102 protein-coding genes and 1 riboswitch (1 of these 103 only partly in view) are annotated in these 115,343 nt (G+C 39.9%); of the genes, 62 read left to right on the top strand and 40 right to left on the bottom strand.

Annotated elements, in window-relative coordinates:
* Positions 1-9 precede the first annotated feature (9 nt).
* Positions 10-1,158 carry an acetylornithine deacetylase gene (argE, locus tag ACJJVX_RS18145; RefSeq protein WP_054455129.1) on the bottom strand — a complete coding sequence of 383 codons (1,149 nt, stop codon included), beginning with the start codon at positions 1,156-1,158 and terminating at the stop codon, positions 10-12.
* Between the two features lie 214 nt (positions 1,159-1,372).
* Here argE and argC point away from each other — a divergent pair, with 214 nt between their 5' ends.
* From argC to ACJJVX_RS18105, 8 genes are all read left to right on the top strand, one after another.
* Entirely contained in the window at positions 1,373-2,377 is a 1,005-nt protein-coding gene (argC, locus tag ACJJVX_RS18140; RefSeq protein ID WP_169326555.1) for an N-acetyl-gamma-glutamyl-phosphate reductase, read from the top strand.
* A 6-nt stretch (positions 2,378-2,383) separates the two neighbouring features.
* On the top strand, positions 2,384-3,145 hold the full coding sequence (gene argB, locus ACJJVX_RS18135) for an acetylglutamate kinase (protein ID WP_054204332.1): 762 nt from the start codon (positions 2,384-2,386) through the stop codon (positions 3,143-3,145).
* 8 nt (positions 3,146-3,153) lie between these two features.
* Positions 3,154-4,074, top strand: coding sequence for an ornithine carbamoyltransferase (locus ACJJVX_RS18130; protein ID WP_054204331.1), 921 nt, complete (start codon positions 3,154-3,156; stop codon positions 4,072-4,074).
* 10 nt (positions 4,075-4,084) lie between these two features.
* The gene (locus ACJJVX_RS18125) at positions 4,085-5,287 is read left to right on the top strand and encodes an argininosuccinate synthase (protein WP_054204330.1); all 1,203 of its coding nucleotides are present in this window, start codon (positions 4,085-4,087) and stop codon (positions 5,285-5,287) included.
* Positions 5,288-5,342: 55 nt separating this feature from the next.
* Entirely contained in the window at positions 5,343-7,208 is a 1,866-nt protein-coding gene (argH, locus tag ACJJVX_RS18120) for an argininosuccinate lyase (RefSeq protein ID WP_170173117.1), read from the top strand.
* A gap of 290 nt (positions 7,209-7,498) precedes the next feature.
* Positions 7,499-7,714 carry a hypothetical protein gene (locus tag ACJJVX_RS18115; protein ID WP_054455137.1) on the top strand — a complete coding sequence of 72 codons (216 nt, stop codon included), beginning with the start codon at positions 7,499-7,501 and terminating at the stop codon, positions 7,712-7,714.
* A 35-nt stretch (positions 7,715-7,749) separates the two neighbouring features.
* Entirely contained in the window at positions 7,750-8,280 is a 531-nt protein-coding gene (locus ACJJVX_RS18110) for a hypothetical protein (RefSeq protein WP_054455139.1), read from the top strand.
* 82 nt (positions 8,281-8,362) lie between these two features.
* Positions 8,363-8,848, top strand: coding sequence for a hypothetical protein (locus ACJJVX_RS18105; RefSeq protein WP_054455141.1), 486 nt, complete (start codon positions 8,363-8,365; stop codon positions 8,846-8,848).
* A gap of 114 nt (positions 8,849-8,962) precedes the next feature.
* Here the strand turns inward: ACJJVX_RS18105 and coaD are convergent, their stop codons facing one another.
* A complete protein-coding gene (gene coaD, locus ACJJVX_RS18100; protein WP_054204325.1) occupies positions 8,963-9,445 on the bottom strand; it encodes a pantetheine-phosphate adenylyltransferase in 483 nt (160 codons plus the stop codon).
* Between the two features lie 250 nt (positions 9,446-9,695).
* Between coaD and ACJJVX_RS18095 the strand changes: the two genes are divergently transcribed.
* Both ACJJVX_RS18095 and thiI read left to right on the top strand, forming a co-directional pair.
* The gene (locus ACJJVX_RS18095; protein ID WP_054204324.1) at positions 9,696-10,346 is read left to right on the top strand and encodes a TetR/AcrR family transcriptional regulator; all 651 of its coding nucleotides are present in this window, start codon (positions 9,696-9,698) and stop codon (positions 10,344-10,346) included.
* 105 nt (positions 10,347-10,451) lie between these two features.
* The gene (gene thiI, locus ACJJVX_RS18090; RefSeq protein ID WP_054204323.1) at positions 10,452-11,909 is read left to right on the top strand and encodes a tRNA uracil 4-sulfurtransferase ThiI; all 1,458 of its coding nucleotides are present in this window, start codon (positions 10,452-10,454) and stop codon (positions 11,907-11,909) included.
* 30 nt (positions 11,910-11,939) lie between these two features.
* Here the strand turns inward: thiI and ACJJVX_RS18085 are convergent, their stop codons facing one another.
* Positions 11,940-12,848 (bottom strand): ketopantoate reductase family protein, encoded by a 909-nt coding sequence (locus tag ACJJVX_RS18085; RefSeq protein ID WP_405632766.1) that lies wholly within the window; start codon positions 12,846-12,848, stop codon positions 11,940-11,942.
* On the bottom strand, positions 12,841-13,191 hold the full coding sequence (locus ACJJVX_RS18080; RefSeq protein ID WP_054204321.1) for a VanZ family protein: 351 nt from the start codon (positions 13,189-13,191) through the stop codon (positions 12,841-12,843). The genes ACJJVX_RS18085 and ACJJVX_RS18080 overlap by 8 nt, the downstream gene beginning before the upstream one ends.
* Before the next feature lie 161 nt (positions 13,192-13,352).
* Between ACJJVX_RS18080 and ACJJVX_RS18075 the strand changes: the two genes are divergently transcribed.
* Positions 13,353-13,835, top strand: coding sequence for a YajQ family cyclic di-GMP-binding protein (locus ACJJVX_RS18075; RefSeq protein ID WP_054204320.1), 483 nt, complete (start codon positions 13,353-13,355; stop codon positions 13,833-13,835).
* Positions 13,836-13,906: 71 nt separating this feature from the next.
* Here the strand turns inward: ACJJVX_RS18075 and ACJJVX_RS18070 are convergent, their stop codons facing one another.
* On the bottom strand, positions 13,907-15,457 hold the full coding sequence (locus ACJJVX_RS18070; RefSeq protein WP_231658995.1) for a tryptophan halogenase family protein: 1,551 nt from the start codon (positions 15,455-15,457) through the stop codon (positions 13,907-13,909).
* 290 nt (positions 15,458-15,747) lie between these two features.
* Positions 15,748-15,898, top strand: a riboswitch (cobalamin riboswitch).
* Between the two features lie 33 nt (positions 15,899-15,931).
* Between ACJJVX_RS18070 and ACJJVX_RS18065 the strand changes: the two genes are divergently transcribed.
* On the top strand, positions 15,932-17,767 hold the full coding sequence (locus ACJJVX_RS18065; protein WP_405632762.1) for a TonB-dependent receptor domain-containing protein: 1,836 nt from the start codon (positions 15,932-15,934) through the stop codon (positions 17,765-17,767).
* Positions 17,768-17,840: 73 nt separating this feature from the next.
* On the opposite strand, the gene msrA is transcribed toward ACJJVX_RS18065, so the two are convergent.
* The 3 genes from msrA to ACJJVX_RS18050 form a co-directional block, all read right to left on the bottom strand.
* A complete protein-coding gene (gene msrA / locus ACJJVX_RS18060; RefSeq protein WP_054204317.1) occupies positions 17,841-18,377 on the bottom strand; it encodes a peptide-methionine (S)-S-oxide reductase MsrA in 537 nt (178 codons plus the stop codon).
* A gap of 135 nt (positions 18,378-18,512) precedes the next feature.
* Positions 18,513-21,611, bottom strand: coding sequence for an efflux RND transporter permease subunit (locus tag ACJJVX_RS18055; protein ID WP_054204316.1), 3,099 nt, complete (start codon positions 21,609-21,611; stop codon positions 18,513-18,515).
* Between the two features lie 3 nt (positions 21,612-21,614).
* On the bottom strand, positions 21,615-22,667 hold the full coding sequence (locus tag ACJJVX_RS18050; protein WP_054204315.1) for an efflux RND transporter periplasmic adaptor subunit: 1,053 nt from the start codon (positions 22,665-22,667) through the stop codon (positions 21,615-21,617).
* A gap of 244 nt (positions 22,668-22,911) precedes the next feature.
* Between ACJJVX_RS18050 and ACJJVX_RS18045 the strand changes: the two genes are divergently transcribed.
* The 4 genes from ACJJVX_RS18045 (at position 22,912) to ACJJVX_RS18030 (ending at position 26,261) form a co-directional block, all read left to right on the top strand.
* Positions 22,912-23,643, top strand: coding sequence for a DUF2982 domain-containing protein (locus tag ACJJVX_RS18045; RefSeq protein WP_342883923.1), 732 nt, complete (start codon positions 22,912-22,914; stop codon positions 23,641-23,643).
* A 12-nt stretch (positions 23,644-23,655) separates the two neighbouring features.
* The gene (locus tag ACJJVX_RS18040; protein WP_054204313.1) at positions 23,656-23,988 is read left to right on the top strand and encodes a hypothetical protein; all 333 of its coding nucleotides are present in this window, start codon (positions 23,656-23,658) and stop codon (positions 23,986-23,988) included.
* A gap of 96 nt (positions 23,989-24,084) precedes the next feature.
* On the top strand, positions 24,085-25,755 hold the full coding sequence (locus ACJJVX_RS18035; protein WP_405632758.1) for a PKD domain-containing protein: 1,671 nt from the start codon (positions 24,085-24,087) through the stop codon (positions 25,753-25,755).
* Positions 25,752-26,261 carry a DUF1566 domain-containing protein gene (locus ACJJVX_RS18030; protein WP_054204311.1) on the top strand — a complete coding sequence of 170 codons (510 nt, stop codon included), beginning with the start codon at positions 25,752-25,754 and terminating at the stop codon, positions 26,259-26,261. Before ACJJVX_RS18035 ends, ACJJVX_RS18030 begins: the two co-directional genes overlap by 4 nt.
* Positions 26,262-26,267: 6 nt before the next feature.
* Here ACJJVX_RS18030 and ACJJVX_RS18025 read toward each other — a convergent pair whose 3' ends face one another.
* On the bottom strand, positions 26,268-27,377 hold the full coding sequence (locus ACJJVX_RS18025; protein ID WP_405632756.1) for a tRNA nucleotidyltransferase: 1,110 nt from the start codon (positions 27,375-27,377) through the stop codon (positions 26,268-26,270).
* 128 nt (positions 27,378-27,505) lie between these two features.
* On the opposite strand from ACJJVX_RS18025, the gene ACJJVX_RS18020 reads away from it, so the two are divergent.
* Together ACJJVX_RS18020 and ACJJVX_RS18015 are read left to right on the top strand one after the other, a co-directional pair.
* Positions 27,506-28,423 carry an ExeA family protein gene (locus ACJJVX_RS18020; protein ID WP_054204309.1) on the top strand — a complete coding sequence of 306 codons (918 nt, stop codon included), beginning with the start codon at positions 27,506-27,508 and terminating at the stop codon, positions 28,421-28,423.
* Positions 28,424-28,435: 12 nt separating this feature from the next.
* Entirely contained in the window at positions 28,436-29,473 is a 1,038-nt protein-coding gene (locus ACJJVX_RS18015) for a general secretion pathway protein GspB (RefSeq protein WP_405632754.1), read from the top strand.
* A gap of 157 nt (positions 29,474-29,630) precedes the next feature.
* Here ACJJVX_RS18015 and ACJJVX_RS18010 read toward each other — a convergent pair whose 3' ends face one another.
* Positions 29,631-30,827 carry an HD-GYP domain-containing protein gene (locus tag ACJJVX_RS18010; protein ID WP_405632983.1) on the bottom strand — a complete coding sequence of 399 codons (1,197 nt, stop codon included), beginning with the start codon at positions 30,825-30,827 and terminating at the stop codon, positions 29,631-29,633.
* A gap of 115 nt (positions 30,828-30,942) precedes the next feature.
* Positions 30,943-34,746: a bifunctional proline dehydrogenase/L-glutamate gamma-semialdehyde dehydrogenase PutA gene (gene putA, locus ACJJVX_RS18005; protein ID WP_405632751.1), complete on the bottom strand. Its 3,804-nt coding sequence runs from the start codon at positions 34,744-34,746 to the stop codon at positions 30,943-30,945.
* A gap of 170 nt (positions 34,747-34,916) precedes the next feature.
* Here putA and ACJJVX_RS18000 point away from each other — a divergent pair, with 170 nt between their 5' ends.
* Positions 34,917-35,399, top strand: a complete 483-nt coding sequence (locus ACJJVX_RS18000) for a winged helix-turn-helix transcriptional regulator (RefSeq protein WP_054204306.1) — start codon at positions 34,917-34,919, stop codon at positions 35,397-35,399.
* A 604-nt stretch (positions 35,400-36,003) separates the two neighbouring features.
* Here the strand turns inward: ACJJVX_RS18000 and ACJJVX_RS17995 are convergent.
* Entirely contained in the window at positions 36,004-36,591 is a 588-nt protein-coding gene (locus tag ACJJVX_RS17995) for a TIGR04211 family SH3 domain-containing protein (protein ID WP_054204305.1), read from the bottom strand.
* Positions 36,592-36,805: 214 nt separating this feature from the next.
* Between ACJJVX_RS17995 and ACJJVX_RS17990 the strand changes: the two genes are divergently transcribed.
* Positions 36,806-38,326: a CYTH and CHAD domain-containing protein gene (locus ACJJVX_RS17990; protein ID WP_054455156.1), complete on the top strand. Its 1,521-nt coding sequence runs from the start codon at positions 36,806-36,808 to the stop codon at positions 38,324-38,326.
* Positions 38,327-38,356: 30 nt separating this feature from the next.
* Positions 38,357-39,025 carry an START domain-containing protein gene (locus tag ACJJVX_RS17985; RefSeq protein WP_405632747.1) on the top strand — a complete coding sequence of 223 codons (669 nt, stop codon included), beginning with the start codon at positions 38,357-38,359 and terminating at the stop codon, positions 39,023-39,025.
* A gap of 135 nt (positions 39,026-39,160) precedes the next feature.
* Here the strand turns inward: ACJJVX_RS17985 and metK are convergent, their stop codons facing one another.
* A complete protein-coding gene (metK, locus tag ACJJVX_RS17980; protein WP_054204302.1) occupies positions 39,161-40,312 on the bottom strand; it encodes a methionine adenosyltransferase in 1,152 nt (383 codons plus the stop codon).
* Between the two features lie 278 nt (positions 40,313-40,590).
* On the opposite strand from metK, the gene tkt reads away from it, so the two are divergent.
* Entirely contained in the window at positions 40,591-42,582 is a 1,992-nt protein-coding gene (tkt, locus tag ACJJVX_RS17975; RefSeq protein ID WP_054204301.1) for a transketolase, read from the top strand.
* Positions 42,583-42,953: 371 nt separating this feature from the next.
* Positions 42,954-43,343 (top strand): hypothetical protein, encoded by a 390-nt coding sequence (locus ACJJVX_RS17970; protein ID WP_405632744.1) that lies wholly within the window; start codon positions 42,954-42,956, stop codon positions 43,341-43,343.
* 139 nt (positions 43,344-43,482) lie between these two features.
* Here ACJJVX_RS17970 and ACJJVX_RS17965 read toward each other — a convergent pair whose 3' ends face one another.
* The gene (locus ACJJVX_RS17965; RefSeq protein ID WP_054204203.1) at positions 43,483-43,896 is read right to left on the bottom strand and encodes a hypothetical protein; all 414 of its coding nucleotides are present in this window, start codon (positions 43,894-43,896) and stop codon (positions 43,483-43,485) included.
* Between the two features lie 575 nt (positions 43,897-44,471).
* Between ACJJVX_RS17965 and ACJJVX_RS17960 the strand changes: the two genes are divergently transcribed.
* Together ACJJVX_RS17960 and ACJJVX_RS17955 are read left to right on the top strand one after the other, a co-directional pair.
* Positions 44,472-45,167 (top strand): aspartate/glutamate racemase family protein, encoded by a 696-nt coding sequence (locus ACJJVX_RS17960; protein WP_054204202.1) that lies wholly within the window; start codon positions 44,472-44,474, stop codon positions 45,165-45,167.
* Between the two features lie 88 nt (positions 45,168-45,255).
* Positions 45,256-45,894, top strand: a complete 639-nt coding sequence (locus ACJJVX_RS17955; RefSeq protein WP_405632740.1) for a GyrI-like domain-containing protein — start codon at positions 45,256-45,258, stop codon at positions 45,892-45,894.
* 130 nt (positions 45,895-46,024) lie between these two features.
* Here ACJJVX_RS17955 and ACJJVX_RS17950 read toward each other — a convergent pair whose 3' ends face one another.
* Positions 46,025-46,267 (bottom strand): hypothetical protein, encoded by a 243-nt coding sequence (locus ACJJVX_RS17950; RefSeq protein ID WP_405632738.1) that lies wholly within the window; start codon positions 46,265-46,267, stop codon positions 46,025-46,027.
* A gap of 568 nt (positions 46,268-46,835) precedes the next feature.
* Between ACJJVX_RS17950 and ACJJVX_RS17945 the strand changes: the two genes are divergently transcribed.
* Together ACJJVX_RS17945 and ACJJVX_RS17940 are read left to right on the top strand one after the other, a co-directional pair.
* Complete coding sequence (locus ACJJVX_RS17945; RefSeq protein WP_054453655.1) at positions 46,836-47,294, top strand: hypothetical protein; 459 nt, start codon at positions 46,836-46,838, stop codon at positions 47,292-47,294.
* A gap of 487 nt (positions 47,295-47,781) precedes the next feature.
* Entirely contained in the window at positions 47,782-48,432 is a 651-nt protein-coding gene (locus tag ACJJVX_RS17940; protein ID WP_152960592.1) for a YceI family protein, read from the top strand.
* A gap of 217 nt (positions 48,433-48,649) precedes the next feature.
* Here the strand turns inward: ACJJVX_RS17940 and serA are convergent, their stop codons facing one another.
* The 5 genes from serA to ACJJVX_RS17915 form a co-directional block, all read right to left on the bottom strand.
* Positions 48,650-49,879 (bottom strand): phosphoglycerate dehydrogenase, encoded by a 1,230-nt coding sequence (gene serA, locus ACJJVX_RS17935; RefSeq protein ID WP_054204199.1) that lies wholly within the window; start codon positions 49,877-49,879, stop codon positions 48,650-48,652.
* Between the two features lie 13 nt (positions 49,880-49,892).
* Positions 49,893-50,546, bottom strand: a complete 654-nt coding sequence (gene rpiA, locus ACJJVX_RS17930) for a ribose-5-phosphate isomerase RpiA (protein WP_169326478.1) — start codon at positions 50,544-50,546, stop codon at positions 49,893-49,895.
* A 53-nt stretch (positions 50,547-50,599) separates the two neighbouring features.
* Positions 50,600-51,196: a 5-formyltetrahydrofolate cyclo-ligase gene (locus ACJJVX_RS17925; RefSeq protein ID WP_054204197.1), complete on the bottom strand. Its 597-nt coding sequence runs from the start codon at positions 51,194-51,196 to the stop codon at positions 50,600-50,602.
* 19 nt (positions 51,197-51,215) lie between these two features.
* Positions 51,216-51,773: a hypothetical protein gene (locus ACJJVX_RS17920; RefSeq protein ID WP_054453661.1), complete on the bottom strand. Its 558-nt coding sequence runs from the start codon at positions 51,771-51,773 to the stop codon at positions 51,216-51,218.
* 222 nt (positions 51,774-51,995) lie between these two features.
* A complete protein-coding gene (locus tag ACJJVX_RS17915; protein ID WP_054204195.1) occupies positions 51,996-53,516 on the bottom strand; it encodes a S10 family peptidase in 1,521 nt (506 codons plus the stop codon).
* A gap of 274 nt (positions 53,517-53,790) precedes the next feature.
* Here ACJJVX_RS17915 and ACJJVX_RS17910 point away from each other — a divergent pair, with 274 nt between their 5' ends.
* From ACJJVX_RS17910 to mrcB, 5 genes are all read left to right on the top strand, one after another.
* Positions 53,791-55,023 carry a response regulator gene (locus ACJJVX_RS17910; protein WP_054204194.1) on the top strand — a complete coding sequence of 411 codons (1,233 nt, stop codon included), beginning with the start codon at positions 53,791-53,793 and terminating at the stop codon, positions 55,021-55,023.
* Positions 55,024-55,199: 176 nt separating this feature from the next.
* Entirely contained in the window at positions 55,200-55,538 is a 339-nt protein-coding gene (locus ACJJVX_RS17905) for a P-II family nitrogen regulator (protein WP_054204193.1), read from the top strand.
* A 9-nt stretch (positions 55,539-55,547) separates the two neighbouring features.
* Positions 55,548-56,777 carry an ammonium transporter gene (locus tag ACJJVX_RS17900; protein WP_054204192.1) on the top strand — a complete coding sequence of 410 codons (1,230 nt, stop codon included), beginning with the start codon at positions 55,548-55,550 and terminating at the stop codon, positions 56,775-56,777.
* Between the two features lie 177 nt (positions 56,778-56,954).
* Entirely contained in the window at positions 56,955-57,116 is a 162-nt protein-coding gene (locus ACJJVX_RS17895) for a YqaE/Pmp3 family membrane protein (RefSeq protein ID WP_082355624.1), read from the top strand.
* An 86-nt stretch (positions 57,117-57,202) separates the two neighbouring features.
* A complete protein-coding gene (gene mrcB / locus ACJJVX_RS17890) occupies positions 57,203-59,584 on the top strand; it encodes a penicillin-binding protein 1B (RefSeq protein ID WP_054204191.1) in 2,382 nt (793 codons plus the stop codon).
* Between the two features lie 48 nt (positions 59,585-59,632).
* Here the strand turns inward: mrcB and ACJJVX_RS17885 are convergent, their stop codons facing one another.
* The 6 genes from ACJJVX_RS17885 to ACJJVX_RS17860 all read right to left on the bottom strand — a co-directional run bounded on the left by ACJJVX_RS17885 (position 59,633) and on the right by ACJJVX_RS17860 (position 68,904).
* The gene (locus tag ACJJVX_RS17885; RefSeq protein ID WP_054204190.1) at positions 59,633-61,474 is read right to left on the bottom strand and encodes a methyl-accepting chemotaxis protein; all 1,842 of its coding nucleotides are present in this window, start codon (positions 61,472-61,474) and stop codon (positions 59,633-59,635) included.
* Positions 61,475-61,970: 496 nt separating this feature from the next.
* On the bottom strand, positions 61,971-63,251 hold the full coding sequence (hemL, locus tag ACJJVX_RS17880) for a glutamate-1-semialdehyde 2,1-aminomutase (protein WP_405632730.1): 1,281 nt from the start codon (positions 63,249-63,251) through the stop codon (positions 61,971-61,973).
* Positions 63,252-63,282: 31 nt separating this feature from the next.
* A complete protein-coding gene (locus tag ACJJVX_RS17875; RefSeq protein WP_405632728.1) occupies positions 63,283-64,299 on the bottom strand; it encodes an aspartate carbamoyltransferase in 1,017 nt (338 codons plus the stop codon).
* Between the two features lie 84 nt (positions 64,300-64,383).
* Complete coding sequence (locus tag ACJJVX_RS17870) at positions 64,384-64,818, bottom strand: CopD family protein (RefSeq protein ID WP_054205534.1); 435 nt, start codon at positions 64,816-64,818, stop codon at positions 64,384-64,386.
* 19 nt (positions 64,819-64,837) lie between these two features.
* Positions 64,838-66,520, bottom strand: coding sequence for a chloride channel protein (locus ACJJVX_RS17865; protein ID WP_054453667.1), 1,683 nt, complete (start codon positions 66,518-66,520; stop codon positions 64,838-64,840).
* 503 nt (positions 66,521-67,023) lie between these two features.
* Positions 67,024-68,904 (bottom strand): methyl-accepting chemotaxis protein, encoded by a 1,881-nt coding sequence (locus ACJJVX_RS17860; protein WP_054205536.1) that lies wholly within the window; start codon positions 68,902-68,904, stop codon positions 67,024-67,026.
* 99 nt (positions 68,905-69,003) lie between these two features.
* Here ACJJVX_RS17860 and ACJJVX_RS17855 point away from each other — a divergent pair, with 99 nt between their 5' ends.
* The 11 genes from ACJJVX_RS17855 (at position 69,004) to ACJJVX_RS17805 (ending at position 80,642) form a co-directional block, all read left to right on the top strand.
* Positions 69,004-70,197, top strand: coding sequence for a porin (locus ACJJVX_RS17855; protein ID WP_054205537.1), 1,194 nt, complete (start codon positions 69,004-69,006; stop codon positions 70,195-70,197).
* A complete protein-coding gene (locus ACJJVX_RS17850; protein ID WP_054205538.1) occupies positions 70,169-70,990 on the top strand; it encodes an ABC transporter substrate-binding protein in 822 nt (273 codons plus the stop codon). The genes ACJJVX_RS17855 and ACJJVX_RS17850 overlap by 29 nt, the downstream gene beginning before the upstream one ends.
* 187 nt (positions 70,991-71,177) lie before the next feature.
* A complete protein-coding gene (locus tag ACJJVX_RS17845) occupies positions 71,178-72,011 on the top strand; it encodes a MipA/OmpV family protein (RefSeq protein WP_170173074.1) in 834 nt (277 codons plus the stop codon).
* Between the two features lie 11 nt (positions 72,012-72,022).
* Complete coding sequence (locus tag ACJJVX_RS17840; RefSeq protein WP_082355625.1) at positions 72,023-72,457, top strand: DUF3019 domain-containing protein; 435 nt, start codon at positions 72,023-72,025, stop codon at positions 72,455-72,457.
* Positions 72,454-73,173: a winged helix-turn-helix domain-containing protein gene (locus tag ACJJVX_RS17835; protein ID WP_405632723.1), complete on the top strand. Its 720-nt coding sequence runs from the start codon at positions 72,454-72,456 to the stop codon at positions 73,171-73,173. The genes ACJJVX_RS17840 and ACJJVX_RS17835 overlap by 4 nt, the downstream gene beginning before the upstream one ends.
* A 1-nt stretch (position 73,174) precedes the next feature.
* Complete coding sequence (locus tag ACJJVX_RS17830; RefSeq protein ID WP_054205541.1) at positions 73,175-74,467, top strand: ATP-binding protein; 1,293 nt, start codon at positions 73,175-73,177, stop codon at positions 74,465-74,467.
* A 307-nt stretch (positions 74,468-74,774) separates the two neighbouring features.
* Positions 74,775-76,454, top strand: coding sequence for a phosphoethanolamine transferase (locus ACJJVX_RS17825; RefSeq protein WP_054205616.1), 1,680 nt, complete (start codon positions 74,775-74,777; stop codon positions 76,452-76,454).
* Positions 76,451-78,154, top strand: coding sequence for a ShlB/FhaC/HecB family hemolysin secretion/activation protein (locus ACJJVX_RS17820; RefSeq protein ID WP_405632720.1), 1,704 nt, complete (start codon positions 76,451-76,453; stop codon positions 78,152-78,154). The genes ACJJVX_RS17825 and ACJJVX_RS17820 overlap by 4 nt, the downstream gene beginning before the upstream one ends.
* Positions 78,155-78,183: 29 nt before the next feature.
* Positions 78,184-78,582 (top strand): diacylglycerol kinase, encoded by a 399-nt coding sequence (locus ACJJVX_RS17815; RefSeq protein ID WP_054205617.1) that lies wholly within the window; start codon positions 78,184-78,186, stop codon positions 78,580-78,582.
* A gap of 249 nt (positions 78,583-78,831) precedes the next feature.
* Positions 78,832-79,170, top strand: a complete 339-nt coding sequence (erpA, locus tag ACJJVX_RS17810) for an iron-sulfur cluster insertion protein ErpA (RefSeq protein ID WP_054205543.1) — start codon at positions 78,832-78,834, stop codon at positions 79,168-79,170.
* Positions 79,171-80,396: 1,226 nt separating this feature from the next.
* Entirely contained in the window at positions 80,397-80,642 is a 246-nt protein-coding gene (locus ACJJVX_RS17805; protein ID WP_054205544.1) for a helix-turn-helix transcriptional regulator, read from the top strand.
* A 96-nt stretch (positions 80,643-80,738) separates the two neighbouring features.
* On the opposite strand, the gene ACJJVX_RS17800 is transcribed toward ACJJVX_RS17805, so the two are convergent.
* The 4 genes from ACJJVX_RS17800 to ACJJVX_RS17785 are packed head-to-tail and all read right to left on the bottom strand — an operon-like array spanning position 80,739 to position 84,509.
* A complete protein-coding gene (locus ACJJVX_RS17800; RefSeq protein WP_405632716.1) occupies positions 80,739-82,130 on the bottom strand; it encodes an AmpG family muropeptide MFS transporter in 1,392 nt (463 codons plus the stop codon).
* 50 nt (positions 82,131-82,180) lie between these two features.
* Positions 82,181-82,801, bottom strand: a complete 621-nt coding sequence (locus tag ACJJVX_RS17795) for a peptidylprolyl isomerase (RefSeq protein ID WP_054205546.1) — start codon at positions 82,799-82,801, stop codon at positions 82,181-82,183.
* A gap of 2 nt (positions 82,802-82,803) precedes the next feature.
* Positions 82,804-83,355, bottom strand: coding sequence for a YajG family lipoprotein (locus ACJJVX_RS17790; RefSeq protein ID WP_212760619.1), 552 nt, complete (start codon positions 83,353-83,355; stop codon positions 82,804-82,806).
* Positions 83,356-83,360: 5 nt separating this feature from the next.
* Positions 83,361-84,509, bottom strand: a complete 1,149-nt coding sequence (locus ACJJVX_RS17785) for a methyltransferase (RefSeq protein WP_054205548.1) — start codon at positions 84,507-84,509, stop codon at positions 83,361-83,363.
* 42 nt (positions 84,510-84,551) lie between these two features.
* On the opposite strand from ACJJVX_RS17785, the gene ACJJVX_RS17780 reads away from it, so the two are divergent.
* From ACJJVX_RS17780 to nqrM, 11 genes are all read left to right on the top strand, one after another.
* A complete protein-coding gene (locus ACJJVX_RS17780; RefSeq protein WP_054205549.1) occupies positions 84,552-85,151 on the top strand; it encodes an alpha-ketoglutarate-dependent dioxygenase AlkB in 600 nt (199 codons plus the stop codon).
* 59 nt (positions 85,152-85,210) lie between these two features.
* Positions 85,211-85,522, top strand: a complete 312-nt coding sequence (locus tag ACJJVX_RS17775; RefSeq protein ID WP_054205550.1) for a BolA family transcriptional regulator — start codon at positions 85,211-85,213, stop codon at positions 85,520-85,522.
* Between the two features lie 100 nt (positions 85,523-85,622).
* Positions 85,623-86,816 carry an enoyl-ACP reductase FabV gene (gene fabV / locus ACJJVX_RS17770; protein WP_054205551.1) on the top strand — a complete coding sequence of 398 codons (1,194 nt, stop codon included), beginning with the start codon at positions 85,623-85,625 and terminating at the stop codon, positions 86,814-86,816.
* A gap of 374 nt (positions 86,817-87,190) precedes the next feature.
* Entirely contained in the window at positions 87,191-88,534 is a 1,344-nt protein-coding gene (locus tag ACJJVX_RS17765) for a Na(+)-translocating NADH-quinone reductase subunit A (protein ID WP_054453923.1), read from the top strand.
* A 3-nt stretch (positions 88,535-88,537) separates the two neighbouring features.
* Positions 88,538-89,740, top strand: coding sequence for an NADH:ubiquinone reductase (Na(+)-transporting) subunit B (locus ACJJVX_RS17760; protein ID WP_054205552.1), 1,203 nt, complete (start codon positions 88,538-88,540; stop codon positions 89,738-89,740).
* Positions 89,733-90,482, top strand: a complete 750-nt coding sequence (locus tag ACJJVX_RS17755) for a Na(+)-translocating NADH-quinone reductase subunit C (protein ID WP_054205553.1) — start codon at positions 89,733-89,735, stop codon at positions 90,480-90,482. The genes ACJJVX_RS17760 and ACJJVX_RS17755 overlap by 8 nt, the downstream gene beginning before the upstream one ends.
* Positions 90,482-91,114, top strand: coding sequence for an NADH:ubiquinone reductase (Na(+)-transporting) subunit D (locus tag ACJJVX_RS17750; RefSeq protein ID WP_054205554.1), 633 nt, complete (start codon positions 90,482-90,484; stop codon positions 91,112-91,114). Before ACJJVX_RS17755 ends, ACJJVX_RS17750 begins: the two co-directional genes overlap by 1 nt.
* A 10-nt stretch (positions 91,115-91,124) precedes the next feature.
* Positions 91,125-91,733, top strand: coding sequence for an NADH:ubiquinone reductase (Na(+)-transporting) subunit E (nqrE, locus tag ACJJVX_RS17745; protein ID WP_054205555.1), 609 nt, complete (start codon positions 91,125-91,127; stop codon positions 91,731-91,733).
* A 19-nt stretch (positions 91,734-91,752) separates the two neighbouring features.
* The gene (gene nqrF, locus ACJJVX_RS17740; protein WP_054205556.1) at positions 91,753-92,982 is read left to right on the top strand and encodes an NADH:ubiquinone reductase (Na(+)-transporting) subunit F; all 1,230 of its coding nucleotides are present in this window, start codon (positions 91,753-91,755) and stop codon (positions 92,980-92,982) included.
* A gap of 102 nt (positions 92,983-93,084) precedes the next feature.
* Complete coding sequence (locus ACJJVX_RS17735) at positions 93,085-94,113, top strand: FAD:protein FMN transferase (RefSeq protein WP_054205557.1); 1,029 nt, start codon at positions 93,085-93,087, stop codon at positions 94,111-94,113.
* Between the two features lie 82 nt (positions 94,114-94,195).
* Entirely contained in the window at positions 94,196-94,408 is a 213-nt protein-coding gene (gene nqrM, locus ACJJVX_RS17730; protein ID WP_054205558.1) for a (Na+)-NQR maturation NqrM, read from the top strand.
* A gap of 191 nt (positions 94,409-94,599) precedes the next feature.
* Here the strand turns inward: nqrM and ACJJVX_RS17725 are convergent, their stop codons facing one another.
* Both ACJJVX_RS17725 and ACJJVX_RS17720 read right to left on the bottom strand, forming a co-directional pair.
* On the bottom strand, positions 94,600-95,208 hold the full coding sequence (locus tag ACJJVX_RS17725) for an FMN-binding negative transcriptional regulator (RefSeq protein ID WP_054453687.1): 609 nt from the start codon (positions 95,206-95,208) through the stop codon (positions 94,600-94,602).
* A gap of 1 nt (position 95,209) precedes the next feature.
* Positions 95,210-95,785 (bottom strand): GNAT family N-acetyltransferase, encoded by a 576-nt coding sequence (locus ACJJVX_RS17720; protein WP_054205560.1) that lies wholly within the window; start codon positions 95,783-95,785, stop codon positions 95,210-95,212.
* A gap of 149 nt (positions 95,786-95,934) precedes the next feature.
* On the opposite strand from ACJJVX_RS17720, the gene ACJJVX_RS17715 reads away from it, so the two are divergent.
* Positions 95,935-97,401, top strand: a complete 1,467-nt coding sequence (locus tag ACJJVX_RS17715; protein ID WP_054453689.1) for a PLP-dependent aminotransferase family protein — start codon at positions 95,935-95,937, stop codon at positions 97,399-97,401.
* Between the two features lie 100 nt (positions 97,402-97,501).
* Here ACJJVX_RS17715 and ACJJVX_RS17710 read toward each other — a convergent pair whose 3' ends face one another.
* The 8 genes from ACJJVX_RS17710 to ACJJVX_RS17675 form a co-directional block, all read right to left on the bottom strand.
* Positions 97,502-97,999, bottom strand: coding sequence for a methyl-accepting chemotaxis protein (locus ACJJVX_RS17710; protein WP_405632980.1), 498 nt, complete (start codon positions 97,997-97,999; stop codon positions 97,502-97,504).
* 3 nt (positions 98,000-98,002) lie between these two features.
* Positions 98,003-99,481: a methyl-accepting chemotaxis protein gene (locus ACJJVX_RS17705; RefSeq protein ID WP_405632706.1), complete on the bottom strand. Its 1,479-nt coding sequence runs from the start codon at positions 99,479-99,481 to the stop codon at positions 98,003-98,005.
* Between the two features lie 206 nt (positions 99,482-99,687).
* Positions 99,688-100,356 (bottom strand): hypothetical protein, encoded by a 669-nt coding sequence (locus ACJJVX_RS17700; RefSeq protein WP_405632704.1) that lies wholly within the window; start codon positions 100,354-100,356, stop codon positions 99,688-99,690.
* Between the two features lie 94 nt (positions 100,357-100,450).
* Positions 100,451-101,359 carry a histone deacetylase gene (locus ACJJVX_RS17695; protein WP_054205564.1) on the bottom strand — a complete coding sequence of 303 codons (909 nt, stop codon included), beginning with the start codon at positions 101,357-101,359 and terminating at the stop codon, positions 100,451-100,453.
* 53 nt (positions 101,360-101,412) lie between these two features.
* Positions 101,413-101,778: a PilZ domain-containing protein gene (locus ACJJVX_RS17690; protein WP_054205565.1), complete on the bottom strand. Its 366-nt coding sequence runs from the start codon at positions 101,776-101,778 to the stop codon at positions 101,413-101,415.
* 88 nt (positions 101,779-101,866) lie between these two features.
* Positions 101,867-102,352 (bottom strand): TlpA disulfide reductase family protein, encoded by a 486-nt coding sequence (locus ACJJVX_RS17685; protein WP_054205566.1) that lies wholly within the window; start codon positions 102,350-102,352, stop codon positions 101,867-101,869.
* Between the two features lie 137 nt (positions 102,353-102,489).
* A complete protein-coding gene (gene ettA, locus ACJJVX_RS17680; RefSeq protein ID WP_054205567.1) occupies positions 102,490-104,163 on the bottom strand; it encodes an energy-dependent translational throttle protein EttA in 1,674 nt (557 codons plus the stop codon).
* An 82-nt stretch (positions 104,164-104,245) separates the two neighbouring features.
* Complete coding sequence (locus ACJJVX_RS17675) at positions 104,246-105,145, bottom strand: DMT family transporter (protein ID WP_054205568.1); 900 nt, start codon at positions 105,143-105,145, stop codon at positions 104,246-104,248.
* Positions 105,146-105,310: 165 nt separating this feature from the next.
* Between ACJJVX_RS17675 and metA the strand changes: the two genes are divergently transcribed.
* From metA to hrpB, 7 genes are all read left to right on the top strand, one after another.
* Positions 105,311-106,258 (top strand): homoserine O-succinyltransferase, encoded by a 948-nt coding sequence (gene metA, locus ACJJVX_RS17670; RefSeq protein WP_064435259.1) that lies wholly within the window; start codon positions 105,311-105,313, stop codon positions 106,256-106,258.
* On the top strand, positions 106,248-107,315 hold the full coding sequence (locus tag ACJJVX_RS17665; protein WP_054205570.1) for a homocysteine S-methyltransferase family protein: 1,068 nt from the start codon (positions 106,248-106,250) through the stop codon (positions 107,313-107,315). The genes metA and ACJJVX_RS17665 overlap by 11 nt, the downstream gene beginning before the upstream one ends.
* Before the next feature lie 10 nt (positions 107,316-107,325).
* On the top strand, positions 107,326-109,956 hold the full coding sequence (gene metH, locus ACJJVX_RS17660; protein WP_054453693.1) for a methionine synthase: 2,631 nt from the start codon (positions 107,326-107,328) through the stop codon (positions 109,954-109,956).
* Between the two features lie 292 nt (positions 109,957-110,248).
* Positions 110,249-110,605, top strand: coding sequence for a hypothetical protein (locus ACJJVX_RS17655; protein WP_170173060.1), 357 nt, complete (start codon positions 110,249-110,251; stop codon positions 110,603-110,605).
* 491 nt (positions 110,606-111,096) lie between these two features.
* A complete protein-coding gene (locus ACJJVX_RS17650; protein WP_054205573.1) occupies positions 111,097-111,978 on the top strand; it encodes a hypothetical protein in 882 nt (293 codons plus the stop codon).
* Complete coding sequence (locus ACJJVX_RS17645) at positions 111,975-113,834, top strand: diguanylate cyclase (protein ID WP_405632696.1); 1,860 nt, start codon at positions 111,975-111,977, stop codon at positions 113,832-113,834. Before ACJJVX_RS17650 ends, ACJJVX_RS17645 begins: the two co-directional genes overlap by 4 nt.
* Positions 113,835-113,906: 72 nt before the next feature.
* Positions 113,907-115,343, top strand: partial view of an ATP-dependent helicase HrpB gene (gene hrpB / locus ACJJVX_RS17640; RefSeq protein ID WP_405632694.1) — the 5' portion only. Its footprint extends 987 nt past the window's final position; only the first 1,437 of its 2,424 coding nucleotides appear in the window; it begins with the start codon at positions 113,907-113,909; the stop codon falls past the right edge of the window.

Genomic DNA, 115,343 nt, shown 5'->3' with positions numbered 1-115,343 from the left:
CTTTGTACATTAGCTAAAGCAACTCGCTTTAATCATTTCACTAATAATAGTTTGCGATGGTTTTATTTTTTCCATCGCTAAAAACTCATCCGGCTGGTGAGCTTGATTAATAGAGCCTGGCCCCATAACAATGGTTTCACAGCCTAATTGCTGAATAAACGGTGCTTCAGTACAGTAATTAACTGCGACCGCTTTCTCGCCAGATATTTTTTCTGCCAGTTTAACCAATGCCGAATCAGTGCTGCCGGTGAAAGCGGGAATTGGCTCGTGCATATCGACCACACTCACTGAATCTGGGTATTGATTGTTTATTTCAGCGGCCATTTTTAGCAGCATCATTTGCAATTCTTGTACGCTTAAACCCGGCAATGGGCGCATATCAATGTGCATTTCGCAGCAGCCACAGATGCGGTTTGCATTATCGCCACCGTGGATATGGCCTAAGTTTAAAGTAGGGTAAGGAATAACAAAATGCTCAACTGCATACTTATTCTTTAATTCTTCTTTTAAAACTAATAATTTTGCAATCACTTTATGCATTACTTCAATGGCGTTTAAGCCGCGCTCAGGATCAGAACTGTGACCTGAACGACCCACTACTCTAATAGCACTGCTCATATGCCCTTTATGCGTGAAAACAGGCGTCATATCAGTAGGCTCACCAATAATACAGCGGGCGGGCTTTAAATTTGAGTGCTTACAAATTTGTTGCGCGCCGGCCATGGTCGTTTCTTCATCGGCGGTGGCTAAAATCAAAATTGGCTGTGTTTGTGCGCCTTTATCTAGTTCATTGATAGCGTGCAATACAAAAGCAAAAAAACCTTTCATATCAATGCTTCCTAATCCATATAATTTATTATCGTGCTCACTTAATTTAAACGGATTATAGTTCCAGCGGCTATCATCAAATGGCACGGTATCAGTATGACCAGCAAGCATTAAACCGCCATCCCCTTGGCCTCGTTTTGCGAGTAAATTAAAACGACCTTTAGCGCCCGACAATTCTGTTATTTCACATTCAAATCCAAGGCTTGTACACCAAGTGGCTAATAAATCAATCACCCCTTTATTACTCATAGACAATGACTCATCCATAGCACTAATTGAAGGCGCAGCGATCAATTGCTGATACATAGATAAAAAAGACGGTAATGACATAAAAAAATCCAAAATAAGTATTCAATCTAATTGCATAACAATATAAAAGTATTTATGATGAATATCAATTCACTTTTTAAGCATAAATATATTAAAGCGACGCAATGAATATAAAACGACGATAACCCAGTTTCATTCCTAAAATAGTGTGTTTATGCACTGTTAAACCCGATTTGAACATAAATGTAGTAATAAAAACCAAAAAGAGTAACGAATGAAAGTAGTGATTATTGGCGCAAGTGGTTATAGCGGCGCAGAATTAGCCAGTTTAGTCGCAAAACACCCACAATTAACCTTAGCTGGTTGCTATGTATCTGAGCAAAGCTTAGATAAAGGTAAATTATTAAGTGACTTGTACCCTGAGCATCTAGGTTTACTAGATTCTCCTTTATTACCGCTGAGCGAAAGTGCGTTTAGCGATATTGACAATACGGCTGACTTTGTTTGTTTATGTACTGATCATAAAGTGAGTGTTGATTTAGCGCCACGTTTTTTAAGCATGGGCAAAAAAGTATTTGATTTATCAGGTGGCTATCGTTTAAGCAGCAATGAAGATTATCAAACCTATTATGGCTTTGAACATCAGCATACAGAGTTATTGAGTGAAGCGGCATACGGATTAGTTGAGTGGAATAGCGAAGCAATTGCAAAAGCAAAGCTTGTGGCTGTGGCGGGTTGTTATCCAACAGCTGCATTAAACGCGTTAAAGCCATTACAACAAGCCGGGTTATTGGCTGATCAAACTATTATTATTAATGCCGTATCAGGTGTTACAGGTGCAGGGCGTAAAGCCAGTGTGGGCACGCATTTTTGTGAAGTGTCATTAGCGCCATACGGATTATTTAATCACAGGCACAGCCCTGAAATTGAACAACATTTAGGTCATAAAGTGTTATTTACACCGCATTTAGGTAATTTTCCACGCGGTATTTTAGAAACCATTTATGTACAACTAAAAGCAGATGTAACGCCAGAGCAAGTTACGCAAGCCTACCAAGTGCTTGTTGATGAGCCACTGATCCGATTACTGGGTCGTAAAATACCATCAATTAAAGGGGTGGCTAAGCAGCCGTTTGTGGATATTGCTTGGCAACAACAAGGGTGCCAACTGATTGTAATGGCAGCCATTGATAACTTATTAAAAGGTGCTGCTGGGCAAGCACTACAATGTATTAATTTAGCGATGGGGATACCTCATAGCACTGGTTTAAAAGGGTAATTAGTAATGCAAACATGGGTCATTAAACTCGGTGGTGCAGTACTCAATACAGAAGACGCGGCAAAAGCGTTATTTGAGGCGCTGGCATCGCAAACTCAAGCGCAATTTGTCATCGTTCATGGCGGAGGCTCACTGGTAGATAATTGGTTGAGTGAGGCGGGGTTTGCCAGTGCGAAACATCAAGGCTTACGCATCAGTCCGAAAGAGCAAATGCCTTATATTGTAGGGGCATTGGCAGGCTGTGCGAATAAACAATTAATGAGCCAAGCAATTATTGCGGGTCATAAACCGGTCGGACTTAGTTTATACGAAGCGGGCATTATTTCGTCACAAAAATTAAAAGCGCTTGGTCAAGTGGGTAATTGTGAAAGTGGTGAGCAAAGCGTGCTCCCTGAGTTGTTAAAGCTCGGACGCTTACCGCTGGTGAGCTCTATTGGCTTTGGTGATGATGGCCTTTGGTATAACGTAAATGCCGATGAAGCTGCTGCGGCAATTGCAAAAGAACTTAATGCAGAAATTATTTTTATGACTGATGTAGAGGCAGTGCTTGATGCAAATAAACAGCCGTTACATCAACTTGACACAAATCAGATCAATACTCTGATTACAGATGGAGTAATTTTGGGTGGGATGGAGGTCAAAGTAAAGACCAGCCTTCTTGCTGCCCAGCACTTACGACGCGGAGTGTATATTTCGAGCTGGCAAAAGCCAGAAAATTTAGTCGCTCTACTTGCCGGTGAGCACGTCGGAACAAAAATTACACCATAGGTTTTTATATGTTTAATCATTTTTTATCGGGTCTTGAACTAGACCAACAAGGCGCACTTAAGTTACTTAATCTTGCGCAAAAAATTAAAGCGAATCCTGCTGATTTTAGTCAAGCCCTAGCGGGTAAATCCGTGGTTACTTTATTTGAAAAGCCGAGCTTACGTACGCGTTTATCATTTGATATTGGTATTAATAAGTTAGGTGGTCATGCGGTGTATCTTGATTCGCAAAATGGTGCCATGGGCGCACGTGAATCAGTGAAAGATTTTGCTTTGAATATCGCCAGTTGGGCAGACGGCATCGTGGCACGGGTATATCAACATAAAACGTTAACTACACTTGCTGAGTTCTCGAGCGTTCCTGTGGTTAATAGCTTGTGTGATTTATATCACCCATGCCAAGCACTTGCTGACTTTTTAACACTGCAAGAAGTGTATGGTGATGTAAGCCAACTAAAACTGGCTTATTTAGGTGAAGGTAACAACGTAACTCATTCACTAATGTTGCTTGCAGCTACTTTAGGTACTGATTTCGTTGCTGTATGCCCTAAAGGCAGCTCACCGGATTCGCAAATTTTAAAGCAAGCAGAACAAATTGCAGCAATGAATGGTGCATCAGTGATGGTCAGTGACCGTGTTGAAGCGGCTGTAGGTGCTAACGCTGTGTATGCAGATACATGGGTATCAATGGGTGATGAAACGCCACTTGATCAAGTAAAAGAAAAGTACATGCCGTATCAATTAAACAAGGCGTTACTTGAACTAACAGGGGCTGACACTGTACTGCATTGCCAGCCTGCACACCGTGAGTTTGAAATTACTTCAGAAGTAATGGATGGTCCGGCGTCAAAAATTATACAACAAGCAGAAAATCGTATGCATGCGCAAAACGCGTTGCTTGTTTCATTATTAAATCCAAATTTTGTGTAAGGTATCACCAATGCGTTCTATTAAAAAAGTTGTATTAGCCTATTCTGGTGGTTTAGATACGTCGGCCATTGTGCCATGGTTAAAAGAGAACTACGGCTGTGAAGTCATTGCGTTTGTGGCCGATGTAGGTCAAGGCGCAGAAGAGCTTGAAGGTGTTGAAGCAAAAGCGATCGCATCAGGTGCATCTGAGTGTTATGTCGTTGACCTAAAAGATGAGATGGTAAGTGACTATATTTATCCAACGCTTAAAACAGGTTCAATCTACGAAGGTACTTATTTATTAGGTACGTCAATGGCACGTCCTATTATTGCAAAAGCGCAGGTTGAAATTGCTCGCAAAGTAGGTGCTGATGCACTTTCTCATGGTTGTACTGGTAAAGGTAATGACCAAGTACGTTTTGAATCGTGTTTTGCCGCGCTTGCTCCAGATCTTCAAGTGATTGCGCCATGGCGTGAGTGGGATTTATCAAGCCGTGAGTCATTACTTGATTACTTAGCAGAGCGTAATATTCCATGTTCAGCGTCTGCAACTAAAATCTACAGTCGTGATGCAAACGCGTGGCATATTTCGCACGAAGGTGGTGAGCTTGAAGATCCGTGGTGCCAACCAAGTGAGCAAGTTTGGACATGGACTAATTCACCAGAGCAAGCGCCGAATGAACCTGAGTTTGTTACCTTAAAGGTAGTTGAAGGTGAAGTAGTTGCGGTAAATGGCGAACAACTTAAACCGTATGACTGTTTAGTTAAACTTAATGATATTGCATCCCCGCATGGCGTTGGTCGTGTTGATATCGTTGAAAACCGCTTAGTGGGCATGAAATCACGTGGTTGTTATGAAACACCAGGTGGGACAGTGATCATGGCTGCATTACAAGCGATTGATGAGCTAGTACTTGATAAAGCAAGTCGTAAATGGAAAGAAGTATTGGGCGGCGAGTTCTCACACTTAGTCTATGACGGTCGTTGGTTTACACCACTTAAAGACTCAATATTAGCGGGCGCAGAAGCATTATCAACTGTTGCTACTGGCGAAGTTATTCTTAAGCTTTATAAAGGCCAAGTAACTGCGGTTCAGAAAAAATCACCAAATAGCTTATACAGCGAAGACTTTGCAACATTTGGTGCAGATGATGTATACGACCAATCGCATGCTGAAGGTTTTATTCGTTTATTCTCGCTTTCAAGCAGAATTTCAGCACTCGCGAAGAAGTAATTTTACAAAAGCCCCGTACATAAAGCGGGGCAATTTCAGGGTTTGGAGATATTTCATGGCATTATGGGGCGGACGTTTTTCTACGGGTCCAGATGAGGCGTTTAAACAATTTAACGACTCACTTCCCTTCGATTATCAACTCGCAGAGCAGGACATTGTTGGCTCTGTTGCATGGGCTGGTGCCTTAAAGCAAGTTGATGTATTAAGCAGTAGCGAGCATCAATCGCTAGTAGCAGCATTAAATGAATTACTCGACGAAGTAAAAGCTGATCCACAAGCAGTGGCAACTTCGGGCGCTGAGGATATTCATTCTCATGTTGAAGCTGCTTTAATCGAAAAAGTGGGCGATTTAGCTAAAAAACTACACACTGGACGTAGCCGTAACGACCAAGTTGCTACAGATTTTCGTCTATGGTGTCGTGATACCGCCGATCATTTACTTGAAGCGCTAGCGCAGTTAAAAGGTGAATTTATTGCTTTAGCTGAACGTGAGCTAGGAACTATTTTACCGGGTTACACCCATTTACAACGTGCTCAACCATTGCTATTTAGTCATTGGTGTATGGCGTATGTTGAAATGCTTGAGCGTGATGAAAGTCGTTTAGCTGATGCTAAAGCCCGTATGAATTTTTGCCCATTAGGCAGTGGCGCACTTGCCGGTACGGCGTACCCAATAGATAGGCAAACTCTTGCCGCAGGGCTAGGTTTTACCGCTGCGACAAAAAATAGTTTAGATGCTGTGTCAGACCGGGACTTTGTTGTTGAGTTATTAAGCTGTGCGTCAATCTCCATGATCCATTTATCGCGTATGTCAGAAGATTTGATCTTCTACAACTCGGGTGAAGCCGGGTTTATAGAGTTGGCAGATAATGTCACTTCAGGCTCATCATTGATGCCGCAAAAGAAAAACCCCGATGCACTAGAGCTTATTCGTGGTAAAACAGGCCGTGTATTTGGTGCCTTTAGTGCCATGATGATGACCTTAAAAGCCCTGCCACTTGCTTATAATAAAGATATGCAAGAAGACAAAGAAGGCTTATTTGATGCAATGCCTACATGGCTTGCGTGCATTCATATGGCTCAGGCGTGTCTCAAGGGGGTTAAAGTTAACGGCGAACGAACTTTAGCAGCAGCTAAGGGTGGGCACTCAAATGCAACCGAACTTGCAGACTACTTGGTAGCTAAAGGTATACCCTTTAGAGAGGGGCATCATATTGTGGGTGTGCTTGTGCAAATGGCTATCGCACAAGGGAATAACTTAGAGGATTTAAGTTTAGAACAGTTCCAATCAGTGCATAGTATTTTTGAACAAGATGTATATGCTGTATTAGAAATAGACGCATGTATAAAAGCACGTCAAGCATTGGGTGGCACATCGTTAGAGCAAGTTACCATTGCAGTTAAAGATGCCAAAAAAAAACAGCAAATAACGGTACGCGACGCTAATCTTGATGATGTTGAAGGTATTGCGAAGCTAATACAACACTGGGCTACCGTAGGTGAAAATTTACCACGTGCTAAAAGCGATATGGTGCATTCTATTAATGAATTTGCTGTGACACAAGTGAACGGGAAAGTTGCAGGCTGTGCGTCATTGTATATTTATGATACCGGCCTTGCTGAAATACGCTCCTTGGGTATTGACCCTGATACAGGCGTAACTGGACAAGGGCGGCAGCTGGTGGAGCATTTACTAACTAAAGCCAAAAAGTTGGCGCTTAATCGTATTATCGTTTTGACGCGAGTCCCTGATTTTTTTGAAAAACAAGGCTTCACATTCTGTACTAAAGACAGCTTACCAGAAAAGGTAATGAAAGATTGTGAACTGTGTTTACGTAAAGATAATTGCGATGAAGTCGCAATGGAATTTATTTTGAAGCTAAGTAATAGTGCGGAGATCCCGTGTAAAAACGTGGCTTAAAATCCCTGGATATAAAAGACGTACGGTTATCCCTGTGCGTTTTTTTATATTTGACATAAACTGGTATGACCTCACCTCTGAGTTTTCAAGTTGCAAATCGGCTATTTAAATTTACTAGATCAAAAAAGATCAATTTTATAAAAAGTTGGATCGTAAATTGCTATTAGGTACATGAGATGGATAAAAATTGATTCATCTTTACAAAAACGCCAAAAATTTAACAGAGCGTTATCAACAGCGACTTAAAACTGCTTAGGTCACTATTAACATTAAATGAAAGGAATAGTCTCATGCAAGTTACAGGTAATAGCCAATTACAAATGCAAGCATACAGCTCTATGCAACAATCAAAGCCCGCTTTAGAACAAAGCGCTAGCAATAAAACCCTACAATCTGATACAGTGTCTATATCTAATGAAGCCTTATTAGCTGCAGGTGGTGAAGCTGAGATTCAGCGTGGTGGTGGTGGTTTATCAATTGACCCTGATCGTCGTCGCCCATCGTAACTTGTTAATAAGGTTTAGCAAAAACGAGATGGTGTATGTATTTTGATTTAACGTCTTTAGGGATCCACTTTGATACTATTATCATTTGGGGATTATTAATGGCTTGCTTGTATAATTTGTTACTAAAGTTTGCTGTTGAAGACCGAAGTATTTCACCTCTCGTTGTTTCTTTTATAATGTTGCTTTCTTATGGCTTAAGCTATGAGTTTGTTGACCTTAATGCTGGAATGTACGTTTATCTTATCTGGGTAAAATATGACTTTTTAACTATTACTGCCCTTTTGGTCTCGCATAAACTTTTAAAGCTTCCGTACACTGCAACGTTGAAATATATACTTGCTGGACTTACTGTTAATACCTTAATTTTCTTAGGGATACACATTGATATAGTTCTACTAGAGAATAAAGAGTACTGGTGGTTTTGGAGTTTTTATTCTATAGGTATTACGGTTGTAGATTTCTTTATGGTTGTCACACTTATCTTCGGAAAAGATTGGTTACATATTGGAAAGCTTTTTACAAAAAAAAATAATAAAAAACAAATTAATAGCCTAAAAAATTGTTAACGTAACTAATTAAAAAATTGTGGCGTTATTTCAAGAACCTTTTAATTTATATCTATCCTCATTAATCGTATGGGGCTTTCTGATGGCTTTTCTGTACAATCTCGTACAGAAATCAGCCTCACCAGGAAGTGACAGTACAGCAATGTGGGTTGCGTTTACTATTTTCTTATCCTATTTAGTCGGCGATCCATTACTACACCAAAGCATTGGCTATGATATTTTAAACTCCACCACTATTTATGCTATATGGGCAGCTTACGATGTTGTAACGCTACTATTTATTGCCTTTATTTCTGTAAAAAAAACAGTCGAAAACCTACCAGCTAAAATTTACATCATTATTGGTTTTAGCGTTAATATTTTTCTTTTTCTCGGTATGTATGTTGATCTACAGTATGGTAAATATATTGGAGCATGGTGGTTTTGGCACATCTATAGTATTGGAGTTAACTTATCCGACATCATGATGATTATTGCTCTTGTGCTGAATAAGGACTTTCTTGGTTTTGCTAAGTGTTATAAATGGATTTTAAAGAACAAAACACTGTCCCAATCGCGCTGCATTTAATAGCCCATGGCTATGTTGCCACAAGCTCATCATTATTTACTTTTTAAGAATAAACTGCTGAGCTTCCTTGGCCCAAAGATGGCTGCGGAAACTCATTATTGTTCAAAGGCTGTTTTAGCCATGTAGCTTATCTTGTAATGCCTTGACTACTAAAGGACTTACAAACTCGCTTACATCTCCTTTGTGACGCGCTACTTCTTTAACTAAGGTTGAAGAGATAAATGAATTTTTCTCAGCGGGTGTGAGAAATACACTTTCTAAATCGGGGTTTAATCGCCTATTCATATTGGCGAGCTGAAACTCATAATCAAAATCAGACACCGCCCGAATCCCTCGGATCAATACATTGGCATTATGATCACGGGCAAGATCAGCAAGTAATCCTGAGAAACCAATCACGCTTACATTATCAATATGAGTTAATAAACTATTTGCTAGGGCTACCCGCTCATCTAAGCTAAAACATGGTTTTTTACTGGGGTTATGAGCAATGGCGACAATGACAGTATCAAACATCTTAGCTGCCCGTTGAATTAAATCTGTGTGCCCATTCGTTAATGGATCAAAGGTTCCTGGGTAAATTGCAGTGACTTTCATAAGTATCGGCTTAATGTTATGTTTGCGGCTATATTAACAGCGTTTGTAATCCAAATCAGCCTTTCCAATTGAGGGATAAGTGACACGTATGTAAATTAGTTTATTTCAATATGACGTAAACAATACGAATTATGGGTTAGAAATTTTCATGATGGTATTTAATTGTTTATTTATTGTTTATACTGCGCGGCTAATTATATTTGAGTAAACTTTGAGCATTTGCTTTAAAAACAACCTAGAGTAGCAGGATATGAGTACCAAGGATAAAATAATTCAGACTAGCATTAAGCTATTTAATGAGCACGGGGAACGTGCGATTACTACCAACCATATCTCTTCTCACATGGGGATAAGCCCTGGGAACCTTTATTATCACTTTAAGAATAAAGAGGACATTATTCGTCATATTTTTTCACTTTACAGTGAGCATTTACATACCCAGTTTCTTCCTATAGTCAAAGGCGATGAAGCACTTTCGCATTTGTCTGGCTATTTGGATGCATTATTTGAATTGATGTGGCGTTTTCATTTTTTCTATGACAATTTAGGGGATATTTTATCTCGAGATGAAGTGTTGAAAAAAGATTACATTGATTTTCAAGCCGCTTTGCTTGGTCAAGTTAGAGAAATTATAATAGGCCTGCGTGAAGGCGGGGTTATTACAATTGATGACGAAGATGCGGTTGAGCTTGCTCATATGTTGAAGATTACGGTGAGCTTTTGGACGCCCTACATCAAAGCTCGTCGTTTAAGTGGTGAGCTTATGCAGCAAGATATTTATAATGGAATTTTAAAAATATTATTGCTCGTTAAAGCATATGGGACTGAGCAAAGTATCCCAAAAATTAACTTGTTACGTGAAAAGTATAGTGAATTAGCGCAAGAGGCCGAACCTGCCTGATGGGGATTTGAGGTTTGTTTATTTCCTAGACGTTATATTTTTTGCTATAATCGCGCGCCCAACACGTGGGTGCGTGAATTCTTAAAATTGTCTAACGAGTGAACTATGCTTAAATTTATCGTCAAACTCCATCCTGAAATAGCCATTAAAAGCCGCTCCGTGCGTAAACGTTTTACAAAGTTGTTAGAGAACAACATTAAAATTGTATTACGTAAGCTTGACGAAAAAGTACAAGTTCAGAACAACTGGGACAATATATCAGTTGTCACTAAATCTGATGACGCACAAATGCGCATTGATTTTATTGATGGTCTGCAGCGCATCCCTGGTATTGTGCAATTTATTGAAGTAACTGAGACAAACTACGAAAACCTTCACGACATTTATGAGAAAGCACTCGATCTGATTGGCCACACAGTTGTTAATAAAGCATTCTGCGTACGCTGTAAGCGTCAGGGCAAGCATGACTTTACATCAACAGATGTTGAACGTTATGTTGGTGGTGGCTTAAATCAGCATGTTGAAGGGGCGAGTGTAAGGCTTAAAAATCCAGAAGTAACAATACGCCTAGAAATAAAAGATGATAAAGCATATATAGTAACGCAAACTCATTATGGTATGTCAGGTTTCCCACTGCCAACTCAGGAAGATGTATTGTCACTTATGTCAGGTGGTTTTGACTCAGGTGTTGCAAGTTATCAAATGATCCGTAAGGGGGCTCGTACTCACTTTTTGTTCTTTAATCTAGGCGGCGCAGCACACGAAATTGGTGTTAAGCAAGCAAGCTATTATATTTGGAAGCAGTTTAGCTCAACGCATAAAGTTAAATTTATTAGTGTCGATTTTGAGCCAGTTGTCGCTGAAATATTAGAAAATGTTGAAAACAGTCAAATGGGCGTAATCCTCAAACGTATGATGATGCGTGCGGGTAGCCAAATTGCTGAAAAACTAGGTATACAAGCACTTGTTACTGGTGAAAGTTTAGGTCAGGTTTCAAGCCAAACACTGGCAAATCTCAGCGTCATTGATCGTGTTACAGAAACACTTATTTTACGCCCGTTAATTCAGCATGATAAACAAGAGATTATCGATATTGCCCGTAAAATTGGTACTGCCGAGATGGCAGAGACCATGCCTGAATATTGTGGGGTTATCTCTAAAAAACCAACAGTTAAAGCAAAAATTGAGGTTGTAAAAGCAGAAGAGCAAAAGTTTGACTTTGATGTACTTAATACTGTTATTGAAAATGCACGTGTTATGGATGTGCGTGATATTGACCTTGAAGCCAAGCAAGAGCTTAAAGAGGCTGAGTCAGTTTCTGACTTACCTAGCGATGCAGTGGTTGTTGATATTCGTTCTCCAGAAGAAGAAGACGCTAAACCACTTGAAATTGATGGGATTGAAGTAGTGCATTTACCCTTCTTTCGCTTAGCAACAAAGTTTGGCGATTTACCGCAAGATAAAGACTATTACTTATATTGTGCGAAGGGCGTAATGAGCCAACTACAGGCACTTATTTTACATGATAATGGTTTTGCCAATGTAAAAGTATATCGCCCTTAAGTAAGGTCTATCTGATTGAAAAAGCGCGATTTAAATCGCGCTTTTTTTATGCCTGATGGCATCAAGAAGAGATTGATTATGTGGGGTGTTTATATCGAGTATTTTAGCCTGCTGGCAAATATAGCCACACATAGCATCGATTTCAGTTACTCGACTATGGGCAACATCCTGCTGCATTGATGAAAAGTTATTTTGTGTATCACTCATCACTTGATAAGCCGTTGCAAGCACGTCAGCAAGAGTTACATTAACGCCCATTTTTTTGGCAACGTGACATGCTTCATTTACTGTATTTAAGATTTTACGGCTAAATATGGGGGCTCTAAGGGCACCATTTTTTACGTTATAAAGTGCGGAGAGCGGATTGATGGCAATATTTATTAATAACTTTTGCCAACGAAGTTGGTTGATATGCTCACTAAAACGAATATTAGGTAAATTATTTAATTGTGATAATACCGTTTTATAGCGTGTTGCTGCAATTGCATTACAGCTGCCTAAAATACTCTCCCCGTAACCCGTGTGCGCAACCTTTATTGGCGTTACTTTAAAGCCCGCCAAACGCGTGGTTAAAAAGTATAAGCCTTGTTGGCTTTGTAATTGGCACAATAAAGGGTCTAAATCACTGAGCCCATTATGTGATAACACAATATTGCAGTTATCGCTTAAGTAGGGTTTTACAAGTGAGAAAGCGTCATTTACTTGGTATGCTTTTACTGCAAATATAACCGTGTCGAGCGCCTTGGTTTTTAATCGATTTAACTGTGTTGTATTTAATACCGTTGCCGAAATTACCTGTTGCTGCTCATTATATTGGTAGTAGTAATTGCTTTTGCAATCCCCACTTCTCGTTATTAATGTGATTTGATTATTTGCACTTAAAAAGTGGCTATATAACAGCCCTATAGCGCCATCACCGATAATTACGATATTAGCCATGGTTGGGTTTTTTACCAATGTGAAATATCAATTTAATCGTAAAATAACTTGCTGCGCCTGCAAAGTCGGCAATAAAGTCGGCAACTGAAGCTTGGCGATAAGGTAGCATTCCTTGCATAACTTCAATAGCTGCGCCATACCCAGCAAGTAAAAATATTTGTAAGAGCAAAGGAATTTTAAAAGCTTTATCCATGACAACTGCGAGTATGAAAAAAATGCCAAAATGAGCCACTTTATCAACATGTGGAAATAGATTAGCAGCACCTTTAACTTCTTTAGCAAATAAAAATGTAAAGGCCACTATACTGATTAAAAATAGGGCTTGGTATACACGCCGAGTCACAGTTAATCCTAAAATAGCTTAAAAATAGAGCCGCAGTATATCAAACATATTTAGTATCGCACCTGAACAAAGCGCAGAAAAATGTAAAGATTTATGAAATAGACGGTATAATTGTCGTCAAATCCAAATTTAAATTAAAAACATTTTGTTAGGAGAGACACATGCCTTCATTTGATATCGTTTCTGAAGTAGAAATGAACGAAGCAAAAAACGCCGTTGATAACGCTAACCGCGAATTAGAAACACGCTTTGACTTTAGAGGCGTAGATGCGTCTATTGAGCTTAATGATAAAACAATCAAACTAAAAGCTGAAGCCGACTCACAAGTAATGCAGTTGTTTGATATTTTAGCTAATAAAATTTCAAAGCGTGGCATGGACGTTTCAAGCCTAGAGCTACAAGATATTAGCCGTGCGGGTAAAAATGTATTTCGTAATGTTGCGCTTAAGCAAGGCATTGAAAAAGATATGGCTAAAAAAGTAGTCAAAGCGATTAAAGACTCAAAAGTAAAAGTACAAGCTGCTATTCAAGGTGAAGAAGTACGCGTTACGGGTAAAAAGCGTGATGACCTACAAGAAGCAATGCAAGTAGTTCGTGCTGCCGATCTTGGTCAACCGTTCCAGTTTAAAAACTTTCGCGATTAAAAGCCTAGGGCGTATTTAAAAAGCCAAATAACATTGATGTTGTTTGGCTTTTAGTTTGGCTTACGGTTTAGCTATATCTTTGTTAAGCCATAGCGCTTTATTTTTTCAATTAACTCTCTGTGCGGGATAAGCTGTTGCTGACAGTAATTAGCGGCTTGCGCTATTTGCTCCATGGTGAATGCCGCCTGTTGGTGCGCTTCAAAACGTGTGGCTATGGGTTGTAAGTTGGTGGGAAACTCCATACCGTACAACACATACAAGTAATTTTCTAAGTTAAAGCCTTCTAATGCGCTGGTGAAGTTATATTTGTTTGGCACAGTGTCACGCCATAAGGCTAAATTACTTTGCAGCGAATCGCTAATTGAGCTTGATGCTCGGTTATCTAGCCAAAACTGGCTGTCGTCACGACGTGAAATACAATAATGCAGCTTAATAAAATCAATTACTTTTTGCCAAAGCCCAGTAATATTGTCATTAAAGCGCTCGCTTATCGCGGGAATTGCTTTTCGCGTTGCTGGGAAATTCTGCGCCAGCATCCGCGCCGTAATATCAAACACTAATAACCCTGTTGCTTCTAATGGCTCAACAAAACCTTGTGATAAACCAATGGCGATACAATTATTTTTCCATGGAGTTTTACGATAGCCTACTTGCATGGCAATTTTACGGGCGGTTAAATCATCTGCCTGTGGGCCGATATAGTCACGTAATGTTTGCTCTGCTTGGTCATCACTGGTGTGATTGCTTGAATAAACATGGCCAATACCGCGGCGGCTAGATAAGCCAATATCCCAAATCCATCCAGCCTCTTTTGCCGTGGCGTTAGTGTAGGGGTTAATAGGATCATCTGGATTTTGATAAGGTACTTGAATTGCAAGGGCTGTATCGGCAAATAAAATATGGCTCTGGTCAATAAAAGGGACTTTAAGTTTATCGCCAAGCAATTTAGCGGCAAAGCCTGTGCAATCAATAAAAATATCGCCAGAGACCGTGCCAGCACACTTTGTTTGTAAACTTTCAATATCACCTGCAACATTGAGTTTTGCATCTAATACATCGGTTAGAATATGTTTAACGCCTAGCTTGTTGACAGCGTTGTCAGTGAGTAGCGCTGAAAACTTAGCCGCATCAAGGTGATACGCATAACTTGCCATCCCTTCAAATTCACGATGAGTCATATTTTTAGGACCAAGCCCTTGATCACACATATAGCCTTGAGTTGATACGCTATTGGCATAGCTGGTGTTATTTTTATTAAGCAGCCAATACGGAGTCAGATCGAGCTCTTCAATATTTGGGTAGTTGAATAAATGGTGAAAGTAATTTTCTTTTTTGTTATCGGTAGGGTTATCTAGCCAATCAATAAACTTAATGCTGTGTTTGAAGGTCGCATCACATTGACGGATAAAATCTGTTTCGCTGATGCCAAAATGCGCTAATGTTTGGCACATAACAGGCACTGTTCCTTCACCTACACCAATGGTTGGAATATTTTTTGACTCAATAAGTGTAATTTGTACGCTTAATGGGTTGGTGCAGTTAAGCGTTTTAGCGAGGTGATTAGCAGTTAGCCAACCTGCAGTGCCGCCGCCAACAATGATAACTTGTTTAATTTGTTCCACTTTTATTTACTCCAACTTTAATTACTCAACTTAAACAATGGCTTAGTTATTTTTGGATATGTACTATCACAACGATAAATAAAATTATCAGCTTTGAATGAGGTTACTTGATTAATTTACCTTTTTTAATACCCAATAGGTAGGATGAAATTTTTCAGGCTTTCTCAGTCTTTGGCTGTAAGTTGTACATGTAGACCTTGATAAAGCCAGTTTAGCTATATAGACGTCCATTGACTTTCATCTCTAAAATAATCACAATAGCGGCCTATTTTCAAGGTGCTTGCTTACCCTCTCAGTAGATATTTCAAAGAATTGAAACTAACAGCAAGATAATCGGGAAGTTGGTGCGTGTTCATGATGATCACAACCCCAACACTGCCCCCGCAACGGTAATGTGCACAGCACAGAGTCCGGAGACCGGCCTTGAAGTAAACTTAAAATAACTTGTGCGGCGGGCGCAGGTCAGGGGATGTCATGTTAATCAAATCTACTTTAGGTGTAGCAATTGCTGCTGCATTATCTTTTTCTGCCTCAGCAGAACAATCAATCGAACGCATTACCGTTACAGCGAATAAATTTGAGCAATCAATCACTGATGTACTAGCCAGTGTAACTGTTATCGAACGAAGTGATATAGAGCAAGCTAATGTACGTGATCTACCAAGCCTACTTAAAACGAAAGCTGGCTTTCAAATCAACTCAAATGGCGGCTTTGGGCAAAACTCAGGTGTATCACTGCGTGGTTCAAGTTCTCGCCATACGCTAATTTTAGTTGATGGTATTCGCAGTGGCTCTGCCACCTTAGGGTATAAATCGATTAGTAATATTCCTCTTAATTCAATAGAGCGTATTGAAATAGTCAAAGGCTCGCGTGCTGCTGTATATGGTTCGGATGCGTTGGCTGGTGTTATTAATATTATTACGCGTAAAGCACAATTAGTTACCCTTGATGTTACATTTGGCTCAGATGCTTATCAAAATTATCAAGTTGCAGGTACTACCGTTATTGACGCTTTGACTGCATCTTTTAATGCTGGCTTTGAGAAAACGGATGGTTTTGATGTTTTGCAGGGAGTTGCACTTGATGAAGATGGCTATGAAAATAAAAATATTGGTTTTAACGTTAATTATACTAATGAGCAGCTAGGTCGGCTTAAAGCTCGTGGTCAGTATAGTGAAGGTTATGCGCAGTATGACAGTGCTTTTTCACCTGCGGACAGTACAGTAGAGAATAATGATTTTGAAAACTATCAGATTGGTTTAGGTTGGGATAAGGCGTTTGAGAATCAAACCCACTCAATTGATATTGCTTTTTCAAACGATGGATCAGATAACTCTCGAATTGATCATACCAATACAACGGTAGTGGATATATTTGAAACACAGCGTAAACAAGTCGATTATAATGGTTTGTATTCAGTTAATCGTGAATTTAATATTAGCGGTGGCTTAAATTGGTATAAAGATGATATCTCAGGTACTACTGGCGAATATAGTAAGAAGAACCGTGAAGTATTTGCTGGCTTTATTGGCGGTTATTACGATGCTGAAAAATTACTTGCAAATTTAGCTATTCGTTACGATAACGACCAATACTTTGGTGATGAAACAACTTATACAGCTGCTGTTGGTTATCGTTTTCACAAAAATGCAACGTTTAGAGTTAGCCAAAGTACGGGCTTTAAAGCGCCAACATTTAACGATTTATACTATCCATTCTCGGGTAATCCAAATTTGGTACCTGAGACATCAGTTAATCAGGAGCTTGGGTTAACTATTGATTTTACTCAAGCCGCTGTAGACATTTCTATTTTTAGAAATGATATTGAAAATTTGATTGCTTGGGCGCCAAATGCGGACGGAAAATGGCAACCAGCAAATATAAATGAAGCTCGCCATGAAGGTGTAGAGTTCAGTTTTAAGAATCAGGTTTTTGGTTTCGATAATCAATTTAATTTCACTTATTTAAATGCTGAAAATACCGCAACAGGTGTGGCACAAACATATGTGTCACCACGAACTATTAATTGGTCTGTTGCTAAGCAGTGGGGCGATTTTGATGCTGGTTTTAACATGCAATATCGCAGCGGGCGTGAGGGTAAAGTGACTATGCTAAGTTCTTATACTCTTTGGGATTTAACTGCAAATTATCAGTTAAACGAATCACTGTCTTTTTCTTTGCGTGTTGAAAATATATTTGATAGAGAATATGACGCTGTTGATTCAAGCAAAAATTACACAACTGGCGAGGTATTTTACTATAACACTGCAGATCGTCGGTTTTTTATTGGTGCAAGTTACCAGTTTTAATCAAGTTTGAAGCATAAATATACAAGCCCGATACGTTACTGTGTCGGGCTTTTTTTTGTGTATAAAAATGCGGTTAACTAACTAGGTATTTTTTATAGTCTTGCTCAAACTTTTTCAGTTTAGGTGCAATAAGCAAGCTGCAATAGCGTTGCTCTGGATTTTCGCTGTAGTAATCTTGGTGATACTGCTCTGCAGGATAATAAGTAACAGCAGGGCTTACTTCTGTCACTATGTCCTCACGTATTTGGCTTTGCAATTTTGCAATGTATGCATTTGTCTGCGCTTGCTGCTCATTATCATGATAATACACAACACTGCGGTACTGCGTGCCTATATCGTTACCTTGGCGGTTTAGTTGAGTTGCATCATGTAACGTAAAAAACATTGCTAATAAGGTTTCAAAGCTTACTACAGTGCTATCAAATTCAATCTGTACGACTTCAGCATGACCGCTCAATCCCGTGCATATTTGTTTGTAGCTAGGATCCGTCGTATCGCCCCCCGTGTAGCCTGAGCTTACATTTAAAACGCCTTGAACTCGTCTAAATGCAGCATCGATACACCAAAAACAGCCACCACCAAATGTTGCGGTTTGATTTGTTGTACTCATTATTTGCTCCTCAAAATTATTAACTGACGCAGGTTATCTAGCGTATCAGAAGAACGAGTAAGCTGGGTTTTTATTTCATCGAATCTGTGACGCAAAAATAGCGTTGCGACTAGCAGACGCAACGCTATTTTAATATTAAAGCTCTTTAAGAGGCTTTTCAGCGGCTTGTTGATTGATTTTTTGTTGTAAAAACTCTGGTGATTGCGTGTTACGAGCCAGTGCATAATAGGCCGCAGGAACGACGAATAGCGTGAGTATTGTCGCGACTATAACTCCCGTAAATACAACAACACCAATAACCATACGACTTTCTGCGCCGGGGCCTGATGCAAGCACTAGTGGTACGGCACTCATAACGGTCGTTAGTGAGGTCATAATTATAGGGCGTAAACGTTGGCTGGCAGCTTGTATAATTGCTTCACTAAATTCTACGCCTTTGTCACGTAGCTGGTTCGTAAACTCAACAATCAAAATACCATTTTTAGCACTGAGGCCAATCAACATTACAATGCCTATTTGGCTGTAAATATTTAAAGTAAGCCCTGTTGCCCATAAACCAAACATCGCGCCCATTAATCCTAAAGGTACGGTTAGCATAATAACAAAAGGATGCATAAAACTTTCAAACTGAGCTGCTAATACCAAAAAGGTTACAGTCAGCGCTAGAATGAAAACATAGGTCATTGCTGATGCGCCTTCGTAATAAAGCTGCGACTCGCCTTTGTAATCAACGGCACCATCAATGTCATTTTCTTCCATCGCCACTTTGTTTAGAAAGTTAAGTGCTTCTTCTAGTGTGTAGCCATCCGCGAGGTTGGCACTGAGGGTGATGGCACGCATACGATTAAAGCGATTTAAACGCGACGCGGTGGCTTCTTCTTTTAGGCTTATTAAGCTATCAAGCGGGACCAGTTCACCACTGCGTGATTTTAAGTAAATATTGGCTATGTCGGTAGGATCTTTAAAGTCTGCTTTAGTTCCTTTTAAAATCACATCGTATTCTTCACCACGGTCAATAAACGTGGTTACGCGACGCTGCCCCAACATAGTCTCAAGCGTACGGCCCACATCAGAGACCGACACACCTAAATCAGCCGCTTTATTTTTATCAATGCTAACTAAAAATTGTGGGAATGTTTCTTTGTAATCATGATCGATTCTTACTAAGCCTGGGTTTTCCTCAGCGCGTTTAATAATGCGATCACGCCAATCGGCCAGTTGATCATAATCATTGCCTTGGAGTACAAACTCAATAGGGCGTGATGAGCCACCTCCGCCAATACCGCGGCGCATAATTGCAAAAGCGCGCACGTCAGTGACCTCGCGCATTTTACCGCTTATCTCATCCATGACTTCCCACGTTGAGCGTTTTCGTTCATCCCAGTCAGCCATGCCGATGATGGCAACACCGCCACTACCACCCCAACCAGGAACACGGACAAGCACACGACTTAATTCGCCTGACTCTGAGTAAGGCATTAAGCGTTCTTCAATTTTTGCCATGTTGGCCGCATTATTTTCGTAGCTTGCGCCTTCAGGACCACTCATCATGATAAAGAAAGTTCCGCGATCTTCTTTTGGTGTTAGCTCAGATGGGATCTGTTGGAATAATGAATAACTAACAAAACCGGCAAGTAATAAAGTTAATGCTAACCCGCCAGAGCGAGTCATATTAGAGCGTAAAGCGTTTTGATAGCTGCGTTCTATTTTGCTAAATAGGCGATCCATGCCTTGGCTAAATTTACTTTGTTTTTCGGAGTGCTTTAATATTTTAGAACATAATGCAGGGGAGAGTGTTAAGGCTGTTACGCTAGAGAAAAACACCGCAGCACTGACAGCCATAGCAAATTCAGTAAACAGCGCGCCAATACGGCCATCCATAAACACCAGTGGTACAAATACCGATATAAGCACTAATGTGGTTGCGATTATGGCAAAGCCAACTTCACGCGCGCCACGATAAGAGGCTAATAACGGTGGTTCACCTAGCTCGATACGGCGGTGAATATTTTCAAGCATCACAATCGCATCATCAACCACCAAGCCAATGGCCAGCACTAATGCGAGTAGAGTTAATAAGTTGATAGAGTAGCCCATCGCTAGTAAAAACATAAAACTACCCACTAATGCCACTGGTACTGTTACGGCAGGAATAAGTGTTGCACGAATATTACCTAAGAAGATGTAGATCACTAATACGACTAAGCCCATTGAAATAGCGAGCGTACTGTATACTTCGTTAATCGATTCATTGATGAAAATAGATGAGTCGTAACTGTCTTCAATTGTTGTACCTTCAGGGAGGTTGCGTTTGATTTTTTCAAGTTCGGCACGGGCATTATCAACAACGGTCAGTGTATTTGCTTTAGCTTGTTTTACAATACCAAGACCAATCATGTTGCGGCCATTACCGCGAAATAAACTTTCATCGTCAGCAGCTTCTAGGTGCACATCAGCGACTTCACCTAAACGCACAAGGTAACCGTCCTCACCGCGTTTTATGACAAGGTTTTGAAAGTCACGCTGATCTTTATAGCTGCGAGCCGTTCGCACAGTAAAGTCACGGTCAATGGATTCAATTTCACCCGCAGGCAATTCAACATTTTCAGTACGTAGCGTATTTTCAATATCAACGCTGGTAATACCACGTGCTGCCATGGCTTGACGATTAAGCCATACCTTCATCGCATATTTACGCTCGCCGCCAACACGTACATTAGACACGCCATCAACGACGGCTAAACGGTCAACAATAAAGCGCTGGGCGTAGTCAGAAAGCTGCAATGAATCCATAGTGGTACTATTAAGTACAAACCAAGCAATAGGGCTTTCATCACTGTTAGATTTAGACACTTCAGGTGGGCGCACTTGCTCTGGAAGACTATCAAGTGCACGTGCTACTCGCTCACGTACGTCGTTTGATGCGGCATCAATATCGCGGTCAATATTAAACTCAATAGTAATATTTGAGCGCCCATTACGACTTGAAGAGTTAATACTTTTAATGCCTTCAATACCTGAAATACGATTTTCAAGTACTTGCGTTATTTTGGTCTCGATGATCTCAGCCGATGCACCAGAATATTGTGTGCTTACGCTAACAATAGGTGATTCAATATCAGGGTATTCACGCAGTGGCAGCATCGAAAATGCCACTAAACCAAATGTGAGTAACAATAAGTTGATAACAATCGCGAAGACAGGGCGTTTAACACTTGTATCAGTAATTTTCACAGATCACCCCTTCACTGTAACTTTACTGCCTGAACGAATTTTAATAATTCCTTCAGTCACAACAAGCTGGCCTGCACTAATACCTTCATCAATTGCAACCCAGCCGTTATGACGACCTGTTACATGCACCTCAACTTTAGTTGCGACACCATCCGTTATCTGAAAAACATAATGTTTGTCTTGTTGCGGAATAATCGCTTTTTCGGGCACCATTATTGCTTGATTTGAACTAAGCTCTAGTGCGGTATTAAGCAGCATACCAGGGCGTAATAAAGTATTGTTATTGGCAAAACTGGCTGTTACTTCAACACTGCGAGTTACGGCATCGATACGAGAGCTTACATGCGTTACTTTTCCTGTAAAGGTTGTGCCTGGGTAAGCGTCATTCTGTGTCATAACTTTCATACCAAGCTGTAATTGAGCTAAGTATTTTTCTGGTACTTTGAAATCAACTTTAATGATGCTGATATCATCTAAGGTGGTGATGGCGGTACTGTTATTAACGTATGCACCGACAGATATTTGACGTTTACCTAACACACCAGCAAACGGGGCTGTAATTGTCATTTCTGCTAATTTTGTTTTGGCATTATCTAATTTCGCTTCGGTAGCATCAACGCGTGATAACTGTTCTTCTAACAGTGATTTTGCCGTAGCTTGTGAGCGGGAAAGTTCCGTTAAACGTTGGAGTTGGCGCTTTTCTTCTCGTAGATTAATAGCTAGCTCTTTAACCGTTAGCTCTTCTTGTTGTGATTGTAACTGAGCGAGCTTTTGGCCTTTATTAACTAGATCACCATCTTTAAAGTAGATGTGAGTAATGTAATCATTTTGTGCGCTTTTTATATAAATTGCTTGATTAGCGCGTGCACTGCCGATAGCCTCAATAAGAATCGCATTTTCTTCACTTGCGACTGCGTGAGCCGTTACTTGTGTTGCCGAGCTTGTAAACCCAGATTGCTTACCTTGGCTGCTGGGTAAATAAAGATAAACCGATAACCCAATAAGTAGGGTAATAATAAATGGAAATAGCGCCTTGCCTGATTGCTTTGAGTACATCTTAGTAATACCAAAAAATTAATTGTATGTAGTGTACGAAATAACGGCGACAAAGAGCTGTCACGTATCTCGTAAATTTGTGCATTAGGCGTAAAAATAAAATTAATTACCTATTTGTACCTGTTTTTTATTTTAAAAGAGAGTGTTATGAAGTTTTCTACTACCTGTCGTCGTTGCTTGAAAATGCGAAAAATAGTACTTTGGGCAATTATTATGTTTGTTTTTTACATGGTTTTTTATCGTTATGGTTAAGCTTAAGTCTGACCCTGGGATTTTAAAGCTACGGGCTCAAGGTGCTTGTCATGGCATAGAAATTTTGCTGGTTGGTGCTTTTGGTGTCATATTTATTATGCTTTTTAACTTACTGCGCCCAGGTGAGATTAGTATTGTTGAAATATTTTTAATAAGTATGTCGATTGCCGCTGTGTTTGTTGGTTTTTTGAAAACCCAAGAACCTTTTTATAGTTTAATAATTGCAGAACAGTATCTTAGGTATGAACATAAATACGGGTATTGGGCTTTAACGCATGCTAATTTTAATCATGCGGGTATACCTAAAACCGACCAAACATTGGAAAAACTTGAGTTAAATGCTGTAGGTATTAAACTTAACGATACAGATGAATTTTTATTGCAGCTATCTCCAAGAATTGCTGGTAAATTATTAATAGAACAGCGCCATCTTTTTATGCAGGCAGTCCAAAAACATTGCAAAAATGGCAATTGCCCATCAGAATGGTTAAGTGAAGATAATTTTTATACCTCTACCAATGGTCGCAACTTTAATGGATTAATCGCAATGTTCGCAAATAGAATGCGACATTTACAGCAACTTACAGGGTATGATTTATTGTTGCCCGCGAGTGTATTAGACAGAAATATCTGGGATTTCTGCCAAAGTTTAAATACCTGGAAAAGAAACCCTAGGGTATTTATTGAGTCCCAATTAAAGGCGAAAAGCCAAAATAGATGTTAGTAGGATGAAGCGATGAGTCAAGATAGATCTTTTATTAAAAGTGGCCGAAATACAATAATCCACAAAGAGAAAAAACTCGATTTAGTTATCGTAAACTCTGAAACTCACCCTAAAATAAAAGTTACTCAAAACGGTTTAGAGCCATTTAAAGAAGATCTGCCAAAAAATCGCCGTGAGGCAAAAGAGCGTTACTTAGATATGGTTTATATTGGCAGTGCTGATGTGTTTGGTGAAGAAAAACGTTTATTGTTCATTCAGGCACTGGATGGGCGTGAATACAAAGTTGATTACAGTAAAATCGGCACTAAACTGTTTGTTCGTATTCATCAAGATAGTTATTTATAGTATTTACTTCTTACTGGCACTGTAGTTGCTTAATATATAAATTAGCGTAGATTTTAATACTACGGAATTTATTTGGTTAAGATGAGGACGCAGTGTATGAAATCCCCTTTAATGGTTTGTTCACTTTTAGGTTTATTGACAGCGTGTGGTGGAGGCGGTGGAGGTAATGATAACCCCGTTATTGCTGCATCAGTGAATGCAGGTGTTGATCAACAAATTATCGAAAAAAGCGAATTTACAATCGAAGCGAAAGGCTCTCCTGTTGACGGTACATACACGTGGCAAAGAGTGAGTGGTCCAATAGTTGAAGGTTTTCCTTTAGAAGGCGCTTCTCAAACCGTACTTGCACCTGACATTAAAGCCGACAGTGAGCTTGTGCTGCGTGTTAACTATCAAAGTCCAGATGGTAAGTTAGTCAGCGATGATGTGCTGATTAGTATTCAGTCGAATAACCAACTTCCTCAAGCAGTCGTAACCCAAACTGCACCCACAATACTGCCGTCAGTTTATCAAGATACAATTACTTTAAGTGCAGCTACATCAATCGATCCAGATGAAAATGGCAGTATTAGTAGCTACAACTGGCAAAAAATTGCAGGTCCAACACTCGAAATCAGTGATTATAAAAGCCAAACTATTAGCTTTACTCATCCGTTGTTGGATAAAAACACCACGGTAATATGGCAGTTGACCGTTGTTGATGATGAAGGCGGTGAGGCAAGTACGCAGCATACTCATATACTTAATAAAACAAATAATGTGGTGATAGCTAAAGCGGGTGAAGATCAAAGTGTTATTGAGCTTGAAAAAGTAACGTTAAATGCAACGAATAGCGAAGTAGTGACCACAACATTTAATTGTCAGTGGGAGCAAACCGTTGGAAGCGTTTCATTAGATAACCAAGATCAATGTATAACTTCGTTTATAGCCCCGACAACCGATGCAGTTAATACCATGACATTTGAAGTGACGGTTACAGACAGTCAAGGACGTTCGGATAGTGATACCGTTGATGTTGTTGTGAACTCAAAACCACTGGGTTTGATCAATGATACTGGTATGGCAAAATGCTTTAATAATACCCAAGAAATAGCGTGTACTAGTCCTGACTTTCCACGCCAAGACGCCGCGTTAGGACGCGATAGTGTTGTGGGTACGCATATAGATAAAGTTGGCAAAGGCGAGCTGGCATTTGATTTCACCAAACTCAATGAATTCGCCGATGAAATTGCTGACGATGCAGCGGACTTTAGCTGTATTCGCGATAATGTTAGTGGCTTAATTTGGGAAGTGAAAAGCCCTAACACAGGCACACTGCCAAGTAGTACACAACTTCGAGAAGGGCAAAATCACTACACGTGGTATTTAACAAGCAGTAATGGCATACAGCAGGGCAGTGTGGCGGGCTCTTCAGATACGTGTTCAACAATATCTCATTGTGGCCTACAAGCTTATGTTGATGCCGTTAATAGCCTAGATTACTGTGGCGGAACAAACTGGCGTGTACCAACTTACTCGGAGTTATTGAGTTTGTTAGATTACTCAAAACAGGGGCAATCTGTGCTTATTGATAGTGATTTTTTCCCTAATACACCAAGTGTCAGTTTACTCACTCATTTACGCTATTGGAGTGCGCAAACAGCTGCTGATGGCACCAGTTTATCGCAGGCTTATATTATTGATATGAATGATGGTAATGACTTGGCGTATCCAAAAAATAATACTGCATTTGTCCGCTTAGTAAGAACAGCAGGAGAATCACAATGAAAATAGCCTTAATCAGTCTTTTACTCTTGAGCCCTGTAATGGCCGTTGCGCAATCTTGTTATGATGGTATCCCAGAAACAACACCCACAGAGCGTTTTACAGTTAATACGGATGGTACGATAAGTGACAGCGTTACAGGATTAATGTGGCAAAGCTGTAGTTATGGACAAACTTATAATAGTGATAGTGGTTTATGTGAGAATAATGCACTAAAAATTACTTGGCAAGAAGCATTACGGGGAGCTGTAAATGATCGCACCGGTAATTATAGCGATTGGCAAGTACCAAGTATTAAAGAACTCGCTAGTATATTAGAGCACCGCTGCGTTACCCCTAGTATTAATGAGAGCGTTTTCAAAGGCAATAAAAGTGAAAACTACTGGACTAATACGTCGGGGATAGCTGATAAAACATTTGCATGGGTGTATCAATTTGATAAAGGGCTTAACAGCCTACATGCAAAAACTTCTAATGTTTATTTACGCTTTGTTCGTTATGAAAAATAAATATCTTTAACGAAAGTAACGTTTAAATACTTCTAACCGCGCATGTTCTAGCGCGGTTTTTATATCTGCGCCTTTAATGCCTTGGTCAATAAATTGCTTTGGGTTGATTGCTCTTGCTTCTTTGCTGGCTTGAAGCAGTAATTGCTGATTTTTAATTACTGAACAATTAGCTATCTCTATGGCCTTAAGTACGGCACTAAAGCGTTCAGGACGTCGCCATAAATCAAGCTTATTACAGCTAAATAAAAGCTGTTCAGGGTGTATTGTAGCGCTTGTTAAAACATCTTGATGCTGCGAGGCATGCAGGGCAAGATCACGCACATCATTAGGTAACCTAATTGCTTTAGCGATTGCGCTTATTTCATTGCTATTGAGTTTGCTCGTGATTTGGCTAAATAGCAGCGCATTGTCGGTAATATTATATTTTTTAGCATACTCAAAGCGTGCTTGCAGCTTTTGGAATAGCTGATCATTCCATATATTTGCTAAAGCGGGGCTAATCACACTAAGCGCGTTGAGATGTGCCAGCGTATTTAAAAAATGATCAAAAGCACCATCGGTCAATGACTTTTCGCATTCTAGCCAAATGCGTTCAGGTGTTAGAGTATTTAATTCACCGCGTTCGACCATTGCCTTTAATAAGCTTTGTGTCTCTTTTGCAATTGTAAAACCAAGGTAGTGATAACGCGCAGCAAAGCGAGCGATGCGAAGTATACGTAGCGGATCTTCACTAAATGCTTGTGAAACATGACGTAAAATACGAGCATCTAAATCTCGTTTTCCGTGATAAGGGTCTATTAAGCTACCATCTTCTGCTTTTGCAATTGCATTTACAGTTAAATCTCTACGGCGCAAGTCATCTTCAAGGGTTACATCGGGAGAAAACTCACATACAAAACCTGTGTACCCTTTTCCTTGTTTACGCTCTGTGCGGGCGAGCGCGTATTCGTCTTTGGTTTGTGGGTGCAAAAAAACAGGAAAATCTTTACCGACCTGTTGATAGCCTTGGTTGAGTAGTTGCTCCGAAGTTGCACCGACGATTACATAGTCACGTTCCTTGATGACCCGCCCTAATAGTTCATCACGAACTGCTCCACCGACCAAATAAACTTGCATATTTCACCCTAAGTATTAACTGTGCAGGTTATTTTACGTTATTTCACAAATAAAATGCTAACAAGGTTTTCACTTAGCGCATTTTTTTGCCATTATAGACGCTGATTTACTAAGCAAGGATATTTAGGGTGTATTTAAGCTATTTTGGCTTGTCAGAAAAACCGTTTTCAATCGCGCCGAATCCACAGTACTTATTTTTAAGTGAACGCCATAAAGAAGCTTTAGCGCATTTGACCTATGGGTTAGGCGAAGCGGGAGGGTTCGTTTTATTAACTGGCGAAGTGGGTACGGGTAAAACTACGCTAACGCGAAGCTTGCAAGATCAGTTGCCTGAAAATACCCAAGTGGCATTAATTTATAATCCCGCACTTTCTGAATTAGAGTTATTAGCCAGTATTTGTGATGGATTTAGTATTGGTTATGATGAGCAAAATGCGACTCTAAAAACGTTAACAGATGCAATTAAAAAACACTTAGAAGCAAATCATGCTAGTGGTGGCCATACAATTTTAATCATTGATGAGGCACAGCTGCTATCGCCCGATGTATTAGAACAGCTACGTTTGTTAACTAATATAGAAACGAACCATAAAAAATTATTACAAATAGTATTAATTGGTCAGCCTGAATTAAACGATTTACTTAAACGTAATGAGTTGCGTCAATTGGCACAGCGGATCACGGCTCGCTATCATTTACTGCCATTAACGCAAGGGCAAACATTTGCCTATGTAAAACACCGACTTTACGTTGCAGGTTGTGATCGTACAATTTTCACTCAAGATGCATTGAAGGCATTATACTTGCTGACCATGGGCGTTCCACGGTTAGTTAACTTATTGTGTGAGCGATGTTTAGTAGGCGCATTTTCTAAGCAACTCATGATGATAGATAGCGATATCGTGATGCGTTCAGCACAAGAGGCTTTGCCGCCAACAACGTTAAGCAGTGAACTAAAGACTGATAAAACATCTTACCATTGGCTTTTCCCTGTGGCTTTTTTAGTCGTGCTTAGTATGGGTATTGGCTTGTCGTTTATTTTTTAGTAGTGGTAATTTATGTCGTATTTATTAGATGCATTAAAACAATCGCAACAACATGATGAAGCTGCAGCGCATGATCGCACTGCAGAGCAAGAAAAACAGCAAAAAGAGTTACAGCGTTATCGTTTCATTGCTATCTCATTGGGTTTACTAGTCGGCTTTATATTGACACTCATGGCTGGCTTTTCAATTGGTAAATGGTTGCAGAACAGTCAAGGTGATGCACTTGTAGCGTCAGATAAAATTATTGCTGTTGGCGTAGAAGAAGAAAAGAAAAACGATGCGGTCCCACAAGTAACGAATCAAGTGCCCGTTAATAACACTACGGCACAACCAACAGTTAGTGCGGTTGTGCCGCAAATTGTAGCACAGCCACAACCACAGATAGTTCAGCCAATTAATCAGCAAATACCTCAACAAAACTCGGGTCAATACCAGTGGGTGCAAGTACCTGTAAATACAGTGCCGACTTATTCGCAAAGTCAACCAATGCTAGTACAAACACCGAATGGCTATCAGCAAGTTTATACCGCGCCACCTCAGCAACAATATAACCCGAATGTAATGCAAGTACAGCAAGTACAACAAGCACCAAATACCAGCGCTAGCAGTATCGATATGAGCAAATACAAAGTATTAGGTAAGCCGTTAGGCGAACAAGCACCGGCCAAACCTAAACCAGTAGCTACCGTGACCGAAGAAGAGTTAGAGATTGTACCTACAGCCCTTAAAAATGCATTTGCACGTGCCATTGAAGATACGCAAAATACGCAGACTCATCAAATAACGCAAGGGACTAAAAATTCATCTTATGCAGAACCGATAGAATTGTTACCCGATGCCTTATTGGCTTTAATACCACAGATTAAGTATCAAGCGCATATCTACTCATCATCACCGGATAAACGTTGGGTGAAACTTAATAACCGTGAGTTATATGAAGGCGATAGAATGGGCGACTTTAGAATTTTAGAGATCACCCCCGAGCAAACCGTATTGAGCTTTGATGATTATGAGTTTAGCTTAAAGGCGCTGCAAGATTGGCCACAGTAGGGGGATTAACTCCCGAGTATCTACATGGATGTATAGACGTGAGCAGGACATGGAAGCTTTGCTCGACTTTTACTTAGCCCACTCGATTACAAATTACACGCCGCGATTAAATCGCCCCTAGATTGAACAAATTTTAATCCTGACGGGTCAATGGATCTTAAGGCAAAATTGAATGTTTAAAAAAGCGAATTAAATCAATATTAAAATCTGCGGGTTTGACTGCACCTTCTAACGCATCTTGGTTGCGACTGTGAGCAAGATCAATATCTTGCACTTCAGTATAGCGTGCGTGTTTGGCATGATAAAACGTTTTTACTTGAGGTTTGAGTGGGCTTGCAGGGTTACTTTTAGTAACCAACCCCACTTTTTGACTCGATAGTTTAACTAAGGTGCCAACAGGATGAATACCTATGCATTGAATAAACTTAGTGAGTAACTCGCCATCAAAACTGTCAGGGCAACCGTCTTTTAATATTTTAAAGGCTTTTATTGGCTCCATACCTGCTTTGTACACGCGCTCAGCTGTAAGTGCATCATATACATCAACAATAGAGGCCATACGCACGTATTGGTTTATTTCATTCGCAGGTTTACCAAATGGGTAACCGCTGCCATCTAAACGCTCATGATGAAAACCTGCAATATCGACAGCGATCCCGGTTAGTCCTGCTTTTTCTAAAATTTGCTTACTAAAGAGTGCATGATCTTGAATAACTTTATATTCTTGTTCGGTTAGCTTACCAGGCTTATTTAAAATTTCATCGGGGATCTGAATTTTTCCAATATCATGTAGGAGAGCGCCTGTAGCGAGCTCTTCGATGAGATCTTTTTCAAAGCCTAAGTGTTTGGCAAAAATACTTATTAAAATAGAAACATTGATTGAATGCTCTAATAGGTAGGTGTCTTTTTCACGCATACGAGTGATACATGCAAGCGCATCTTGATTGCGAAATACAGAATCTATAAAGCCGTTCGCTAATTCTTTAAATGGTGCAATATCAATTGTATTACCTGCTTTAATATCGGTAAATGCTTTGCTTTGCAGTTGTTTTGCTTCTGTATAAAGCCTATTGGCTTTATGCATTTCTTGTTCGACACTATTAGCTGTTAGCCAAGGATCACGTTGCTTGGGGGTATCGTCAATAATTTCATCACAAGTATGCTCTGTACTCGGATCTACGATGGTTTTATCAGGATCAATTTCAACCTCTAATATACCGGCTTTAATAAGTTTATCGATCCCTGTTTGCGTTTTAACCCAACCTTGGTTTTTGATCTTAATTTTTCCAGTTTGTTTCGTCACGTTCTGAACAAACATACCAGGGAGAAGTTGATTAATAGGGATGGTCTTCAAATTATTTACTTCGTTAAAGTGGTTGTTCTTTAAACCTAGCAAACTTTTGCTTATAACTGTAGTAATAGACATGAAAAAGGGCGCTATTTAGCGCCCTTTAGTACTTATTACGTATTTATTCGTCATCTTCTACTAACGTCATTAGCGATGTATTACCGCCAGAGGCTGTTGTATCAATACTTATAGTCTTTTCTGTGACTAAGCGCTTGATTAGCGTGTCGTAGTATTCTGAGCTTATCACTGGCAATATCGCACCTTTGCGTCCTGCAAGCTGTTGGCTAAAGTAACCTAAACGAGAAGAACGAGCTGCAACTACTGCGCCGGCTAAATGAGGGTGTGCTAAAAGCGCTTGCAACTGGTTAGGTTTAGCTACTTGTAAAACACCTTCAGCAACGCCGGTAGAGATAAATTTATCTTTAAAGGCAACCGCTTCGTCATAGAATATTTCAGAGGCTACAGTGATTACAGTATTACCGGCAGCGAGTGCTGTGATAATTGAAATTGCCCAGAAATTAAATGACGTGCTCTTATCCGCATAACACACTACACAACCACGCGCTTCAAGGTGCAGGGTATTTGATTCACCCGTTGGCCCAGGCAACGTTGTATGTTTGCGCATGTGTTTTTCAAGACGGTTAAGCTGTGCACGTGCATCGGCAAGTGTAAGGGCTAAATCGTCCGCAAGCTCGTCAATAATGTCAACAGTTGCTATTTTAGCCAGTAGTTGACGTACCGCAGAAACGCGGTCATTAAGAGGTGTTGCGCGCCAGATTTTCTCGTCACGCATTGAGTTGGCCATTAACTTTTCAACTTGCTCATTTGCACCCGAGTAGTGGTGTAAATCAAGCTCGTCAGGCGTTAGGTTAGTCATTTGTACGTTATCTGGCGATGCTTTTTCTTTCACTAAACGTTGTAGGTAGTTAGGGCCACCTGCTTTAGGACCTGTGCCAGAAAGGCCACGGCCACCAAATGGTTGCACACCAACGATTGCACCAATCATGTTACGGTTAACGTAAACATTGCCCGCACGCGACATTTTCGCTAAGTATTCACAACGCTCTTCTATGCGTGAATGAATACCCATTGTTAGGCCAAACCCAGTGTTGTTAATTTGATCAATTACGTTATCAAGGTCTGAACCTTTAAAGCGAATGATGTGAACACATGGGCCAAATACTTCACGTTTAAGCACTGACAAATCTTTGATTTCGTATAAACGAGGAGCAAAGAAATACGCGCCATTTTCGCTATTATCTGGAATATCACATTGATAATGCAGTGTTGCGTTACCTTTTAGGTACTCCACATGATCGTTTAAGTTTTTAAGCGCTTTTTCATCGATTACAGGACCAATATCGGTTGATAGCAATGAAGGGTCGCCTACGTGTAACTCTTTAAGCGCGCCTTTGATCATCTCAATCACGCCATCAGCAATGTCTTCTTGTAAAAATAATACACGAAGCGCAGAACAACGTTGGCCGGCACTTTGAAAGCCAGAACTGATCACATCATCAACAACTTGCTCAGGTAGCGCTGTAGAATCGACGATCATACAGTTTTGGCCACCTGTTTCGGCAATGAGTGGTACTTGAATATCGTTACGAGCAGCAAGAGTTTGCGAAATGATTGTGCCGGTTTCAGTTGAACCAGTAAACATAACAGCTTGAATACGTTCATCAGGAACAATTGTTTTACCCACATCGCTACCGTGAGCTACTACAGCCTGTACAACAAACTCAGGTAAGCCAACAGATAACATAAGTTCGATAGTACGTAGTGCAATATAACTTGTTTGCTCAGCTGGTTTTGCAATTACGGTGTTACCCGTTACGATTGCAGCGGCAACTTGACCTAAAAAGATTGCCAGTGGGAAGTTCCATGGGCTGATACATAAGATCACGCCACGGGCTTCAAAACGCTCATCTTCACTTAGCTCTTCAGCGCGTGCTGCGTAGTAGCGACAAAAATCAACGGCTTCACGTACTTCATCAATACCGTCTTGCGCTATTTTACCAGCTTCTTTGATACAAATAGCCACAAGCTCATCGTGATGACGCTCTAAAATATCAGCAATGCGGCGCAGTAAATTAGCACGATCTTTTACAGGAGTTTGTGACCATGATTCAAACGCTGTTTCAGCATTGCTTAGCAAGGTCAGCATGTCATCACTAGAGTGTAGTTTGACGTGACCAATGATTTCTTGATGATTTGCAGGGTTTTTAACGGCTAATGAACCTTCAGGTACATCCGTTGCTGCAATACGGTGCTCTGTAAACCAAGTATCAAGATTTTCTTTGAATGGCGTAATGATATTGATATCAGTTAAGTCCATGCCTTTAGAATTTGCACGTTCTTCGCCATATAAATCAATTGGCATTTTGATTTGTGTATTGTACTTGTTACGTAAGCCTTGGAGTGTTTCAACCGGATCCGGCAGTAACGATTCAACAGGTTTAGTAGTATCAACAATCGCATTTACGAATGAAGAGTTTGCACCGTTTTCAAGTAAACGACGAACCAAATAAGCAAGTAGATCTTCGTGTTGGCCTACTGGAGCATACACACGACACTGGATTTTTTCTTCAGTAACGATTTGATCAAATAATGATTCGCCCATACCGTGTAGACGTTGAAATTCAAAACCTTGGTTATCACCTTTTGCAACTTCTAAAATAGTCGCTGCAGTGTAAGCATTGTGTGTTGCAAACTGTGGATAAAGCACATCACGTGCTTCAAGTAATTTAATTGCACAGGCTTTGTAAGAAACATCAGTGGTTGCTTTACGTGTAAATACAGGAAAGTGATCTAAACCATCTTGTTGTGTGGTTTTGATTTCGGTATCCCAGTATGCGCCTTTAACTAAACGTACCATCATCTTACGGCCAACGCGGCTGGCAAGTTCAGTTAACCATTCAATCACAAAAATTGCGCGTTTTTGGTACGCTTGTACTGCTAAGCCAAACCCATTCCAATCAGCTAGGTCATCATCGCTAAATACAGCTTCGATGACATCAAGCGAGATATCAAGACGGTCAGCTTCTTCAGCATCAACGGTAAAGCCAATGTCATAGCTTTTAGCAACCATTGCTAGCTCTTTGAGCTTAGGCACGATCTCGTTCATCACGCGTTCTTTATGCGTGAATTCATAACGAGGATGAATTGCAGAAAGCTTTACAGATATGCCTGGACTTTTTACTGGACCACGGCCATTAGCGGCTTTACCTATGGCATGAATCGCATTCATATAGCTATTGAAGTAGCGATCCGCATCTTTCATGGTGCGCGCGCCTTCACCTAGCATATCGTATGAGTATACATAGCCTTTTTGTTCTTTTTCAGCAGCACGTTCGATAGCTTCGTCAATCGTACGGCCCATAACGAACTGCTTACCCATGATTTTCATGGCAAAATTTACTGATTTGCGAATAACCGGTTCGCCTAAGCGACCAATCGTTTTCTTCAATACACCAAACTGCTGTTCTTTGGTTTTATCTGTGTAGTTAACCATTTTACCGGTAACTAATAGACCCCAAGATGATGCGTTTACAAATAACGAATCACTGCTACCTAAGTGAGAGCTCCAGTCGCCTTTTGCAAGCTTATCGCGGATCAAGGTATCTTGAGTTGCTTTATCTGGCACACGTAGCAGGGCTTCTGCTAAACACATTAATACCACACCTTCTTCACTCGAAAGTGAGAATTCATTTAATAGTGCATCAACACCGCTTTGACCATCTTGATCACGACGAATATTGTGAACTATCTGACGAGCACGTTCCCATGCGCGGCTACGGGCTTTAACGCCTACTTCGGCAAGGGGTAAAATGTGATCAATTACAGCATTTTCGTCAATGCGGTAAAAGTCACGGATCTTTTGTCGAATTGGACACGTTGTTGTCAAATCGCCGTTGAATAACATAAGTAACCTCTGGTGTGTGGAGTCTTGCAGCTAAAAAAGTATGCTGCTCGATTATCATGTTGCGTAATGCGTGCATTCTAATTAAATTCCAGCAGAATATGCTGGTTAAATTTGGCGTTTTACGATAATTTACAGGGCATACCTTTAACTTATCCGCATAAAATTCTGTTATGACAAGTTCGAATAGATTACGCCTGCTTGATCGTATCGATTTAGCAATATTAGATGTACTGCAAAAAAATGGCAGAATATCTAATGTTAACCTCGCAAAGCAGGTTAACTTAAGCCCTAGCCCTTGTCTAGATAGAGTAAAACGACTCGAACAAGAGGGCTACATAGAAGGCTACTTTGCTAAATTGAGCGAAGCCAAGCTAAACCAAAGTTTGCTTGCGCATGTGCAAGTATCTTTAGTGACCTCCAACACTGCGGTGTTTAAAATATTCCGTGAGCATATTTTAAAAATTAATCAAGTTGTTGAGTGCGATATGGTCGCTGGTGGCTATGATTATTTACTGAAAATCCGCGTATCAGATATGGATGAGTACCGCCAAGTATTAGGTGATTTAGTTGATATCCCTGGGGTTGGTACACATCACACTTATATGGTGATAGAGAAAATCAAACAAGACAGCGGACTTAGACTCGACACTTAAATTTAACTCACTGCTACCAACATGTAGGCGGGGGTTTACCCCGTGCATGTTTAATTCCCAACATAAGCTCACCAAAAAGAAATTAATGTTAGTCAGGATTTACTCTGTGCAGCGCAAAGCGCCTCTGTGCTCTCGGTGGTAAAATAATTATTGTCGCCATAAATGGCGACCTACAGGAGCGCGGTGCTTGCATTACTTGTAGGAGCGTTGTTTGGCACCGTAAAGATAAAGTGATTATCGCGATGTTAACTCACGGCTACCAAACGTAGGCGCGGGGTTTACCCCGTGCATGTTTAACTCTCCACATAAGATCACCAAAAAGAAATTAATGTCAGTTAGGATTTACTCTGTGCAGCGCAAAGCGCCTCTGTGCTCTCGGTGGTAAAATAATTATTGTCGCCATAAATGGCGACCTACAGGAGCGCGGTGATTGCATTACTTGTAGGAGCGTTGCTTGCCAGCGTAAAGATAAAGTGATTATCGCGAGATTAACTCACTGCTACCAACATGTAGGCGGGGGGTTATCCCGCGTAATATTAATTACATCGCACATAAAAAAAGCACCCAAGGGTGCTTTTTTTATATCTAATATATTATTTAACGCTTACGCCCAGCCGTCATAGCGCTTACGACGCGATAATACGATAGTAAGAATAATGCCTAAAAATAAACCGATGAATGCAATTGCACCGCCGTAAGTTAGTAGCTGACGTTTTTCTTTCGCGCCTGCTTGCTGTTTTTGGGTGCGCTCAGCTTCTAAGGTGCTTTTAAGTTTAATTATTTGCTCAGAAAGAACATTATTTTGGTCTGTCAGCGTTTGGTTTTGTTCTTGAAGCTGAGGTAATTCAATTTGAGCTTGACGAAGTTGCTCTTGCATTGATGTCATTTCAGAGCTCAAAGTACGATATTGTTGATGGATACCAGCTGTTTGAGAAATGAACTTGGCTTCAACCCAACCTTCACGTTCTTTATCATCGATTACTTTAAAAAAACCATTTTCTTCAGATGAAGTAAGAGTTAGCTTAGTACCAGCATCAACAGAGCCAATAATACGGTAATTTTTACTCGAACCTGAATGCATAAATGTATAAAGGTTATCAACTATATAAGCGGTTTTTTCATCGGCCTGCTCTGCGTGGCTCATAAATGTAGCAGCTGCAAGCAGCAACGCTAATAAAGAATGTTTTAACATCAATCTACCTTGTTAATGTAACCGTGACTGCTACGGCAATAGTGTTTTTCATAGTTAAGTAGTGAGATAGTATGGATTTAACGCTCTAATAGCAAGGCTGATATTGTAATCGTGTATGTGAGCATAAAGGCTCAATCAGCTAAAATATTTGCAATGTTGGGCTGCTTTGTTTATTTTGAGCTCTTATTTATTTTAAAGGTAATCCTCAAGCCTAATGGATACTGAGATAGAACTGAAGTTTTTGGTGTCAGATGCCGTTATTCCACTGATCCCCGCGTTAATTACTCAATTTGCTAAAACCGTTACCAATAAGCCATCTCGTAGTTTGCAAAATGCTTACTTTGACACGCCGAGCCGTGAGCTTAGGGCATTAGATATAGGCTTTCGAACACGTTGTGCTGACAATCAATGTGAGCAGACAATTAAGCTCGCAGGTGAAGTTATGGGCGGTTTGCATCAACGTCCAGAGTACAATTTACCTTTGGACGGTTCTCGTCCAGATTTAAGTGCATTCGATGCTAATATTTGGCCGCATGGTATGCAAGTAAATGTAATTGCACAAAACCTTTATCCTATTTTTAGTACTAACTTTATTCGCCGCACGTGGTTAATAGAAACAAACAGTGGCGCTAAAATTGAGGTCGTCCTAGATAAAGGCGAAGTAGCAGCATCTGCAAAGGTAGAACCGATCTGTGAGCTTGAGATAGAGCTTGTAGAAGGAAGCCGCAATGAATTGTTTACTTTAGCCGATATACTAGTTGGACAAAGTAATATTCGTTTAGGGTTATACTCAAAAGCGGCACGAGGCTATCGCCTAGCGGATGAAAAACCACTTAAGCCGAGTAAATCAATTGGTTTTGTTTCTTTGCCTAATAATGCAACACAAGAGCAAGCTCTCATTGAGGCTATAAGTTTTGGCATTCGTTTTGTACAAAAGCATGAGCAATGCTATTTTGACAAACCAAGTTTAAAAACCCTCAAACGTGTGACTGACGGTATTAGCTTGATACGTCATACCTTCTGGTTATTTGATGATATTGTAGATAAAAACACCACGGAACGATTACGAACAGAGCTTAAATGGCTCCTAAGTGAGTTAGCGTGGGTAGAGAATGCAATTCAATTAAAAACATATACCTCTAAACGTCATGCCTATTATAAAAAAATTAACAGCGCGCCAGAACTAACACAAGTCATAAATGACTTAAAAGAGCTGCAACCTAGCATTGAAGATATTAATCGACTGTTTCACAGTGCACGCTACAACCGCTTATTGTTATCACTAACAACATGGTTGGTTGATAAGCAATGGCGAAAGAGTTGGGGGCAAACACAATTTCAAGCTGCAGAGCAGCCCGTTGCTGATATTGCGCCTCGATTATTTGATAAAGATTGGAAAGACCTACACCAATTACTGCCAGAACAAAAAACACTGACTTTTAAAGATTATTTAAATTTACGTACTCGCTTAGAAAACAGTTTGCTCAGTGGTAATTGCCTTGGCTCTTTGTTTGAAAAAGACGATCGCAATGAGTTCCGCATTCCTTGGCTTGATATTTCTCATGGTATGTATGAACTCAGTACGCTTGAGTATTTAAAGCAGTTATGTGCGGGGCAAGATGATGACGAACTTGCAAAAATTCAAAACTGGCTTGAGAAAAAATCGGAATATTTAGTAAGCGCAATGGAACAAAGTCGATTAGCTTCATATAAAATTTCACCTTATTGGTTATAACCATATTTAGCGAGTGCATAGGGATAGTGTATGTGGCAAAAATTATTATTTATTGCGCTGTTTTGCAGTGAGAGTGCAATGGCCGAAGTAAAATCATGGCAATTATGGAAGCATCAGAATGGTGTTAGCATTCACTACAAAAAACATGATAATGGTATTTTTGAAGTACGCGGTACAGTGACTGTTAGTAACACGAATGCTGGTGATTTTATGGCGTTACTTAGTGATGCAGAGAATGCGCCGCAATGGATTGAAAATGTTAAGAGTGTCAAAATTTTAGCAAGATTAAGCCCCTCAGAAACTGTCGTGTACACTCAATTAGACTCACCATGGCCTGTCTCAGATCGCGATATGGTGAGTTATTCTTGTTATAAGCGATTAAACAATACGGACACTGAGCTGAAAATTTCGGCATATCCGGATTACTTTGATGAACAGCCTAATATGATCCGCATTACTGAAATAGAAGGTAGTTGGCTTTTAAGCGAAAAAGTTGTCCAAGGGTTGCCACAATTAACGATCGTTCATGAAATATATGCAGATCCCGGTGGCGCTATACCGCATTGGATAAGTAATAAGGTTGGCCTTAAAAGTGCTCTTTTAACTATGCTCACGCTAGAGAAAAAGTTATTAAGCAAAGATTTTCAGTCCAATAACACCGTTAGCAAAATCGGTGAGTGCACCGCCAAAGCAGCATAAAAAATTTAAATTATTTATCAGATTAACTTTATTATCATGAAATTATAGTAAAAGTCATTAAGTACAAATGGATAGAGTTTACGAGTATAAAAAAAGCGCCAGAAGGCGCTTTTTTTATTCATACAGAGGCTGAAATTATAGGCCAGCTGCTGCGCGAAGTGCGTCTGCTTTATCTGTGCGTTCCCATGGGAATTCATCACGACCAAAGTGGCCGTAAGCCGCTGTTGGTAGATAAATAGGGCGCTCAAGATCAAGCATTTGAATTAAGCCGTAAGGGCGTAGGTCAAAATGTTCACGAATAAGTTCGATTAAACGTGACTCTTCAAGCTTACTTGTACCAAACGTTTCAACACTGATAGACGTAGGCTCTGCAACACCAATTGCGTAAGACACTTGTAGCTCACACTTGTCAGCAAGACCAGCAGCAACAATGTTTTTAGCAACGTAGCGTGCAGCGTATGCCGCGCTACGGTCAACTTTTGATGGATCTTTACCAGAGAATGCACCGCCGCCGTGACGAGCCATGCCGCCGTAAGTATCAACGATGATTTTACGGCCCGTAAGACCACAGTCGCCCATTGGTCCACCGATAACAAAACGGCCAGTAGGGTTGATAAAGAACTTAGTCGCACTTGTAATTAGTTCAGCAGGTAGTACTGGCTTGATGATAGTTTCCATCACCGCTTCTACTAAATCTTTTTGTGAAATATCTTCACTGTGCTGAGTAGAAAGAACAACGGCATCAATGCCTACAGGTTTGCCATTTTCGTATGCAAAGGTAACTTGAGATTTTGCATCTGGACGTAACCAGTTAAGCTCGCCGCTTTTACGTACTTGCGCTTGGCGCTGTACTAAACGGTGTGAGTAAGTGATTGGTGCAGGCATAAGTACTTCTGTTTCGTTACATGCGTAACCAAACATTAGGCCTTGGTCGCCAGCGCCTTGTTCTTCAGGGCTTGTACGGTCAACACCTTGGTTGATATCAGGAGATTGCTTACCGATAGTGTTTAAAATTGCACACGAATCAGCGTCAAAACCCATATCAGAATGAGTGTAGCCAATTTCACGTACAGTTTTACGGGTGATTTCTTCAATATCAACCCATGCGCTAGTAGTGATTTCACCACCAACCATAACCATACCAGTCTTTACGTAAGTTTCACACGCAACACGTGCATGAGAATCTTGCTCTAAGATGGCATCAAGTACCGCGTCAGAGATTTGATCCGCAATTTTATCCGGATGACCTTCAGAAACTGATTCAGAAGTAAATAAATGTTTTGCCATTGTCTTTGTGCTCACAAATATTGCGCTTCACAAACGTCGGTAAGAGCGCTAAAAAATTAAGGGGCGTATTTTATCTAAAACAACGATAGTTGCATAGTATTTTTACGCCTAGACGTCTAAAAAAAATTACTAATAACTTTTAGTTCTGAATAAAACTCCTTTGTACCTATAATTTATAGGGATTTTTAATTGCACACAGCACCCAGAATAAGTAAGAATGGGCGTTCAAAGTTACATACACACAAATCAGCGCAAATACAGTAAAGGTAGGAGAATTCATGCCGTCTCGCAAAGAACTTGCAAATGCTATTCGCGTCTTATCAATGGACGCAGTACAACAGGCCAAATCTGGTCACCCTGGAGCCCCTATGGGCATGGCTGATATCGCAGAAGTACTATGGCGCGATTATCTAAACCACAATCCAACAAATCCAGAGTGGGTAGACAGAGATCGATTTATACTTTCCAATGGCCACGGTTCAATGCTTATTTATTCTCTATTGCATTTAAGTGGTTATGATTTACCAATTGACGAAATTAAAAACTTCCGTCAAATGCATTCTAAAACACCAGGGCATCCAGAATACGGTTATGCGCCAGGTATCGAAACCACTACGGGCCCACTTGGTCAAGGGATCACAAACGCGGTAGGTATGGCGATTGCAGAAAAAGCACTCGCTGCCCAATTTAACCGTGAAGGTCACGATATTGTTGATCACCATACCTATACATTCCTAGGCGATGGCTGCTTAATGGAAGGTATTTCTCATGAAGCATGTTCACTTGCTGGTACATTAGGCCTTGGTAAGTTAGTAGCATTTTGGGATGACAACGGTATTTCAATTGATGGCGAAGTTGAAGGTTGGTTTAGCGACGACACCCCAGCACGCTTTAAAGCCTACGGCTGGCATGTAGTGAGCGGCGTTGATGGCCATGACTCAGATGCTATTCGCGCAGCAATCGAAGAAGCGCGTAGCATCACTGATAAACCAACACTGATTTGTTGTAAAACAGTGATTGGCTACGGTTCACCTAATAAATCAGGTAGCCATGATTGTCACGGTGCACCACTAGGTGAAGACGAGATCAAAGCCGCGCGCGAGTTCCTTGGTTGGACTGGTGAAGCATTTGAAATCCCAGCTGATATTTACAGCGAGTGGGATGGCAAAGAAAAAGGCAAGCAACTAGAAGCAAGCTGGGATGAAAAATTTGCAGCGTATGCAAGCGCACACCCAGAACTTGCTGCTGAGTTTAAACGTCGTACTCGTAGTGAACTGCCAGCTGATTGGGCTGAAAAGTCACAAGCCTACATTGAGCAGCTTGATGCAAACCCAGCAAATCCAGCATCACGTAAAGCGTCGCAAGATGCATTAAACGCATTTGGCCCGTTACTGCCTGAATTTATGGGCGGATCTGCCGATTTAGCAGGCTCTAACCTAACAATTTGGAAAGGCTCTAAAGGCCTTGAAGCAAATGATGCCAGCGGTAACTACATCTACTACGGTGTACGCGAGTTTGGTATGTCAGCCATTATGAATGGTATTGCACTACATAAAGGTTTTATTCCTTACGGTGCTACTTTCTTAATGTTTATGGAATACGCACGTAACGCAGTACGTATGGCCGCGCTGATGAAAGTGCCAAGCATATTTGTATACACGCACGATTCAATCGGTTTAGGTGAAGATGGTCCAACTCACCAACCAGTTGAGCAAATTGCGAGTATGCGCTTAACGCCTAACCTAGTTAACTGGCGCCCATGTGACCAAGTTGAATCTGCAATTGCATGGCAACAAGCGATTGAACGTAAAGACGGTCCAACCTCACTTATTTTTACTCGTCAAGGTCTTGCTCAGCAAACACGCTCAGCGCAGCAATTAAGTGACGTGAAAAAAGGCGGTTATGTACTTAGCTGTGATGGCGAGCCTGAGCTTATCTTTATCGCGACAGGTTCTGAAGTGCAATTAGCACAAGACTCAGCGGCTGAATTACGTAAGCAAGGTAAAAAAGTACGCGTTGTATCAATGCCATCGACTGACGTGTTTGATGCACAAGACGCCGCTTATAAAGAAAGCGTATTACCGGCTGCAGTTTCACGCCGCGTAGCAGTAGAGGCGGGTATTGCTGATTACTGGTACAAGTACGTAGGGCTAAATGGCGCAGTAGTAGGCATGACCACCTTTGGTGAGTCAGCCCCAGCTAACGAGCTATTTGAGCACTTTGGCTTCACGGTAGAAAACATCGTAAGCAAAGCAAACGAATTGTTTTAATTTTTACGGCTAAAATTTAAAAGCCCGCACTGTGTTTACGCAGCGCGGGCTTTTTTGTATGGAGCTGTTAGCTTTCAGCCGCCAGCCGCCAGCCGCCAGCCGCCAGCCGCCAGCCGCCAGCCGCCAGCTGTCAGATAAAAATAATCCGAGGCACAGTGCCAATGAAAAGCCGTAGGAGGGTGCTTTAGCCCCGATTATATTGACGCTTCAGCCCCCTGTTATTCTTTACACTATATTCTCGTTTATTTTTTAATTCTTGTTAGCGGTGTTTGTCAAACTAGTTGTCGCGATCACTACGTTATGCACTCTCCACGTTGACGATTTCACGTTCGGGGTTTAGGTGCACTTTTTCTGGTAAATCCCAGTTGCGGATGTCACCACTCCATCGCTCGCTTGAGCAGCAATTACAGCAACAAACTTTATTAATGCAAGCTATCTCAGAACTTGAGCCTCGTAGTATTGAAATTAAACTTAATAACGAAGGCGAGTTTAAAGCCCTTGTTGAACAAGTATTAAGTAAGCAAGGCATGACGCTAGAACAAATGCAGCAAATGGTTGAAATGCAGCTACAGCAAGCCCCTGTTAGTGACGAGCTTGCACAGGCAATTAGAGACTTCACACAAGGTTTAGGTTTATTAACAGTGTCAGCCAGTTTACCCGCAGGGCAAACAATGACAGAGATTAATCAGCAAATATTTACTTTGATGGGCCAACCAAACGAGCTAGCAGAGTTTATAAATTTAAAAGCGAAAGGTGAATAGATCGCAGAGTTATAAAAAGCTGTAAGTTGTAAGCGCGAGTATATCTCGCGCTTTTTTTACTATTTAATTTCTAAATTAAAATGCTCGTTTTTAACTCCACGCATACCTATGAATAGATTAGCGCATAACGAAGTTTATTTTATTCAGAATATGGGATTGAAGAATACGGCTTATTATAAATACCGAAGGCACAATAATTGCTATTTTCCCAAGTACCGTCAGTATATAACACCCTAGTAACACAAGCATTAGCATCAGCTAAAAACTCACCAAAACGGCCATTTTCATTAAATGTACAATATGATGACGTGCCGCATCGCCAAGTTCCTGAGTTAGATGCACTGTAACTCCAAGTAACCTCCTGGATAGGTCTATCACTAACAAACCTAAACGCAACACCTGGGCGAGGCGAATTTGTTGTGCTTGAACAATGATCAACTGAATACTCTTGCTGTGTAGGTGTGCCGTTTATCATACATTCAACATGTGCAGCTAAAGTCGAACCGCTATAGCCTAGTGAAAGTAAAGCCGTGGCAATAATTAACTTTTTCATCCATTTATCTCCTTGTTTATTAAAGTTCTATATTTATTGCATTTTTGTATCATAATGTAAATGGTTTTTGTTCTTCTTATTGGTTCTTGAGGGTGGAACCATCATTTTTTAGTATTGATTATGTGCTAATTAAAATCGGGTGTGAATACGTTTTCAATGTTGCCTTGTTTTCTTTAAGTTTTTGTATTTTATTGTTTTAAATTGAATTTTGGCTCGTGATTAAAACAACCTGGATTTCATAAATAGCTAGGTGAAGGCCTTGTGATAGGTGTGTTTTTTATAGGGAATAAATTTGTTAATCACTTGTGGTTTTGGCTGGTTTTTTGTACTGATATGTTAGAGGTAAAGTGAATATGTGTTAGGTTTAATGTTCAAAATGTAGGGGCACTATAAATGCGATTGATTTGAAAGAGTAAGTGCTTTATCACATATATAAAAGATAAGGCGTTTAAATAAAGACCGTTAACCTTATTTTTTGTGCTTTCTTCTTCGTTTAATAAAGCCTGTGACTATACTTAGCTTAAAGCTGAGCAATGCCTACTAATTAGGTTTTATAACAAAAATTGGTGAAATTAATGAAAACGATTGGACTTTTAGGTGGAATGAGTTGGGAGTCAACCTCAAGCTACTACACATTAATTAATCAAGGCGTTAAAGCTAGGCTTGGTGGCTTGCATTGCGCTAAGATTTTTCTACACAGTGTTAATTTCGATGATATTGAAAAGCTTCAACATGAAGGTAATTGGCAAGAAACAGCTAAAATATTGACGAGTGCAGCTAAATCAATCGAGCAAGCGGGCGCTGATTTTTTAATGATTTGTACCAATACGATGCATAAAGTGGCACCTGATATTGAGCGAGAGTTATCGATTCCAATTTTGCACATCGTTGATGCAACAGCGCAATTTTTATTGCGTGATAATATTAGTAAAGTAGGGTTGTTAGGTACGCGGTTTACAATGGAGCAAGACTTTTATAAAGGACGTATCACCGATAAGTTCGCAATTGATGTGGTTGTGCCCAATAAAGCGGATCAACAAATTGTGCATGATGTTATTTATAATGAATTGTGCCAAGGAACGATTAACCCACAATCTAAAGTTAAATACATAAATATTATTAACGCCCTTGCTAGAGAAGGTGCTCAAGCAGTGATCCTTGGCTGCACAGAAATAGCTTTGCTCGTACAGCAATGCGATACAGATATTATCTTATACGATACAACACAAATACATGCAACTTTGGGTGTAGAGCTGGCATTGGCTGAATAGGTAAGCTAATCGATATTTTAATGAGACCCTTAGCTAGAACGCCTTAATATTTAGCGTTTAATCTGCTTAGGTATAAAAGAGGATGTTTATGCAAGCTAAATATGAATGGAGGAAAAAAGAGAAAGCGCTGTACCTTCCAAAAAATCAACCTGAAATAATAGATGTGCCTGAGTTTAAGTTTATAACAATCGAAGGCACAGGCAGTCCGGCAAAAAGCATATTTACTGAAAAAATTGGCGCTTTATATTCGTTAGCCTATACGATAAAAATGACGCTAAAAAAAATGGATGTGACGCCAAAGGGTTATTATGATTTTACGGTATATCCTCTGGAGGGCGTTTGGGACATTACTGATGCTGCAAAAGCGAACTTTACCGGTGTGATCAACAAAGACGACTTTGTATATAAATTGATGATACGCCAACCCGATTTTGTGGATGAATACTTCTTTAAAGAAATGCTTGAAGTGGCAAAAGCAAAGAAGAAAAATCCATTATTAGCGCAGCTAAATTTTGAACGTTCGTCTGAAGGTCTTTGCGTACAAATGTTGCATTTAGGCATTTTTGAAGATGAACTAATCAGCTTTAAAAAAATGGAAGAGTTTGCAAAAAATGCAGGCATTGGGCGGCAATCCAAAATACATCGGGAGATATATCTGAGTGATCCTCGTAAAGTTGCACCTGAAAAACTTAAAACAGTATTGAGGTTTCAAGCGCTACGAACATAAAATGCTTAGAAAAAAGCCAAGCCCTAATTGTTATTTTTAAGTTATTACAGTAAATATATGGCCAATTTCACTTGTCACTAATAACAAAGTGCATGTTATAGGTCATTCCTTCACTAACTCGGCCATAAGTTTATTGCGCTGTTCTTTGTTCAGTTAAACTCAAGCGTTTATGTGAGCTGTAAACATGTTGTTGTGAATTATTTAAAATTAGAAATGCATCAATTTCTACAGAGAATAACGACGATAATGGATTAATTTCTAGCACGCCATAATCACCTAACTTTGCACAAACGAGTGCTATTTTACCATTAGCGAACAAGCTAGAATCGTGATCACGTAAATCACCGTCAACATATAATTTTACGCCGCGCATCCAAGAATTAACTACTTTAATAGTGTGACCTTTAACTTTAAATAAAAACTATTTTCTCATATTGAAATACCATTTTTAACGTTTAACGAACCTGTAGAACCACTCGTTTTGAATTTATTTTTTGTTAGTGTATCAGCGATAGAAGAGTTCCTATTTTGATACAATCATCGAGTGAAATAATAAACTGAATGACGGTTTAGAGCAAATTGCGGACAGTTAATAATTATGATGTCTGAAGTCAGGGTTTGACCCCTTTGGTTTTCAAATATTGCATTTAGGCATTTTTGAAGACGAACCAATCAGCTTTAAAAAATGGAAGAGTTTGCAAAAAATGCAGGCATTTAGCGCCAATCCAAAATACATAGGGAGATATATCGAAGTGATCCTCGTAAAGTTGCACCTGAAAAACTTAAAACAGTATTGAGGTTTCAAGCGCTACGAACATAAAATGCTTAGGTAAAAGCCAAGCCCTAATCGTTATTTTTAAGTTACTGGGTTTAATTGTCATTCTGATAGCGAAGTGGCATTTTTTAATCACTCAAAAGTATCAATTGCGAAAGGTTATTAAATGAAAATAGTTATATTTTTTATCATATTGGTTGTTTCTTTCAACGTTTTTTCAGACATGAAAATAAGCACTCCTTATGTCAGTATTATCAACTTAATAAGTTCTCCAGATGAATATAATAAAGTCGAAATTAAGGTTGCTGGGTACTTCCTCAAAACAGAAGAAGGTAATTTTTTATGCCTAAATATGGCTTCTTGCTTTAGTCGAGGTAAAGAAAGAATCAGTATTAGAGGTTTATCTGATCTCGATGTATTAAAAATTAATAATTGCCATATCGGCCTCACAGGTAAATACCTCTCATTGAATAAAGCAGCCCAAGGTCACTGGCCACTTATTGGGTTTATGGATGTTACAAGGGAATATTCAATGTCTTTTTATGATGGCTACGAAATTGTTAATGATTCATGTGAGCTATTTAATCAATTTCAAAAGATTAAGTATTCAAAAGAGAAAAGGTAACGAAAATGTAAGTAGCTCGTCTTTAGTGTTCACAGTGGTCTTGTTTTGCGGCATTTCTTTATGATAAGCCTATTAATTAATAGACGGGGAATTGGCGGATTTTACTCCATCATGAATATAAAAGAGAGGTGAAAATGGAAAATATGAGGCATTATATACCCAAGTCACCTCAAGATGCAGAATTCAGCGTTCCACAGGCGCTTAATATCAAGGCGTTACTTTGCAATAATGGTCGTCCCTTTTAAGAAGTAACAACGTAGAGAGTAAGCGCCTGTGAAACGCCCAGAGGGTTGGTTTAAAAGCGATTTATACTGCGTTATTGATTTGAACAATAGAACCACTATTATTTGCAATCAATGCCTTGCCTAAATCGCTTTTAACTCCAACTGAAACTCGCATTTGAGGTGGCTTGGGTATAATTTTGATTTTATGCAAAATAACGTGTTGTTTTACCAATACTTAACACATCACTAATGGCTTAACTACTATGAACTCAGCATTAAAGAATACAACGCGAACATTTATACATTCGGTCTCAGTCATGTGCGGTGCGCTGTTACTGACAAGTTGTGTGAGTTGGATTGCACCCACTGTTAAATCTGAGTTGATAGCGCTTCAAGCTGGTGAATATCAGCTAGATAATCAACATGCTGCATTAATATTTAAAATCCAACATTTAGGGTTATCAACCTATGTAGGACGTTTTAATCAATTTGATGCACAACTGAACTTTGATCCTAATAATATGGCTGTCGCGTCATTAAACGCAGTGGTGGATATTAGCTCTATCGATATTAATAATACTGAGTTAGCAGAAACCTTACAAAATAACACTTGGTTTAACAGTGAACGCTTTCCACAAGCATCATTTACTAGTCACACCGTTACGGTTGTATCTGATACCAGTTTTAATTTCTCAGGCGATTTAACGCTTAGAGGCGTTACTAAACCAGTGACGTTTAAAGCCACATTTCACGGTGGAGCAGACAACTGGATGACAGGGAAATACACCATTGGTTTTAGCGCGGTAGGTCAAATAAAACGTTCTGACTTTGGTATGGACAGTTATATACCGATTGTTGGGGATCACATTGATTTAGAAGTTTATGCGGAATTTCTTAATGTTGGCAAGCAGTAAGAATAAAGTAGGTAGCTGCTAAATCGTCAGGAGTGAAATGTGTAAACTGCATGTCGTAGATAGTCGCTTAAATGAATAATTTCAATAAAATCAAGCTGGATTTCTTCATTATGTTTAATGCTCTGTTCTTGTTTAGAAAGACGATTGCTAATCTAAATAAAAGCCGTGCTTAACTTAACAGGCACGGCTTTTATGCTTACAGCTTACAGCTTAGCTTTTAGTGCAAAATTCTCGCTCTAATCGTTCCCTCTACTGCACTTAATTCTTTAAGTGCGACTTCAGAGTGATCGGTATCCACATCTATTACAACATAACCAATGGCTTCGTCTGTTTGTAAGTATTGCGCGGCGATGTTGATGCCGTGCTGGGCAAACGCTTGGTTAATTTGTGTTAGTACACCAGGGCGATTGTGGTGTACGTGTAATAAGCGGCTACGATTTGCAAGCTCTGGTAGCGATACTTCTGGGAAGTTAACAGCAGTAATTGTTGAGCCGTTATCTGAATATTTCGCTAATTTACCAGCAACTTCAATGCCGATATTTTCTTGTGCTTCTTGTGTTGAACCACCAATGTGCGGTGTTAAAATCACGTTGTCGAATTCACGCAGTGGCGAGATAAATTCATCTGCGTTAGATTTTGGTTCAACAGGGAATACATCGATGGCTGCGCCACTTAACTTTTTCTCTGTAAGGGCTTCGGCTAGGGCGTCAATATCAACCACAGTACCGCGAGAGGCGTTGATTAATATTGCGCCTTGCTTCATTACTGAAAGCTCTGCTGTGCCAATAAGGTTTTTGGTTTGCGGTGTTTCTGGTACGTGTAGGCTTATAACATCGGCGCGTTGTAATAATTGCGTTAAGTTATGCACTTGCTTGGCATTACCTAGGCTTAGTTTGTCTTCGATGTCAAAAAACTCAACATTCATGCCGATATTTTCAGCCATAATACCCAGTTGAGTACCGATGTGGCCGTAACCAATAATACCGAGTGTTTTACCCCTTGCTTCAAATGAGCCATTGGCCGTTTTTAACCAGCCGCCACGGTGTGCAATGGCGTTACGCTCAGGAATACCACGGAACAACAGGAGTATTTCACCTAGTACAAGTTCAGCAACAGAGCGAGTGTTAGAAAACGGCGCGTTGAATACTGCAATACCGCGCTGGCGGGCTGCATTTAAATCAACCTGATTGGTGCCGATACAAAAACAGCCTATCGCAACGAGTTTATCTGCGGCTTCTAAAACTGCTTCTGAGATATGAGTACGAGAACGAAGGCCGACAAAATGCACATCTTTAATACGCTCAATTAGCTCATCTTCAGGTAACGATGTTTTTACGTAATCAATGTTGCTGTAACCATTACGTTTAAGTGTTTCAACTGCACTTTGGTGCACACCTTCAAGCAAGAGAATTTTAATTTTGTCTTTTGCTAACGATACCTTACTCATATCCTCATCCTATTTATTTAATTTGTGGCCCATTTTTGGTGCCTATAATGACTTTATCTGCACCGCGATGGGCAAATAAGCCGTTAGTTACTACACCAACAATTTGATTAATTGTTAGCTCTAATTCTTTTGCTTGAGTGATTGATAAATTGTGAACGTCTAAAATGACATTGCCATTATCAGTCACCACTCCATGGCGATAAACAGGGTCGCCGCCAAGCTTTAGTAATTCACGGGCTACATAGCTGCGCGCCATTGGAATCACTTCGACTGGCAGTGGAAACTCACCAAGTGTGTCGACTAGTTTCGTATCATCAACAATACATACAAACTGTTTAGCCACGGCTGCAATTATTTTTTCGCGGGTGAGAGCTGCGCCGCCGCCTTTGATCATTTCGTTTAGGGTGTTGATCTCATCAGCGCCATCTACGTATACATCAAGGCCATCTACATCGTTTAATTCGTATACTTCAATGCCTAGTTCTTTTAACTTTGCAGTTGATGCATCAGAGCTTGAAACCGCACCTTTAATGGTGTCTTTTATTGTGCCAAGGGCGTCAATAAAATGATTTACCGTTGAGCCGGTGCCAACACCTACTATCGTGTTTTCTTTTACAAACTCTAGGGCTGCCCAAGCAGCGGCTTTTTTTAATTCGTCTTGTGTCATAGTTTTATGCTCTATAGGTGGAGTTGCTAAACGTTAGTATACAAATTAATTGCTTACCAATGATAGATTTTCTGTGGTGTGATTATGAACTTTAGTGGTACATCCCACGATTCAATTGGTAAATTTTCCACATGTTGGCATTGATGTGCAAGGCCTATTAGTTGTGGTTTTTGCCAATTTTCTTTTTCGTAGCGCGCCAACGTTTTATCATAAAAGCCACCCCCCATCCCTAAACGGTTGCCGTGGTCATCAAATGCAACTAATGGCATAAGTAGATAATCAAGCTCTGCAAGTGGGCATATCTGACTACAATTTAACTTAGGCTCCAAGATACCATAGCGATTTGGCCTCATGGGTGAATTTTCTTCATAGCGCTGAAAGTATAAAGTAGTGCCGTTAAATGGGTGAATGATAGGGAGGTAGGTGGTGTGGTTTTTAGACCAAAGGTCTTTTATTAACAATGATGTATCTAATTCTGAATCATTACTTAAATAAATACCTATATGGGCATTTTGAGTTGTTTTTTGTAGTTTTAAATGTTGAGTAAAATTCACTTTGAGCGCAGAGGCTGCAATTTTTTGTTCATTATTTGACAGTGAATTGCGTTTTCTTCGGGTTTCTTGACGGATTGTGGCTCTTTGTTGGCTCATTTTAAGCGTATATTACCTTTTAACTATCCAAAATATTAAAAAAATCAGGAAACAAAAACGATAAGCCCAATACAATTAATAGCAGGATCACCATCGATATCAGTGAATATAATAAAATATTACTGCGTTTTTTTACCGGGGTTGTTAGTTCGTCATCGATGAGTAAGTCGTCATCTTGCCAATCATCGGTTTCATCTTCTAAAGGTTGTTGTGCTGTAGCAGGTAAACGCTGTTCTAAGTCGTCGAGCTTTTCTTCTATACGAATTAAGCTGCTTGTAATGTAATCAAGGGCATTAAAAATACGTTCGTCACGTAAGCTTGCTGTGTCGTTATTATTTGTTGCCGAGGCTGAATTATTTAGTGGCAGTAACTTGCTTGTGATACCAACACTGGCAAGTAACTTGGCTTGTTTTAATGCTTTTTCTTTTTCACATGGTGCAAATAGAGGTTTGTTGTCAAAAAAGGCAGCGACTTTGCTTGTGGGGGCTTTTAGCTTTGTAGCTAATTGGGTGATCGCTTGTGCTTGCTCTGTATCTGGCGCTAGCCCTGCAAACATGACACGGAAGTTTTCTGCCATTTGTGTTTTCCAAAAACGTGAGATCAATAGTTTGAGTATATACCCAAGCCACCTAAAGATGCGAGTGTCGTTGGAATTAAAAGCGATTTAGCCAAGGTATTATTACAAGGTAACGCTTTGACCCTAAGCCCTTGTAACATCCTAAATACGCGACTTGGGTAGATCAAAATCATGGGTGAAAAAAAGCCCGCAATAAGCGGGCTGTTGTAAACGTTAATACGATTAGTATTTTGCAGCTTGGCCTTCTTTAGGCAATGCTTTGAGCATAAAGTCACGTAAATCGTTATTTGAACTTTCTAAATCGGCATGACGTAGGTACATCATGTGGCCACTACGGTAGCCTTTAAAGCTTAAACGATCGCGCATTTTACTGCTTGGATCGAGCTGCCACATAGTGTATTTAGCATCAAAGTAGTTTGTTGCGCCATCGAAGTAGCCGGCTTGAACAAGTACATTAAGATATGGGTTTTGTGCCATTGCTAAACGTAGGTTCTCGCCTGTTTTGTTATTACTGCGATCCCACGGGTGAACATTACCAAACAAGTTGTATTTTATGTCTGTTTTATAGTTAAGCTCTTCACGAAGATAATGGTTAATGGCCGGTGTAAATGAATGCAACCACGACGTTAGCTCAGGCCAATAGTCAGGTGATTCGCCAGCGTCACGTTTATCAATTCCTAGGTAACGTGAATCTAAACGCCCCAGTGTTTGCCCGCGTTCACGTAATAGTTCTTTCCAAAAGAAGTTGTTTGGAATATCAAGGTTGTTTTGCTGAACAAATTTTTCAGATACCCCTGCATAAAGCGCCATTTGTTTAATAATCGCGTTCTTTTCTTCATCACCAATAAAACCACCTTTGGCAAGTGCAGGAATTAGTTTGTTGATAGTAAAATTTTCTACCTCAGGCAGTAATTCATCTAGATCTTTAGCTTGTAGTTCCGGGCTTAGTGCTTTGTGATACCAGGCAGTGGCAGCAAAATATGGCAGGCGGTTAGCGGCTTTTACTGGGCCATCGCGTTTAATCCCAATATCAGTAGGGGACACTAAAACAACACCGTTGATGTACATCCATTGACGATTTTGTAGTTCATGAGCAAGGCCAGATACACGCGTAGTGCCGTAGCTTTCACCGATTAAAAATTTTGGTGAGCGCCAGCGTTCATTACGATTTACAAAAGTATTTAGCCATTCTGCTAAGTATTTTATGTCGGCATTTACGCCAAAAAACATACTCTTTTGTGCATCTTTGCTTAATAATTCGCCTTTTTCATTTTCAATTACCCGCGAGTACCCTGTATTTACAGGGTTTACGTAAACTATGTCAGCAACATCAAGCACAGAATATGGGTTGTCTTTAACGCCATAAGGTTGAATTGGGTAACCTTCGTCATCAATTTTTAATACGCGTGGTCCAGTATAGGCTAAGTGCATCCATACAGATGCAGAACCTGGTCCGCCATTGAATGAAATTAGTAATGGGCGCTTAGTGCGATCATCGACCTTATCTCGCTCGTAGTAAGTGTATTGCAAGGTGGCAACCGCATCGCCTTTATCGTCCCACACCGGCTGTGTACCTGTGGTAGCGGTATAAGAAAAACGCTCACCATTAATACGCGCTTTATGTTGAGTTACAACATTACTGTCAACGTCGATTCGGCGTTGATTGTCTGTGGCATAACTACTGGTTGTTACACTTACTGTTAGTGCGGCCAGAGATAAACTAATGATACTGACAAGCTTCATGGGGGATCCTTTAAACGAAAGTTAGCCTATTAAAGATAATTTTTTAGAAAATAACAAAGGTAATGAGACTAGCTACCAGTATTAATCGTTAAGAGGCAGAAGTTTATATTAGCTTTTTTCAAAGAAAGTATGCTTTATGCGTATATTAACCTTAATAGATTTTGATTATTACAAGAGTGGAGTATATTCCATGCTAAATTATTACGTTGTGCTTTGTTGTTTCTTAGGGAAGGGATAAAACAAGCAAAATCCATCTGCAGTATAGAGAAGATTTATGCAAAGAGTTTTAGTGGTTGAAGATAGTAAAGTTGTTCAGCAAGTGTTGCGCCATTTAGTTGCCCACTACCTTAATGTAGCAGTTGATTTTGCTTGGTCACTAGCAGAGGCTAAAGAATATATAAGCAATCAAAACTATACTTTGGCGCTTGTTGACTTAACTCTTCCCGACGCAATGAACGGTGAGGTTGTTAAATACACGCTGGAAAAAAATGTTCCTACAGTTGTTTTAACCTCAAAAATTGATGAATACAAGCGCCAAGAAATGCTCGAGATTGGGGTTGTTGATTATGTTATTAAAGACAACCGTGATTCGTATCATTACGCTGTAAAATTGGTTGCACAATTATTACGTAATCAAGGATGTAAAGCATTAGTTGCTGATGACTCGCTACTAAGTCGTTCATTGATGAAACAAATGCTAGAAAAGCAGTTGTTTGATGTACAAGTGGCCCATGATGGTGAAGAAGCGCTAAAAATTCTAAAAAAAGACGCTGAAATTAAACTACTCATGACTGATTACGCTATGCCTACTATGGATGGTTTTGAATTAGTTAAAGCGGTGCGCAATTTTAGAGGGCGTGATGATTTAGCCATCATAGGGTTATCTGGGGCTGGCAAACATGGCCTATCAGCACGCTTTATAAAGTATGGCGCTAATGACTTTTTAACAAAGCCATTTATGAACGAAGAGTTCCATTGTCGGGTATTGCAAACAATGGAGCAACTTTCGTTAATCGCAGATATTAAAGAAAGTGCATATCGTGATGATTTAACTGGTTTATATAATCGACGTTACTTTTATCAATTTGCAGAGTCGCTTTTAAAGGAAACAGCACGTAAAAATAGCTTAGCATTGCTGGATATTGACTTTTTTAAAGCGATTAATGACAAGTTTGGTCATGAAGCGGGCGATCAGGCATTAAAGCAAGTTGCGTCTTTATTACGCAGCTCTTTCAAAGGTTTTACGGTAGCGCGTGTAGGTGGTGAAGAGTTTGCAATTGTGTTGGCTGACATCAGTTTAGAGCAAGCATACCCGCTACTTGATGCATTTAGATCACGTCTTGCTGCGTATGACTTTGTTATAAATGGTCAGTCATTTACCATTACGGTAAGCATTGGCTTAGCAAACTTTCAAAATGTAACATTAACGAGTGCGATGCGCTTGGCAGATAAGGCGTTATATCAAGCAAAAGCGCAAGACAGAGATTGTGTTGTACAACAAAGCTAGTGTGCTGCACCAGCACTGTAGAAATGTTAATAAAACGCACCTATATGGTGCGTTTTTTATTGCTTAAAATTAACTTTAATTAATAAGCTCTTGTTTAGTAAGAGCTTTAAATAGTGGCACAAAGGTTGGATTATCTAAGGAAACAGGATAACAATAAGCGTCCGAAGGGGGCCACTATGAAAATGATTAGTGCAATAATAAAGCCATTTAAACTGGATGATGTGCGAGAAGCATTGGCTGATTTAGGCATTGAAGGAATGACCGTTGTTGACGTTAAAGGGTTTGGCCGTCAACGAGGGCACACCGAGTTATATCGCGGCGCCGAATATCAAGTCGATTTTATTCCAAAAATAAAGATCGAAATTGCTACTCGTAGCGAAAATTGCCAACGTGTTGTTGAAACCATTACTAAGGTTGCTTCAACAGGAAAAATAGGTGACGGCAAAATTTTCGTTTACGACTTGGATCAAATTGTCCGTATTCGTACGGGTGAATTAGATGAAGAAGCAATTTAAGGGGGCTTTATGGAAAACACGATTATAGAACTCAAATTCTCGTTAGATACATTTTATTTTTTAATCTCAGGTATTTTAGTGATGTGGATGGCTGCAGGTTTTGCCATGCTTGAAGCCGGTTTAGTGCGTTCAAAAAATACCACTGAAATTTTAACTAAAAATGTGGCGTTGTATGCAATCGCATGCACCATGTTTTTACTGGTTGGCTACAACATTATGTATGTAGACAACACTGAAGGCGGCTTAGTCCCTTCGCTTGGCGCATTAATAGGCACGCAAGCTGCTGATGCAGATCATTCTTTGGAGTCAGACTTCTTCTTTCAAGTTGTATTTGTAGCAACTGCGATGTCAATTGTATCGGGGGCTGTTGCTGAGCGTATGAAGTTATGGGCTTTTCTTGCATTTGCAATTGTATTAACCGGTTTTATCTACCCGATTGAGGGCTATTGGACTTGGGGTGGAGGGTTCTTATCTGAAATGGGTTTTGTTGACTTTGCAGGTTCTGCGATTGTGCACGGTACAGGTGCAGCGGCGGCGCTTGCAGGTGTATTAATGCTTGGTGCTCGTAAAGGTAAATACGGTAAAAATGGTGAAATTTATCCAATTCCGGGTTCTAACTTGCCGTTAGCAACATTGGGTACGTTTATTTTATGGATGGGATGGTTTGGTTTTAACGGTGGTTCTCAGTTATTAATTTCAGATGCAGCAAATGCAACTGCCGTAGGCAAAATATTACTAAACACCAATGCCGCTGCGGCCACTGGCGCAATTGCAGCGTTGTTTGTATGTAAAGTGCTATGGGGTAAAGCAGACTTAACAATGGTGCTTAACGGTGCATTGGCAGGACTCGTTGTGATTACGGCAGACCCCTTATCACCTTCGCCAGTAATGGCGTGTTTATTGGGTGTTTTAGGTGGCTCACTCGTGGTATTTAGCATTGTAGCGCTGGATAAAGTTAAAATTGATGATCCCGTTGGTGCAATTTCAGTTCATGGTGTATGCGGGGTACTTGGTATCATGCTAGTGCCTGTTACGAATGCAGAGGCAACCTTTGTTAATCAGTTAATTGGTTTGGTGTGTATTTTAGGGTTTGTATTTATAGCGTCAGTCATTGTATGGACTGTTTTGAAGAAAACCATAGGTATTCGTGTCACAGAAGAAGAAGAGTTAAATGGAATGGATCAGCACGATTGTGGTATTGATGCTTATCCTGAGTTTGTCTCTGTGCGTGGTAACTAATCAGTAATAGCAAATTTAAATAATTGTGTGTTCAAAACAAAGTCCTAACTGCGGTTAGGGCTTTTTTGTGCGACAGACAATAAAGACACGGAAAAATCAGAACATTCGCATAGGAAAAATAACGATTACTGGCTATGCTTAGGTCAAAATTATTACCAAACTATAATAAGGATCCTTATGGATAACAAATTAGTACTGATCATTTTGTCGTTATTTTTACCACCGATAGCTGTATTTTTAAAAGCGGGTGTGGGTAAAGATCTCATCATTAATATCGTTCTATGTTTTATCTTTTTTATACCTGCCGTGATCCATTCACTTTGGTTGTGTACACGCTAAGTTTCAGTGACTGTTAATTTTACAGGTGTTAATATTGTCGTCATTACCTCTGTAAAATTAACTTCTGGAAATAAATAGCAACGTCAATGACTGATAAAAAAGACTCGCGAACAACAAAAACGTCTTCAAAACGCCCTGCAAAAAAAGAGCCAAGCTCGACACCTAAAGCCGCAAAAAAAACGGTGAGTAAAACCACTGCCAATAAAAAAACTGAAGCTAAAAAGAACGCGTCTGAAAATGTTAAAAAGCGCAGTATTGGGCGTAAGCTATGGTCTATTTTCTGGAAGTTAACTTTAGCGGGTATCGTCGCTATGAGTTTATATTTGATTTATCTTGATGCAAAGGTAACGCGCCAATTTGAAGGTAATAAATGGCAACTGCCTGCGCAAGTATACGCCAGAGCAATGACATTTTATCCAGGACAGTTTTTATCTAGTGACGAAGTTATTTGGGAGCTCAAACGCTTAAGTTATTCTTCCGTTAATAAAATAAGCCGTACTGGCCAATATATTAAAGGTCCAGACAGTATCAAAATTTACCGTCGTGAGTTTGATTTTTATGACGGGTTTGAGCAAGCGAGTGAAATTGAGCTGCGTTTCGCGGGGCAAAAACTGGCGACGATTAAAGATAAGTTTGGGCGCCGTGTTAATTCAGCGCGTTTGGAGCCGGTGCAAATAGCACGTATTGGCAATGACTCAAAACAAGATCGCGAATTTGTACCACTTGATAAATTCCCGCCAATGCTAAAAGATACCTTGCTGGTGGTTGAAGACCAAAATTTTTATAAACACCATGGTGTGTCTGTGTGGTCAATTATGCGTGCTTTGTATAGTAATATTAAAGCCGGTCGTACGGTTCAAGGTGGCAGTACGTTAACACAGCAGTTAGCTAAAAATATTTATTTGACCCGTGAGCGCACGCTGGTGCGTAAATTCAACGAAGCACTCATTGCTTTAATTTTAGACTACCGTTATTCAAAAGATCAGATCCTAGAAGCCTATTTAAACGAGGTATACCTTGGTCAATCCTATAACCAAGGTGTTCATGGCATGGGGTTAGCGTCAGACTTTTATTTTTCAAAGCCCGTTGATGAACTTGAGTTTGACCAAATAGCCTTACTGGTGGCAATGGTTAAAGGTCCGTCATATTACAACCCGCGTCGTTATAGTGAACGGACGATGGAACGCCGTGACTTAGTATTGCGTTTAATGGTCGAAAATCAATTAATTGATACCAGAGAGTACCGTGCAGCGCTAAAGCGTCCTATTACTGTGTCACCAATGAAAGACAGCATTACAAAATCATACCCGGGTTATTTGGAGTTAGTTGATCGTGAGTTGAAAAAACTATTACCTGATCAAGAGGTGCTAGATGCCGGTGTGAGGGTGTTTACCTATTTTGATTTGCAAAAACAAGCTGCGATGGAAGAGGCAATAGCAAATAGTTTACCGTACTTAGAGAAGCGCTCAACGACAGAGCAGTTAGAAGCGGCGATGATCTCAGTTAATGTAGAAAAAGGCGGTGTATCGGCTTTAGTTGCGGGACGTGATCCGCGCTTTTTAGGGTTTAACCGTGTACTTGATACTAAACGAAATATTGGTTCATTGGTGAAGCCTGCGGTATATTTAACGGCACTTAGTTCGCCTAATTATAACTTAGCCACCTTGTTAGATGATTCACCTTTGCAGGTGACAAATGAGCAAGGAAAAGTATGGCAGCCTGAGAACTTTGATCGTCAGTTTCGTGGTATGTTGCCGCTTTATAAAGCGTTTAGTCAAAGTATTAATATTCCAGCAGTGAATTTGGGCTTGGATGTTGGTGTTGATAACGTCGCCGATACACTTAATAAACTGGGTGTTAAAGAGCAAATAGATCATTATCCTTCACTATTATTAGGTGCACTTGAAATGTCGAGCTTTGAGGTGGCGCAGCTTTACACCACGCTTGCAGCTGACGGTGAATACCGAGCGCTGACATCGATTTCAGCAATGACTGATTCTGTAGGCAGTGTTTTGTATTCACATAAGGTGAAATCACAGCCAAGGTTTGCAAAAGACGCCATGTACATGACCAAGTATGCGATGAAGCGAGTGACAAAAGATGGTACCGCAAAACGTTTAAATGCCCATTTTCCGTCAATTCAGTTAGCGGGTAAAACAGGCACGAGTAATGACTTGCGTGATAGCTGGTTTGCAGGGTTTGATCAAAATACAGTAACGGTCGCATGGCTTGGTCGTGATGATAATAAAAGTACGGGCTTAACAGGCAGTGTAGGGGCGCTTGAAGCGTATATCCGTTATCTTAAACCGCTTAACCCACAAGCAATTGCCGATACACGTCCTGCTTCGATTCGCTGGGCATTTATTAATGAACTGACAGGAAAACAAGCACCACCGGGATGCGGTAAAGTTATTCAACTACCACTTAGGGTTAGCGAGTTCGAACCAAGGCCAAGCTGCCAGCGTTAAGTCTCTAAGTAAAAAAGCCAACATAAGTTGGCTTTTTTATAGCATACATTAAGATTTAAAAAATCGCATTGCGTCGGATAGTAGCTCTGAAAGCTGACTAATTTTTTTCGCATCACATAGGCTAGACTGCGCAGATGTTTGGGTTTGCTCTGCTAAGTGACTAATTTGTTGGGCATCGTTTAACGCTTGGGTTGTTGCTTGGGATTGTAATTGCACACGCTGCGCAATTTGCTCACCTTGTACTTTGATCTCTTGCATGCTTTTTTCTGCATTTTGTAGCACATTATTAGTGTCATTTGCTGACTGCACTGAGTGCACCATCTTCTCTACACTTGAACGCATTTTTTGTTGTGTATCATCTGATGCTTGCTGCAATGAGCTGATAATTTGGTGTATTTCTTGAGTTTGTGCCTGTGTACGTAAAGCAAGTGTTCGTACTTCATCAGCAACAACAGCAAAACCACGGCCTTGCTCTCCAGCGCGCGCTGCTTCAATAGCGGCATTTAGCGCTAATAAGTTGGTTTGATCAGCTATTTCACTAATACCTTTACTTACATTACCAATATTTTGGCTATCCACGGCTAGGCGATCGAGTGCTTGTTGGTTTTCGCTAAACTCCACTTGTAAGTCTTGCATATACTGAGCAAGCTCCATGGTGTTACGCGAGCCTTCTTTAACATGTTGGGCTGCATTTTGCGCAATTAACATTGCTTGATTTGCTGATTCTTCAACAGCATGAGCACTGTCTGACATATCACTTAATGCGTTGTGAATTGTATTTACACGCCCTTGTTGCTCGCTTACATCATGACTTGTTTGATGGCTTGCTTGTTCAAGTGATACCGTAGCGCTGCTTAAATCTACGGTTGTTTTTTTTACTTCTGCTAATAGATTACTAAATGCTTTTAGTAATGCATTGTAACGGGCTGTAATAATGCTCATTTCATCACTGCCGATAGATTCTAATCTAGCACTTAGATCGCCATTAGCAGCTTGTTCTGCTGCGCCAGCAAATCGGGTAATACCATCCACTACAGCAAAATAAAAACCAATTAATAAATAAAATGCACTCAACAAACTTAATATTGAAGCAATTAATACAATGTTTCTGATCCATTGTTGCTGCTGTAACTTGTCAGTAATTAGTTGCTCAAGTGTTGGCACACTTTGCTTTATAAGTTCTTTGATATTGCTGGTGACTGCTTGATGTAATTGAGAAAACTCGGCCTGTGTTATTTCTAAATTATCGGGCTCTAATAGTTTGCTGTCGATGGCGCGCTTAAAGTTAAGGGTACTTTGCTGTAGTTTATTTATCAAAGGAGTTAAAATTTTACTCACTTGTTTGTTGGCCGTTGTGGCTACTAATAAGGTTTTTTCAATGTTTTCTTCATACTGAGGTAAGGATTTTGATAAGTTTGACAGCGCTATAAATGTGTCAGGAGTAAAGCCTTGATTAGTTAAAACTGTATTTGCGCTATTGCTTGTTAAATTAACTTGTTCTATTAAAGCTGGGATGGGAGATACCAGTGCGCGGTTCAAGTAAGCGCTGGCTAAATGATCATCCACAGCGAGTTGCGATTGGATAGAGACTAATTCAAGCGCATCCTTGTTTTGAGAGTCACTAACTTGATAACCGAAGCTGCGAGCAATAGCAGCATTTTTATTTGTTTGGGAGTTCATTTGGTTTTCGAGTAAAGCACTGTAACTTTGTAAACCTTGACGTTTCATTGTTGAAACATGAATACTATCGGTTAATAACGAGAGTAAGAAGAATAGGCTAACACTTAGGGGAACTAATAAAATACCAAATACTAGACTAATTTTAGTTTTGTATTTTAAATTTGCCATCAAGTTGATAGCAGGGGAAGTTGCGCGTCGTAGTCCTGACATAGTGCTCTCTTGTTATAGGCAAAATAGTGAATGCTGTTTAGTAAGACCTAGCTTACTTGCAATATCATTCATTAATATTAGCCTATAAACAAAAAAAGCCCTTATGGGCTTTTTAATTACATTAAAACGAGGGAGTATTGACCTTTGTGGATTGAAATTTGTTCAATCCAGGGGCGATTTAATCGCGGCGCGAGGTTTGTCACCGAGTGGGCTCGATAACTGCTCCTGCGTTATTCTACTGGCTCACATCCATGTGAGAATAAGTAAAAATCGAGCAAAGCTTCCGCGTCCTGCTCACGCCCCTTACCTTTCCTCCATGTAGGTAACAAAGAGTTAATCGCCCCTAGAAAGAACTCTTTGGGCAGCGCATGTTTGGCATTTATACTGCGTTATCGTCGATTTATGGGGAACAACCACACACCATAGGCGCTGTCTTGCCTAAATACCAAACAGTCTGCTGCAAAATTAATCACGAAAGATCAACACACCCTAATACTTATAGTTTAGCAAAAGCGCGCTGTGCAGCGGCAATCGTATCTGTAATCTCTTGCTCTGAATGCTCAGAACATACAAAACCTGCCTCAAATGCTGATGGGGCCAAGTAAACGCCTTCTTCAAGCATTAAGTGGAAGAACTTTTTAAAGCGCTCTAAATCGCATTGTGTAGCTTGCTCGTAAGTGGTTACTTTGTCTTGATCAGTAAAGAAAAAGCCATACATGCCACCGGCATAGTTAGTTGTAAGGGCGATACCTGCAGCTTTTGCTGCTGCTTCAAAACCCTCACAGATTGCTTTACTTTTCGCTTCAAGCTTAGCGTGTAGGCCTTCAACGCTAAGTAGCTCTAGCGCTTTCAAACCTGCGGCCATTGCAATAGGGTTACCTGAAAGAGTACCCGCTTGATAGACAGGGCCAACTGGAGCTATGTAATCCATGATCTGCGTTTTACCGCCAAACGCGCCCACAGGCATACCGCCGCCAATAACTTTACCTAAACAGGTTAAATCAGGGATGATGTTGTAATAAGCCTGTGCGCCGCCAAGTGCTACGCGAAAGCCGGTCATTACTTCATCAAAAATAAGCACTGATTTATATTCATCACATACTTCACGCAGGCCTTCTAAGAAGCCAGGAACAGGAGGAATACAGTTCATGTTGCCGGCCACTGGCTCTACAATAATACACGCAATTTCATCTGCATATTTTGCAAAAATGGCTTTGACTTCATCAAGGTCATTAAACGACACTGTTAATGTGTGCTTAGCAAAATCTTCAGGAATACCCGGTGAATTAGGCACGCCCATAGTTAATGCACCTGAGCCTGCTTTCACTAGTAGTGAATCAGCATGACCGTGGTAACACCCTTCAAATTTAAGTATTTTGTCACGGCCAGTAAAGCCACGAGCTAAGCGAATTGCGCTCATGGTGGCTTCAGTTCCTGAGCTTACCATGCGAACTTTTTCGATTGATGGAACTAGCTCTTTTACTTTTTCGGCCATTAATATTTCAGCTTCGGTAGGTGCGCCGTAACTTAGGCCATTTTCTACCGCTTCAAGCACTGCTTGCTTAATTGCAGGGTGATTATGGCCCATAATCATCGGACCCCATGAACCTACATAATCAATATAACGATTGCCATCGGCATCGAAAGTAAATGGGCCTTGTGCGCTGGTAATAAATAGCGGTGTGCCGCCAACGCCATTAAAGGCACGTACTGGTGAGTTAACACCACCCGGAATAGATTGTTGTGCGCGGGCAAATAAATCTTGGCTAATTGTCATGAAAAATCCTATTAAGTTGTCACTTTAAAAATTAACTATCGCGTTTGCGGCTAAACCAAGGCACTGCAACTTCGTATTGCTCTACTTTATCGGCAACATCAAGTGTAAGTGCAAACAGAGCCATGCGAATTAATACGCCATTTTGTACTTGACGAAAAATTGCTAAGTTGTCATTTAGGTTTAAATCGTTATCGAGCTCATTAGCTTCCATACGACTATCTCGCGGCAGTGGGTGCATTAAAATAGAGTTGGGTTTGCAATGGGCATTATAAATAGATTGACTAATTCTAAAGCCACCACGGTATTTGTTTGCTTCTTCTTGTGATGGGAAGCGCTCTTCTTGAATACGTGTTTGATAGACAATGTCAGCGGCTAAATTGCCTTCCATTTTATCAACAATTTCTATTTTATGACCCGCATTATCAACAGCATCCAAAATGTAGCTTGGCATTTGTAAGCCGTCAGGTGCGACCATCGAAAACTTAATGTTTTTATAATGACACAGTAGTTTTGATAACGAATGCACCGTACGGCCATATTTTAAATCGCCAACAAGGGCGATGTGCATACCATCAATGTTTTGATCAAAGCGGTGAAGTTCACGTTCAATAGTCAGTAAATCAAGTAGTGCTTGTGTCGGGTGCTCGTTTGGGCCATCGCCGCCGTTTATGACAGGCACTGAGCAACCGGTTGCAAATTCAGCAACTGAGCCTGAATCAGGGTGGCGCATGGCGACTGCATCGGCATAAGCTGAAATAACACGAGCGGTGTCATAGAGCGACTCGCCTTTGGCAAGAGCTGAACTTTGCATACCGGTTGTTTCGCGAACCAAACCGCCTAATAAATTAAAAGCAGTACCAAAACTTACGCGAGTACGCGTACTTGGCTCAAAGAATAAGTTTGCTAATATTGCCCCTTCAAGCACGTTTGTGCGTTTTTGCTTTTTAGCATATGGCTCCATTTTCTTTGCAACTGCAAAGATACGTTCAATACAGTTACGATCAAGCTGATTGACCGAAAGAATATTTTCACCTTGGAAACTTAACATGGGGTTATTCCTATCACATTGAAAAGGGGCGCGATCTAACCATCAAAGATGGGCACGCAATCGCGCGGTACTATAGCAAATTTTTTATAAACTTGGTTTAGTTATGGCTAAAAATACGATGACTAATAGCGCTAACACGGGCAACTCATTAAAAATACGATAAAAGCGATCACTGCGTGTATTACGGTCATGTTTAAAATCAGCGAGTAATTTAAAGCAATACGCATGGTATATATACAGTGCGATGACGAGTACTAATTTGTAATGCAACCACATGCTGTATTTAAACCATTCCCGGCCATATTCAACAATGAGTAGTACACCAAATACGGCTGTTAATATGGCAAAAGGGGTTACAAAATAGAGCAAGCGACGCTCCATCACTTTAAGCATAGAATTACAGGCTCGTTCTTCACTCATGGCGTGATAAACAAAAAGGCGTGGTAAGTAAAATATGCCGGCAAACCAGGCAATCATAAAAAATACATGTAAGGCTTTATAAACCAGTAGCGCGCTCATAGTGTTCTCTTATTTTTTGTTACAGTAAGCTATTACGTATAGTAAGGATATGGCGGATCTGATCCCAGCGCATAATTCCCATAATTTGTTGGTTATCGAGTAAGTTATAAATATACACAGCACCGCTGCGTTTATCTTTTAGTAAGTCAAATACATCAGCAAGTGTTGATTGGCTACTAACGCCTTGTAAGTTAATGTAATTTATTGATATGTTTTGTTCTGACATTAAACTTAAATCGTATTCAGCTAAACGGTAGCCATTTTCAGTATCGTAAACAATCAAGGGAGTTTGACTACTCACAGCATCAAGGCTTGTTTTAATTTGTTCTTTATCCGCGGAGTAGAGCAATTTAAAGTTTTCATCCATTTCATCCATCACCCCCACTTTTTGTAATGCCTCAGTGGCAGGGGATACATGATACGACAAACCTTGAAAATCTAATTGCTGCAAGAAAATAGAACGATTACCAAAAATTTGTAATGCAGTGACGTAGGCTGTCGAAATAACCAGCATAGCAGGGACAATAATCTCAGGGCTTGAGGTCAGTTCCATAACGGTTGTTAAAGCGGCAAGCGGGGCGTGCAGTGTGGCAGCGAGTAAGCCTGCCATGCCTAATACGCTATAAGTGCCGGCTATATCAGCACCGGGGCTAATAAATTGTGCAAAAAATGCCATGAGAGTGCCCATTAATACACCCAGTCCAATAACTGGGCCTATAATTCCACCGGGGATACCCAATCCAATCGCAAATAAGGTGGCAAGCAACTTAGCAATTAAAATGGTTGTTAACAGTTGTACATCGTCAGGAGATTCAATTGCAATAGTAATAGCGCTCATACCAGAGCCCATCGCTTGTGGGACCATATAAGCTATACCGCCTGCAATTACGCCGGCCAATAGTAAACGCGGGAACATACTTAGGGGTTTAAACGTGCGAATTATCATCATCAGGTTTTGGTTAAACGCAAAAGCAACCGCGCCTAAAGCCATCCCAAAAATGATTAAAAATGGGTAATGCCAACCGCTTAAGGGGTTAACAACAATAAGTGCAAGCTCAGAGACATCACCAAATACAAATTGAGTGGCAAGGGCCCCCGTTACGGCGGCAAGCATAATGGGGACGAATATGTGGATTTTATACTCTCTGAGCACCACTTCCATCACAAAAATGACGGCTGCTAGTGGTGTATTAAACGAAGCGGCAATACCCGCAGCCACACCACAACCGCTTAGCGTGCGCATAGCATTGTGAGGTAAGTGCAGTTTATCAGCAAGCAAGCTTGCGCCCGTTGCACCCATATGTACTGAAGGCCCTTCACGCCCAACAGAAAAACCACTAATTAACGCCAGAGCACCACCGACAAATTGATTAACTGTGTTATATAACGGCATTTGTCCGTAGTGACGCTTTATGCGGTGAATAACAAAGGGAATGCCTAAGCGATAATGTTTAAAACCTGTTAGGGCTGCAAATAAGGCAATCAAAAAGGCCGCGCCAATGGGCATTAATACCCGTTCAAGGGTTGGAAGTGTTGTAAAGTCATCAGGTGTTTCAAGAAATAAACCTTGAAAGAATAAAATTGTTAAACGAAATAAGATGATAAAAAACGCAGCAATTAAACCAGCACATACACCTAGTAAGCACAGTTGCACCGATGTTTTTGGCTTAGCCAAGCGACGCCTAAGCGTTTCAAGCCACATGCATTTTTCCTCGCCACCCATTTAGGCGGGCAGTTTATCAAATGTACGGCAGTAAGTCCTTTTGATTTTTGAATTATCTACGGATAACCTCTGATTTTATCAGGCTCATTTCAAGGGCATAAGTACGGGGGGATGGGGTGATTTATTAGTGGCAAATAGACGGCTTAGTGCGCCGTATTATTAATACAGTTTCAATATACAGAAGGTGAGCTTGCAGGTATATTTATGCCCAAACCACCTCAAAATGCAGAATTCAGCGTTTCACAGGTGTTTAATATCAAGGCGTTATTTGCAGTAATGGCAGTCCCTTTTAAGAAGTTACAACGATGAAAGTAAGCGTCTGTGAAATGCCCAAAGGGTTGGTTTAAAAGCGATTTATACTGCGCTATTGATTTTAACAAGGGAGCAACCATTATTTACAATCAATGCCTTGTCTAAATCGCTTTTAATTCCAACTGACACTTACATCTTGAGGTGGCTTGGGCATATACCAGCAAGTTTAATTACACAATAAATTTTTTCAGTAAATCTTGCTGAGCATTTACGTTTTCAGCTAGATTTGTATTGGTTTCAAATTGCTCTTTAGCAAATTCATCCACTTGCACACTAATATCTTTAATATTAATTGTATTTTTATTAATTTCTTCAATAACCGTGCTTTGCTCTTCAATCGCGGCAGCTATTTGAAAGTTCCTATCCATAATGTCTTTAACTGACATAGAAATAGTGTTTAAAGATTGATTGGCAACCTCAGTTTGCTCAACACACTGCGATGCCTTTTGCTTACTTTGCTCCATAGCTTGCTGTACTTTTGATGAAAACAGTTGAATCTGCTCAATCATTGCTTTTATTTCTGTTGTTGAGCTTTGCGTTCTTGAGGCTAAGGTTCTTACTTCATCGGCCACAACCGCAAACCCGCGCCCTTGCTCCCCAGCTCTTGCTGCTTCAATTGCTGCATTTAGTGCAAGCAAATTGGTTTGCTCTGCTACGTTATTTATTACAGAAAGTATTTGCTCAATACTATTACTGTGTTCCGCTAATTGATTACTCAGTTCTTGGGAGTTAGAAATTGAATCCGATAGATTAGTAATATCTGATGTGGTTTTTTCAAACAAGGTTTTACTTGAACTCGTTGAATCATTTACCAAGGTTACTGATGTTGCAGCTTCTTGTGCGCTGGAGGCAATTTCAGATGAGGTGGTACTCATTTCATGCATCGCAGTGGCTAGACTATCAATTAATTGGTATTGTTCGTTCAGGGAGCGGCTTGATTCGGTTGATAATGATTTTGCTGCTGCACTTTGCGCTTCAACACTATTCGCTTTATCAATAACGCCCGTCACTAATATCTGTAATGACGATAAAAAGCGATTAAAACTTTTAGCTACCACGCCACATTCATCTTCTGTAGTTACAGTTAATCGTTGAGTTAGATCTCCGCCACCAGAGGCAATTTCACTGATTGCATGCTCTAGTTCATCTAGCGGTCTTAATAGTATTGTTGCCAATGTTCTGATGACCAACACACAAAAAGCAATACTTAAAATAGCAATGAAAAAGGTACGTGTTGTAAAGACGGTTAGGGATTCATACACTTTATCTTTATCAAGTAGCATGGCTAAAGACCAATCAACGCCAGCGTTATCACTCAAGGGATAAAAGTAGAGTAACTTTGTTTGTCCTTCGTGCTCAATCTCTAAAATTTGCTTACTTTCAGTTGGGGATTTTTGGTAAATATTTTGAGTTTGTTTATTGCTGAGGCTGGTGGTCGGGTGAGTAATAATCTTACCAGTGCCATCGACAACAAATGCTAAACCATTGCCGTTAAAGTTAATGGTATTTACGCTATCAGCAATGGCATTTAAGCTCAAATCACCACCAATAACACCTTGAAAACCACTAGAAGTGTTAATTGCAGTGACAACTGATAATAATAGTTCGTTTGTAGCAGCATCAACATAAGGTGCGGTAAATGAGATCGCATCGTTGTTTTGCACTAACTTGTACCATGGTCTTTCTTTAAAATCGATACCAGGTGGATTAACCCTCTGTTTATCATTAGAGCGAAGCCCTTTTTCATCGCTTAGCGTACCAAACATTAATGAAAAATCATCTGAAAAGGCTGGGTTTTCTAACCCAGCTTGAAAATTATCTTTAGAGAAGTCTGATTCAATCTGCTTTTTTAAAACATTAACTTGTGCTGATTTACTAACCAGCCAATTGCTAATGCTTTGTGATAACAGTGATGCATTATCCTGCACATACGCGTCGGTGGACTTTTTTAGCGTTTGTTGTACAAGTAAGTATGTTGTTGTTGCAAGTAGTGAAATAACGATAAATACCACTATGCCTGAAGCGATGGAGAATTTAGTTCTGATTTTCATAATATTTCACTTTTTGACTGAATAAGAACGAGTGTTTTTTGTTATGTATATATAAACATAGTCTACACTTAGGAAAAGTTTAAATGGTAAGGCGCATTCATGCAAATAAAGCTCATCTGCTTTTTGTTAACTACATCTTGCTCGTTTTCAGTATACGCTCAAGATGAACAACAAGAACTAAAAAATTTAAAATTACAGCTAAATAAAATCAGCGCGCAATTAGCCGCTTTAGAGTCATTAACACTACAGTTTGAGAGTATCAGTAAAAGAATTGAGGTGCTTGAAAATAAAAAACAGGGTTCTTCTGTTGCGTCAAATGTCGCAATAATCCCCCCAATTACTGATTTGCAATTACCTGTATCATCACCTGAGGCTATTAAAAAAGATGTTAAAATTTACGCAACAATAAGACCAACACTCGGATATATTGATGAAGACAACGAATCTCAATGGGATGTAAGAGACGCACTTTCTCATGTTGGTATTAAATCAACGGTAGAATTTAACGACCAATGGCAAGGGATTCTCCATGGTGAGTGGGGCGTTGATTTATCAAACAATGGTGATTTTGGTAAAGCTAGGCAAGTCTATGTTGCTTTGGATAGCCCTTATGGGAAGGTCGGTATAGGCAAACAGCGCCCAGCTCAGTACCTGTTTATTGCTGAGTACGTCGATATTTTTAACCACGGTAATAGCCCTTTTGCATATGATCCTGAAAGTCTCTTTTTTGTAAATAACCTGCTTACTTATCAGATAACGCAAGGTGATTTTACGTGGATGCTGGTTAGCCAATTTAATGGCGCACAAGGCGATAATAAAAGTGACCTTATCAATGGTGGGGTAAGTTATGATAAAAATAATTTACATGTTGCTTTGACGTATACAAATAAAGGTATCTATGAAAATGAACAAGCGTTGGGAGATAATAATATTGTTGCTGGATCAGTAGCTTACTCTTTTGATAGTGGTTTGTATTTTGCGCTGGGATATCAAGCAAAAGAATACAATAGAGACTTAAGCCTGGATAGAGACGGGCATACACTTGATGTATCAATGGCTTATCCGCTTAGCAAAAATTATAAAGTAAAAATGGGTTATTTTGATTTTGATGATGGACACCAAGCCGATCAAACGCAAAACTATAATGGCGCAAATTTAACGCTTGAATGGTTGCCTGCAGAAAACTTACGTTTACATGTTGAATACCTTTACCGAGACTTTGATTATTTAGCTGACTTTAGTTCATTATCAGTAGGGTTTCGCTATGATTACTCACAAAAGTGGAGTTACTAATAGTAAAAACATGCATATTTTAAAAAAGCGTTTAATACTGATTACGGGCTTACTCATGCTGATGTGTGCATTTACAAGTCATAGCAACGTAGATGTTACTATTTTAGCTGACGATGATTATCCGCCGTATAGCTATTTAGAAAATGGTGAAGTAAAAGGGATTTATATTGATTTATTGAGACGTGCTAGTACTCAATTAAAGCTAGATTATCACGTTAAAATAATTCCAACACCATGGAAAAGAGCATTACTTACCGTTAAAAAAGGCGATGTTATTGGCGTGGTTCCTCCGTATTTACATTATGATTCAAGGCCTTTTATTTCGTCATATTCGGTGGCGTTAGGGACCGAATTTGTGGTGACTTATTGTCGTGAAAATGTTGATTTAAAAGCTGCATTAAATTTAGATTTACCGGTTAATAAACCTGTTCATTTAGGAATGAATGCTGGTTATTTACTGCTGGATGAACGTTATAAACAAGCAATTGCACGAGGGCGAATCCAGTTATGGGAAAATAAAAGCACCGCAGCGAATGTAATCAAATTACTTACCAATAAAATAGATTGTTACGTCAACGATAGAAAAGCCACACAATATGAACTAAACAGCATAAATAAAACTTACCCGCAATATAATACGGTTACAGTTATAGAAAAAGATGAGCTTAGTCATAGAACCGCGCACATAGGATTTAGCCGTGAGTTTAGCTATCCATATAAAGACGATTTTATAAAAAGAATGAATAGAGCGTTGCTTGATGTGATGAATGAAACAGGGAAAGTTAAAGAGTGAGTGTTTTGATAGTTATGCGGTTTTTGTACATTGATTAGATTAAATGCATCGTTTATTATTTCGGGACTAGTTTTATAAAAAATAACAAAGCCTACATTTTGTTACAAACGCAGCATCTTGATACGTTTTTTTGATTATCAAAGAATATAATGAATGGGTGATTAATCAATAAGGAAGTCGGCGCGTAATGTGTTTATCTGTCAAACATCTCCTATCTGCAGTTGTTTTATCTTTTTTGTGTTCATCTTTTAGTTATGCCGCAGATTTAACCAGAGAAATAAGTCTAAATATTGATCAAGGTAGTGCCCCTGAGAACTTCTTTGAAGTTGGTTTAAGCTTGAGCACGTTTAATCGTTCAACGATTAATCCTCATGACGACGATCTCGACCTCGGTACCACACTCATTGGCAGTTATAATTGGCACAACTTCTTTATCGACTTTGCTAACCAAGCACCTGACTCACTTGTCTTTGGCTACACAGCTTACGCTGAAAATAATTGGTCATTTGATATTGTTTTTACCGGGCCGGGAACAGGTTTAAGAAAAAAAGAGAATCAAGTTAATTTTGAAGGTATTGACGATCGAGATGTCAACACCATGCTCGGTGGTAGAGTAACGGGTTATATTGGTGAGAATGTTGTGCAATTCACTCTTAAGCAGGGTTTAACGAGTGAAAATAGCGGTACTATTGCCTCGGCTCTTATTGGGCGTAATTGGCAAGTGAGGAACTTGAATTTTCATGGCTTATTTGGATTGTCGTTTAGAGACGCTAAGCTCAATGATTATTATTATGGTGTGTCAGAAGATGAAGCCGCCCGAACTAACTTCAAACCATTTACAGGTAAATCAACACTTAATTTTGATTCGTCACTAGGAGTAACCTATCCACTTTCAGAAAGTTGGTTATTCCGCTCTGAAATATTTGTAGGGTCAGAGTTTGGGTACAACGAAAGCCCATTATTTAATAAGCAAAAAGACATTTATACTGGCATCAGTTCAAGCATTAGTTATGTATTTTAAGTGAGTAAATCATGATACTAACTAATCAAAAAAATCCACAGAGTAAAGTGTTTATATACTTAAGCTTATTGTTACTATGTCAACTGATTACGAATAACGCGTATGCTGCTAACCATACGTTACCTAATGAAAACAAATTGCTTGTGACGCCTAAGCGTTGTGTTGCACTGCGAAAAGGGCAGACGTGTTACCAGCAGGTCACGTTTAAATGGCATCAAGTAGAACTTGGGGATTATTGCTTAGTAGAGTTATCGACATTGCATAAATTAAAGTGCTGGACGAAAATAAATAATGGTGAATTTAGTTTTGATTTTCAATCAGATAAAACACGTCATTACGCCCTGCGAAAAAGCAAGCAAGACAGCAATCTCGCTACCGCGATTATCACTGTGTCATGGGTATTCGAATCCTCTAAACGGCCCAAATCAAGTTGGAAGTTATTTTGATTGAAGAAATACCCCGCCAGCACATCATGCTAGTTGAAGATGATATGTCATTGGCTGAATGGTTTAGTGATTATTTAACAGAGCATGGTTACTTAGTAACTTTGGTTAATCGAGGGGATGTAGCGGTTGAATTGATTAAGGCCGATATGCCAGAGCTTGTTGTGCTAGATATTATGTTGCCTGTAAAAGATGGTTTTGATGTGTGCAAAGAGGCTCGTAACTTTTATCAAGGACCCATTTTAATGATGACAGCCCGTGATGATGAAATGGACGAAATATTAGGGCTCGAATTAGGGGCTGATGATTATGTAACCAAACCGGTGAAACCGCGGGTATTATTATCTCGAATTAAAGCTTTACTACGGCGCGTAAAAACCAATGCTAACACAGCAAATGTAAGCGAAAACCAAATACAGCTTGGCCAGCTTAGTATTAATGCTAACTCTCGGGCAACTAAACTACACGGACAGTATGTCGCTATTTCATCTAACGAATTTGATTTACTTTGGTATTTAGCGCAATCAGCGGGGCAAGTGGTTAATCGCACGGAATTGTTTCACCAGTTAAATGGTATTGACTATGATGGATTTGACCGCCGTGTTGATATTGTTATATCTAGATTACGTAAAAAGCTTGGTGATGACGCCAATAATCCATACAGGATCAAAACCGTGTGGGGTAAAGGTTATTTGCTTGTAGCCGACGCTTGGTCTTAATGTGAAGAAATTAACATTCTCATTGGTTATCGCAATATTTACCGCCATCATCTTTTTAGGTTGGGGCTTAGATAGTTTTTTTAATGAATACCAAGATAAAAAGCACACGGATGAATTTAGCACTTATAAGCAAATAATTACCTCATTGGCGAATACACTTGAAAAAACCGACAACGTTGTACAATTTGTAGCAATGTGGCAACAGCAAAACCAACAGCAACTGACGTTAACGCCTTTAACTGAGTTTCCTTTACCAATTAGCTTAAGAAAAAGCTTTAATCAGGGGGATCCACTGGTTCTTGAATCAGCTGAGTTGATCACCGTGAATAAGCTATTACAGTCTCAGCAGCAAGTATTGACACTGGGTATCCCACAACAAGCCAAACAACAAGATAATCTTGCTCTACAAATAATTTTAACAACCGTATTTTATGCAGGGATTCTACTGTGTGCCTTCATTTGGCTTTACCCTTTAGTTAAGCGGTTACAGTTACTCAGAAGCACGGCAAAACGCTTTGGTGAAGGGGATTTCTCTGCTCGTATTAGGGTTTCAAACTCATCTTACATAGTTGATATTGAAAATGAGTTTAACTTTATGGCTGAACAGATAAACACGTTGATTAAAGATAATAAATTATTAAGTAATGCGGTGTCACATGATTTACGAACCCCGCTAGCGCGATTGCGTTTTGGTATTGAAGCCTTGGGTGAAACAAACAATCCAAAAAATAAAGAAAAGTATGTCCGTCATTTGAGTCGAGATATTCAAGAGATGGAAAACCTCGTTGCCGTTTTACTTAATTACGCCAGCTTAGAGCAAAAAATGATTAAAGTTAAACGTTTACCGCTTAATTTAAATACCTTGATAAAATCAGTTGTGTGCAGTCTCACTTCAAGCGATGTTTGCTCGGTTGCAATGGATATAACCGAATTAGCCAAGGAAAAAATAGTCATCGATGGTGATGAAAATTACTTATCTATGCTAATTAATAATCTACTGTCAAATGCACAGCAATATGCTACTAAGCAAGTAAAGATAACAACGCAGCAAACACGCAATAATGTGGTTATGTGTATTGCAGATGATGGCCCTGGTATTTCAAAAGAAATGCGCGAACAAGTATTTAAGCCCTTTACTCGAGGAGAAAGCAACGCTATACAGCAAGGTTATGGCATGGGGTTGGCAATCGTTGTGAGAGTTGCTGCGTGGCATGGTGGTAAAGTATCTATTAGCCAGTCAGAGCTATTAGGGGGAGCTAAGTTTACGGTGGTATTTAACCGAACACCAGCCTAATTAGACGAAAAACTCATCGTTATAAACTACTTAACCTGAGTTTAGGGTGCTTACTCAGATACTGTATATCCAATACTCCCTTTAAAAAGTTTAGCGGTTTAAATTAGCTTTTTAAAGCATTGAATATAAAAAAGTTGTTATCAAGTTAAATCCCTCAATAAAAGAGCTGAACACAACAAATTCCTACATAAAGCTACATTTTATAAATTTGTAATGTGTACCTGTACACATTACAACATCTTCATACAGCACTCATTTTTTCATCACGCTAAGCTATTTTCCTACAATGGAATTGGCTATAAAAATCATGCAAAAAAAAACATTTACTTATTTATTATCAAAATTTTACTTATTAAATGAACGGCTCGAAGAGGTTAAAAAACGACTTGTTATTTCCCCTTTTATTTTATTGCTTGTCAGCTGTGTATTTATCGTTTTAATGGCGAATACGGTGTTCTTTGACAAGCTTGATGCTTTATATCCTTGGCAAGGAAATCTAAGTTTTATTATCTCGTTAAGCTTGCTGCTTTTTAGTCTGATTATTTTCGTTATGTTTGTTCTTAATATTTTGCTACCAGTCAAAATAGTGGTGTTGGTGATGCTATTGATTGCTGCAATGGTTGATTATTATGGCGTTGTGTTAGGGGTGCTGATAGATAAAACGATGATCCAAAATATTGTTGAAACGAATTTCGCTGAAGCACAAGAAATAGTTAATTTAGGGTTGTTCAGTAGAATCATTTTTATGGCGATTTTACCCGCAGCCCTATTGTTGTTAATTCAAGTGAAAAGAACTACTTGGCAACAGCGGTTACGTCAGCAAGTTTTGAGTATTACGGCGATTATGATGTTGATCCCCATACTTATCGCGCCTTTTAGTGCTCAATATACTAGCTTTTTTCGCCTACATAAGGAGCTGCGTTATTATACTAATCCTTTATATCCAATTTATTCAGCACTAGATTATTTAGCCGAACAAATCGTATCGGTAAACACCAAAGAGTTTAGAACTCTCACGACGAAAATAAGCAAAAGTAGCAGTACATTAAAGCCTAAATTAATGATTTTAGTGGTCGGTGAGGCGGTCCGAGCTGATCACCTTACTTTAAATGGCTATCCTCGTGACACAACGCCAAATATGTCAAAGCAAGTGGGGTTAATTAATTTTAGCCAAGTGAGCTCTTGCGGTACATCAACCGCTGTGTCTGTGCCTTGTATGTTTTCATTCTTCGGTCGCGATGATTTTACTGTGAGTGAGGCTAAGAGCACTCAAAATATCCTTGATGTACTCGCTGCAAGCTCAGTACGAGTAAGTTGGCGCGACAATAATTCTAGCTCAAAGGGGGTTGCTGATAGGTTGGCGTATCAAAGCTATCGCCGTTCAGAGGTTAATACACTATGTGATGTGGAATGCCGCGATGTTGGCATGTTGGTCAATTTACAGCAATACATTGACCAACAAACCCAAGACACACTGATTGTTTTACATCAAATGGGTAATCACGGACCTGCTTATTTTAAGCGTTATCCAGCTGATTTTGAATTTTTCACACCTGCTTGCGAATCGGCAGAGCTATCAGAGTGTAGCAAACACGAAATAGTTAATGCATATGACAATGCCATTCGTTATACGGACCATTTTTTGGCAGAAGTAATCAAACTTTTGCAAGCCAATGCTGCGCAATATAATACCGTGATGTTGTATGTCAGTGATCATGGCGAGTCTCTTGGTGAAAATGGGCTTTATTTGCATGGTATGCCTTATGCATTTGCACCGGATGCACAAACCCATGTGCCAATAATTTCTTGGTCTTCTGCGCCTTATATTGATATTGAAAAAACAAAATTGCACCAAGATCACGCTCATTCACATGATGCAATTGCCAATACACTCCTCTCGCTGTTTGAAGTAAAGGTCAATATAGCTGACGAGTTTAAAGTTACCCCGCCTCTTTTTTATCTAAAGCCAGAAGGGGGCAATAAATGAAAACTATAAGCTTGTTTTTGCGGCTACAGGTATGTGTATTTTATTTAGGGGGCGAGCTGAATAATTGTTTAAAAAAACTAACTAAGAAAAGCATTAAACTAAGCTTTATCATATTGTTTATTAATAGTATTACGATAAGTAGTCAGGAGGTTGAGTGTACAGCAGTTGCCGCTAGTGAAGAGCCATTTACGCTTGATAAGCTTACTTTTGTTAGTCACCCTTTGTTTGATGAAACACAATCCAATAGCTTTTATATACATAGCTTAGCGAATTGGTTACATATTAATACCCAGCAGCACGTTGTGAAAAAACTACTTCCTTTTGTACAAGCTGAAGTCATTTCTCGCGCGCAGTTTGTTGAGGCTGAACGTATTCTAAACCAATATTCATTCTTACGTAAAAGCCGAGTCAGCTTAGTCGCAGGTTGTGAGGACTCGCTAGAAAATGAACTTAAAGTTGAAACATGGGATACCTGGTCACTCGTACCGTATATCAGTTTTGGCCGACGAGCAGGCAATAATAAATATGCCTTTGGTTTTAAAGAAGATAACTTTCTCGGTCTAGGTATTCATGCTGGCGTACAATATAAAAAAGACCATTTGCGTTCAGGCTATCAAGTTACTTTCAGCATGCCGCTTAACTTTCCTAAGCAATCAACTCTAGAATTTGAGTTTGCTGATAACGATGATGGACAAAAGACCTATTTAGCTTATTCAAAGCCTTTTTATCAGCAATCATCAAAGCAGCAACATTCTGCATCGATATTCAAGGAGAATCGCCGCGACAGCATTTATCAAAACGGGACTTTAGCATGGCAATTTTCTCATGATGTTGACCAGTTTGCTCTGGCATATGGGCATTTAATTACCCAGCATAAATTAAGCGCCGCACGTATGCATTTTGGAATGAATAAAGAGCGACATCATTTTGAAAATTTAAACAGCACAATACTCACTGAGCTACCATCAGATAGAGGCTTTACCTTTCCTTGGATAGGCATGGAGTATAGCCAAGCAGACTATCAGACATTTTCTAATATTCGTTTTATTGATCATCGCGAAGATATTAATTTGGGCTGGCAATTGATGAGCAAAATAGGAGTGGATATTAGCTCATTAAATTCAGACGACAGCAAAGGTATTCACGTTGAAAATATTCTGTCAAAAGGTGTGCAATGGCAAAATACGCTCATCCTGCTCTCTACTAGTAATAAAGTTTATTGGCGCAAAGATCAACCCAATCATCAGGCGTTAGCTACTGAATTAGAGGTGTATCAATATCTAACCCCTCGTTGGGCTGGTTATTTTAAAGCGCAGTGGCGAGCAGAAAAAAATCAATATTACGATGAACCGCTTACTTTAGGTGGAGACACTGGAGTTCGTGGATATGCACAGCAATATCAACATGGTGACAATCTATGGTCAGCAACCGCAGAGCTACGTTACAACCCTCATTGGGAGTTGTATCAATTAGTCAATGTTGCTTGGGCGGCATTTGCTGATAGCGGTAAAGCATGGGGTGAATCATTTGCGACTAACAGTACTGATGAAACACTGCAGAGCATTGGCATTGGTGCAAGATTATTTTCATCACATTCAAGTGAAGGCAACGTGATCCATATGGATATTATAAAACCACTTACAACAGGTCGTAATGTGGATAGTTGGCAATGGCGCGTGCAAGTAAAGCAGAGCCTTTAAATTTATTTCAGTTAACAGAAGGAAAAGTGATGAAAAACGTCAATACGATACATAGTGTGAACAAACCAAACGGCAAAGGGTTTACTCGAATCATCAAAGCGACACATTGCTCATATAAAGGCGTGATAGCCGCATGGCAGCACGAATCAGCATTTAGACAGGAGCTTATTATGAGTATAATATTGCTGCCTTTTGCTGTTGTGTTGTCATCATCTATTAGCCATTTATTTTTATTGATCAGTAGTTTGGTATTTATTTTATTTGCCGAAATAATTAACTCAGCTCTTGAGGCGCTGGCTGATGCAGTAACATTAGATCACAATATATTGATTGGTCGAGCCAAAGACATGGGATCAGCTGCTGTTTTTATCGCGTTAGGTTTATTCTCAGCGGTGTGGGGATATGCCATTTACAGTTATTCATTTTAATAATGAGCAGTGTTTAAAGAGTAAACCACAAGCAGTGCTATTTTTGACTTAAAACGATGGGCGGTTACTTTAGGGCGTGTTAACCTTTCGTGATTTATTTTACAGCAGTGTGTTTGGAAATTTCAATCCACAAAGGTTAACACGCCCTAATCATTTATAGGTATTCGCGCTTAGTAAATAAACGCTATACTTGATTAAAACACTCGGGTATTAGATAATCCGATCAATGTAGGAATTGAGGGTCTTGGTATGTCAGAAGAATTACCGATTAAGTTTAGCGATGCAGCTGCGGTTCGTGTTAAACAGTTAATTGATGAAGAAGAAAACCCTGAACTAAAACTGCGTGTTTATGTAACCGGCGGTGGTTGTTCTGGTTTCCAGTATGGTTTTACTTTTGATGAAAAAGCAAACCCAGGCGATTTAGAGATCGTAAAAAATGGCGTCACCTTAGTGGTTGATCCAATGAGTATACAGTATTTGGTTGATGGTGTAGTTGATTACACTGAAGGACTTGAAGGCGCACGCTTTTTTGTTTCTAACCCAAATGCAACAACCACCTGCGGGTGTGGCGCTAGTTTCAGCGTTTAAATCGTTATTTGTATACGAAAGCCGCTTAATAGCGGCTTTTTTATTGCTTAAAATCTATAAAAAGTGGTAAACGCAAAGGTTATTATCGTAAAGCCTTAGATTTTTTATTACACCTAAAAGGAAGCGCTGGGCTGAAAATATTTACTCAGTAGCAAGACTCACAGGCAAAAGTAAATAGTCTGCGTAGGCTGATAAAGTTGTAAATTATAAAGCTTAGTGGCTCAAAATATAAAAACACTGTTATTTTACGGCAAATCAGAACTCGATAAATTGTGCAGCAGCATTTTGAATGATTTAGGTGATTACACTAGCGAAGATTGTTGTGAATAACAATATGATACTAATAGTCACTTATAATGTCTTACGCAGGCGCGGAAGCTTTGCTCGATTTTTACTTATTCTCACATGGATGTGAGCCAGTAGAATAACGCAGGAGCAGTTATCGAGCCCGCTAGGTTATAAACCACGCGCCGCGATTAAATCGCCCCTAGATTGAGCAAATTTCAATCCACAAAGGTCAGCACGCTCTAAAGGTATTACAGATCAATATTGATTTATTTAATAGAACAATCGATTTTGGCACTCCTTCAACATAATAGTCAATACAACGAGCCAGTGCAGTGGCTGTGCAGGGTTTAACCTTTGCCACCGTTTTAACCCTTATTTTACTCATTTCTTTTTAATGTTACGCGAGTGTAGTTAAGTGGAAATTGACTAAGTCACTCACTATTTATGGTGAGTGACTTGTATCATTAAAATAAAGAAACTTAATACAAGGGTCGAAAATACTAATATGTATATAAACCCTTTTTTTCCCTGCTTGATTGGGACACCATTTTTGTTAAGAAAAAAGTACCAAATAACGCATAGGATAATAGGTAATAAAAACAGTAAACGAAACATTTCTTGTTCTCCGAGTTAAATATGTATTTTTGTTTGATTTTAAGTTGTTGATTTTTAGTGTTTAAATTTATTATCCTAAAAATAGTTTCATTATATAAATAATTTGTTACATTAAAGAGGAACGAATCATTAAATAGGTCTATTGTTGCTCATTTTGCAACTCATGTATTTCTTGTAATAACTCGTTCCTGTAAAAGGTTCTTTTTTGAAATTAGTTATTTCACATGAGTCTGAATAGTATATAATGTATCCAAGAGTGAGACGGGCAAAATTTCACTTTTAGACTAAATTAATTTTAAATCATCTAGTAGGAGATGTTTTTTATGATGGGTAAAACAGTTTCTTCAGAAGAAAACTCAAGATTGACTAAGTGGCTAAAAAGCAAACGCCATGAGAAAGGTCACACTATGCGTAGCCTGGCACAAGTACTAGGTACTCCGCATTCATTTATTGGTAAAATCGAAAATCAAGAGCGTCGCTTAGATGTAATTGAATTCTTGCGCTATTGTGATGCGTTAGAAGTTGACCCATATGAAGGGTTAGGTTTACTAAAAGAAGATCAGTTATAAAAGCTTAGCGCGTTGTTAAGCTGTTTATAATAGAAGTGCAAGGATGCACAGTATTTGTTTAATCCTTGCCCCATGTTATTTTAATTATCACCACATCTAAATTATCGTTCCGCTTTTACTATGATAACTGTTTTCTAATTGATAGAGCTTATGTCTTATTAGGTATAAGAATATTAATGATGGTAGTACCATCAACGCCGTTAGAATAAAGAATAACGACCAATTTCCACCTAACCAATCATCAATCACTACACCACTGTAACTTGAAAGTAAGGTGCGCCCTAAATTCCCCAATGATGCTAATAATGCATAGTGAGTGGCACTAAATGCACGATCGCATAGCATAGATATAAACGCTACCATAGCGACTAGCGACCATGCTTGAGTGAAGCCATCAACAATAATAGCCATCGCATATAAGTGCTCTTGTGGGCCTGCTAGTGCGATCCATGAGAACATGAGGTTAGACGCTGCCATTGCAACACCACTAATAAATAAGCCTTTTACGATCCCGTATTTATGGTTAAAAATACTGCCTAAAAACGCAAAAACAATTGTAATTATGCCTGTTCCTAATTTTGAGTAGTTTGCTATTTGTGTATTAGAAAAACCAACTTCTTTATAAAACACGATCGACATACGCGCTAAAAATGCTTCACCAATTTTAAATAAGAAGATAAAAGCAAGTAAGGCGAGCGCTGTTTTTACGCCATTGCGTGCAAAGAAGGTTTTAAATGGGTCGATCACAGTGACAGCCAACCATGCAAATATTTTTGACATATGGTTGTCGTGAGTGGATGCCAGTTTTGCTTGATAAATGCGTTCAAGCTCAGCGTGTACTGCTTCGCGGTTCGATTTCGGCTCTTTAGCCCAAAAAACACAACTCATAAGTAGCAGCATTAACCCTGCTAAAAAGTAATAGACTTGTGGCCAGCCAATATTTGGCATATCAGCCATATAAAATGGAATTGCACCGAGTAGTGCATAACCACTCCACCATCCTGAGGTTGCCATAGCCGCAGCCGCAGTTGCTTTATGGCTTTCGTTTTCATCGAGGGTATCTATACGAAAAGCATCAATAGCGATATCTTGAGTGGCAGAAGCAATGGCAATGAGTAAACATAAAGCCGCAGCGATACCTAAATGCGCCGTAATATCGAGTCCCGCGAGCAAGATGACGCCAAGTAAAATAAAACACTGGCAAAATAAGATCCAACTGCGTCTTTGACCGAGCCAGTTATAAAGTAGAGGAAGTTTGACTCTATCGACCAAAGGGGACCATAAAAAGTTAATACTGTATGCGCCAAACACTATACCAAATAGACCGATCATACTTCTGCTAAGGCCCTCATCTTTGAGCCATGCTGACATAACAGAGCCGATGAGAACCCATGGAAAGCCGCTACTCATACCAAAAATGAATACGTTGATCAGACGTTTGTCTTTAAAGTAAGAAAAATATTCAGAAATAGATAAGTTGCTTTTCATAACGCCTTCATTGGCAAAGTTGTAGGGGCTGTGAGCCCCATGATTAAGTATTACAGAGGAGTGGGCTCTAATACGGCAATATTTAAAATAATAATGGGCTCTTTAGGCACAAAATCATAACCAATTTTTTCATTAAAACCGGTTTCAACTTGCATAATTTTATCGAGTGTTTCGTATCCATCCATCACCATGCCAAATACTGAAAAACCCCATTCTCTACCAGGGTTTAAATGATCATTATCATCCATATTGAAAAAGAACTGGCGAGTCCCTGAGTGTGGCTGACGATCTTGATAAGCCATAGCAATGCTGTACATATCGTTTTTTGAACCGTTACCGCTTTCGTTAAAAATTGGCTCACCTTCATAAACGCCATCGTACTCTTTATCGTAGCCACCGCCTTGTATTACAAAGTCACGTTCGTTTTCAACGTCACGTTCTACTCGGTGGAATACAGTGCCTTTATAGCTGCCGTCCATTACATAGGTGAGAAAGTTATTAACTGTAATTGGCGCTTTTGAGCGATCCATTTCAATAATTACTTTTCCCATTGTGGTCGTGATTTCCACGCGTGGAAACATATTATCTTTTTGCACAAAACGTCCCTCAGTCGCAGCAATGGGGTTTTGACTAAACACTAATAATGCACATAATAAAAATAGACGTTTCATACTTAACCTTCTAAAAATGCGAGTAATTCAGGATCTGATACCATGCGTGTTATTAACTGCACAGTCAACTTATTGAGCTGACCTTCAACTTTAGCTCTGTCGTGACTTAGTGGGCCATCAAAATTGGCTGTACCGCGGTAAACTTTACTAAAATTACTATCGCTACGAATAACTCGCACGCCTAATTCAACTTTTGCATTGCTAGTGTGAGAAACCATTTTTTCGCTCACAACGGCTTGCAGGGTATGAATATCCACTTCAAAACGCGTGGTTGCAAGGTTCGAAATGCTGGCACCATTACGACTTAATGCGCTATCTAAGGCACTTTTTAATGATGCAGTCAGCCCTGGGCTGGCAATAGTTTGAGTTTTGTCTGATTTGATTAACTTTAAGGTGGCTGGATCGCCACGTAAATCAATCACACTGGTGCTCACGCTATTATTTATTGAGCTTAATTTCCCCCCTTGATAGACCGGGTTTAAGATCATCTGGTTAGGCTGACTACTACAGGCCGACAGTGCTAATAAAGCACAGCAAGGCAAAATGTATTTCATCACTTTTATAACATTCCATCATTTTTGGTTGCACTTAATACGACAAACTTTTTATTTGAACCGAGCAACTGACAATTACCAAACATGCGATTTAGTTTATCGTGATAGTCTAAATGGCGATTACCAATAATGCGTAATTCACCGCCATTTTTTAACGTATCTTTGGCTTGTTTAAACATTTGCCATGCGATGTGATCGGTAACCGCTTGCGCTTGATGAAAAGGCGGATTACATAGCACGATATCAACACTTTCACGTTCAAAACCAGTTAAGCAATCGTTTTCGATGAATGCACATTGTTCAAACTTGTTTTCCATATTTAGCTCAACGGTTAAGCGTGCTGATTCAACAGCCATATATGACTCATCAACAAACGTGACTTCTGCATTAGGGCAGCGTGATAAAGTCATTAAACCAACAACACCGTTACCACAGCCCAAATCAATAATACGTTTAGCTTTATTGGTTTGCGGTAAGTAATCAAAAAAGAATCTTGCACCAATATCCAGCGAGTCACGAGAGAACACATTCGCATGATTACTAATGGTAAAATCAGTTCCCTCAAGAGGCCAGCTCACAGGGAAGTCTGCAGGCTTATAACCGCCTTGTGCTTGGCTAATTACCAAACGTGATTTTTTCACAGCTAAACTGGTTTTTGTTTCACCAATAAATTGTTCAAATGCTTTAATGGTCGAGTTATGTACATCTTTCGTTTTAGCTGCACCAATAACCGGTGTTCCTGGTGCAAGCACTTCACTGAGTTCTGATAGCTGGTATTGTAAAAAAGCTAATGTGCGCGGCACTTTTAAAATAACTAAGTCAACTTGTTCAGGCAAAGCAGATAAACTATCTAGTTGGCTAAATGTTGTGCTTGGAATTTTATTTTCTGCTAAATTATATGCCGCTGCTTGGTGACTAATATAAGAGTCGTTTACTGAACAAACTGTTAACTGTTGTTTGCTAAAATAACAAGATAACGCGCCAAAGCTATCATTTAGGATCAGCAAAGATCGACAATCAGGATAATGCTCCGTAACATAGTCAATTAGGTACTCGTCAGCAGAATCCCAAGCTTGTAAGCTGCGATTTTTTTGATCGAGAGGAAAACGTTCAAGAGTAAATTTTTTATCGCCGAACTGTGCTTGCGTGGTCATAATAGTTAGTGATCAGTAATCAAATGATAGGTAAATTCTAACATGCAACGGCCAAACGCCAACCCCCAACAGTTACCAAATGGCTTTTCTTATCAAAGAATGACGCTGAGTGCGCAAAAAAGTCTCAATTTATTCTATCATTTACAGCAAAATTTACCTTGGCAACAACCTAGTACAACAGTATATGGACGAACAGGCCCAATACCGCGCTTACAATGCTTTATCAGTGATAATGAGATTGAATATGGGTACTCACACAGTAAATTAATTATCGAGCCTTGGCCTGTTATTTTATTAGCTATGCGAGAACGTTTAGAGCGTCATTTAAAGCAGCCTTTAAATTCATTACTTGTTAATTATTACCGCGATGGTTGCGATACGATGGGCTGGCACAGTGATGACGAAATTGAACTAGGCCCAAAGCCAACAATCGTTTGTGTTTCACTTGGCGCCGAGCGGGTGCTAAAGCTTAAGCATAAAGCGACAAATAAAGTAACTGACTTAAAGTTACACAGCGGCAGTACTTTAATAATGCATGGCGATAGTCAGCGTGATTACCAACACGCCATACCAAAACAAACAACCTTAGCTCACCCCCGTATAAGTTTGACTTTTAGATACATTTTACCAACGCCTAGCTAGCCAATTTATAGGCTTACTTGTTATAGTGAACCTATAAACATGTTTTTAAGTGACTAATTATGTCAATGCAACAGCAAATTGAAACCAAACTAGCAGATGCGATTGCTTGCAAGCATCTAAATGTAGTGAACGAAAGCCACATGCATAGTCGTGGTACTGACTCTCATTTTAAAGTTATAGTAGTCAGTGAAGAGTTTAGCGGTAAGCGTTTGCTGCAACGTCATCGTCAAATTAATGAGATTTTAAAAGATGAGTTGGCTAATCATATTCACGCATTGGCAATTCATACATTTACACCGACAGAATTTAGTGAACATAACGGCCAAGTTGCTGACTCGCCAAATTGTTTAGGTGGATCAAAATTAGATTAACGGCCAGGTCTGAGAGTAACTATTACTGATCAGACCTGTATTTTTACAATTAGCCTTTAAACTAGCGCTAATTTTTATTGAGATAGATATAGGATGATCAATGGTCATTAAGCCTAAAATTCGCGGTTTCATCTGTACTAACGCCCACCCAGTAGGTTGTGCAGAGCACGTACAAGAACAAATTAACTATGTAAAACAGCAAGGCGCATTAAAAAATGCACCTAAAAATGTGTTAGTTATCGGTGCGTCAACAGGCTATGGCCTTGCATCTCGTATTACTGCTGCATTTGGTGGCGGTGCTAAAACATTAGGTATCTTCTTCGAAAAAGAAGGCACAGAGCGTAAAACAGGTTCAGCTGGTTGGTATAACACCGCTGCATTTCAAGCCGCAGCTGACGCTGAAGGCTTATGGTCTAAAAATATTAATGGCGATGCGTTTTCAAACGAAATCAAACAAAAAGCGATTGATACAATTAAAGCTGATTTAGGTAAAGTTGATCTAATCATCTATAGTCTTGCATCTCCTCGTCGCACAGATCCAAATACAGGTGAAGTATATTCTTCAACACTTAAGCCAATTGGGAATGCAGTTACGACCAAAAACTTAAATACATCAAAACGTGAAATTGACGACATTACAGTCGAGGCCGCAAATCAAGATGATATCGACAACACGATTAAAGTGATGGGTGGCGAAGATTGGGAAATGTGGATAGAAGCACTTAAAGAAGCTGACGTTTTAGCTGATAACTTTAAAACCAGTGCTTATACATACATCGGTAAAGAATTAACGTGGCCAATATATGGTCATGCGACAATTGGTAAAGCGAAAGAAGATCTAGATCGCGCAACAGTTGCTATTAAAGAGTCAACCAAAGCATTAAATGGCGAAGCATACGTATCATCATTAAATGCGGTAGTAACGCAAGCAAGTTCTGCTATTCCTATTATGCCGCTTTATATCTCTGCTTTATTTAAAGTAATGAAAGCGGATGGAACATATGAAGGCACGATTGAACAAATTCACGCATTGTTCACTGAAAATTTATATGGCGAGTCACCACGTTTTGATGACGGTGGTCATTTATTCCAAAACTACAAAGAGTTGGAAGATGATGTTCAAGCCCGAATTCAAACAGTATGGGATTGCGTAACAACAGAAACAATTGACGAATTAACTGATTACGTGGGGTACCACAATGAATTTTTACGTTTATTCGGTTTTGGTATCGACACAGTTGATTACGAACAAGATGTAGATTCAGTAGCACCAATCGCAAACATGATAGATTGATCAATAATCATGAATAGAAAAGTCGCTTAGGCGACTTTTTTGTCTTTAAGTTTTAATTTTTGATTAATTGCTGTTTAATTTTCATCCTACCTCGCAAGCAATAGCACTTTGGTCTATATTGAATTTTATTCAAATGCATCTATTGAGCTAAATAAGCGCTCCTGTCGTATAAATTTCATATTTAGACTCGCATAGTGACCCTGATTGATGTTAAAATTCGGGCAATATATGTGAGAAGTTTTTTACTGCGTTGCTTGTCTTGTAATTTGACAGGTGGTTCTTTGTTATCTTGAATTTAGCTTGAGATTACTAAAAGAAGCGACGTGGTTGGTTCGATTTTTCAGTTTCTTTCCGTTAATGTAGTGCAAGTGCGTATGATCAACATAAAAAAAGGTCTGGACTTACCCATAGAGGGCGCACCTCAGCAAGTTATTCATGATGGTTCTACCGTCAAACGTGTAGCTGTGCTAGGTGAAGAGTTTATTGGTATGCGTCCAACCATGCATGTTCGTGTGGATGACCAAGTTAAAAAAGGCCAGGTACTTTTTGAAGATAAAAAGAACCCAGGTGTATTATTTACTGCCCCAGCTTCTGGTACAGTAAAAGAAATTAATCGTGGTGCAAAACGTGTGCTGCAATCTGTCGTTATCGAAGTAAACGCCAGTGAGCAAATCACCTTTGACTCTTTTTCGGCTGAGCAGCTTTCGAGCCTCGATCGTGAAAAAGCCAAAGAAGTACTTATCCAGTCTGGTCAATGGACAGCACTACGTGCTCGCCCATTCAGCAAAGTTGCCGCTGTGGATGCAAATCCTAGCTCTATCTTTGTTACTGCAATAGACACTAACCCTTTAGCTGCAGATCCTGCGGTTATTATTGCTGAGCATGTGCAAGCATTCGAAGCCGGTTTAGCTGTTGTATCGCGTTTGACCGATGGTAAAGTATTTGTTTGTAAACAAGCAGGTAGCCAAGTACCTAGTTCATCAATTCCTCAAGTAGAAGTACATGAGTTTGGTGGCGTACATCCGGCTGGCCTTGTTGGCACACATATCCATCACTTAGACGCTGTTTCTGCTAGCAAACAAGTTTGGCATATTGGTTACCAAGACGTTATCGCCTTTGGTAATTTATTCCTTACTGGTGAAATCTTCACAGATCGTGTTGTTTCGCTTGCTGGTCCGCGTGTTAAAAACCCACGTTTAGTGAAAACTCAATTGGGTGCAGCATTAGATGATTTAGTTGCTGGCGAATTAGAAGATGGTGATAACCGTGTTATTTCTGGTTCGGTATTAGCGGGTGCTACTTCTGCTGGTCCGCAAGCATTCTTAGGTCGCTACCATGTTCAAGTATCTGTATTACTTGAAGGTCGTGAGAAAGAGTTGTTTGGCTGGATCCGTCCAGGTAGTGATAAATTCTCTGTGACACGTACTTTCTTATCACACCTTACGCCGAGTCGTTTGTTCAAAATGACAACGTCAACAGGTGGTTCAAAGCGCGCCATGGTTCCACTTGGTAACTATGAGCGAGTTATGCCTTTAGATATTCTACCTACGCTATTATTACGTGATTTAATTGCACGTGATTTAGATGGTGCAATTTCTTTGGGTGCGCTTGAACTTGATGAAGAAGATTTAGCGTTATGTACCTTCGTTTGTCCAGGCAAATACGAGTATGGTTCAATCCTACGCGATTGCTTGACTACGATCGAGAAGGAAGGCTAAGAGATGGGTTTAAAGAAATTTCTAGAAGATATCGAGCCGCATTTTGAAGCCGGTGGTAAACATGAAAAATTCTATGCGCTGTATGAAGCAGCTGCAACTATTTTTTATACCCCGGGTTACGTAAATAAAGGCGCGACACACGTTCGTGACAACATCGACCTAAAACGCATGATGATTTTAGTGTGGATGGCGACGTTCCCTGCAATGTTTTTTGGTATGTTCAATATCGGTCATCAGGCCGCTGGTGCATTAGCACAAGGTTTTGAGCTAGCAAATACTTGGCAAGTTGGCCTGTTCCAGATGTTTGGTGGTGAATTAACCGCTGCTTCCGGCTGGGGCGCTAAAATGTTTTACGGAGCCTGTTTCTTCCTACCTATTTACGCAGTAACATTTGCTGTAGGTGGTTTTTGGGAAGTTATATTTGCTTCAGTGCGTAAGCATGAAGTTAACGAAGGTTTCTTCGTAACCTCTGTTTTATTTGCACTTATCTTGCCTGCAACCATTCCTTTGTGGCAAGTTGCACTAGGTATTACATTCGGTGTAGTAATCGCTAAAGAAATTTTTGGTGGTACTGGTCGTAACTTCTTAAATCCTGCATTAGCTGGCCGTGCGTTTTTATTCTTCGCATACCCTGCACAAATCTCAGGTGACACAGTATGGACAGCAGTAGACTCGTTCTCTGGTGCAACTATGCTAGGTCAAGCGTTTGTTGGTTCTCTTGATTACAGCAACATAGCTCTTTGGTGGGATGCGTTCTACGGTTTCATTCAAGGTTCAGTCGGTGAAACATCTACCCTTGCAGTGATGATTGGTGGCTTGTTCTTAATCTACGTTCGAATTGCTTCTTGGCGCATTGTGCTAGGTGTATTCTTGGGTATGGTTGCAACAGCATTCTTATTAAATGCAGTTGGATCTGACACTAACCCTGTATTTGCAATGCCTTGGCATTGGCACTTTGTACTTGGTGGTTTTGCTTTTGGTATGTTCTTTATGGCGACAGACCCAGTGTCAGCGGCATTTACAGATAAAGCAAAATTTGCGTATGGCGCACTAATTGGCGTAATGGTTGTAATGATCCGTGTAATTAACCCTGCATTCCCAGAGGGTATGATGCTAGCAATCTTATTTGCTAACTTATTTGCACCATTATTCGATCACTTCGTAGTGCAGGCTAATATCAAGCGGAGGTTGGCACGTAATGTCTAGTAATAACGAATCAATCGGCAAAACGCTATCTGTTGTTGTAGCACTATGTTTAGTGTGTGCAATCATCGTATCGTTTGCTTCAGTTCAGCTTCGCCCATTGCAGCAAGCTAACAAAACGCAGGATATTCAAAAGAATATCTTAGCAGCAGCGGGTATCGATGCTGTTGAAAATATCTCTGATACTTTCAATGCAAAAATCGAAGCGCGTGTTGTTAATATGAAAACTGGTGAGTTTGTTGACACTGACCCAAATACTTTTGATTTCGAGAAAAGTAAATTTGACCAAAAAATTAGTTTTGCACTAAAAGCAAACGGTATCAAAGATATCGCAGGCATTCAGCGTATGACTACAGAGTCACCAGTTTACATTTCTAAAAAAGCTGACGGTTCAACTGATGCAATCATTTTACCTATCCAAGGCTATGGTCTTTGGGGTGTTATGTATGGCTTTGTTGCACTTGAAAGCGATGGCGAAACAGTTAAAGATATTAACTTTTATAAGCATAATGAAACACCTGGCCTGGGTGGGGAAATTCAAAACCCACAATGGACTGCTTCATTTCAAGGTAAAGCATTACCCGTTGATATAGTAAAAAGCGGTGCTAAAAATGAACATCAAATTGATGGTCTATCAGGTGCAACTTTAACCTCAAACGGTGTTGATCATGCAATTGACTTCTGGACTGGTGAAAACGGCTTTGGCCCTTTCCTAGCGAGAGTACGTGAAGGAGCATTGAAATAATGGCTGATACAAAAGAAATGAAATCGGTTCTGTTTGGTCCGGTCTTTGCTAATAACCCGATTGCGCTCCAAGTTCTCGGTGTTTGTTCTGCGCTTGCGGTAACATCTAGCTTAAAAAATGCATTAATCATGTCAATTGCATTGACCTTGGTAACGGCTTTTTCAAGTTTATTTATCTCAATGATCCGTAACCAGATCCCGTCATCTGTACGTATCATCGTGCAAATGACTATTATTGCGTCATTGGTAATTGTTGTTGACCAAGTACTACAAGCGTTCTCTTATGCTACGGCAAAAGAGCTATCTGTATTCGTTGGCCTAATCATTACTAACTGTATCGTAATGGGTCGTGCTGAAGCATACGCGATGAAGTCGCCGCCACTTATGTCGTTCCTTGATGGTATCGGTAATGGTTTAGGCTACTCAGTTGTGCTACTGACAGTTGGCTTTATTCGTGAGCTATTTGGTAAAGGTACATTGTTTGGTGCTGAAATCATCCCTCTTGTACAAGATGGTGGTTGGTATCAACCTATGGGTCTATTGATTTTACCGCCTAGTGCATTCTTCATCATTGGTTTATTCATTTGGGTACTTCGTACTTATAAGAAAGACCAAGTAGAAGCGAAAGGGTAAGGGGCAGACTGTGGAACATTATATAAGTTTATTCGTAAAAGCAGTTTTCATTGAAAACTTAGCTTTAGCCTTCTTCCTAGGTATGTGTACTTTCCTTGCAGTATCAAAGAAAGTAACAACGTCTATCGGCCTAGGTGTAGCAGTTATCGTGGTACTGGGTATCTCAGTACCAGTTAACAACTTGGTTTATCATGCAGTTCTGGCACCTGGTGCACTTGAGTGGCTTGGTTACCCAGAAGCGGATCTTAGCTTCTTACGTTTCTTGACATTCATCGGTGTTATTGCAGCACTTGTACAAATTCTTGAAATGGCATTAGATAAGTTCTTCCCAGCACTTTATAACGCGTTAGGTATCTTCCTACCATTGATCACAGTTAACTGTGCAATCTTTGGTGCAGTATCTTTCATGGTTGAACGTAACTATAACTTCACTGAATCAGTGGTTTATGGTATCGGTTCTGGTGTGGGTTGGGCGCTGGCAATTACTTTACTTGCTGGTATCCGTGAGAAAATGAAGTATTCAGACGTGCCAGACGGCCTACGTGGTTTAGGTATTACCTTTATCACTGTTGGTTTAATGGGTCTTGGCTTTATGTCATTCTCTGGTATTTCACTTTAATAGGTAGCGAGGATAAATCATGAGTTATGAGATTTTCTTAGGCGTTGGTGTTTTCATCGCTATCGTTGTACTGCTAGTTTTAGTCATCATTGGTGCTAAATCTAAGTTAGTTGCAAGCGGTGACATCATCATCGGCGTAAATGGCGATCCAGAGAAAGCCATTACAACATCAGCAGGTAGTAAGCTATTAGGTGCACTATCTGAGTCAGGTATTTTCGTATCATCTGCATGTGGTGGCGGTGGCTCTTGTGGTCAGTGTCGTGTACACATTCACTCTGGTGGCGGCGATATCTTACCAACTGAACTTGATCACATCTCTAAAGGTGAAGCCCGTGAAGGCTGTCGTTTAGCGTGTCAGGTAAATGTTAAAAACGACATGGAAATTGAACTTGAAGAGTCAATTTTCGGTGTTAAAAAATGGGATTGTGAAGTTATCTCTAACGATAACAAAGCAACGTTCATTAAAGAGCTTAAACTACAAATACCTGATGGCGAGTCAGTACCGTTTCGTGCCGGTGGTTATATTCAAATTGAAGCCCCTGCACATCACGTTAAATATGCTGATTTCGATGTACCTGAAGAGTACCGTGGCGATTGGAACCATTTTGGTTTCTTCAAGCTGGAGTCTAAAGTAGACGAAGAAACAATTCGTGCTTACTCAATGGCTAACTACCCAGAAGAAGAAGGCATCATCATGCTTAACGTGCGTATCGCTGCGCCGCCTCCAAGAGACTTAAGCTTACCTTGTGGTAAAATGTCATCGTACATTTGGTCACTTAAAGAAGGTGATAAAGTAACTATCTCTGGCCCATTTGGTGAGTTCTTTGCAAAAGATACTGACGCTGAAATGGTCTTTGTTGGTGGTGGTGCTGGTATGGCGCCTATGCGTTCACATATCTTTGACCAACTTAAACGTTTGAACTCTAAGCGTAAGATGAGTTTCTGGTATGGTGCACGTTCTAGACGTGAAATGTTCTACGTTGAAGATTTTGACGGCTTAGCCGCTGAAAACCCTAACTTTGTATGGCATACAGCGCTTTCAGATCCACAACCAGAAGATAACTGGGAAGGCTATACTGGCTTTATCCATAACGTGTTATTTGAGAACTATCTTAAAGAACATGAAGCGCCGGAAGATTGTGAGTTCTACATGTGTGGTCCTCCAATGATGAACGCTGCTGTTATCACTATGTTGAAAGACTTAGGTGTTGAAGACGAAAATATCTTATTAGATGATTTCGGTGGCTAACACCCATATCAAAACAATTTAGTTTTGGTTAGAATATCAGCCTCGTAGTAACTAATGCTACGGGGCTTTTTTATATTTAAAATTTAACCTGAGTAGGCTGCTATGAATAGAGTTTTTCACCCGCAGGCATTAATTGCCATATTTTTTCTTACTCTCACTTTACTCATATCTGGTTGTGGTAAAAATGAGCCGCAAGAGTTATACCTTGAAGGTAAAACGATGGGCACAACTTATCACATTAAAGTATTTGCCGAGCAAGAAAAACTAGCCTCGCTTAACTTGTTGCCTGAAGTAACACAGTTATTGAAAGACATTAATTTATCCATGTCTACGTACATTAAAGACTCTGAAATAAATCAATTTAACCGTTTACCAGCAGGCGAAGTAATGCCTATCAGTAGTGACTTTAGAGCTGTAGTCAGTGAATCAATTCGCTTAGGGAAATCAACTAAAACCCTTGATGTGACTATGGGACCATTAATTGATTTATGGGGTTTTGGCCCTGATAAAAAGCCCACTAAGCGACCAACTAATGAAGCACTGTTAGCAATGATTGCTAAAATTGGTGTTGATAAGTTGATATTAACAGATCAAGGTTTAGCTAAATCAATCGATGGCTTAGCGCTATCATTTTCTGCCACAGCAAAAGGCTATGGTATTGATAAGGTAGCAGAGTTACTAGAGAGCCATGGCTTAACGAACTACATGGTTGAAATTGGCGGTGAGCTTAGAGTTTCAGGTAAAAAGCCTAATGATCTAGATTGGCGTATCGCTATTGAGCAGCCTGATACCGAGCTCGGTGTTCGCAAAGTACATAAGGTTTTGGCTCCAGGAAATAATGGTATTGCTACCTCGGGTGACTATCGTATTTTTTACGAAATGGAGGGAGTGACTTACAGCCATTTAATCGATCCAGTAACGGGTATGCCAAGTCGTCATGATCTTGTTTCTGTGACCGTGTTACACCCATCAGCAATGACCGCAGATGGCCTTGCAACAGCATTGACTGTAATGGGGATGGAAAAAGCAAAAGCTTATGCACAGGAGCATGATTTACCCGTTTATCTGATTGCTAAATCAGAAGATGGCTTAGTCACTTATTCTAGCCCTGCATTTAAACCCTATTTGTAGCGCGGTTTAAATCAGTTTATAATACAGTCAGCCCAGCAACTTGTTGGGTATTATTTTATTGCTGATCAATAGGGGCTAAGCAATGTCACTTTTTCTTCTTACTTTTGGTTTACTACTTTTAATCGTCGCTGCGATGGCTGTGGGTATGGTAGTACAAAAGAAATCTATGGCCAGTAGTTGTGGCGGTCTTGGCTCTGTAGGCATTGATAAAGCCTGTGATTGCGATGACCCATGTGACAAACGTAAAAAGCGTATGGCAAAAGAGCAAGTTTGGAAAGAAAACCAAATATTATAAGCTGTGGCAGATAAAACTACAGATTTAAAAACGCCTTTAAAAGGCGTTTTTTGTTTTACTTGCACATTTAACGACCACACCTCAATCAATATCTAAATCGCTTTTAAGTCCAATGACACTCGCACCTTCAGGTAACTTGGGTATCTACGAGTACATCAACTTACCGTTGTAAAACCTGATTAAAGCGAGTATCAATATATTTTCATCAAATTAGCAATACTTACTTTATTGATTAATATTAGGTTATTTTTTATTTCTTCTCTAATTATCGTAGCCTTATTTTGACTTAGCTTAAAATTACCTTTCCAGCTTGTCGGTTCAAACTCAAGAAAACTAAGTTCTTGATACATAATATTACGGTGTTGTTGTGGTACATCATTAAGCTGCCATATCGGGTTTTCATTCGGTGTAAATTCTTGCTCAAAGTGACTTGTAAGCCGTTCCATTACTGACTCCTTTTGACTAAACGTCTGAATGATATGTACATTGGCTGTGACTAAAACAGAGGAATATAACCAGCTTGGTAATGTTTTATTCTTTGAATAGGAGGGGGATAAATAGCAGTCATCACCTGTGAACAGTAAATTCACAGGTTGACCATCAAGCAATGAAAGAGGGTTATATTTAGCAACATGACCAATAAATATATCGCGTTGAGCATCAAATAATAATGGTATGTGGCAAATATCATTCAGGCTACATTGCTTATTAGGCATTAAAACGCTGGCTAACGGGTAAGTATTAACAAGAGCATGTAACTGTTCGATATTAGGTTCTTGAAAGTGAGGAGCAGGGTACATATTATAACTTACCTTCTAGTTGTAATTTTATAGCGGCCCATTGCTCATCAATGATGCTGAACTTGGCGGTGTTTCGGTATGAGCCATCAGTAAGTCGCCTATCTTTATAGCTAATGCCTTCAAAGCGGGCACCTAGTCGAGCAATTGCGTTACGGGATGTGATGTTTTTTTCATGGGTATTAAACGCAACACGTACCAACCCTAAAGTTTCAAATGCGTAACGCAATAGCAAATATTTGGCGTGGGTGTTTATGTAACTACGTTGAAAATTTTTACTAATAAATGTGTGGCCAATTTCAGCAATGTCATTTTGACTATCTAATCTGAATATGCGTGTAGTGCCTACAACGTGCTTTGAAGCTTTATCAATAATGGCAAAGACTACTTGTTCTGTAGGGTTAAACTGTGCGGTATTGATAAACCAATCATATAGAGTTTCTGTCGTTCGAGTGTAATTCATTAATACCCAGCGCCATACTTGTGGATCTTGCCCTGCAAGGCTTAAACCTTTTAAATGAATGTCGCGTAGCGGTTCCAAAATAACTTTATTAGTTTGATGTGTTTGCTGAGTAAGCATAAAGCGCCTTATTATTGGTTATTGCAGACTATTTAAAACAAATAATGTACGCTTATTTGGTCATGTTAAAACAACCAGTTTTTAGTTTTTTGATAGACCAGTTTTAGCGTGAAAGGATTATGTGAACAGTTATACGGAAGGAATAAAGTATGCAGCCACTTGATATTAAATTGGATTTGCCAGGCAAAGCTAAGTATCTGCAATTAGCACAGGGATTGCGAACAGCAATTATTAACGGGGATGTTGCACCTGCAAGTAAGCTTAGCTCCGTCCGAAAAATGGCGGATATATACCAGTTAAATCGTCATACGATTATGAATGCACTTCAATTATTAGTTGCTGAGGGGTGGCTAATATCAAATGAGCGCTCAGGGTATCGGGTGACAGATAGTTTACCTATTCAAAGCAGCATTGGCGTAAAAACTGCACCCGCCTTGCAGCCTACACCTTATCAATTCGCTAACACACTTGAAGTGCCTAGCGTTGGTATGGATTTAAATGCTTATAAATATAATTTTGCAGGGGGGCTACCTGACTTAGCAAGTTTCCCTCAAAAAGAGTTTAAACGTGCAATTAGCCATGTGTGTGATCATATCGACATTAGTAAATTACACTATGGAGAAGTAAGCGGTTGCGCTGAACTAAAAGTACAGATTAAAGAATATTTACATAAAACACGTAACTTAGATACGGACGATATTCTGATCTGTAATGGCTCACAAGAGGCATTATTTTTAATCGCTAAAGCATTTATAGCAAAGGGCGATAATATTGCTGTTGAAACGCTAGGATACCCACCAGCAAGAAAGGCATTTGCTGCATGTGGCGCGCAATTGGTCGATATAAAGCAAGACGATGAAGGCTTATGTGTCGATGATTTAAAAGCCCAGCTTATGCGATTCCCAATAAAGATGCTGTACTTAACACCGTTGCATCAGTACCCGACCACAGTGACTTTATCGCCAACACGGCGCTTACAGATTTATCAGTTGTGTTATTCCCATAATGTGATGATCATTGAAGATGATTACGACCATGAATTTCACTATCGCTGTCAGCCATTACAACCTATGGCTGCGGATGACCCTGCCGGCATTATTATTTACGTATCGACGTTTTCAAAAATTATGTTCTCAGCAGCGCGTATTGGCTATATCTGCGCAGCCCCTGAAGTGATAGCGCAATTAACCGCCTGGAAGCAGCTGATGAATCATAAGAACGATGTAATTATGCAATTAGCTGTCGCACATTGGATGAAAGAAGGCGGGTTTGAGCGCCATTTAAAGCGTATGACCAAACTGTATAAACAACGCTATGAAGCGATGGATAGCTACTTAATGCAGCTTCAAGCACAAGGTTATCCTATTGAGTACATAAAACCCGACGGCGGCATGGCAATGTGGGTAAACTTTAATAAAAACACCCAGCATTTAAAAGCACAATTAGCAAAGCAAAGTGTTTACTTGCAAACCGAAGTCGAGTTTTACTTTGCTAATTCAGTGCGCAGTTTAAAGCCCATAAACTATAGCAATGCCCGGCTTGGCTTTGCTGGGCAATCGAATGAAAGTATGCAGCTAGGCCTATCACTTATTATACAACAGACCTATAAGCGCTAAAATGTTTTAACAGTCCCGGCAGTAGTCAATGCTCAACATTAAGGCAACAGCAGCTCTTTGATTACAACTAAGGTTGCATAACAGCTGTCATTTTTTGTTGCTATGATAATTTAAAATCATGCGTTATTTTTTGCAATTGTTTGCTGAGTTGATCCAGCTCTATACTCGCAGCGGATACTTGATCAGCTCCTACCGCGTTATCAATAGCAGCTTGTTTTATCGAGTCAATGTTATGGGTTATCTCTTCAGACATACTGCTTTGCTCATGCGCTGCTGTTGCAATGATTTCAGCTCGACGAGCTATATAGTCTATTTGTTCAACACTCTGTTTTAATAACTCAGCACTGTGATTTGCTGTTGTAATCGTTGATTCTGTGGCATCTATAGATTTATGTATTTCAACAACGGCTTGTTGTGTACCTGCTTGCAGTAATTCAATCATGTTTTCTATATCGGCTGTTGAATTCTGTGTTTTTTTAGCTAGTTGTCTAACTTCATCAGCAACAACGGCAAAACCTCGACCATGCTCTCCTGCTCTAGCTGCTTCAATGGCTGCATTAAGTGCTAAAAGGTTTGTTTGGTCTGCGACAGAACGGATAACCTAAAGTACTTTATTAATCGTTTGTGCGTTATCCTCGACGCGTTTGATCACTACTTCCGTATTATTTATTGTATGCTCAAGTGAACTCATTTTTACAATTGTTTGTTGTAAATGAACATCTGCAGAGTATGTTGTTTCTTTAGCTTTAATACTTAAATCAGCCACAGCGCGAGCATTTTCAGATACTTCTTCAATAGATGCGTTTGTTTGTGAAATAGCATTGGCAACATGTTCAATGCTTGCATGTTGTTCTTGTAAGCTTGCATTTGATTGAGTACTTGCAGTACTCGTTTGCGCTGCGGTGGATGCAAGTCTGTCAGTTGCTTGGGATATTGTGCTTATTGTTTGGTGCAAATAGGTATTCATTTTCGCCATAGCACCGTATACACCAATCTTAGGAGTATCTAAATCAAACACCTGACTTAGATCACCGCTTGCGATGCGTTTACTGATTATCTGCATTTGTGCAGGCTCACCACCGAGGGGTTTAATAATAGAGCGAGTAATACTCAGTGCGGCAATAATTACGACAGCAAAGGAAAGTAGGGCAATGATGCTTATTATCCAATATAAAGAATAAATAGGAGCGAATGCTTCAGCTTCATCTATTTCGGCAAGTAGAACCCAATTTAATCGCTCAAATTTAAAGGGTTTAAAAGCGGACAGAACAGGGTTACCGTTATAATCCATAATCATTTTCGTGTTTGTATGGCCTTGAAGGGCATTATGAACTGCAACGGTATCTACGCCATTATTTTTTACGTTACCGGCAAAGCTAGCAACAACAGAGTGGCCTATTGGATCTAGGTAAGAGTCCGAACGCATTAATAAATCGTCACCGACTAAGTATGACTCACCTGTTTGCCCCATTCCATCACGTGTTTGCATAATATTATTAATTGCGTCAATGGATAGTTGCAGTGCAATAACAGCAACGACTTCGCCATTAATTATAACCGGTTGACCAATAAATGCCGCAGGCTCATCGTTACTCGGTGCATATTTTGAAAAATCAATTATTTCAAATGAGCGAGTTCTTAAAGTTTTGTTGAAAAGTGTTGCTAGGCCTGAAGTTTTATATGGCCCAGTTGTAAGACTAGTTAAATAATCAGCCTCCTTTGTTACTGTGTAATCTATAAAGCCCGTGGGGCTAATTAAAAATAAATCATAATAACCTTTATCAGTTATAAACCCATCGAACCACGGATGATTTAATGCAGCAAGCTCTGATAGTGATAAGTTGGAATTATGCTTGGATAGGCTTTCAAAATTAGTTGTTAATAAGTTCAGATCTGATTTTGTGGTTTTAAAATAATCTTGAAGTTGATTGCTTTTGATATGACTTATAGATGAAAGTTGGTTATACGTTTGTTTTTCTAATGCTTGGGCAGACAGATATAAAGATAATATCGATACAATGCCTGCTGGGAGCAAACCTAAAAGCAAAAAGGAAAATAATAATTTAGTTTTAATAGCCATTGTTGTACCGATTATCGATGAGCATCGCGTGAATTTACACGACTGTCCCTCTTTTTATAACAATCTGTACATTATTATTGTAAATGAACGTTAATGGTTTTTTTAAGTGTTTGATTTATAGGTTTATAGTCTTAATTCAGAGGCTTTTAAAGTCGTATAACTACTTTAAAAGCTTTTGCTTATATTTTACTTAAAAAGTGATTAAGCTATTGAAAATCTTCACTATCAAAATACAACGGCTTTAAAGTGCCGCAGTTAACAAATTTATATGTGAGTTCACTTTCTTTCGGTATACGTTTAGATGTGCGGAACTTTTGCATGCAGGCATTAGTTAAGTCGGCAAAAATGAGGTGATTAAAACTCGGGGCTTGGGTAATTTTGTGGATGTAAATTCGTTCACTATTTTTAAGAGTGATCATATCGTATTCTTGCCATTGAGAGGATTCTGCCAAGTCTGTGAGTTCGCGTGCGTAAAGTTGTTTACTCATAACGATTGCTCTATCTGAATAAACTAAATTGCCACCACGCTTGTAATGACCTTCATAAACATCAGCTGTAATTGTTATCTCTTCACCACGCATTAAATGTTGAATATTAAATGGTTTTGGTTTGATGGTGATGAGATCAGCGTCACGCACTAGGCTTAAAAAAGCAACATCAGGATTATCAATTTGATATACCACTTGAACATCATGAGGCAGTTTATACGTCGGTAGGCTAATAGCAAAAATACGTGAGCCATGATTCACAAGAACCATAGCATGCTCTGCACTGTAAGCGGGGTTCATTGGTGGGAGTTCTTCTTTTACAACTTCTTCTTCGGCGGTAGTAAAAGTACTCATAAAGGCAAATAATAAAATAAGCGGCAGTCGCATAGTAGTCTCAATCAATATATTAATTTAAATTGTAGTAAAAAATCGCTGTAAAAGCTGCTTTTAGTCACGTGTTTTGTAAGTCTTGAATGTTTATTTAAAAACGCGCAGCCTGCTCTACAACAATAGCATGACGTTTTGCAAGGCGCAGGTGATCTCTGTCATAACCGCCGCCAATGACAGTAGCCACCGGCGTATTATGTTCTATACAGCGTTTTAGTACTAAATTGTCGCGTTTTTCTATGCCTTGCCAACTAATATCAAGTTTACCTAAACCATCTTGCTGCCACACATCCACACCTGCGTCATAAAGTACTAAATCAGGGTTAAGCTCTTTTAGTAAAAAGCGCAACGTATCATCAACAATACCTAAGTATTCGTTGTCTTGCATATTATTAGCTAAACCAATATCTAGGTCGCTCGCTGATTTACGAAACGGGAAATTCTTTTCACAATGAATAGAGCACGTATAAGCATAAGGTTGATGCTGCAACATCGCGGCAGTACCATCACCTTGATGTACATCAAGATCAAAAATAAGCACGTTGGTAATTTCACCAGATTGTATAAGCGTTTGCGCGGTAAATGCTAAATCATTCACCATACAATAGCCTGAACCAAAGTCAGTATGCGCATGATGCGTGCCCCCAGCTAAATGACAAGCAATACCGTGTTGCAAAGCAAGACGTGCGGTTTTTAAAGTGCCTTGCGGGGCGGTGAATGTGCGCGCCATTAACTCATGTGACCAAGGCAGCCCAATACGGCGCATGGCTTTTTCATCCAATCGGTTATACCAAAGATCATTTATATAGTTATGACAATGGATCAGCTCAAGTGCCTCTGGTGTGCCTAATTCAGGTTTAACTAAATTATTAGTCACTAAGCCGAGTTGTTTAACATAGTCGTGTAAATGCGCAAATTTACTCATCGCAAAGCGATGTTTAGGATCAAAGTTAAATGAGTAGTTTGAATGGTATACCAAAGGTAAATCTGGGTTTAAAGTCATAACGGCGCTATGTAATCAGTTTACGCTATGGTAATCAACAAATCTTTAACAGTCTATTCTTGTTCGTGAATAAGCATCGCGAGTTCACGGTGGAGTAAGGCGTCATCTGCGAGGTTTAACTCAATTAAACGTTTTAGATGAGTAATACTGTCAATATCAATATGCGTACATTTTAAGCCAATATGATGCTGCTCTATATGACAAATAGTGACAGCCATTTTAATTTCAATATCGCTTTGCGGTAAAGTAAAGCATAAATGACCTGTAGCGTTTTTATTTGCAGTGAACGCATCACATCGAGTAATAAGCGCACCGTGCAACGAAATATCTAATAATTTGCACGGGTATTGATTATCGGCTAAATCTAATTGGGCAGCAGTTGAAAATAAAACACGAGAAAATTGGCGGCGGTTCTTCATAATTCAACATACCTTTATTTGTGGCTAAAATGATGTTCGCTCATAACTTAAGCATAGTCGCTAAAGTTATGATAGGCCAGAGTTAGTCTTAGGGTTTAACTAGCTTTGCTGCTGTTTTATAAAGAATAGGATCTTGGGGATCTGATGTTGTGGTAGCAAGTACAACCTTGCCTAATTTATTGATAAAAAGCGTAGTGGGTGTACCACGAACTCCTAATAATTCTGCACTGTCATCTGCATTTATTGCGGTTTGAAAATGATGACCACGCGAAAGTAATGATTGAGCGGGGTTAGCGTCTTCATCTTCACGAAAACTCACAGCAATTACTTGCAGGCCCTGAGATTGATATTTTAGATGAATTTTATCCAGTCCAGGCTGCAATTTTTTACAATACGGACACCATGTTGCCCAAAAATGTAAAATAAACGGTTTGCCTAATAGGTCTTGGGTTTTAATTTGGCTACCATCTGCCATATTAAAGGTCAGCATTGGTAATTTGGGGGATTGCTCAGTCTCGGCGGCGAAGCTTAATAAGCTCATGCTTACTAAAATCAGTGCAAATAAGTATTTCATGGTGATTATTTTATAAAGTGAAGATACTTAACTAGAAAGGCGCAAGCGTTTATTTCTTTCAAAAATAAAAAGCCCCGCGTAAATGCAGGGCTTAAAATATGTTTAGAACCTAGAACCTAGAACCTAGAACCTAGAACTTAACCAATCTTTTTATACTTAATACGCTTAGGTTGTGTAGCTGCCGACCCTAACGTCTTTTTAAGCCATTCTTCATACTCAGTGTAGTTACCATCAAAGAAGTTTATTTGGCCTTCATCACGGTAATCAAGAATGTGTGTTGCAATGCGGTCTAAAAACCAACGGTCATGCGATATACACATAACACAACCTGGGAATTCTAAAATCGCATTTTCAAGAGCACGTAATGTTTCAACGTCCAAGTCATTGGTTGGCTCATCCAGTAGGATTACGTTGCCGCCCGCTTTTAAAAGCTTAGCTAGGTGTAAGCGGTTGCGCTCACCACCAGATAAGTCTTTAACAAACTTTTGCTGATCGTTGCCTTTGAAGTTAAAGCGACTAACATACGCGCGGCTTGGAAATTCAAAATTACCAATCTTTAACACGTCTTGACCATCAGCAATTTCTTGGAAAACTGTATTGCTGTCATCCATATTGCCACGGAACTGATCAACGGTTGCCAGTTCAACTGTTTCACCTAAGCTGATCTCGCCGCTGTCTTGTTGCTCTTCACCACTAAGCATTTTGAATAAAGTTGATTTACCCGCGCCATTAGCACCGATAATGCCGACAATGGCACCTTTTGGCATAGTGAAACTTAAATCATCAATCAGTACGCGATCACCAAAGCTCTTTTTCAAGTTTTTAACTTCTATTACTTGATCGCCTAAACGTGGTCCAGGTGGAATAAACAGCTCGTTAGTTTCATTACGTTTTTGATAATCAGATTGCTGCATTTCAGTAAACTGTGCCATACGTGCTTTAGACTTAGCTTGACGACCTTTTTGATTTGAACGTACCCACTCAAGCTCTTGTGCAATTGATTTTTGACGTGCTTTTTCAGATTTCTGCTCTTGTTGTAAGCGGGCATCTTTTTGCTCAAGCCACGATGAGTAGTTACCTTCCCATGGAATACCTTCACCACGGTCAAGCTCTAAAATCCAACCTGCTACATTATCAAGGAAGTAACGGTCATGCGTTACCGCCACAACTGTGCCTTCGTAATCATGTAAGAAGCGCTCAAGCCACGCGACAGATTCTGCATCCAAGTGGTTAGTTGGTTCATCGAGGATAAGCATATCTGGTTTTTCAAGTAATAGGCGACAAATAGCAACACGACGACGCTCACCACCAGATAGAAACTCAATTTTAGCATCCCATTCAGGTAAACGTAGCGCATCAGCAGCACGCTCTAATACGTTATCAATGTTATGACCATCGTGAGTTTGAATGATTGCTTCAAGCTCACCTTGCTCTTTAGCTAGAGCATCAAAGTCAGCACCTTCCATTGCATATTCGTTATATACTTCATCAAGGCGGTTTAGCGCGTTTTTAACTTCGCTTACTGCTTCTTCAACAATTTCACGTACTGTTTTGCTTTCATCTAAAATAGGCTCTTGCGGTAGGTAACCAATTTTAGTGCCCGGTTGAGGGTATGCTTCACCTTCAAATTCTTGGTCAAGGCCTGCCATAATACGTAGTAACGTTGATTTACCAGAACCGTTTAAACCAAGTACGCCAATTTTTGCGCCAGGGAAAAAATGCAAAGAAATATCTTTTAAAATAGTGCGCTTAGGCGGCACAACTTTAGATACTCGACTCATCGAGAATATAAATTTATCAGGTAAAACCATGGAAGGAGCCTTCAAATAAGAATAAAATTTTTAATGCTCTATTGTAGAGTCTCAATGGCTAAACAGTCAACGCATCAGCACGTTAATTAGCAAGCAATACACCTACGCCAATAAGCGCAAGTAGGCCGCCAAGTAGCATTTTATTGGTAACAGGCTCACGCTTAAAAAAACCAATACTCATTACAATCAATGGGGCGGTAGCAAAAATGGTCTGTGCTATCGCAGGATCGGTGTATTTTACGGCGCCGAGTTGCAGCCACAAACCTAAAAAAGTACCTAAAAATACAGCAACAAAAAACCAGTGTTTACCGCTAATCCCTTTTAATGTGAGTGCTTGTTTAAAATCACTGCTTTTAAACATTGCAACCACTAATGCAACAGTAAGTGTCCCCGATGCAAGCCTAATTAATGCAGCCCATAAGCTGCTCATCTCTTCGTTATTAAGCGCTCCTTTTGACATTACCATTCCAAGGGCTTGGCATATTGCGGCAGCAAGTGCGCACAAAACACCAACGCGATAATGTTTATTATCAACACTTGGCAGTCCTTTTGCGGGCTTAATCGCAATTACAACACCCACACTGGTTAATGCAATACCAAACCAAGCAAAGGCTGATAAGTAATGGCTTAACAGAATAATATTAAAAATACCAACCAAGGCCGGGGCTAATGACTCAATAACTAATGTACGCGCTGGGCCTATATTACGTAGAGCTGCAAAATAAGCGCTGTCACCAATAGCAATACCAATAACTCCGCCCGCAATGAGCCACAGCCAGCTGGTAATTTGGGTTGGTATAGCAAAATCTTGAGTAATGACAAGTGTAACTAGCATCAATGCACTCGCGAGCACACCTTTACTAATATTTAATTGCATTGGGGTTAAGTGATGACTAAAACCTTTATATAAAATAGTTGATAGCGCCCACACCAGTGCCGCAAGTATTGCTAATAACTCACCTAAACCAAGCCAATCAAACACAATTTCACCTTGTAGTTAAATTAAGAAGGGCATTATGGCGAGCTTGTTTAAGAATGCAAAAAATTGTTTAATTAAACTCATTTGGACATCTAAACATCTAGAGGTTGAAATTTCCAGCTATCCGTTCATAATTAGCCATTGGTTAAAAATACCTTGGAGATGAGTATGCCTATTACCGTTAAAGATGAATTGCCCGCAATTGCGAAGTTACGCCAAGAGAACGTATTCGTAATGCCAAAAAGTCGTGCGAAAACACAAGAAATTCGCCCTATGCGCTTGGCTATTTTAAACTTAATGCCTAATAAGGTTGAAACCGAGGTACAATTTATTCGTTTACTTGCCAATTCGCCTTTGCAAGTTAATGTAGAGCTATTACGCTTAGATACCCATCGTAGTAAAAATACCTCAGAGCAGCATTTAGATACTTTTTATCGTTATTTCTCTGAAGTGAAAGACAGTAACTACGATGCATTATTAATTACTGGTGCGCCATTAGCGCATTTAGAATACGACGACGTAGCCTACTGGGATGAACTAAAAGTGATTTTAGACTGGGCAGAGCAGCATGTAACGTCAACGTTATTTTCGTGTTGGGCGGCCCATGCGGGTTTATTCCATCATCATAATTTAAAGCGTGAACTTAAAGAAAATAAACTGTGTGGCGTGTTTACTCATAAATGCTTTTTTGAACATGGCGCACTTACGCGCGGTTTTGATGACACCTTTGTAGTGCCACATTCTCGTTATGGCCACATCGACATTGAAAAAATAAATGCGTGTGATGATTTAGTCGTGCTGGCAGGTTCAGAGCAAGTAGGCGCTTACTTAATAAAAAATAAATCAGGTAGCCAAGTTTACCTAACAGGCCACCCTGAATATGATGCACATACATTAAAGGGCGAATATCAACGTGATTTAGCAAAAAGCCCTGATGCGCCGATGCCAGAAAATTATTTTCCAGATAACAACCCAGATAACGAACCGTCGAAAACCTGGCAAAGTCATGCTTTTTTGCTTTTTTCGAACTGGTTAAATTATTATGTGTATCAAACCACACCCTATGATATTAATTTAGTTAGCCAAGACGTAAGGACTAACAACTATGCCGAATAATTTAGAAAACAAAAGTGCCGAGTTAATTGACGCGCTAAAGCAGCGTATTTTAATTCTTGATGGTGCAATGGGCACGATGATCCAAGAACATAAACTCGAAGAAGAAGACTACCGTGGTGAGCGCTTTAAAGACTGGCATGTATTAATTAAAGGCAATAATGACTTATTAAGCCTTACGCAGCCAAAAATTATTGGTGATATTCACCGTGGTTTTTTAAGTGCGGGCGCCGATATTATCGAAACCAACACTTTTAACTCGACCACTATCTCAATGGAAGATTACGACATGGCCAGCATCAGCCGTGAAGTAAATTTAGAGTCTGCAAAATTGGCACGCAGTATTTGTGATGAATTTACAGCTAAAAACCCAGCAAAACCACGCTATGTTGCGGGTGTGCTTGGGCCAACATCTAAAACCTGCTCGATTTCACCTGATGTAAACGATCCCGGTTACCGTAATGTAACCTTTGACAAGCTGGTCACTGCATATGTTGAATCAACCCTTGCGTTAATGGAAGGCGGTGCAGATCTTATTCTAATCGAAACCATTTTTGATACACTGAATGCAAAAGCCGCCTCGTTCGCAGTAGAGGAAGCGTTTGAACAAGCGGGGCGTAAATTGCCAGTAATGATCTCAGGGACTATTACCGATGCATCGGGGCGTACCTTATCAGGGCAAACAACCGAAGCATTTTATAATTCGATTCGCCACATTAAGCCAATTTCAATTGGCCTAAACTGCGCACTTGGCCCAGACCTATTACGCCAATACGTAGAAGAGCTATCGCGCGTATGCGAAACCTTTACCTCGGTTCACCCTAATGCCGGCCTGCCAAATGAGTTTGGTGAATACGATTTAGAAGCGCCAGAAATGGCCGCAGAGATTATCGATTGGGGTAAGTCTGGCTTCATCAATATAGTGGGCGGTTGCTGTGGTACTACACCTGCACACATAAGAGCCTTTGCCAAAGGGCTTGAAGGTGTTAAACCGCGTCCGTTACCAGAGCTTGAAGTGCGTATGCGTTTATCTGGCCTTGAAGCCTGTAATTTAAATTAGGATATCTGACATGAGTCAAAAAATAGCTGTATTTACAAACGTCGGCGAACGTACCAATGTTACAGGTTCTGCCATGTTTAAGCGTTTGATCATGGAAGAAGATTTTGAAGCTGCACTCACCGTTGCCCGTGAACAAGTAGAAAATGGCGCTCAGGTAATTGATATCAACATGGACGAAGCCATGTTGGACTCAAAAGCGGCAATGGTTAAGTTTTTAAACTTAATCGCCTCAGAGCCTGACATATCACGCGTACCAATCATGGTCGACTCCTCAAAATGGGAAGTCATCGAAGCAGGCTTAAAATGTATTCAAGGCAAGGCGATAGTAAACTCTATCTCTTTAAAAGAGGGTGAAGAGCCGTTTATTCGCCAAGCAAAAATAATTAAGCGCTTTGGCGCGGCCGCCGTGGTAATGGCGTTTGATACGCAAGGTCAAGCAGAGACCGCCGATAGAAAATTCGAGATATGTGCGCGCAGTTATAAAATATTAGTAGACGATATTGGCTTTGCTCCCGAAGATATTATTTTCGACCCGAATATATTTGCCGTAGCCACAGGTATTGAAGAACACGACAATTACGCTGTTGAGTTTATTGAAGGTACACGTCGTATCAAAGAGGGATTACCGCATTGTAAAGTGTCAGGCGGTGTATCAAATGTATCGTTCTCATTTCGTGGTAATAACCCAGTCCGCGAAGCCATTCACTCAGTATTTTTATACCATGCAATTCAAGCAGGTATGGATATGGGCATCGTCAATGCAGGGCAGTTAGCCGTGTATGATGATATACCAGCAGAACTTCGCAAAGCGGTTGAAGACGTAGTACTCAATACCGACCCAGGCGCAGGTGAACGTTTAGTTGAGTTGGCACCAAAATACTCTGGCATGGCGCAAGCAGAACGCGTTGAAGATTTAGAATGGCGCACATGGCCAGTTGAAAAACGCTTAGAACACGCCCTTGTTAAAGGCATTACAGAATATATAGATGTAGATACAGAAGAGTGCCGTGCGGCTGCCGACAAACCTATTCACGTAATAGAAGGGCCGTTAATGGACGGCATGAACGTGGTGGGCGATTTGTTCGGTGCCGGTAAAATGTTTTTACCGCAAGTAGTTAAATCAGCTCGTGTAATGAAACGCGCGGTAGCCTATTTAGATCCATACATTGAGCTTGAAAAAGAAGAAGGCTCTACCAATGGTAAAATAGTGATGGCAACGGTAAAAGGCGATGTACACGACATTGGTAAAAACATCGTTGGTGTTGTTCTACAATGTAATAACTACGAAGTTATCGACTTAGGCGTAATGGTACCTGCAGATAAAATACTGCAAACCGCCATTGATGAAAAGGCTGATATAATCGGTTTATCAGGCCTGATCACGCCATCACTTGACGAAATGGTACACGTAGCCAAAGAAATGAAACGTCGAGGTTTTGAACTGCCGTTACTCATTGGTGGCGCGACGACCTCAAAAGCGCATACAGCAGTTAAAATAGAGCCGCAGTATGATAAAGGCGTAGTCTACGTTAATAACGCCAGCCGCGCAGTTGGTGTTGTATCCAACTTATTATCAAAAGAAATAAAGCCCGGCTTTTTAGAAAAAGTCAGCGCTGAATATGTCAAAGTACGCGAGCAACAAGCCCGTAAAAAGCCACGTTCAAAACCGGTAACTATTCAACGTGCCCGCGATAACGCCGCGCAACTCGACTGGGATAATTACACGCCACCGGTGCCTAAAAAACTCGGTGTTACTGAGTTTAAAAATGTATCAATCGCAACATTGCGCAAATACATTGACTGGACGCCGTACTTTATGACGTGGTCAATTGCTGGTAAATATCCACGCATAATGACCGATGAAGTCGTCGGTGAGCAAGCGCAAAGCTTATTTAAAGACGCCAACGACATGTTAGACGACCTTGAAAAAGCAGGGACGTTGCAACCATTAGGTGTATTTGGTTTATTTCCAGCTAACCGAGTGGGCGATGACATTGAAATCTATACTGACGAGACCCGCAAAGAAATACTCACAACATCTTGCCACTTACGTCAGCAAACTGAAAAAACCGACTTTGCAAACTACTGCCTAGCTGATTACATTGCACCAAAAGGGACACCTGATTACTTTGGTGCGTTTGCAGTGACCGGCGGTTTAGAAGAAGATGCATTAGCGGATGCGTTTGATGCTCAGCAAGATGATTATAATAAAATTATGATCAAAGCCGTGGCTGATCGCTTAGCCGAAGCCTTTGCTGAATACCTCCATGAGCAAGTACGTAAAGAATATTGGGGCTTTGCACCAGATGAAAATCTTGCCAATGACGAACTAATACGCGAAAACTACCAAGGTATTCGCCCAGCTCCAGGTTACCCAGCATGCCCTGAGCACACCGAGAAAAAGAAAATCTGGCAATTACTCGACACAGAAAAACGCATTGGCATGCAGCTAACTAGCTCCTACGCCATGTGGCCAGGTGCGGCAGTATCAGGTTGGTATTTCTCTCATCCTGAGGCTAAATACTACGCAGTAGCGGCGGTACAACGCGATCAGGTTGAAGATTACGCCAAGCGGACCAACATGACGCTGGAAGAAGCTGAAAGGTGGTTATCGCCTAACTTAGGGTATGAGCCGGACTAAGGTCGTTGTAAACGTTAAGCAGTGAATTATAAGTAAAAAAGCGAGTCAAATTAGGCTCGTTTTTTTATAAAGTAATTGCGAGAGTACAAAGTTTTCTGGTTTTTCCCTCATATCATTATTGCTGGCCTTTTTGGACTAAATAACAAAGGGGATTTTATTGCCAAGAAAAACAATTATTTACAATAGGGTTGTTTAGTGGAATTATTAAACGATGAAGTGGAGGTCATTTGGGGTGTCTAAAATATCAAAGTGGTATTTGAGAAGCTCTTAGGCCAAATTAATAAGGAATATTGTGGCTATAAAAACTAATCAATCAAGTGCAATTAAAGATGAATTTAACTTTTCGACTCTGGGTATCTGGATAAAACTTTATTTGGTTGCACTTTGTGCTTTTTCATTAATACTTTCTATTGTAATGGTGAGTATAGTTATTAAAAAGGGAGGCGTACACCCAGCAGCACTAGTTGCCGCAGTAAGTGGTCTTTGTGGCTATGCTTATTGGCATTTATGGGCTGTATCTAGAAGAAAGGTTAAGCATATAACTACTTTAGCCGTGCTTAACTTAATAATAGGTGGAAATATTCTTGGCTGTTTAATGATGTTTTTTATTCGCCAATCCGCGGTTAAAGAAATCTCCAGCAATAAGTAATTAATGATAAATCCGCGAATTTATATTTGCCTAATAGCCCCATGAGCTAGCCCGTGAAAACTACTAGAGCTAGCTTACTCCATGTGGGCAGATACTGCAGTTTCGGGCTACACCCAGAAGAAAAATACAACGCAATAGTAGCGGTGCAACGTGATTCAGGTCGAAAGGAGAAACAAAATAGGAATATAGGGTCACCCGTCTGAGTCAAATTATTTAGGTATTTTTTAATTTTTTACGGTACATTTTTATTTTTACGCACTCCTTAAAGTAGTTAAAATTTATATGCGTCATGCTCAATTAGCTTGTTACGTATTCTTCACTAATCAAATTAAAAACTGACTATACGGTATTAAGTTGTAAATAAAGTAATAGCTCTAGTTGTTTTTCGCTACAAAATACAACACTTGTTAACATTTTATTGGTTGTTACTGTATAATTAAGCTGCATTGGATATTTACCTTTGCGGTTTTTTTATCTCTAGGGTTTTGTTTATGAAGTGCTTTCTATTTTTATTTCTGCTGCTCAGTAGCCAGTTAAAGGCGCAGCAACCACTTATAATCGATATTATCAGCAGTGAAAACTTTAGTGAGCGTTATACGGCTTTTTTAAATGGTCGTGATGTAATGGATGTTACAGATTTTAATCCGAGTACAGATGGTTCACATCTTGAGATTGTTGAAATGATATTGCTCCAGCAAGCGCTGTATTTGGGAGGGGAAACTAAAAAAGTGGTATTTCGCCCGCAAACTTGGGTAAATTCGACGGAGTTTGATTCTTTAATTGACGGCAGTAGTTTAATGCTCGCACGTACCATCTGGCATGAAGACTTACTGGATTATCGAGGCTCTCTTTATGTAAGTGATGCCGTTATAGAGTTTGGCCAATATGAAGCTGGTTTATATGTATCAGTAGATAATAAACGCGCGCAGGAATTAAAGCCTTCAGAGTTAAATCAATTGACGGTTGTAGTCAACCCACGTTGGCATGTCGATTGGCGGGCGTTGGTAAATACCCCGATAAGCGTAATTAGCTATATTGGTCCTTGGGAAGATATGTTAGCCATGGTTGAAACACAGGTTGTAGATGCAATGATGATCAACTTTAGCGTTAGCGATCATTTAGATCTTAATTTTGAAGGCAAGCTATTCACACCACTAAAAAAATTAAAAGTAATTTTACCTGATACACGGCATTTTGCTGTGAGTAAAGCTCACCCTCAAGGCAAGCAGGTTGCCCAGGCATTAAAGCGCGGTTTGAAAGTATTGACTAAGCGAGGAGTGATCAAAAAAGCCTTGCAGCAATCGGGCTTTATTAACCAACAAACAATTGATTGGCAAGTGATAAATCAACAAATGATAGTGCCTAGATTATGATAAGAAAAACGTGTTTATTTTGTTTATGCTTTATTTTTATTATTCATACAGGCGTATTGTTTGGATCGACAGATGCCGAAGATAAGGAACAATTAGATTTTTATTATGCCAAGCTCAAAGCGGATGTGAGCATTGATAACACGCTGCATGTTATGACCTATTTAGCGCGGCTACGTCAACTTTCTATTAGCCAAAATGCCAAAGAGATTGAAATAGAAAGCTACTTTTTAGAAGCGATGATTAAGCGTCGTTATGGTGCTTACGGAGACGGTGTAAAATTAAACCATTACGCTCTTAAATTGGCTAAATCGGCTGGCAATGAGGAGTATACAGCGTGGGCGTATTTGCATTTAGCACATTTAGAGCTTGAATTAGAACGTTTCACGTTAGCGCTCGATTATATTCAATATCCAATTGATTTTTATAAAAATAACAATGCAAACTATGCTGCTTTGATGTTTCTTTGGCAAAGTAAAATATATTTAAGAATGGGAAGTTATTACCAAGCATTACAAGCGAATAGTGAAGCCTTGAAGGTCGTAACAAGCTCTATGAATATTTATTCTGAATTAGCTATTAATCAGGCTGAAATTCTACTTAAACTGGGTAATATCGAGGCCGCAAAATTAGCATTGAGTTTGGTTGACTTAAAAAAATTAGGTGGCTCAAAAGCGCGTATCAAATTGCATTATTATTTAGCATTAGCCAATAGTCATTTACAGACTGGTGGCTTAAACCAAGCAATTGAAATTGCATTGGCTCAATTGGAAAACCCTATTAACCTTCGCTTTTTAGAAGAACAAGCACGGTTACAATATTTAATTGCTATCGCGTATCGCCAGCAGAGTGATTATAAATTAGCGTATAAATATTTAAAACGTTACGCATTAAGCAAAGATGCGCTTAGTTTACAACGTCGTAACAATAAAGTACTCCAACTTGAATCTCATTATAAATTTGATTTACAAAATCAGGAGCTTAAGTTACTTGGTAAAGATAATATTTTAAAGGAACAGCGTTTAGATCAGCAGCAACAAGCGTTTACTAATCATAGATTGCAACAACAGCGATGGGTGCTAGGTGCCGTACTATTGTTTAGTATAGTTGGCTTTGTTTATTGGCGATGGCAGAACCAACGCTATCTAGTGGTATTAAAACAACGGGTAGCCGAACGAACGCAAGAGTTGGCCAAAAGTAATGAGCGTTTAAAGGCAATGAGCTTTACTGATAGTTTGACGGACTTACATAATCGCCATTATTTTTTTAGTTTTATTAATGAGTTACTAGTAGATTTTAATTCATTGCCTGATAATACTGAGCTTCAACGTTTAGTGTTCGCATTAATTGATATTGATAAATTTAAAAACATTAATGATAGCTTTGGGCACAGTGTTGGGGATCAAGTTTTGGAACAATTTTCTCACTTATTAAAGCAACAAGTACGAAGCGATGATTTACTCATACGATGGGGTGGTGAGGAGTTTTTACTTGTAATGAAAAACACCAGTTATGATGAAGCTGCGCATACTGTTGAGAAAATACGCGCCGAGATTGCTGATCACTTGTTTACGTTAAATAACGGTGAAAGTTTGTATGCAACATGCTCTATTGGTTTTGCTAGTTATCCATTACTAGCCACTAAGCCTCAATTATTTAGTTGGGAGCAAATAATTGAACTTGCAGATGGCGGTTTATATTTAGCTAAAGAAAACCAGCGTAATGCATGGGTTGGCATTAAAGCAAGTGACTCAACTTCGCATCAGCAAAGCGAAGATGTCGTTAAAAATTACCGCGTGTATTTAGAACAGCGCACGCTACATGTTACTACTAACATTGAAAGAACATTAAAATATTAGTCTAAATGGAATTAACCTAAGGCGTTTATGGGTATACTGCTGGGAATTAAAAAGTTATAAAACGGTCTCTTTGTGCTACCTGTTGAAGAAGTTTACCCACAATTAGTTACTACGTTACACGATAACCCTATCGCATTATTACAAGCACCACCGGGTGCAGGTAAGTCAACGTGGCTGCCATTACAATTAATGCGCGACGGGCACTTTAAGCGCATTGTAATGCTAGAGCCACGACGCTTAGCAGCGCGAAATATTGCTAATTACTTAGCGCAATGCCAAAACGAAAATGTGGGTCAAAGTATTGGCTTACGTATTAGGCAAGAAACCAAAGTCAGTGCTAATACATGCCTTGAAATTGTCACTGAGGGTATGCTTACCCGCATGCTACAAAACGACCCTGAGCTCAGTGATGTTGATTTATTGATCTTTGATGAGTTCCATGAGCGCTCGATAGCCGCAGATACGGCATTAGCATTTGCACTCGAATCGCAAGCTGCGCTTCGTGATGATTTAACTATTTTACTGATGTCGGCAACCCTTGATAGTGAACGCTATCAGCATTTTTTTGATTGCCCAATTATTCGCTCTAGCGGACGTAGTTTCCCCATTGACGAAGCCTATATACCGGTTAAAGATGAAAGTCGCTGGCTTGATGCTATTCCTGCTGTTATCAAACACGCATTAGATGAACAAGCGGGGAGTGCATTAGTGTTTTTACCCGGTCAGCGAGAAATAAACCGCGTACAGCAAGCGCTCGCTGATTTGCCCGCTGATTGCCATGTATTTACTTTATTTGGTGAGCAAGATAAAAGCGCGCAACAAGCTGCGATTGCTCCTGCACAAAAAGGCACGCGTAAAATCGTCCTGACAACCAATGTCGCTGAAACCAGCTTAACCATTGAAGGTATTCGAATAGTGGTTGATAGCGGCAAACGTCGCGTTGCCAGTTTTAATCTAAAAACGGGTGTGACAGAGCTCACCACACAAAGTATTTCACGTTCATCGGCAGTGCAGCGGGCAGGGCGTGCTGGGCGAATTGAGCCCGGAATTGTCTACCGGTTAGGATCAAAACAAACTTTTGAGCGGCGTAATAGCCATGACGCACCTGAAATTTTAAGTGCTGATATCAGCCAGTTACTATTAGAGGCTAAATGTTGGGGAGCTGAGCTAAGTGATTTAAGCTTGTTAGATAGACCGACAGAGCAGCAAGTTCAGCAAGCGACTAAGTTATTGCAAATGTTAGAAGCGCTCGATAGCAATAACAAGTTGACCTCACTTGGCACCCAAATGCTGGGTTTTGGTGCGGATATTCGCTTAGCGCACATGCTAATTAAAGCAAAGCAGCTAGAGTCGAAAATACCGGGTATTTATACCTTAGCGGCGTATTTAGTTGCCCTGCTAGAAAGCCGTGTCAATCACGTTGCAGATTTAAGTTTAGCGCTGCACAATCAACATGCGCGGCCACACCCAATATTTAAACAGCAACTTAAGTTTTGGTTAAAACGTTTA

This window comes from Pseudoalteromonas sp. Ld20 (assembly GCF_045064175.1).
Taxonomy (GTDB): domain Bacteria; phylum Pseudomonadota; class Gammaproteobacteria; order Enterobacterales; family Alteromonadaceae; genus Pseudoalteromonas; species Pseudoalteromonas neustonica.
The sequence above is the reverse complement of the archived record's forward strand: the minus strand, read 5'-3'. Positions and strand labels throughout refer to the sequence as shown.

Bases quoted from the DNA above. Each gene is read 5' to 3' on its own strand.
- argE (WP_054455129.1), bottom strand. From the start codon at position 1,158: ATGTCATTACCGTCTTTTTTATCTATGTATCAGCAATTGATCGCTGCG.
- argC (WP_169326555.1), top strand. From the start codon at position 1,373: ATGAAAGTAGTGATTATTGGCGCAAGTGGTTATAGCGGCGCAGAATTA.
- argB (WP_054204332.1), top strand. From the start codon at position 2,384: ATGCAAACATGGGTCATTAAACTCGGTGGTGCAGTACTCAATACAGAA.
- ACJJVX_RS18130 (WP_054204331.1), top strand. From the start codon at position 3,154: ATGTTTAATCATTTTTTATCGGGTCTTGAACTAGACCAACAAGGCGCA.
- ACJJVX_RS18125 (WP_054204330.1), top strand. From the start codon at position 4,085: ATGCGTTCTATTAAAAAAGTTGTATTAGCCTATTCTGGTGGTTTAGAT.
- argH (WP_170173117.1), top strand. From the start codon at position 5,343: ATGGCATTATGGGGCGGACGTTTTTCTACGGGTCCAGATGAGGCGTTT.
- ACJJVX_RS18115 (WP_054455137.1), top strand. From the start codon at position 7,499: ATGCAAGTTACAGGTAATAGCCAATTACAAATGCAAGCATACAGCTCT.
- ACJJVX_RS18110 (WP_054455139.1), top strand. From the start codon at position 7,750: ATGTATTTTGATTTAACGTCTTTAGGGATCCACTTTGATACTATTATC.
- ACJJVX_RS18105 (WP_054455141.1), top strand. From the start codon at position 8,363: ATGGCTTTTCTGTACAATCTCGTACAGAAATCAGCCTCACCAGGAAGT.
- coaD (WP_054204325.1), bottom strand. From the start codon at position 9,445: ATGAAAGTCACTGCAATTTACCCAGGAACCTTTGATCCATTAACGAAT.
- ACJJVX_RS18095 (WP_054204324.1), top strand. From the start codon at position 9,696: ATGAGTACCAAGGATAAAATAATTCAGACTAGCATTAAGCTATTTAAT.
- thiI (WP_054204323.1), top strand. From the start codon at position 10,452: ATGCTTAAATTTATCGTCAAACTCCATCCTGAAATAGCCATTAAAAGC.
- ACJJVX_RS18085 (WP_405632766.1), bottom strand. From the start codon at position 12,848: ATGGCTAATATCGTAATTATCGGTGATGGCGCTATAGGGCTGTTATAT.
- ACJJVX_RS18075 (WP_054204320.1), top strand. From the start codon at position 13,353: ATGCCTTCATTTGATATCGTTTCTGAAGTAGAAATGAACGAAGCAAAA.
- ACJJVX_RS18065 (WP_405632762.1), top strand. From the start codon at position 15,932: ATGTTAATCAAATCTACTTTAGGTGTAGCAATTGCTGCTGCATTATCT.
- msrA (WP_054204317.1), bottom strand. From the start codon at position 18,377: ATGAGTACAACAAATCAAACCGCAACATTTGGTGGTGGCTGTTTTTGG.
- ACJJVX_RS18050 (WP_054204315.1), bottom strand. From the start codon at position 22,667: ATGTACTCAAAGCAATCAGGCAAGGCGCTATTTCCATTTATTATTACC.
- ACJJVX_RS18045 (WP_342883923.1), top strand. From the start codon at position 22,912: ATGGTTAAGCTTAAGTCTGACCCTGGGATTTTAAAGCTACGGGCTCAA.
- ACJJVX_RS18040 (WP_054204313.1), top strand. From the start codon at position 23,656: ATGAGTCAAGATAGATCTTTTATTAAAAGTGGCCGAAATACAATAATC.
- ACJJVX_RS18035 (WP_405632758.1), top strand. From the start codon at position 24,085: ATGAAATCCCCTTTAATGGTTTGTTCACTTTTAGGTTTATTGACAGCG.
- ACJJVX_RS18030 (WP_054204311.1), top strand. From the start codon at position 25,752: ATGAAAATAGCCTTAATCAGTCTTTTACTCTTGAGCCCTGTAATGGCC.
- ACJJVX_RS18025 (WP_405632756.1), bottom strand. From the start codon at position 27,377: ATGCAAGTTTATTTGGTCGGTGGAGCAGTTCGTGATGAACTATTAGGG.
- ACJJVX_RS18015 (WP_405632754.1), top strand. From the start codon at position 28,436: ATGTCGTATTTATTAGATGCATTAAAACAATCGCAACAACATGATGAA.
- putA (WP_405632751.1), bottom strand. From the start codon at position 34,746: ATGTTATTCAACGGCGATTTGACAACAACGTGTCCAATTCGACAAAAG.
- ACJJVX_RS18000 (WP_054204306.1), top strand. From the start codon at position 34,917: ATGACAAGTTCGAATAGATTACGCCTGCTTGATCGTATCGATTTAGCA.
- ACJJVX_RS17995 (WP_054204305.1), bottom strand. From the start codon at position 36,591: ATGTTAAAACATTCTTTATTAGCGTTGCTGCTTGCAGCTGCTACATTT.
- ACJJVX_RS17990 (WP_054455156.1), top strand. From the start codon at position 36,806: ATGGATACTGAGATAGAACTGAAGTTTTTGGTGTCAGATGCCGTTATT.
- ACJJVX_RS17985 (WP_405632747.1), top strand. From the start codon at position 38,357: ATGTGGCAAAAATTATTATTTATTGCGCTGTTTTGCAGTGAGAGTGCA.
- metK (WP_054204302.1), bottom strand. From the start codon at position 40,312: ATGGCAAAACATTTATTTACTTCTGAATCAGTTTCTGAAGGTCATCCG.
- tkt (WP_054204301.1), top strand. From the start codon at position 40,591: ATGCCGTCTCGCAAAGAACTTGCAAATGCTATTCGCGTCTTATCAATG.
- ACJJVX_RS17970 (WP_405632744.1), top strand. From the start codon at position 42,954: ATGTCACCACTCCATCGCTCGCTTGAGCAGCAATTACAGCAACAAACT.
- ACJJVX_RS17965 (WP_054204203.1), bottom strand. From the start codon at position 43,896: ATGAAAAAGTTAATTATTGCCACGGCTTTACTTTCACTAGGCTATAGC.
- ACJJVX_RS17960 (WP_054204202.1), top strand. From the start codon at position 44,472: ATGAAAACGATTGGACTTTTAGGTGGAATGAGTTGGGAGTCAACCTCA.
- ACJJVX_RS17955 (WP_405632740.1), top strand. From the start codon at position 45,256: ATGCAAGCTAAATATGAATGGAGGAAAAAAGAGAAAGCGCTGTACCTT.
- ACJJVX_RS17950 (WP_405632738.1), bottom strand. From the start codon at position 46,267: ATGCGCGGCGTAAAATTATATGTTGACGGTGATTTACGTGATCACGAT.
- ACJJVX_RS17945 (WP_054453655.1), top strand. From the start codon at position 46,836: ATGAAAATAGTTATATTTTTTATCATATTGGTTGTTTCTTTCAACGTT.
- ACJJVX_RS17940 (WP_152960592.1), top strand. From the start codon at position 47,782: ATGAACTCAGCATTAAAGAATACAACGCGAACATTTATACATTCGGTC.
- serA (WP_054204199.1), bottom strand. From the start codon at position 49,879: ATGAGTAAGGTATCGTTAGCAAAAGACAAAATTAAAATTCTCTTGCTT.
- rpiA (WP_169326478.1), bottom strand. From the start codon at position 50,546: ATGACACAAGACGAATTAAAAAAAGCCGCTGCTTGGGCAGCCCTAGAG.
- ACJJVX_RS17925 (WP_054204197.1), bottom strand. From the start codon at position 51,196: ATGAGCCAACAAAGAGCCACAATCCGTCAAGAAACCCGAAGAAAACGC.
- ACJJVX_RS17920 (WP_054453661.1), bottom strand. From the start codon at position 51,773: ATGGCAGAAAACTTCCGTGTCATGTTTGCAGGGCTAGCGCCAGATACA.
- ACJJVX_RS17915 (WP_054204195.1), bottom strand. From the start codon at position 53,516: ATGAAGCTTGTCAGTATCATTAGTTTATCTCTGGCCGCACTAACAGTA.
- ACJJVX_RS17910 (WP_054204194.1), top strand. From the start codon at position 53,791: ATGCAAAGAGTTTTAGTGGTTGAAGATAGTAAAGTTGTTCAGCAAGTG.
- ACJJVX_RS17905 (WP_054204193.1), top strand. From the start codon at position 55,200: ATGAAAATGATTAGTGCAATAATAAAGCCATTTAAACTGGATGATGTG.
- ACJJVX_RS17900 (WP_054204192.1), top strand. From the start codon at position 55,548: ATGGAAAACACGATTATAGAACTCAAATTCTCGTTAGATACATTTTAT.
- ACJJVX_RS17895 (WP_082355624.1), top strand. From the start codon at position 56,955: ATGGATAACAAATTAGTACTGATCATTTTGTCGTTATTTTTACCACCG.
- mrcB (WP_054204191.1), top strand. From the start codon at position 57,203: ATGACTGATAAAAAAGACTCGCGAACAACAAAAACGTCTTCAAAACGC.
- ACJJVX_RS17885 (WP_054204190.1), bottom strand. From the start codon at position 61,474: ATGTCAGGACTACGACGCGCAACTTCCCCTGCTATCAACTTGATGGCA.
- hemL (WP_405632730.1), bottom strand. From the start codon at position 63,251: ATGACAATTAGCCAAGATTTATTTGCCCGCGCACAACAATCTATTCCG.
- ACJJVX_RS17875 (WP_405632728.1), bottom strand. From the start codon at position 64,299: ATGTTAAGTTTCCAAGGTGAAAATATTCTTTCGGTCAATCAGCTTGAT.
- ACJJVX_RS17870 (WP_054205534.1), bottom strand. From the start codon at position 64,818: ATGAGCGCGCTACTGGTTTATAAAGCCTTACATGTATTTTTTATGATT.
- ACJJVX_RS17865 (WP_054453667.1), bottom strand. From the start codon at position 66,520: ATGTGGCTTGAAACGCTTAGGCGTCGCTTGGCTAAGCCAAAAACATCG.
- ACJJVX_RS17860 (WP_054205536.1), bottom strand. From the start codon at position 68,904: ATGAAAATCAGAACTAAATTCTCCATCGCTTCAGGCATAGTGGTATTT.
- ACJJVX_RS17855 (WP_054205537.1), top strand. From the start codon at position 69,004: ATGCAAATAAAGCTCATCTGCTTTTTGTTAACTACATCTTGCTCGTTT.
- ACJJVX_RS17850 (WP_054205538.1), top strand. From the start codon at position 70,169: ATGATTACTCACAAAAGTGGAGTTACTAATAGTAAAAACATGCATATT.
- ACJJVX_RS17845 (WP_170173074.1), top strand. From the start codon at position 71,178: ATGTGTTTATCTGTCAAACATCTCCTATCTGCAGTTGTTTTATCTTTT.
- ACJJVX_RS17840 (WP_082355625.1), top strand. From the start codon at position 72,023: ATGATACTAACTAATCAAAAAAATCCACAGAGTAAAGTGTTTATATAC.
- ACJJVX_RS17825 (WP_054205616.1), top strand. From the start codon at position 74,775: ATGCAAAAAAAAACATTTACTTATTTATTATCAAAATTTTACTTATTA.
- ACJJVX_RS17820 (WP_405632720.1), top strand. From the start codon at position 76,451: ATGAAAACTATAAGCTTGTTTTTGCGGCTACAGGTATGTGTATTTTAT.
- ACJJVX_RS17815 (WP_054205617.1), top strand. From the start codon at position 78,184: ATGAAAAACGTCAATACGATACATAGTGTGAACAAACCAAACGGCAAA.
- erpA (WP_054205543.1), top strand. From the start codon at position 78,832: ATGTCAGAAGAATTACCGATTAAGTTTAGCGATGCAGCTGCGGTTCGT.
- ACJJVX_RS17805 (WP_054205544.1), top strand. From the start codon at position 80,397: ATGATGGGTAAAACAGTTTCTTCAGAAGAAAACTCAAGATTGACTAAG.
- ACJJVX_RS17800 (WP_405632716.1), bottom strand. From the start codon at position 82,130: ATGAAAAGCAACTTATCTATTTCTGAATATTTTTCTTACTTTAAAGAC.
- ACJJVX_RS17795 (WP_054205546.1), bottom strand. From the start codon at position 82,801: ATGAAACGTCTATTTTTATTATGTGCATTATTAGTGTTTAGTCAAAAC.
- ACJJVX_RS17790 (WP_212760619.1), bottom strand. From the start codon at position 83,355: ATGAAATACATTTTGCCTTGCTGTGCTTTATTAGCACTGTCGGCCTGT.
- ACJJVX_RS17785 (WP_054205548.1), bottom strand. From the start codon at position 84,509: ATGACCACGCAAGCACAGTTCGGCGATAAAAAATTTACTCTTGAACGT.
- ACJJVX_RS17780 (WP_054205549.1), top strand. From the start codon at position 84,552: ATGCAACGGCCAAACGCCAACCCCCAACAGTTACCAAATGGCTTTTCT.
- ACJJVX_RS17775 (WP_054205550.1), top strand. From the start codon at position 85,211: ATGTCAATGCAACAGCAAATTGAAACCAAACTAGCAGATGCGATTGCT.
- fabV (WP_054205551.1), top strand. From the start codon at position 85,623: ATGGTCATTAAGCCTAAAATTCGCGGTTTCATCTGTACTAACGCCCAC.
- ACJJVX_RS17765 (WP_054453923.1), top strand. From the start codon at position 87,191: ATGATCAACATAAAAAAAGGTCTGGACTTACCCATAGAGGGCGCACCT.
- ACJJVX_RS17760 (WP_054205552.1), top strand. From the start codon at position 88,538: ATGGGTTTAAAGAAATTTCTAGAAGATATCGAGCCGCATTTTGAAGCC.
- ACJJVX_RS17755 (WP_054205553.1), top strand. From the start codon at position 89,733: ATGTCTAGTAATAACGAATCAATCGGCAAAACGCTATCTGTTGTTGTA.
- ACJJVX_RS17750 (WP_054205554.1), top strand. From the start codon at position 90,482: ATGGCTGATACAAAAGAAATGAAATCGGTTCTGTTTGGTCCGGTCTTT.
- nqrF (WP_054205556.1), top strand. From the start codon at position 91,753: ATGAGTTATGAGATTTTCTTAGGCGTTGGTGTTTTCATCGCTATCGTT.
- ACJJVX_RS17735 (WP_054205557.1), top strand. From the start codon at position 93,085: ATGAATAGAGTTTTTCACCCGCAGGCATTAATTGCCATATTTTTTCTT.
- nqrM (WP_054205558.1), top strand. From the start codon at position 94,196: ATGTCACTTTTTCTTCTTACTTTTGGTTTACTACTTTTAATCGTCGCT.
- ACJJVX_RS17725 (WP_054453687.1), bottom strand. From the start codon at position 95,208: ATGTACCCTGCTCCTCACTTTCAAGAACCTAATATCGAACAGTTACAT.
- ACJJVX_RS17720 (WP_054205560.1), bottom strand. From the start codon at position 95,785: ATGCTTACTCAGCAAACACATCAAACTAATAAAGTTATTTTGGAACCG.
- ACJJVX_RS17715 (WP_054453689.1), top strand. From the start codon at position 95,935: ATGCAGCCACTTGATATTAAATTGGATTTGCCAGGCAAAGCTAAGTAT.
- ACJJVX_RS17705 (WP_405632706.1), bottom strand. From the start codon at position 99,481: ATGGCTATTAAAACTAAATTATTATTTTCCTTTTTGCTTTTAGGTTTG.
- ACJJVX_RS17700 (WP_405632704.1), bottom strand. From the start codon at position 100,356: ATGCGACTGCCGCTTATTTTATTATTTGCCTTTATGAGTACTTTTACT.
- ACJJVX_RS17695 (WP_054205564.1), bottom strand. From the start codon at position 101,359: ATGACTTTAAACCCAGATTTACCTTTGGTATACCATTCAAACTACTCA.
- ACJJVX_RS17690 (WP_054205565.1), bottom strand. From the start codon at position 101,778: ATGAAGAACCGCCGCCAATTTTCTCGTGTTTTATTTTCAACTGCTGCC.
- ACJJVX_RS17685 (WP_054205566.1), bottom strand. From the start codon at position 102,352: ATGAAATACTTATTTGCACTGATTTTAGTAAGCATGAGCTTATTAAGC.
- ettA (WP_054205567.1), bottom strand. From the start codon at position 104,163: ATGGTTTTACCTGATAAATTTATATTCTCGATGAGTCGAGTATCTAAA.
- metA (WP_064435259.1), top strand. From the start codon at position 105,311: ATGCCTATTACCGTTAAAGATGAATTGCCCGCAATTGCGAAGTTACGC.
- ACJJVX_RS17665 (WP_054205570.1), top strand. From the start codon at position 106,248: ATGCCGAATAATTTAGAAAACAAAAGTGCCGAGTTAATTGACGCGCTA.
- metH (WP_054453693.1), top strand. From the start codon at position 107,326: ATGAGTCAAAAAATAGCTGTATTTACAAACGTCGGCGAACGTACCAAT.
- ACJJVX_RS17650 (WP_054205573.1), top strand. From the start codon at position 111,097: ATGAAGTGCTTTCTATTTTTATTTCTGCTGCTCAGTAGCCAGTTAAAG.
- ACJJVX_RS17645 (WP_405632696.1), top strand. From the start codon at position 111,975: ATGATAAGAAAAACGTGTTTATTTTGTTTATGCTTTATTTTTATTATT.